Origin of the sequence: Agromyces protaetiae (assembly GCF_004135405.1) — a bacterium.
GTDB classification, from domain to species: Bacteria; Actinomycetota; Actinomycetes; order Actinomycetales; family Microbacteriaceae; genus Agromyces; species Agromyces protaetiae.
In genome coordinates this window covers 57,672-170,216 of sequence record NZ_CP035491.1, presented here as the reverse complement: position 1 = coordinate 170,216, position 112,545 = coordinate 57,672, and the positions used below count along the sequence as shown (strand labels likewise).

Genomic DNA, 112,545 nt, shown 5'->3' with positions numbered 1-112,545 from the left:
GGGGAACACCCATCGGTTCATCGAGAAGCTGGGTCGCCCGGCGCTCCGGATTCCGCTGTTTCCCCGTGAGGAGCCGCTCCGGGCCGACGAGCCGTACGTGCTCGTCGTGCCGACCTACGGCGGTGGCGACGGCAATGGCGCCGTCCCGAAGCAGGTCATCCGGTTCCTCAACGATCCGCACAACCGATCGCTCCTCCGCGGCGTCATCGCCGCCGGCAACACGAACTTCGGCACCGGCTACGGCCTCGCAGGCGACATCATCGCCGCGAAGACCGGGGTGCCCACCCTCTATCGCTTCGAAGTATTCGGAACACCCGACGACGTCCGCGCCGTCGACGAAGGATTGGACGCATTTTGGCAAGCAACGCAGCAGTTGACGGCGTGACGCTCATCGAGGCTCCCCGTCAGACGATGGACTACCACTCGCTCAACGCGATGCTGAACCTGTACGACGAGCACGGGCGCATCCAGTTCGACAAAGACCGCGAGGCGGCGCGCGAGTACTTCCTCCAGCACGTCAACCAGAACACGGTCTTCTTCCACTCGCTCAAGGAGCGTCTCGACTACCTCGTCGAGAAGGAGTACTACGAGCCCGAGGTGCTCGCGCAGTACTCGTTCGAGTTCATCCAGAAGCTCAACGACCTCGCGTACTCGAAGAAGTTCCGGTTCGAGACCTTCCTCGGCGCGTTCAAGTACTACACGAGCTACACGCTCAAGACGTTCGACGGCAAGCGCTACCTCGAGCGCTTCGAAGACCGTGTCGTCATGACCGCGCTCGGGCTCGCGCAGGGCGACGAGCAGCTCGCGATCGACCTCGTCGAGGAGATCATCGGGGGTCGGTTCCAGCCGGCGACGCCGACGTTCCTCAACACGGGCAAGGCCCAGCGCGGCGAGCTCGTCTCGTGCTTCCTGCTCCGCATCGAAGACAACATGGAGTCGATCTCGCGCGGCATCAACTCGTCGCTGCAGCTCTCCAAGCGCGGCGGCGGCGTCGCGCTCCTGCTGTCGAACATCCGCGAGTCGGGTGCGCCCATCAAGCAGATCGAGAACCAGTCGTCGGGCATCATCCCCGTCATGAAGCTCCTCGAAGACAGCTTCAGCTACGCCAACCAGCTCGGTGCGCGTCAGGGCGCCGGGGCCGTGTACCTGTCGGCGCATCACCCCGACATCATGCGGTTCCTCGACACCAAGCGCGAGAACGCCGACGAGAAGATCCGCATCAAGACGCTCTCCCTCGGCGTCGTCGTGCCCGACATCACGTTCGAGCTCGCGAAGAACAACGAGGACATGTACCTCTTCTCGCCGTACGACGTCGAGCGCGTCTACGGCAAGCCGTTCGGCGACGTGCCCATCACCGAGCACTACCGCGAGATGGTGAACGACGCACGGATCAAGAAGACGAAGATCAACGCGCGCGAGTTCTTCCAGACCCTCGCCGAGATCCAGTTCGAGTCGGGCTACCCGTACATCGTGTTCGAAGACACGGTCAACGAAGCGAACCCGATCAAGGGCCGCATCAACATGTCGAACCTGTGCAGCGAGATCCTGCAGGTGAACACGCCGACGACGTACAACGAAGACCTGTCCTATGCCGCGATCGGCAAGGACATCAGCTGCAACCTCGGTTCGCTCAACATCGCGCTCACGATGGATGCCCCTGACTTCGGCAAGACCGTCGAGACGGCGATCCGCGGCCTCACGTCGGTGTCGAACCAGTCGCACATCACGTCGGTCCGCTCGATCGAAGACGGCAACGACAAGTCGCACGCGATCGGCCTCGGCCAGATGAACCTGCACGGCTACCTCGCCCGCGAGCGCATCTTCTACGGCAGCGAAGAGGGTGTCGACTTCACGAACATCTACTTCTACACGGTGCTCTTCCACGCGCTCCGCGCGTCGAACCGCATCGCGATCGAGCGCGGCGAGGTCTTCGACGGGTTCGCCGACTCGAAGTACGCGAGCGGCGAGTTCTTCGACAAGTACACCGACCGCGAATGGCTGCCGGCGACGGCCCGAGTGGCCGAGCTGTTCGAGACATCCGGTGTGCACATCCCGACGCAAGACGACTGGCGCGCCCTCAAGGCATCGGTGCAGGAGCACGGCATCTACAACCAGAACCTGCAGGCGGTGCCGCCGACCGGCTCGATCTCGTACATCAACAACTCGACGGCCTCGATCCACCCGATCGCGTCGAAGATCGAGATCCGCAAGGAAGGCAAGCTCGGCCGCGTGTACTACCCGGCGGCGTTCATGACGAACGACAACCTCGAGTACTACCAGGACGCGTACGAGATCGGCTATGAGAAGGTCATCGACACCTACGCGGCGGCGACGCAGCACGTCGACCAGGGCCTCTCGCTCACGCTCTTCTTCAAAGACACCGCGACGACGCGCGACATCAACAAGGCGCAGATCTACGCGTGGAAGAAGGGGATCAAGACGATCTACTACATCCGCCTACGGCAGATGGCGCTCGAAGGCACGGAGCTGGATCTCTGCGTCTCTTGCACGTTGTAGTGGCGTTCTGACCAACTCTGACTATGACTGACGGTCCTGCTTCGAGCTACATCCCCTTCATTGGGGCAATCTACGGGTTCTCCACGTATGAGAGTGCGGAGATCCGGTATGTCGGCATGACCACGACCTCGGTTGCTGTTCGAGAGAGGCAGCACTTCAAGCTCGCAAAGTCGGGTGCGCGAAAGTCTCCGTTCTACGACTGGCTTCGTAGACGTGGCCGCGAACACGCGTACGCGATTCCGCTTGCAGTGGTCATGACTGACTTGGATGAGCTTGCGCAGGCCGAAATCGACTGGATCAGTCGCCTTCGTGCCGATGGGCACCGATTGCTGAATCTCTCTGCCGGAGGCAAGGGGCCGAACGGGCATGTTTGGACAGAGGAACAGCGCAAAGCTGCCGGTGATCGGGCGCGCGGTCGACCCACGGGCGTCCACCTCACGGGGTCAGATTCGCCGCGATGGGGGCACACTCATTCGGACGAGCAGAAGGCCAAGTGGTCTGAGATGCGGAAGGGCCGAAATACCGGTGCCGACAACCCGAACTTCGGTAAGTTCGGTGCCGAGCATCCGGCTTTCGGCAGGGACGTCTCCGCTCAGACACGTGCGCTGCTCTCAGAGCAGAAGATGGGTACGAAGAATCCCAACTTCGGGCGCGTGATGAGCGCAGACGAGCGCGCTCGTCGCTCAGACGCTCTTCGGGGCCGTTCGATGCCGTCTAGCGCTCGGAGTGCCCACACTAGGTACCACACCAACAAGGGCGTCTACAAAGAGACGTGCCGGCACTGTATTGAAGACCGGGCCAACGAAAGAGAAAACGAGTCATGACCCTCACCGACCCCGTGAACTCGGCGAAGAACGACCCCGCCCACGCGGGCAAGCTCAAGCTCGTCGACCACGTCAACGCGATCAACTGGAACCGCATCCAGGACGACAAAGACCTCGAGGTCTGGAACCGTCTCGTGAACAACTTCTGGCTGCCCGAGAAGGTGCCGCTGTCGAACGACATCCAGTCGTGGAACACGCTCACGCCCGAAGAGCAGACCCTCACGATGCGCGTGTTCACGGGGCTCACGCTCCTCGACACGATCCAGGGCACGGTCGGTGCGGTGTCGCTCATCCCCGACTCGCTCACGCCGCACGAAGAGGCCGTGTACACGAACATCGCGTTCATGGAGTCGGTGCACGCGAAGAGCTACTCGTCGATCTTCTCGACGCTGTGCTCGACGAAGGAGATCGACGACGCGTTCCGCTGGTCGGTCGAGAACCCGAACCTGCAGCGCAAGGCCGAGATCGTCATGGAGTACTACCGCGGCGACTCGCCCCTGAAGCGCAAGGTCGCGTCGACCCTCCTCGAGTCGTTCCTGTTCTACTCGGGCTTCTACCTGCCCATGTACTGGTCTTCGCGAGCGAAGCTCACCAACACGGCCGACCTCATCCGCCTCATCATCCGCGACGAGGCCGTGCACGGGTACTACATCGGGTACAAGTTCCAGCGCGGGCTCGAACTCGTGAGCCAGGAGGAGCGCGACGAGATCAAGGACTACACGTTCTCGCTGCTCTACGAGCTCTACGACAACGAGGTGCAGTACACGCAAGACCTCTACGACGGCGTCGGCCTCACCGAAGACGTCAAGAAGTTCCTGCACTACAACGCGAACAAGGCGCTCATGAACCTCGGCTACGAGCCGATGTTCCCGAAGACGGTCACCGACGTGAACCCCGCGATCCTCTCGGCGCTCTCGCCGAACGCCGACGAGAACCACGACTTCTTCTCGGGGTCGGGCTCGTCGTACGTCATCGGCAAGGCGGTCAACACCGAGGACGAGGACTGGGACTTCTAGGGGTTCATCCCTCGCGACGAAGGGGCGGATGCTTCGGCATCCGCCCCTTCGTCGTGCATTGGGCGTACTCGTTCAACTGTGGCGTACTCGTTCAACTGTGCTCTCGAGCATCCGAATCCGACGAGCGCCGTGATATCACGGCTATCGTGGGCGGCAACGCGACGTCGGCGGGGTCGATCCGCGTTGCGTTCGATGCAGTGTGATCGCCGCTGGTTGTCGGGGTCATGTGAGTGGCCGGACCGCAGCAGGCGAGTCCGCAGTGGCGAGTGCCGCGCGGAGCCGTTCCTTGGCCACCGAGTAGCGTGAGCGGGCGGTCGATGATGACAACGACAGGATGCCTGCAGCCTCGACAACGCTGAATCCGTCCCAGTGGACGAGCTCGACCAGCTCACGAAGGTCGGGTTGAAGACTGACGACGGCAGCCCTGACCGCGAGCGATTCGTCGGGGTCTGCGGCGACGTCACTCACGGCGAGTTCGTTTCGGAGGCGTGCCGTCGCCGCGAGTCGGCGGTTCGTCGCTCGACGGCTGTTGAGCAGGGTATTGCGGGCGATCGCGAACAGCCACATGCGTGCCTCGGCGTCAACGGTCGGCATCGAACCCGACTTCGTCCACGCCGTGATGAGCGAATCGCTCAAGATGTCTGCGGCATCGGCGCGCGGGGTGATCCGTCGCTCCAGGTAAGCGAGCACGTCGGAGGCGTTGGCGCGAACGAGGGCTTCCAATCGGATGTCGCGGTCGGCGCGCTTCACTGCTCGACCTCGCCGCACTCGCCGCCGGCTTCGATCGAGAAGTGCGTTTCATCGAGACCACGCGCCCGGACTTCTTCGGTGACCAGCTCGAATGCGGCTGCCTGCAGCATGCCTGCCTGCGGATCCCACCCAGCCGGTTCCATGGGGGCGTCAGGGTGCGCGGCATTCCACTCGTCGATCGCCTTGGACTTCTCCGTGCGCGCGGCGTCGGAGTAGCGTTCGTCGTTGCGGATGTGCTCGGGGATCTCGAGCTTCGCGAAGTCGATGCCGCGGAAGATCTCTTGCGCCGCCAGGAATGACGGGTCGTCGAGTTCGACACCCTCCGGGCGGATGATCATGCCCGCGGCGCAGTCGACGCCGTCGCTGTTCACATGCTGGATCACATGGTCGGGTTCGAACCCCAGCCATGCGAGCAGAGGCTCGGCCGCGAACGCCGCGCTCGTGCCGCCCAGCAGCATGAGAGAAAGCGACATCCCGGCAACGACTGCTCGATTCCGACGCCGTCGGGTCGATCGGCTTTCGGCGATGAGATCGTCGAGTGCGTGAAGGAGGGCGGGCGTTCTCGGCGCTGCCGCCGGGGCGGAGGATTTCAGCCGGCGGTCGAACTCGTCCTCGTCCATATCGCCCCTTCCGTCAAAGATGCTCTCACCCTGTACATGTCCGTTCGGTTCCGAAACGTCCAAGCCGCGAAGGAAGCGCCAAACGTACCGCGGCGTCCGCCCCTTCGTCGTTCGCGGAGCGCTTCTCATCCTGTGGAGTGACGGTTCGGCGGGCGATCGGGCCGTAGTCTCGCGGTGGAGCTGTCGTCGACGTCAGGTCCGCCATGATCTGCTCGACGTTGGAGGAGCGATGAGGAGAGACGCCGCGTCGGAAGAGAGCCGTCGCCCGACGGCCGTCAGTCGTCAACTCGTCGCGCTCGTGCTCACGTACGGCGTCGGCGCGGTGCTGTTGTTCCTGCCGCTCGGGCTCACGATCGAGGGAATCGGGATCGCGAACACCTACGCCGGCAACCCCGACCCGACTTCACGGGGACACGTCGACGAAGCGATCCTCCAAGCCGCACTCGCAGGGTCGCTCGGAGTACTCGTGCTCATCGGGTGCGCGATCGTCGCCGGCGGCATCGCGCTGCGGGCGCGCCGGAACGTGCTGGTCGCAACGCTCGGGGGTGTCATCCTGATGGTGCTCGTCACGCTCCCGTTCAGTTGGTTGCTCGTCCGGCCGGTCGGTGGAGTCTGGTTGGCGTGACGCTTCGCGGGCGCTTGGCACCGCATGTAAAGCCAACTTGACAGTAAAGCGTGCTTTACATATCTTGGTTCTCGAGCCGATTCCCGCGGCCGAGCAGAGGAGAACCATGTCCGACCCGATCGAGCCCCCGACCACCGTTCGTGCGGCGACGGCGTCGCGCGTCCTGCTCGTGATCGCTGCCGCGCTCGTGGGTGCCGCCGTCTTCGGCGTGACCGCCTGGTTGATCGGCGTCCGCGACCACGACGCGTCGACCGTCGGCCTAGCGGTCGCGGTGTTCGCCGTGGTGTGGCCGGCTCTGATGGGCGGCGCCCTCGGGGCCGCGCTGTCGTGGATCTTCCTGATCGGGCGTCATTCGCCGAAGACGCGGCTGACGAACTCGAGGGACTCGATCGAGCGCAGCCAGTCCGAGCGCGCGCGGTCGGGTGCGTTCACCGATGTCATCCTCGTTGCGGCCGGTGCATTGATCCTGGTGAGCCTGCTTCGTGTGGAGGCGTCGGCACCGCTCGCGCTTTCCCTCGTGCTGGCGGTCGGACTGCTCGACTTCTCGGTGCGGTACTGGGTGCTGCAGGGCCGCGAGTCCTGATGCGCAACGATCTGCGCGAGCGCCGCGCTGCGGCGGGGCTGTCTCAGGAGCGGTTGGCCGAACTTCTCGGTGTTTCACGTCAGACCGTCATCTCGATCGAGCGAGGCCGGTTCGACCCGAGCCTCGATCTCGCGTTCCGGATCGCGGCGACGTTCGGGGTGCCGATCGAGCACGTGTTCTTCCCCGACCCGCCTGCGGCACCGCAGTAGCGTGAACCCGTGCCCACCCGTCGCAGGTTCCCCGCCAAGCGCTCGGCGGCGACGAACGCCCGCTATGCGAAGCGGCGGAAGAACCGGCTCGCCCGCGTCGACAACGACCTGGCGGCCGCCGAGTGGGCGAGTGCCATTCGGCCTGCTGGGTAGGCTGCACCCATGACGAACACCGAAGTTCGGGTCGCGGCGAAGGCATCCGCATGGTTCGCCTCCGTCGTCGCCCTCGCGATCGCAGCGGTCGCGCTCATCGGGATCTGGAACCTCGCGCTGCCGGTGACGGCGCCGGGCGTGGTGTGCGCCGCGATCTTCCCGCCGACGGCGGGGTGCGCGGGCGATGCGCGCATCCTGCCCGCGATCGTGTGGAGCGCGCTCGTCCTGATCGCGGCGGGTGCGGCGTTCTTGCTCGGGCGGCGCGGATGGTTGGGCGCCCTCGCGGGCATCGTCATCACGGCGGTCGTCGGAGGGGCCGGGTACTACGCAGTGTGGGCGCTGCGGCCCTTCATCCTGGGATAGGCGCCGGCTCAGCGCGACTCGGCGAACCACGCGAGCGCCTCGGCATACCTCGCGGGATCGCGCCGCGTCTCGCCCGTCACGAGGAGCGTGTGCGGTCCGAGCATGCGCGTGAACGTGCCGACGCACGGGATCGCGACCACCTTCTCGAGTCCGGCGCGCCACGCGCGGATGAGCGCGTCGAGCGAGCGCCGCTCGGGCTGGTCCTCGGCGTTGAGCGGCCGGCGGAGCATGTGCTCCTGGAATCGAGCGTGCGTCCACTCGAGATAGGCGGGATCGGCGAAGGCCGGTTCGCCGAAGTCCTCGCGGGCTCGCGGACCGATGAGTCGCCCGAGCAGTTCTCGCCGTTCGGGAGATCCGTCGTCGGTTCGCCCGAGCGCCTCGAAGACGCACGGGTCATGCGGCCGCGCGGCGTGCGCGAGGGTCGCCTGCCAGAGCCCCGGCCAGGCCTGCTGCCAAGAGACGGGGTCGGCCGAGGCATCCGCCCTCACCGTTTCGCTCACACGCGCGGGGCCGTGCGCGAGCCGCGGTGGCAGGTCGTCGCCGACGGGCTCGAGCTCCCACGCCTCGCGCACCCACAGCAGGTCGAGGACCGCCTGCGAGTCGTCGTCGACGGTGATGACCATGTCGTGCGGCCACGGGTTGCCGGGCATCGGTTCGGCTGAGCGCATGTGCCCAGGGTTCAGCGAGAACGCGCCTCGCGCAAGAGGCGCACGAGGATGCGCGTCAGATCGCCGCGGTGACCTGGAACTCGACGAAGAACTCGGGCGTCGCGAGCTTCGCCTCGACGGTCGCGCGGGCGGGCGGGTTCTCGCCGTCGACCCACTCGTCCCACACGGAGTTCATGTCGCCGAACGTCGCGATGTCGGCGAGGTAGATCGTCGCCGTCAGAAGCTTCGACTTGTCGGTGCCCGCGGCTTCGAGCAGCGCGTCGACCTGCGCGAGCGCGGCGCGGCTCTGCTCGACGACGTCGGCGCCTGCCGCGACCTGGCCGGCGAGGTAGGCGATGCCGCCGTGGACGACGGCCTGGCTCATGCGGGCGCCGGGCTGGATGCGGGTGATGCTCACGAGGACTCCTCTTGCGTGGTGGGGGCGCCGTCCAGGCTATCGGCCTCGAACCGCCCGTTACTCGACGAGCTTGCCGACCGTCGACACCTCGCGCATGAGGGCGGCGATCTCGTCGGGGACGGGCGCGATGGGCTCGTGCTCGACGCCGCGCTCGGGCGACCACACGAGGTTGACCTGCAGCGAGGCATCCGTCGCGGGGTAGTCGCTCCGGTTGTGGCATCCGCGCGTCTCGCGGCGCGCGAGCGCCGCTTCGAGGGTCGCGCGCGCGGCGAGTGCCGCCGACTTCAAGTCGAAGGCGTGCGCGAGATCCTGGTAGCCGGCGATGTCGGGGTGCACACCGATGTCGGCGATGCGCGCCTCGATCTCGTCGAGCTCGGCGATGCCGGCGATGAGACCCTGCTCGTCGCGCACGACGCCCGCGCGTTCGGTCATCGTGTTGCGGATGGCTCGCTGGAGCGCGCGCACGTTCTCGGATCCATCGGACGCGAGAAGCGCGTCGATCTCGTCGCGCGCGGTCTGCACGGCCGCCGCGGACCGCTTCTGGGCGTCGAGGGAGGCCGAGTACGCAGCGGCCGCCCGCCCCGTGATGCGTCCGTAGACGAGCAGCTCGATGAGCGAGTTGCCTCCCAGCCGGTTCGCGCCGTGCAGGCCGGAGGATGCCTCGCCGATCGCGTACAGGCCCGGGACATCCGTCGAGTGGTCCTCGGGGCGCACCCACACGCCGCCCATCGAGTAGTGCGCGGTCGGCGCGATCTCGATCGGCTGCTTCGTGATGTCGAGCATCTGCAGTTCGAGCATCGTCTGGTACACCCGCGGGAGGCGCTGCATGATCGTCTCGCGGGGCAGGTGCGAGACGTCGAGCCACACGCCGCCGTTCGGGGTCCCGCGGCCCTCCTTGATCTCGGTGTAGCAGGCGAGCGCGACGCGGTCGCGCGTCGAAAGCTCCATGCGCTCGGGGTCGTACTTCGCCATGAAGCGCTCGCCGAGCGCGTTGGTGAGGATGCCCCCCTCGCCGCGGGCCGCCTCGCTGATGAGCGTGCCGGCCGCGTTCTCGGGCTCGATGATGCCCGACGGGTGGAACTGCACGAGCTCGGGGTCGCGCACGCGTCCGCCCGCCTCGACCGCGAGGCGCCACGAGTCGCCCGTGTTCTCGTCGCGCCGCGACGACGTGCGCCGCCAGATTCGGTTGTGGCCGCCTGCGGCGAGGATGACGGCGTCGGCGTGGATGAGGGAGCGCGTGCCGGTCTCGACATCGAAGCCGTAGGCGCCGAACACGGCGCCGTCGTCGTTGACGAGGATGCGCGTGACGTAGACGGTGTCGAGCACGGGGATGCCGAGGAGTGCGGCACGGTTGACGAGGGTTCGCTGGATCTCGAGGCCCGTGTAGTCGCCCGCGAACGCGGTGCGCCGGTAGGTGTGCGCGCCGAAGAAGCGTTGCGAGATGCGGCCGTCGGCCTCGCGGGCGAACGGCATGCCGTAGCGTTCGAGGTCGTCGATGCCCTGTGCGGCGCCCGATGTGACGATCTCGACCGTGCGCGGGTCGGCGAGCAGGTAGCTCTCCTCGATGGTGTCGGCGGCGTGTTGCTGCCAGGTGTCCTCGGCGTCCATCGTCGCGAGCGCCGCGTTGATGCCGCCCGCGGCGAGGGCGGTGTGGGCGTCGGACTTGGGGCGCTTGCCGAGGGCGAGCACGTCGACGCCTGCCTCGGCGAGTTCGATCGCGGCCCGGAGGCCGGAGCCGCCCGTGCCGATGACGAGGACGGTCGTGGAGATCTGGCGTTCGGTCATGCGGATGACGCTAAGCGCCGCCGTTCGATTCCTCCAATGCATCTTTCATGCATATTCCATGCGAATAGGCTATGGATATGAATCTCGACCAGCTGCGGGGCTTTGTCGACATCGCCCGCCTCGGCACCTTCACCGAGGCTGCCGACGAGCTGCACCTCGCGCAGCCCTCGCTCAGTCGCCAGATCGCGACGCTCGAACGCGAACTCGGTGCGCCGCTCTTCCACCGCGGCCGCGGTGGCGCGACGCTCACCGTCGCGGGTGAAGCCCTGCTGCCGCTCGCGCGCCGCATGCTCGCCGACGCCGACTCCGTGCGGCGCGAGCTCGCCCGGCTCGCCGGCCTCGAACACGGCCGCGTGCGCCTCGGTGCCACACCGACGCTCTGCATCAGCCTCGTCGCCGAGGTGCTGAGCGCGTTCCACGGCGCCCACCCCGGGGTCGAGCTCCATCTCTCCGAGCAGGGCTCCAACGCGCTGCTCGACCAGCTCGCCGCGGGCGAGCTCGACCTCGCGCTCATCACGACCTCCCACCCCGAGACATCCGACCGATTCGCGGTCACACCGCTCCTCGTCGAAGACGTCGTCGTCATCTCGTCGGCGTCGAACCCGCCGATCACGGCGGGCGAGACGATCGCGCTCGCAGAGGTCGCCGGCCTTCCGCAGATCGTCTTCAGCCCCAGCTACGACCTCAGGAGCGCGACGGACGCCGCGTTCGAGGCCGCCGGGCTCACGCCTCGTGTCGTGCTCGAGGGCGCCGAGATGGACGCCGTGCTGCGGTTCGTCGAACGCGGACTCGGGGTCGCGGTCGTGCCCGCGCTCGTGCTCGTCGACCGCCCGGGACTGCGAGCCGTGCGCCTTGAGGAGAGCTCGCTCCGGCGGACCATCAGCCTCGCGCGGCCATCGGATGTCTCGTCGTCGCCCGCGATCGAGGTCATGCGCCGAACGATCGCCGCCACGGCGGTCGCGTTCGCCCATCGCGCCGGCGCCACGATGAGGCCGGCGGCCGGGTGAGATGGTCGAGCCGGGCGCTGCTCGCTCAGAGGCCGGCTTCGCGCGGCGGGTTGAACATGAACTCGAAGCGGATGCCGTTGTCGTCCTCGACGAACGACGCGTAGTAGCGGTCGCTGAACCGGTGGTAGACCTTCGGGTCGCGGACGGCCGTCCACCCGGCGTCGAGCGCGATGGCGTGCAGCCGGTCGACCGTTTCGCGCGAGTCGACGGGGAACGCGAGGTGCTGCCATCCGACGCGTCCGTGCCGGTGCGGGCCGGTGCCGGGTTCGCGGGCGGGGAAGAGGATGAGCTCCTCCTCGCCGAGCGACCACGCGACCGAGTCGTCGCCGTCGGCGCGTTCGCAGCCGAGGGCCCGCATGACGGGGTCGAACTGGGCGATCGAACGGGGGAGGTCTTCGACGCTGAGGCCGAGGTGATCGAAGAGCGGCATCCGGCCATCGTAGGGCGAGCCGCCGACACGATCGCTCGCAGCGCAATCACAGCCGGCCGGCCGCCCACGTGCCCTAGGGTCGCAACATGGGGGCGATGGGGGCTTCGGGGCGACGCGGCGCGCTGCGATTCCTCCGAGACATCCTGATCATCGCGCTCGTCGCGGTCGCGGTGTCGTTCCTCGTCAAGACCTTCTTCTTGCGCTCGTTCTTCATCCCGTCGCAGTCGATGTCGCACACGCTCGAGGTCGACGACCGCATCCTCGTGAACGTGCTCGTGCCCGAGACGGTCGCGCTCGAGCGCGGCGACGTGGTCGTCTTCAGAGATCCGGGCGGATGGCTCCCGCCGCCGCCGCGCGTCGAGAAGGCGCCTGCGGAGGCCGTCATCGACGTGTTCCTCGGGCTCATCGGCGTCATTCCGACCGACTCGGGGGAGCATCTCGTCAAGCGGGTGATCGGGCTTCCGGGCGACCATGTCGTGTGCTGCGACGCATCCGGCCGATTGAGCGTCAACGGCATGCCCGTCGACGAGCCGTACGTCGTGCACGAACCCGACGATCCGCGGGCATCGGGCACCGACTTCGACGTCACCGTGCCCGACGACGCGCTGTGGGTCATGGGCGACAATCGGTACCACTCGCTCGACTCGCGCTACCAGGACGACACACCCTCGAAGGGATACGTGCCGGTCGAGGACGTCGTCGGGCGGGCGTTCGTCGTCAGCTGGCCGACGTCGCACTGGGCGTGGCTCGACAACTATCCCGAGTCGTTCGAGGACGTGCCCGCCGACGAACGCTGAGCGTGCGCACGAATCGCCGCTATTGCGCGGCATTCGACGGAGGGGCGACACTGGTCGTACAGGTGGTTTCAGAGCTTGGGGGAGCGATGATCATCTCTGCCGACGACGTCTCCGAGTACCTCGCACCCCAAACCGAGGGGGTCCGACTCGTCGTCGAGATCGATCGGATGTCCGATTCGAAACGCGAAGCACGCGCCACCGTCGACGGGGTGACACTGGCGGCCGCCGTCGAGATCGACACCCGCCTAGGAAGCATCGAGGACGCGCCGCAGACCGCGAACGCGTACACGAGCGGCGATACCGGTTCGGAGCGGCTCGGCTCGACGCTTTTCGGCGCGCTCTTCGCCGGGCCGTTGAGCAGTGCGTGGGCGCAAGCGGTGAGTCTCGCGCGAGGAGGACGCGGGTTGCGCCTCGTCATCAGCAGCCCCGACCCCAACATCCAGGCGCTGCCGTGGGAACTCATGCGGGACTCTCCGTCGTCTCCGCGGCCGTTCGCGCTCGCGGACGGGTGGGCGATAGAGCGCGAGACGCCCCGCAAGTACGGCGACGCGACGATCGCGCCCGCCGGAGTCGCGCCCGCAGACCTGCGAGCGCTCGCTCTGACCACCGACGTCGGAGTCGATCAGCAACAGGATCCGCTCATCCTGCGGGAGCGGTTCTCGCCCACGCACATCGACGTCGTCGCCGACATCGACAAGCGGCAACTCCTCGGCCGGCTCAGCCGGCCGGATGCGTCGATCGTCCACATCCTCGCGAGCGGCCTCACGGTGCGTCGTGGGACGCAGCATCTCGTGGTCCGCGGCAACACGGCACCCGAGGAGATCACCGCCGCCGAGCTTCGCGACGCCATCGAGGAGTCGCCGGTCCGCGCGCGCCTCCTCGTGCTCGCGGGATGCGACACCGATCTCGTCGCGGCGGGGATCGCAACGGTCATGCCGAACGTCATCGGCATGCGGGGCAAGATCACCGACAGCGGGTGCGCGGACTTCCTCCGCGGCCTCTACCAGGCGCTGGCCGCGGGAGCGACCATCGACCAAGCGGTCGCGTCGGGGCGCGCCCAGCAGGTGGGCTTCTCGCGCTCGCTCGCCGACGAGTGGGCGTTGCCCGTCGCCTTCATCGGCGACCCCTCGCCGCTCGTGGTGCCGTCGCCGAGCGCATCCGCACCGGCGACCGACGCGGTCGAGCGCGGAGTGCTCGCGCTCACCGAGCCCGAGAGCAGCGCCGATCAGATCATCCTCGACATGAAGGTCTCGAACCTTCAAGCGCTCAAAGAACAGTGGAGTTCAGTCGAAGATGAGGCGCTCCCGAGCTTCATCCGTGACCAGATCGCGGTCCTCGACGACGAGGTCGACCGCCTCGGAAACGGAACGAGACGATGAGTGCGTCGGTCGGGACCCGGACGCCGTCCGCCGTGCGGAGGCGGGTCTCGGTCGAGCGTATCGCCCGGGCCACGGATCGCCTGAACAAGGATCACCTGCTCGTCGCGAACCTCCGCGCAGTCATCGAGGACTTGGGGCGGACCCGCCTGGTCTCGGTCGGGGCCGAACAGGGTCTCGTCGACAGCCTGACGGCGATCCTCGCTCGCGCTGACCTGCTCGTCGAGCAGATCGCGAGCCCGTCTGCGGATCGCGCTCAGCTCGTCGACGCGTTGGAGCTCGAGCTGGCGGCGCCGCGGTGGGAAGCGGCCAGGCAGTCCCTCGTCGACCTCGAGGCGAAACGTGCAGCCGCGAACGACTACATCACCCAGCTCGACCAGGAGCGAGCGACCCGTCGACTCCCGCTCAACCGGTTCCGGGCCGCGGTCGCGCGCGCCACGGAGTTCGGGCTTCAGATCGACGAGGCGGAGATCCGCATCGCGACCGAAGGCGTCAGGATGATGCTCGCGAGCGACGCTGACGTGCTCTCCGGACGATGGGACACCGTCGCCGTCGCGCTCGGCCGCCTCACGACTCTGCTCCAAGGGGTCGGGCTCGACAACCCCAAGTCGTTCGAGGACCGGACGAAGGCGATCGAGGGGCGGGCTGACGAGGCCGCCATGATCGACGAGCGGCAGGACCGACGGGTCGAGTTGATCCTCATTTCGGAAGCGCAGGTCGAGAAGGATGTCTCGTACGCGGTTCTCGTGCGTCGCCCGCGCTACGCGCGCGTCCAGGAGACGAACCTCCACCAGCACGTGAAGATCTACGCGAGCGATCAGGCGCTGTTCCGTCAGACGATCGACGACATCGCCGCCGGTGCCGTGCGGAACATCAGGTCCGCGGCCGACCCGCCGACGCGTCGGGCGGAGCCCGTGCTCGGACCCGCCGCGGCAGTGGACGGACCGGAAGACATCGCCGGCATCCCGTTGGAGGACATCGCGAAGCTGCCGCCCGACCGACGCCTCGAACTGGTCGGCAGGCGCATGTACGCGCTGCTCATCCCCGATGCGATGCAGCGGCTCATCGCGGAGACCGACGGGTTCCCGCTCACCATCACGTCGAACAACCCCGAGCTCCCCTGGGAACTCCTCCACGACGGGGAGGAGTACCTCTGCCTCGATCGGATGTTCTCGAGGCTTCCGGCGGGCCAGACCTTCCCCCGCCGGAGCAGAGACACCCAGCGCGAGTCGACGACATCGCTGCGAGTCCTGCTCATCGACTCCGCTCCCGACGATGAGCTGCCGCAGGCGCGGGAGGAGATCGCCGAGATCGAACAACTGTTCGCCGTCTTGCGCGCATCGATCGCCCAGATCACGGTCGTCCGTGGCGAGGAGATCACGGCGGAGCGGCTCACCAACGAGTTCGGCATGCCGGGCGGCTACGACATCATCCACTACGCCGGCCACGCCGGGTACGACCGCAACAACCTCGATCCGAGCTATCTGCTGTTGCCGGGCGGCGACAAGTTCTACGCCGAACGGGTGCGACGCCTCCTCGAGGGCAACCCGATCGTGTTCCTCAACGCGTGCGAGTCGAGTCGGGCGCCCTCGCAAGGCGACGTGGGGACGAGCGGCACCGTCGCATTGGCCCAGGGGCTTGCGTCGGCCTTCGTGTACGGCGGCGCCCGGGCATGCGTCGGGTCGCTCTGGCCGGTGTTCGACGACACCGCGCGGATGTTCGCGAGCGAGTTCTACCGGAGCCTGATCGGAGAGGGGCGGAGGGTCGGCGAGGCGTTGCGAAGCGCCCGGCTGAAGTCGAAAGAGGCCCAATCCGATCGCATCACCTGGGCGTCGTACGCCCTCTACGGCGACCCCGCGTTCAAGTTGAAGGGCGGCATCGGTCCGTCGATCACGACCACGACCTGACATCCGCACGACCGAATCGGAGGTATCACGATGGGCAAACGGGTGTTCGCGCTGTTGGTGGGAATCGACGAGTACCCGGATCCGGTGCCGCGCCTTGCGGGGTGCAAGAACGACGTCGACGCGATCGAATCGCTGCTCAGCGCTCGGGTCGCGTCTGCAGGCGACACCTTCCACCCATTGCGTCTCGTCGATGAGCAGGCGACCCGGGACGAGGTGATCGACGCGTTCCGCAGCCATCTCGGGCAGGCGGGCGAAGGGGATGTCGCGCTCTTCTACTACAGCGGCCATGGATCGCAGGAGTCGGCTCCCCAGGAATTCTGGTCGATCGAGCCCGACCACCTCGACGAGACGCTCGTGCTGTTCGACAGTCGGTCGCCCGGCAAGTGGGATCTCGCCGACAAGGAACTCGCGGTGCTGCTGAGCGAGACGGAGGCGAGCTCGCCGCACGTGCTCGTCGTGCTCGATTGCTGCCATTCGGGCAGCGGCACACGCGGGCCCCTCGAGGACGGTACGGCGATTCGTCGGGCGCCCCTGGATCGCAGGGCGCGGCCCATCGAGGCGTTCCTGCCCGGCGCGGCGCGGGTCGCCGAAGGCGGAGCAGCGGTCTCGAAGCCGGCGGTACTGGGCGACAGCGGGTGGGCGATCCGCTCGCCGCGCCACGTCCTGCTCTCGGGGTGCCGGTCGAACGAGACGTCGAAGGAGGTCACCCACGAAGGGAAGGCGCGCGGCGCGATGTCAGTCGCGCTTCACCAGGCGCTCAGCACCTCCGGCGGAGGGTCGAGCTATCGAGACATCCACCGACGCGTGAGCGCCGGCGTGCGCGCCTCGGTACGCGAGCAGAACCCCCAGCTCGAGACGTCGGCGGCCGAAGACCTTGACCGTACTTTCCTCGACGGTGCGATCGCGCCCCTGCCCGGTCACTTCGTGGTGACGCGGGCCGGTGCGAAACTCGTCATCGACGGAGGGCAGGTGCACGGCATCGTCGCTCCCGTCGGGGGCGAGTTCACCGTCGTCGGCGTGCTCGCAGTGAGTGGAGAACGCGTCGCGACGGCACGGGTGACGGAGGTCCGGGTCGGGGACTCAACGATCGAACTCGATGCGGGGACAGCGCTCGAGGACGTGGACGGTCTGCATGCGATCGTGATCGCGAGTCCGGTGTCGCCGATCCGCGTCGCGATCGACGGGGATGTCGCGCGGGTCGCCGCGCTTCGGGACGCGCTCCGTGCCCGAGACACGGACGGTCCGCTGCTCGTCGCTGAGACGACGGATTTCTCGGCGGCCGAGCTTCGAGTCGACGCGCTCCCAGACCGGTACCGCGTGCGGCGGTCCGTAGGCGAGCGGGACCTGTGCCCATCGGCCCTGGGGCCGGAGGAGACGATCGGGATGCTCGAGCACCTCGCCCGGTGGTCGCGGGTCGCGGCGTTGCGGAACGGGGCCACGCGACTACCGGATGACGTCGTCGCCGTGACCGTGTCAGGCGAGTCGAAGCCGCTCCCAGACGGCTCCGGCCGGCTGCAGACCGAGGTCGACGGGCGGTACCGCTTCGAGTACGTCGCGGGTGACGACGGCCGTCCCCGCCCGGCCGAGTACACGGTGACCGTGGCCAATACCGCCGAGCGGTCGCTGTTCATCGGGCTGCTCGACCTGACGGACACCTTCGGCGTCTATTGCGATGACCCGATCGGCTACTTCGAACTCCAGGGCGGTGAGGAGAAGGCGATCGAGCTCAAGGCGACTGTGCCGCAGCGGCTCTTCGAACGAGGCAGGACCGAGGTGACCGACCTCCTCAAGCTCGTCGTCAGCACTTCGGAGTTCGATCCGCGCACGGTCGTGCAGGACGACCTCGACCCGACCGCACTCCCCGAGCGCGAAGTCGCGACGCGCGGCGGCGGCGAGTCCCCGAAGTCCACGCTCGACCGCCTCATGCGGAGGGTCGGCACGCGACGCGCAGAGCCTGCGGGCGGGTCCGAGATCGCGGATTGGTTCACGATCGACGTCGAGGTGACCGCGGTGCGTCCCCGAGACGGCGTTGAAGTCGACCCCGTGCGCACCGTTGAGATCGCGGACGGCGTCCGCGTGCGACCGCACCCCGGATTGCAGGCGACGTTGCGGCTCACCCACGCGTCGGACGCCACGCGTGACCTGGGGGCGGCCCCCGTGCCGGCGGCGCTGCAGATCGACGGAATCGAACCCTTCGGCCTGGTCGCGACGCGCGGCGGCGAAGCCGAGCTCGATTCCGTCGTCGTCGAGTTCGGCGGAGGGGCATCCGGGCTCGACGCGGTCACGCCTGCATCACCCCTCGTGCTCGAACTCGACCGCAGCCTCGGCGACGACGAGCGGGTGCTTCCGTTCGCGTGGGACGGCGAGTTCTACATCCCGCTGGGGTTCGGGCGGGCGACCGCAGCTGGATCCGAGATCGTTATCCAGCGGCTCCCCGAGCCGGTCTCGACCACTCGCAGCCTCTTCGGATCCATCCGGATCCTGTTCCGCCGACTCATCCGGGAGACTCTGGGCATCGGCGACGACTACCCCCTGCTCCAGGTCGCGACGGTCGCCGATGACGGCGAGGTCGAGTATGAGCGGGATCCCGATGAGGTCCGACGGCGCGTGGCCGCCGCCCGGTCGGTGCTGCTCTACGTGCACGGCATCATCGGGGACACCAAGGAGATGGCGAGGAGTTCGCGGTTCGCCGCGGGAGAGACTCCGGTCGGCGCGGGGTTCGACGTCATCCTGACGTTCGACTACGAGAGCATCGGAACCGGGATCGCCGACACCGGCAAGGCGCTCGCGAAGCGACTCGTGGCGGCAGGACTCGGCACGGGACACGGGAAGCGGCTCGACATCGTTGCGCACTCGATGGGCGGTCTCGTCTCGCGGTACGCAATCGAAGTCGAGCGAAGCGTCGACGTGTCGACCCTCGTCACGTTCGGCACCCCGAACGCCGGCTCGCCGTGGCCGACGGTTCAAGACTGGGCGACGACGGGGCTCGGCCTGGCGGCGAATGCGTTCGCCTTCACGGCGTGGCCGGTGGCGGTTGTCGGATGGCTCGTGGGCGCTCTGGAGCGGGTCGACGCCGGACTCGACGACCTCGCGCCGGATTCCGATTTCTATCGGGAGCTGAAGAAGCACGGCCAGGACCCCGGAGTGCAGTACCACGTCATCGTCGGAGACCGCTCGCTGGTCGAAACGGCCGACCCGGGTACGGTGAAGCGGCTGGTCGCGAAGCTCATGAGGGTCGCGACCGACCTTCCGTTCTTCGGCCAGCCGAACGACATCGCGGTGTCGGTCGTGAGCGCGAAGAGCTTCCCGGCGTGGGCGATCCGCCCGCCTGTCTCCGACATCCTCCCGAGCGATCACCTGAGCTACTTCCGGACACCTGCGACGCTGCGCAAACTCGCGCAGGCGATCGGCGACGTACCGCCCGATGCGTGATCGGCAGGTCGTTCGGGCTGTTCCGCCCGCGCGGGAGCCGTGCCAGCATGAGCACATGGCAGACGAACCCCGACCTCGCGGCGTGCTCGCACTCGGCACCCTCCCCGTCGCGGCCGCCGTGCTCGTCGGCCTCAACGGGTTCTACCTGCTCCTCGTCGCGTTCGGGAACATCACCGATTTCGGCACGAACCAGCAGTTCGTGCAGCACGTGCTCTCGATGGACACGACGAACTTCGGGCAGCCCGAGGGCACCCACCTCGACCCGCGCATCATGTGGCGCGCGATCACCGACCCCGGCATCCAGAACGCCGCCTACGTCGTGCTCATCGTCTGGGAGACGCTCACGACGATCGTGCTCGTGACGGCGTTCGTGTTCTGGATCGTCGAACGCGGGAAGGGCTACCGGCGGGCGCGGGCGCTGTCGACGATCGGGCTCCTCATGCTCATCCTGCTGTTCATGGGCGGGTTCATCGACGTCGGCGGCGAGTGGTTCGACATGTGGATGTCGACCGCGTGGAACGGGCTCGCGCCGGCGTTCCAGAACAGCGTGCTCGCGCTCTTCGCGCTCGTGCTCGTGCACATCCCGAACCCGGCGTGGGCCGCGCGCGAGAGCTGAGACGCCGACGGGCGCCCGAATCCGAGGACCGGGCGCCCGCCGCGTACGCCGTGCGTGCGGAGCTACACGGCCGGAACCGGAGTGTCGTCCGGTGCCGTCTCAGGCGAAGCCGCCGCCGCCGCGACGCCCGCCTCGCCCGCGCGCGCCGCGCGCTTGGCGGCCCTGCGCTCGCGCCGACCCTCGATGAGCCGGTAGAGCACCGGCACGAGGATGAGCGTGAGGAGCGTCGACGACACGAGGCCGCCGATGACGACGATCGCGAGGTCCTGCGAGATGAACCCGCTCGATCCCGTGACGCCGAGCGCCATGGGCGTGAGCGCGAAGATCGTCGCGAGCGCCGTCATGAGGATGGGCCGGAGCCGCTGACGCGCGCCGTTGAAGACGGCGTCGGCGACCGATTGGCCCTGTTCGCGGTACTGGTTCACGAGGTCGATGAGCACGATCGCGTTCGTCACGACGATGCCGATCAGCATGAGCATGCCGATGAGCGCCGAGATGCCGAGCGGCGTGCCCGTCGCGAGCAGCAGCCCGATCGCGCCGGTCGCCGCGAACGGGATCGACACGAGCAGGATGAGCGGCTGCACGAGCGACCGGAACGTCGCCACGAGGAGCATGAACACGAGCGCGATCGCGACGAGCATCGCGAGTCCGAGCTGGCCGAAGGACTCCGCCTGCGTCGCAGCGAGCCCGCCGATCTCGGCGGTCGCACCCTCGGGCAGGTCGAGGTCTGCGAGCGACTCGGTGACCGAGGCGGTCACGGCGCCGAGCTCGCCCTCGTCGGGCGTGATCGAGATCGTCGCGGTGAGGTCGCCGCCGTCGCGCGTGATCGAGGTCGGCACGGTGACCTCCTCGACGGATGCGACCGACGTGAGCGGGGCGAAGCCCGCCGCGGTCGGGAGCAGCACGTCGCGGAGCTCCTCGACGGTCGCAGGCGGGGTCGTCGTGTTCACGAAGATCGAGAGCTCTTCCCCGTCGAGCGTGATCTTGCCGACCGACTGCGGCGAGAGCGCGTTCGCGGCGATGCCGAGCACCTGCATCTCGGTGAGCCCCTGGCGGAGCGCCTCGGCACGGTCGACCGTCACCTGCACGATGGGCTGCGCAGGCGCGAGGTTCGAGGCGACCGCGGCGGCCTTCGGGGTGTCGGCGAGGGCGTCGTATACCGCGCTCGCGGCGGTCGCGAGCTCGTCTTCGCCGCGCGCGCTGACCTGGACGTCGACCGTGCCGCCGAAGCCGCCCGCGGCGGAGGCATCCGCCAGCGCGATCTCGCCCGCGCCGTCGATCGCGTCGAGCGCGTCGCGCACGTCCTGCTTGAGGGCGACCTGGTCGGCGCCCTTGTCGGTGTTGACGATGAACGTCGCCGACGTCGACCCGCCGCCGAGCATCGCCATCGCGCCGCCGCCGCTTCCCGCGGTCAGCATGACGTCCTCGACGCCGTCGACCGCGAGGAGCGCGTCCTCGACCTCGGATGCCCCGGACGAGATCGTGTCGAGGTCGGTGCCGGCCGGGAACTCCTGCGTCACGGTGAGCGAGTTCTGCCCCGTCGAGCCGAGGAAGTCGACCTTGAGGAACGACGCCGATCCGAGGGTCACGACGAGCAGGAGCACCGACGCGACGAGCGTGATGACCGGATGCTTCTGCGTGCCGCGCAGCACGGGCGTGTACACGCGCTGGAGCCAGGACTTGCGCTCCTTCGCTTCTGCCTCGGCACGGACGGCGGCGACCTTGGCGTCGGCGTCGGCCGAGACATCCGCCGCTGTGTCACCGGCACCGCCGGGCTGCTTCAGGAACCAGTACGACAGCACGGGCACGATCGTGAGCGACACGAGGAGCGAGGAGAGCATCGCGATCGTGACGGTCAGCGCGAACGGCGCGAAGAGCTCGCCGACGAGTCCGCCGACGACGGCGATCGGGAGGAACACGGCGACGGTCGTGAGGGTCGACGACGTGATGGCGCCGGCCACTTCGCGCACGCCCGCGAGGATCGCGTGCTGCTTCCGCTCGCCGTACGAGAGGTGCCGCTTGATGTTCTCGATGACGACGATCGAGTCGTCGACGACGCGGCCGATCGCGATCGTGAGCGCGCCGAGCGTCAGCATGTTGAGCGAGTGGCCGCCGAGGTTCAGCCCGATGAAGGTCACGAGCACCGAGAGCGGGATCGAGATGGCCGTCACGAGGGTCGGCCGCACCGAGCGCAGGAAGATGAGGATCACGACGACCGCGAAGACGAGGCCGAGCAGGCCCTCGATCGCGAGGTGCTGGATCGACTCCTCGATGAACGGCGCCTGGTCGAACATGACCGTGAGGTCGACGTCGGAGAGCTCGTCGCGGAGGTCGTCGAGCGCCGTGTTCACTGCGTGCGAGACGGCGACGATGTCGGCGTCCTGCGTCGCGGTCACCATGACCGAGAGCGCTTCGTCGCCGTTCGTGCGCGTGATCGAGGTGGGCGTCTCTGCGACGACGTCGACGGATGCCACGTCGCCGAGCTCTGCGACGGTGCCGGGTTGCGTCGTCGACGCGAGGGGCAGTGCACGCAGGTCGTCGAGGGAGACGATGGCGCTGCCGCCCTGCACGGGCCGGAGGCTCCCGTCTTCGGCGATGGACCCCATCGGCAGGGTCATGCCGTTGGCCTTCAGGGCGTCGGAGATCGCCGTGGGGGAGATGCCGAGGGCGCCGAGCTCTTGGAGGTCGGGCGTGATGACGACGCGCTCGGTCTGCGCGCCCGAGACGGTCGCGGCGCGGACGCCCTCGATGCCCTCGAGCTTCGGCACGACGACATCGCGGAGGTCGGCCGTGAGTTCGGCCGGAGTGCGGTCTGCCGAGGACGCCGTGAGGAACATGATCGGCAGCGCCGAGCTCGATCCCGCGAGGACCTGCGGCGAGGCATCCGACGGCAGGACGCCCTCGAGACCGTCGATGGCGTCCTGCACCGACGCCTGGAACTCCTTCGCGTCGGTGCCGTACGCGTAGGCGACCGAGATGGTCGAGACGCTCGACGACGATGTCGCGACGACCGACTCGACCTCGGGGATCGCCTCGAGCGCCTTCGAGAGCGGCAGGCCGATCTGCTCGTCGATCACTTCGGGGCTCGCGCCCGGCACGACGGTGACGATCTGGGACTGCGGGAACTCGATCGACGGGATGAGCTCTTGCTTCAGCTGGGTCATCGAGAAGAGCCCGAAGCCCGTGATCACGAGGGTCACGAGGGCGACGAGCGCGCGGTTCGCGAGACTGAATCTCGCCAAGCGGAACATGGGTGGGTGGCCTCCGGCAGACAGGATGCTTCGCTTCGCGCGAAGCTTAGGTCGAGGCTAACCAAGTCTCGCTGTGTCCCGACTGGGAATGACGGCGCTACGGTGAACCTGTGACCGACGACGCGAAGCGCGCCGAACTCCTCGGCGAGATCGAGGCGATCGGGCAGGCGATGGAGAACTCCTCGCTGTCTTCGCTCGTCCGCTCGCTCCTCGAGATCGACCTCACGATCCAGCAGCTCAAGCTCCTCACGATGCTCGTCGTCTCCGACGGCATGAGCGGGCAACGGCTCGCGCAGGAGCTCGGCGTCTCGATGGCGACGATCTCGGGCATCGTCGACCGGCTCGAGACCCAGGGACTCGTCGCGCGCGTGCTCGACGAGCGCGACCACCGCGTGCGGCTCGTCCACGCGACGGCAGACGGGCGCGAGATCGTGCTCAGGCTCTCGTCGAGCCGCGAACAGCTCGGGCGCGAGGTGCTCGAGCGGGTGCCCGTCGACGACCTCGCGGCGCTCGCGCAGGGGATGCGCGCGATCCTGCGGGCGATCTCGGAGTAGCGCCGGTTCGCGGTTTCTGCCTACTCGGCCGACGCGCCGAGGATCGCGTCGAGGAGGCCCGGGAAGCGCTCGTCGATCTCGTCGCGGCGGAGCGAGATCGTGCGGCGGCGGCCGTTCGGCTCGTTGCGGATGACGCCGTTCTCGCGCAGCACCTTGAAGAGGTGGGAGCGGGTCGACTTCGGCATGTCGGGGTCGGTCGCCGCGCAGGCCGCCATGTCTGTCGGTCCGCCCGAGACCTGTCGTGCGATCGCGAGCCGTTCGGGATCGCTGAGCGCGAAGAGGATGCCGCCGAGCGTGATGTCGCTCGCGGCGGGGTGCGGAAGGTCGACGGCGGAAGCCACGGTTCGAGATTATTTGAAGAATCTGGGAATGTCTGGGACATCCGATTGTTCGAATCTTCTAGAACGATTGGAGTCGCGAATGACCGACACGCTCACCGCGGTACCGGAGCAGAAGACGAGCCGCACACGCACGGGCTTCGCGCTCGCGATCACCGGCATCACCGTCATGATGGCCGCAGCGAGCGCGCCGTCGCCCTTCTACCCCGTGCTGCAGCAGCGTCTCGGTCTCGACCCCGGAACCATCACGGGCATCTTCGCCGTCTACGCCGTCGTGCTCCTCGCGGCCCTCCTCACGATGGGCTCGCTCTCCGACCACCTGGGGCGCCGGCCCGTCATCAGCGCGGGCTTCGCCGTCCTCGCGCTGAGCGTGCTCCTCTTCTGGCACGCCGACTCCGTCGGTCTCCTCTACGGCGCCCGCGCGCTGCAGGGGCTCGCGAGCGGCATCCTGCTGTCTGCGCTGTCGGCCGCGATCGCCGACCTCGAGCCCGCGAACCGGCCGGGATCGGCGGCCGTCTGGAACTCGGTCGCCCCCATGGCCGGGCTCGCGATCGGCGCGATCGCGGCCGGTGCGGTGCTGGATGTCGCGGCCGACCCGCTCCTCGTCGTCTTCGCCCCGCTCGTGGTCGCCTTCGTCGCCCTCGCGGGCGCGGCATGGCTCGCCCCCGAGACCTGGCCGCGGCACGAGGGGTGGGCGGCCTCGCTCCGCCCGCGCGTCGCGATCCCCGCCCCCGTGCGGAGGCTCTTCCTCGTGAGCGCGCCCGCCGTGCTCGCGGGCTGGGCGACCGGCGGACTCTTCCTCTCGCTCGGCGCCTCGATCGTCCGCACCCAGTTCGGCGTCGCCGACCACCTCTGGCAGGGCCTCGCGATCTCGCTCCTCGCGGGATCGGGCGGTGTCGCGGCGTTCCTCATCCGCAAGCGGAGCGCCCGGCAGATCACGATCTACGGCACGAGCGCGCTCGCCGTGGGCACGGCGTTGACCCTCGCCGCTCTCGCGCTGCACTCGCTGCCGGCGTATCTCGTCGCCGTGATCGTCGCGGGCACGGGCTTCGGCACGGCGTTCATGGGCGTGCTGCGGTCGATCGCTCCCGCCGTTGAGCCGGGCCAGCGCGCCGAGGTGTTCGCGTCGATCTACACCGTGGCGTATCTCGCCTTCGGCGTGCCCGCCGTGCTCGCGGGCGTTCTCGTGCCGGTGCTGACGCTCGGCGTCACGGCCTACGGGTACGGCGTCGCGGTCATCGTGTTCGCCGCGGCGGCGGCGCTGCTGCGGGTGCGGGCTCGCGCGTAGGCGTTGTGCTGAGGCCCTGCCGACGGCATCGTCAGCGGGCGAGCAGCCCGTCGAAGAGCGCGTCGGCGTACTCGGGCGTGAGTTCGATGTGCGCGAGCGTGCGGAAGAGCACGGCACCGAGGAGCGCATCCGCGGCGATCCGCGGATCGAGGCTCGCGCGTACATCGCCGGCCGCGGTCGCCGCGGCGATTCGGCTCGCGAGCTCGTCTCGCGTCGGGGCGGTCACGGTCGAGGTGATCGTCGAGGCGCCGGGTGCGTCGTCGGCCGCTGCCGCGGCGAGTGCCCGCACGAGCGTCGCGTTCGCGGGGTCGGCGCTCGTCGCGACGAGCGTGCGCAGGAACGAGCGCAGGTCGTCGAGCGGATGCCCCGTCGGCGCGGGCGGTGTCGAGGGCAGTGCGATGACCCCCTCGACGACCGCCTCGGCGACGATCGCCGATTTGGCGGGCCACCACCGGTAGACGGTCTGGCGGCTGACGCCCGCGGCGGTCGCGATCCCGTCGATCGTGAGGCGTTCGTAGCCGGACTCACTGAGGAGCGTCGACGTCGCGTCGAGCACCGCGCGGCGCGATCGCTCGCTGCGCGGTCGTCCTCTCGCGGGCTCGCTCATGCGTCCACGGTAGCCGGGGAGGAGTAGCATTCCGTATAACGAGACAAAGTGTCTTGTAAATGTTGCGAAGGAGCATCATGTCGAACGGAGTGCTGGTCGTCATCGGCGTCGGCGGGATGGGCGAAGCCATCGCCCGGCGCGTGGGAGCGGGGCACAAGGTGGTGCTCGGCGACTTCAACGAAGCGCTGCTCGAGCGCGTCGCGACGGCGCTGCGCGGCGACGGGTTCGACGTCACCGCCCAGAAGGTGGATGTCTCGTCGCGCGAGTCGGTCGCGGCGCTCGCCGATGCCGCCGCTGCACTGGGGCCCGTCGTCAAGGTGGTCCACACCGCCGGGCTCTCGCCCGTGCAGGCGCCGACCGCCGCGATCCTCCACGTCGACCTCGCGGGCGTCGCCTACAGCCTCGACGAGTTCGGCCGCGTCATCGCCGACGGCGGCGCAGGCGTCGTCATCGCGAGCATGGCGGGCACGTTCGGCATCGGGCAGTTCCCCGCCGAACTCGAAGCCGCTCTCGCCCTCACGCCGACCGACGACCTCCTCGGCCTGCCGTTCCTCGCCGAAGGCGCGCTCCCCAACGCGGGTGCGGCGTACAGCATCGCCAAGCGCGGCAATCAGGTGCGCGTGCAGGCCGCGAGCCTCGCGTGGGGCGCCCGCGGCGCCCGTGTGAACACGATCAGCCCCGGCGTGATCTCGACGCCCATGGGCCAGCAGGAGCTCGCGGGCGAGTCGGGAGAAGGCATGCGTGCCATGATCTCCGGCTCGGGCACCGGCCGCATCGGGACGCCCGCCGACATCGCGAACGCCGCCGCGTTCCTGCTCAGCGCCGACGCGTCGTTCATCACGGGCACCGATCTCCTCGTCGACGGCGGCACCGTCGCGGGCGTCCGCTCGGGCGCGATCAAGCTGCCCCAGGGCTGAGTCGCGGATGCCTCGGGCTCACCGCCCGAGGCATCCATCAGCCATCGCACATGCCCACGCACTACCGTTGAGCCTATGAGCGCAACGGATGCCCAGAACGAGCCCGAGGCGCCGCAGACGCCTGACACGGCTGCCACGACCGAGCCGGCCGAGCCGGCCGGCCCGACCTTCGCCGACCTCGGCCTCGACGACCTCGTCTTGAAGGCCCTGAAAGACGTCGGCTACGAGACCCCGTCGGCGATCCAGGCCGCGACCATCCCGCCGCTCCTCGAGGGCCGCGACGTGCTCGGCACGGCGCAGACCGGTACGGGCAAGACCGCCGCGTTCGCGCTCCCCATTCTCTCGAGGCTGGATGTCTCGCAGCACGCGCCGCAGGCGCTCGTGCTCGCCCCGACGCGCGAGCTCGCCCTCCAGGTGTGCGAGGCGTTCGAGCGGTACGCGTCGCACCTGCGCGGCGTGCACGTGCTGCCCGTCTACGGCGGCCAGGGCTACGGCGTGCAGCTCTCGGCGCTCCGCCGCGGCGTCCACGTCGTCGTCGGCACCCCCGGCCGCATCATGGACCACCTCGAGAAGGGCACCCTCGACCTCTCCGAGCTCAAGTACCTCGTGCTCGACGAAGCCGACGAGATGCTCAAGATGGGCTTCGCAGAAGACGTCGAGACGATCCTCGCCGACACCCCCGACGACAAGCAGGTCGCGCTGTTCTCGGCGACGATGCCCGCGGCGATCCGCCGCATCTCGGCGCAGTACCTCAAGGATCCCGACGAGATCAACGTCAAGACGAAGACCACGACGGGCGCGAACATCACGCAGCGCTACCTCGTCGTCTCGTACGCGCAGAAGGTCGACGCCCTCACGCGCATCCTCGAGGTCGAGGCGTTCGAGGGCGTCATCGTCTTCGTGCGCACGAAGAACGAGACCGAGACGCTCGCCGAGAAGCTCCGCGCGCGCGGGTTCTCGGCGGCCGCGATCAACGGCGACATCGCGCAGGCCCAGCGCGAGCGCACCGTCAACCAGTTGAAGGCCGGCAAGCTCGACATCCTGGTCGCGACGGATGTCGCGGCGCGCGGCCTCGACGTCGACCGCATCAGCCACGTGGTGAACTTCGACATCCCGACCGACACCGAGTCGTACGTGCACCGCATCGGCCGCACGGGCCGCGCGGGCCGCACGGGCGACGCGATCAGCTTCGTGACCCCGCGCGAGCGGCGTCTGCTCTCTTCGATCGAGCGCGCGACGCGTCAGCCGCTCACCCAGATGCAGCTCCCGACCGTCGAAGACGTGAACGCCACGCGCCTCACGCGCTTCGACGAGGGCATCACGGCGGCGCTCGCCGAGACGGCTCGCATCGAGGGCTTCCGCGACGTCATCGCCCACTACGTCTCGCACCACGACGTGCCCGAGGCCGATGTCGCGGCGGCCCTCGCCGTGCTCGCCCAAGGCGACACGCCGCTGCTCCTCTCGCCCGAGGACGACCGGCCGTTCCGCGACACCCGCTCGCGTGAGGCCCGTGACCGCGACGACCGCGGCGAACGCCGGTTCCGCGACGACCGAGGAGACCGCGGCGACCGCGGCGACCGCGGCTCCGACCGGTTCCGCGACGACCGCGCCCGCTCCGACCGGGAAGACCGCGACGGCCGGCGCTCGCGCCCGCGCTCGGGTCCGTTCGCGTCGTACCGCATCGCCGTCGGGCGTCGCCAGAAGGTCGACCCGCGCCAGATCGTCGGCGCGCTCGCCAACGAGGGCGGCCTCCGCCGCGAAGACTTCGGGCACATCGACATCCGCCCCGACTTCTCGCTCGTCGAGCTGCCCGCCGACCTCTCGAACGATGTGCTCGACCGGCTCTCGGGCACCCGCATCAGCGGCAAGCTCATCGAGTTGCGTCCCGACACGGGTCGCCCGCAGCGCCGCGACCGCGACGGCGGCGGCTACGACCGCGGCGGCTACGACCGCCCGCGTCGTGAAGGCGGATACGACCGCGACCGTGCACCGCGCGAAGACCGGGGCGACCGACCGTTCCGCAAGCCTCGGCACTGACGCGGGCCGAACGACTGACGCAAGAGCCGCGCCCCGAGCTCAGCGCTCCCCGCGCGGCTCCGCCATGGGCGCCGTGCGCGCGCCCACGATGCGGTCGACCGAGCGCAGCAAGCGCACGGCGGCGGGCTCCGAGGCATCCACGTCGTCCTCGACGGGCGTGTGCACCGTGAGCGCGAACGCCGACACGACGAGGGCGACCGCGGTGCGGGCCGACTCGTCGGACACGGCGCGCTCGCGCGCGAGCTCGAAGAACGTCTCGCGGAGCGAGCTCGTCCACTGCGTGAACGCGGGCCCGAGTTCGGGGCGTTCGGCGACGAGCTGCTTGATGCGGCGGGTGTTGCGGCTCTCGTCGGCGAGGTGGCCGACGAGCTCGCACAGCGCGGGCACGAGTTCGCCACGCGCGGCGCGGAAGCGGGCGAGGGCGTCGTCGGTCAGCACGACCTGGGGGAGCCCCAGGACGGCCGCGGACTTCGAGGGGAAGTAGTTGAAGAAGGTGCGCTGCGAGACATCCGCCGCTTCGCAGATCTGATCGACGGTCGTCGCCTCGAGACCGTGCGCCTCGACGAGCGCGAACGCCGCCTCGTGGAGCGCGAGCCTGGTCGCCGCCTTCTTCCGCTCCCGCAGGGTCGCGGGAGCGGAAGCGGCGGCGACCGGCTCGACGGAGGTCATACCGTCGATTCTTCCAGCGTCTCGTCGAGGCTCGCGGCCGCGTTCGCGCGGGCCTGAAGGGCCGAGACGTTGCGCAGCGGCGGCGCCTTGAAGAACAGCGACAGCACGAACGCGAGCAGGATGACTCCGAGCGCGACCCAGAAGACGAGCACTGCCGACGTCGTGAACCCGACGAGGAAGGGCTTCGTGAGGGCCGGGTCGGCGCCGTTCAGGAACGAGGTGTCGCTCGTCGCACCGCTCGTCGTGCTCGCGGCGTTGCCGTCGGCGAGCTTCTGCTCGAGCTCGGGGACGAGCTGGTCGACCCACGCCTCGCGCTGATCGGCGTTCGACCAGTCGACCGAGACGGTGTCGCCCGTGACGGTCGCGTTCGCCTGCTCGGCGACCGCGGCGAGGGCGGCCTCGTGCGCGGCGGGAGTCGCGGCCGCCACCTGCGTCGCGATGACCTGATCGGCCATGGCGGCCGAGAGTGCGCCCGCGTCGACCTGCGCCTGCACGGCTGCGGTGACCTTCTCGGTCACGGCCTGGTCCGCCGCGGCGAGGGCCTTGGTGACGCCGTCGTCGAGCTGGGTCTGGATCGTCTCCTGGATGGGGTCGACGATGGGGGTCCAGAGCTGGGCCATGACGGCCTGGTTCTCGGGCGCGCCCGCGATCTCGGGGTCGAGCGCCGCCGAGAGGGCCGTCGAGAGGGTCTCCTCATCGGAGATCGACTTCACGATGTTGCCCGGCAGGCTCGAGAACAGCACCGACAGCAGGATCGCGACGCCGAGCGTGCCGCCCATCTGGCGGAAGAAGGTCGCGACGCTCGTCGCGACGCCCATCTCGTGCGGCTCGACCGCGTTCTGGCTCGCGAGCGTGAGGGTCTGCATGAGCTGGCCGAGGCCGAGGCCGACGACGAACATCTCGACCATGAGCACCCAGAACGGGGTGTCGTAGTGCTCGAAGGTGAGGAGGAAGAAGCCGAGCGCCGTGACCGCGGTGCCCGTGATCGGGAAGATGCGGTACTTGCCCGTGCGGGCCGTGTACTGGCCCGCGCCGATCGCCGAGATCATGAGGCCGACGACCATGGGGATCATCGCGAGGCCCGACTCGGTCGGGTTCAGGCCGATGACGATCTGGAGGTACAGCGGGATGGTCAGCATCGCGCCGAACATGCCGAAGCCGATGAGCACGTTGAGGATGGTCGCCATCGAGAAGGTGCCCGAGCGGAACAGGCCGAGCGGGATGATCGCGTCGTCCTTCATGAAGTGCTCGATGAGGACGAAGGCGAGGATGCCGACGCCGCCGAGGACGTAGCTGATGATCGCGGGCGTCGAGGTCCAGCCCCATTCGCGGCCCTGCTGGGCGACGAGGAGGAGCGGCACGAGCGCGAGGATGACGGCCGAGGCGCCCCACCAGTCGATGCGGGGCTTCTTGTCGTGGGCGAACTTCGGCAGGTGGAGGAACGCGATCACCATGATGAGCGCGATGATGCCGATGGGGATGTTGATGAGCATGACCCAACGCCAGCCGTCGATCCAGAGGATCTCGTTCGCGCCGGCGAAGAGCCCGCCGATCAGGGGGCCGATGACGGTCGAGATGCCGAAGACGGCGAAGAAGTAGCCCTGGTACTTCGCGCGTTCGCGCGGGGCGAGGATGTCTCCCATGATCGCGAGCGGCAGCGACATGAGCGCGCCCGCACCGATGCCCTGGAGGGCGCGCCAGGCCGCGAGCATGAACATCGTGTCGGCGGTCGCCGACAGCAGCGACCCCACGAGGAAGATGCTGATGCCGATGATGAAGAGCGGGCGGCGGCCGAAGATGTCGGAGAGCTTGCCGTAGATCGGCACCGACACGGTCGACGTGATGAGGAACGCCGTCGTCACCCACGCCTGCTGGTCGAGGCCGTGCAGGTCGTCGCCGATCGTGCGGATGGCGGTGCCGAAGACCGTCTGGCCGAGCGACGAGAGGAACATGCCGGCCATGAGGCCGTAGATCACGAGCTGGATCTGGCGAGGCGTCATGATCGGGTCGTGCTCGGTCGTCGCGGCGGGCGCGACGACGGGAGCCGAGCCCGTGGCGGTGGTGGTCGACATGCGTGTCCTTCGAGGTCGCGTGGCGGAGAGAGATGGTGCGGATCCGGGTACGACGCTGTCCAGATTCGTGCAGAGGTGCAAATATACACCTCTGCAGGTTCATCCGCGAACCGGCGCCGGCTTCCGAATCCAGATCCACGACACGATGCCGCCCGCGACCATGAGGACCGCCGTCGCGATCGCGCCGCGGTGGAAGCCGTCGAGGTCGAGGCTGCCGCCGACGATCGCCGAGAGCATCGCGATCACGAGGAGGCCCGCGACGCGCGCGACGGCGTTGTTGACCGCCGAGGCGACGCCCGCGCGCACGGGGTCGATCGAGCCGAGGATCGCCGAGGTGAGCGGCGCGACCGTGAGCGTGAGCCCGATGCCGAAGACGACGATCGCGGGCAGGACCTGGGTCCAGTAGTCGAAGTCGGTGCGCACCGTGAGGAGCAGCAGCGCCCCCGTGGCCATGATGAGCGGCCCGATCGTCATGAACAGGCGCGGCCCGAGCTTGCCCGAGAGCGCGCCGACCTTCGAGCTCAAGCCGATCATGATGAGCGTCGACGGCAGGGTCGCGAGGCCCGCGAGCGTGGCGGGAAGGCCGGCGCCCTGCTGCAGGTAGACGCCGAGCACGAACCCGTTGAGTGAGAGGGCGGCGTAGACGAAGAAGGTCGCGATGTTGCCCGACCAGAAGTTCCGCACGCGGAAGAGGGCGAGCGGGAGCATCGGCTGCGCGGCGAAGCGCTCGCGCACGAGGAACGCGAGGAAGGATGCCACGCCGCCGACGAGTGCCGTCACGATGAGCGGCGACCAGCCGAGGTTCGGCTGCTCGATGAGCGCGAACACCGTGCCGCCGAGCCCCGCGGTGCAGAGGGCGGCGCCGAGCCAGTCGATGCGGGCGCCGGGTTCGCGGATGTCCCGGTGCCCGAGCCGCACGAGGAGCCAGAGCGTCACGGCGATCGGCACGACATTGATGAGGAACGCGAACCGCCACGACGAGAAGTCCACGAAGAGGCCCCCGATGACGGGGCCGGCGAGCATCGCGGCGGTCGTGAGCGAGGTCCACACGCCGATCGCGCGCGCTTGCGCCTCGTCGCGGAAGTTCGAGGTGATGAGCGCGAGCGAACTCGGCACGAGCAGGGCTCCCGCGATGCCTTGGAGGGCGCGCGCGACGATGAGGAAGTCGGGGGAGGGGGCGGCGGCGATCGCGATGGAGGCGAGCCCGAAGCCGATGAGCCCGACTCGCAGCACGCGGATGCGCCCGTAGACGTCGGAGAGCGACCCCGCGACGAGGATGAGCGCGGAGAGCGTGATGAGGTAGGCGTCGACGGCCCACTGCTGGGTCGCGAGCCCGCCGCCGAGCTCGCGCAGGATCGCGGGCAGCGCGACCGTGACCACGGTGCTGTCGAGGAACGAGACGAACGACGCGAGCACGGCGATCGCGAGCACGAGTCGCTGGTCGCGCGACCTGGCTTCGGCCATGGCTCCACGCTAGCCCCTGGTGCTGTCTTGCGTCGCAAGATACTATGCGACGCATGAGTGCCGATTCGACCGTGCAACTGCGCAAGGGGGTCGCCGAGCAATGCGTGCTCGGACTCCTCGCCGAGCGGCCGCACTACGGGTGGGAGCTCGCCGAGACGCTCGGCGCGCACGGCCTCGTCGCGAGCGCCGGCACCCTCTACCCGCTCCTCGCGCGCCTCCGCTCGCGGGGCGCCGTCGAGACGTACACGCAAGACAGCGACGCAGGCCCGACCCGCAAGTACTACCGGCTCACCGCCGCGGGCACGCGGGAGCTCGCGGCGTTCCGCGAGCAGTGGCGCGGCTTCAGCCGAACCGTCGACGACCTCATCGGAAGGGGATCACACGTATGACCGACCAGCTCTCCCGGGCGGCGCGCGTGTACTTGCGCGAACTCGACGCGGCGCTCGCGGGCGTGCCGCAGGCCCTTCGCCGAGACATCCTCGACGGCATCGCGAGCGACCTCGCAGGGCTCGATCCCGCTGCGGCTGCCGAGCGGATCGAGCAACTGGGCGATCCGAACGAGATCGCGGCGGATGTCTCGGGCGGCGTGCCTGCCGCGAGCGGCGGGGAGCCCGGGGCATCCGCGACCGCGCTCGCCGCGCCGCCTGCCCAGGTCGCACCGCCCGCCCCGCCCGTGAGCCCGCGCTGGTACGTCGTCGTGACCTCGCTCGTCGTCGCGTTCGGCGGATTCGTGATCCCGGTGATCGGATGGATCGCGGGCATCACGATGATGTGGATGTCCCGGAGCTGGGCGCGCTGGGAGAAGTGGACGGCGACGCTCCTGCCGTTCGCGGTGCTCGCAGTCACGTTCGCGGCCTCGGCGATCGCGGGCGCGGTCGAGCGCGCCGGTGCCCCGACGCCGGGGGTGAGCGACTCGCCGCTCGTCGTGTCGGCATTCTCGGGCTGGCACGCCGCCATCCTGCTCATGTTCGTGATCCCGCCCGTCACGGGCATCTGGCTCCTCGTCCGCGGCCTCCGCCGCCCCTGACGGCGTGCGCCCCGAGGGGCATAACATGAGACATGATCAGGATTACGGTGCTCGGCATCGCGCTCGACTCGCTCGGGCAGCACATCGTGCTCCTGAAGCCCGTCGACGAGGTCGTGGGTGAGGGCGTCGTGCTCCCGATCTGGATCGGCGGGCAGGAGGCGACCTCGACGCTCATCGGCATCAACGGCGAAGACGCGCCGCGCCCGCTCGGCCACGACCTCATGAAGACGCTCCTCGACACGTTCGGCGCGAGGCTCCAGCGCGTCGACATCACGCGCCTCGACGAGGGCACCTTCTACGCCGACCTCGTGCTGCAGACGGTCGACGGGCAGCGCACGCTCGATGCCCGCCCATCCGACTCGATCGCGCTCGCCGTGCGCGCGGGCGCCCCCATCTTCGTCGCCGACGACGTCCTCGACGAGGCCGGCATCCCCGCCGAGCTCGTCGAAGTGGAAGACGACGACGAGGTGCCGGCCGGCGGCGCGCGGCAGGACGAGACCGACGAGGAGCGGCTCGAGGAGTTCCAGAAGTTCCTCGACGACGTCGACCCCGACGACTTCCGAGGCTGAGCCCTCGCTACGGCAGAATCAGCGTATGCCCGACGCGCTCCCCGCCCTCACCGAGATGCCCTCGCCGCAGTACATCATGACGGCCGAGGGCCGCCGCATCGCGACCTACTCGTGGGGCGACGAAGAGGCGCCGACCGTGCTCGCCGTGCACGGCTTCGCGTCGAGCACGCGCGACAACTGGGTCAACACGGGCTGGGTGCGCGACCTGACGCGGGCGGGCTACCGCGTGCTCGGCGTCGACCAGCTCGGCCACGGTGCGAGCGACAAGCCCCACGAGTCATCCGAATACGACATGGTGCACCTCGTCGACGACCTCGTCATCGTGCTCGACACCTACCTGCTCGACACCGTGCGCTACCTCGGCTACTCGCTCGGCGCGCGCGTCGGCTGGCAGGTCGCCGTCAACGCGCCCGAGCGCATCGAACGCGCGGTGCTCGGCGGCATCCCCGACGGGCGGCCGCTCGCGCGCCTGCAGATCGACGAGGTGCGCGCGCTCGCCGAGCACGGCACGCCCGTCGAAGACGCCGTCACACGCAACTACGTCACCCTCGCGTCGCGCGTCGCGGGCAACGACCTGCTGTCGCTCGTCGCGCTCGCCGAGGGCATGCGCCACGGCGACGCCGACCCGGATGTCACGCACCCGCCCCTGCAGCCGATCCTCTTCGCGACGGGCACCGACGACGCGATCTTCGCGCAGTCGAAGGCGCTCGCCGAGGCGACGCCGAACGGGTCGTTCCTCGAGATCCCCGGCCGGCACCACTTCAACGCGCCCGGTGCGCGGGCGTTCCGCGAGGCGGGGATCCGGTTCCTGACGGGGGCGTGAGCGCTCAGCCCGGGAGCGCTCAGCCCGCGAGCGCCGCCGCGAGGCTCTCGCGCACGATCGCGAGGCCGGCGCGCAGCTCGTCTTCGGTGATCGTGAGCGACGGGAGGAACTTCAGCACCTCGTCGTACGCGCCCGACGTCTCGATGACGAGCCCGCGCGCGAACGCCTGCTTCGAGATGCGGCCCGCGAGGCCCCGGTCGACGTCGGTCGCGATGCCGTAGAAGAGGCCGCGGCCGCGCACGTCGAACGCGAGCTCGGGGTGCTCGGCGGCGATCGCCTCGAGCTCGGCGCGGAGCAGTTCGGACTTCGCGGCGACGCCCTTCATGAAGGCGTCGTCGGCCCAGTAGGTCTCGAGGGCTGCGCGCGCGGAGACGAACGCGAGGTTGTTGCCGCGGAAGGTGCCGGTGTGGGCGCCGGGCTTCCACACGTCGACGTCGGGGCGGATGAGCACGAGCGACATCGGCAGGCCCGAGCCCGAGATCGACTTCGACACGGTCACGAGGTCGGGCACGATGTCGGCGTGCTCGAACGCGAAGAACTTCCCGGTGCGACCGATGCCGGCTTGGATCTCGTCGAGGATGAGCAGGATGCCTCGGACCGCCGTGATCTCGCGGAGGCGCTTCAGCCACGGCAGGCTCGCGACGTTGATGCCGCCCTCGCCCTGCACGGCCTCGACGATGACCGCCGCGGGGTGTCGAGCCCCGAGCCGGGGTCGTCGAGCGCCTTCTCGAGCAGGTCGAGCGTGTCGATGCCCGCGCCGAGGTAGCCGTCGTAGGGGAAGCGTGCGACGCCGCCGAGGCCGATGCCCGCGGCCGTGCGGTAGTGGCTGTTGCCCGTCGCGGCGAGCGCGCCGAGGCTCAGGCCGTGGAACGCGTTGGTGAACGCGACGACGGTCTGGCGGCCGGTCGCCTGGCGGGCGAGCTTCAAGGCCGCCTCGACGGCGTTCGTGCCGGTCGGGCCGGTGAACTGGATCTTGTAGTCCCACCCGCGCGGTTCGAGCACGTACCGCTCGAACGCTTCGATGAACGCCTTCTTGGCGCTCGTCGCCATGTCGAGGCCGTGGATGATGCCGCCGTGCTCGAGGTACGCGATGAGCGCCTTCGTGAAGACGGGGTTGTTGTGGCCGTAGTTCAGCACGCCCGCGCCCGCGAAGAAGTCGAGGTACTCCCGGCCGTCGGCGTCGACGAGGGTGGCCCCGCGGGCCTCGTCGAACACGGTGGGGAAGGCGCGGACGTACCCGCGGACTTCGGACTCTCGACGGTCGAAGACGTCCAGGGAAACGGCGTCGCTCATGGCGGGAGTGCTCCTCTTCTTCGGTGGCGGTGCTACGAGCCTAGAGGTCGCGGCTGAGTGCTCCGGCACGGAGGTGCGGACGGGAACGAAACCGGATCATACGGTGTTCTATATCTCGGCGTCGCAGCCAGCGATGTCGAGGAAGGGGAAACACAGATGGCAACCGAGTACCGGAGGACCGAGGAGGCGCTCGCGAAGCTGACGCCCCTCCAGCGCAAGGTCACCCAGGACGACGCGACCGAGCCCGCGTTCCGCAATGAGTACTGGAACAGCCACGACGACGGCATCTACGTCGACGTCGTGTCGGGACAGCCGCTCTTCGCGTCGACCGACAAGTACGACAGCCGTTCGGGCTGGCCGAGCTTCACCCGACCGATCGACGAGTCGTCGATCGTGGAGAAGGTCGACCGCTCGCTGTGGATGAAGCGCGTCGAGGTGCGCTCGGCAGGAGCCGACAGCCACCTCGGACACGTCTTCGACGACGGCCCCGCCGACCAGGGCGGGCTTCGCTATTGCATCAACTCGGCGTCGCTGCGGTTCGTACCGCTCGCGGACCTCGAGGCCGAGGGGTACGGTGCGTACCGTGCCCTGTTCGAGGGAACCACCGACGAGGAGCACCACGCATGACCGACAACGGAACCGTCACGAGCATCCCGGGTACCGAGACCGCCGTCCTCGCGGGCGGCTGTTTCTGGGGCATGGAAGACCTCGTCCGCAAGCAGCCGGGCGTCCTCCAGACGCGCGTCGGCTACACGGGCGGGCAGAACGACCACGCCACCTACCGCAACCACCCCGGCCACGCCGAGGCGCTCGAGGTCGTCTTCGACCCGCAGAAGACGAGCTACCGCGACCTGCTCGAGTTCTTCTTCCAGATCCACGACCCGTCGACCCTGAACCGTCAGGGCAACGACATCGGCACGAGCTACCGCTCGGCGATCTTCCCCCTCTCGGAGGAGCAGGAGAAGGTCGCGATCGACACGATCGAAGACGTGGATGCCTCGGGCCTCTGGCCTGGGCCCGCGACGACGACGATCGAGCCCGCGGGCCCGTTCTGGGAGGCCGAGCCCGAGCACCAGGACTACCTGGAGCGCTACCCCAACGGGTACACCTGCCACTTCCCGCGCGCGGGCTGGAAGCTGCCCAAGCGCGCTGACGCGGTGTGACCGCGAAGTAGGCAGTAGGAAGACCCGCCGGTGCGTACCCTGACACGTGCCGGCCGCGCGGCCGCGGCGATCATCGCCGCGGCCGTCGTCGTGTCCGCACTCGCCGCGTGCGACTGGCCACGCCGGTTGATCGAAGGGGCCGAGCAGGAACGCACCGACCCGACGTTCTACGCCCTGCCGACCCCGATGCCGGCCGGGAAGCCCGGCGAGATCGTGCGGACGCAGCCCATCGAGAGCGCGCCCCACGGCGTCAAGGCGTGGAAGGTGCTCTACCACTCGACCGATCTGAACGGTGCAGACATCCTCGTGTCGGGCGTCGTCGCGGCGCCCGAGAAGCCCGCGCCCCAGGGCGGGCGCACGATGGTGTCGTGGGGGCATCCGACGACGGGTGCCGTCGGGCGCTGCGCCCCTCGTGGGGCATCGACCCGTTCGACCTCGTCGAGGGCTTCGACGAGCTCATCGCCCGCGACTACGTCGTCGTGTACACGGACTTCGCGGGGATGGGCGCGGCCGGCCCCGACTCGTACCTCATCGGTTCGACCGAGGGGCGGAACGTGCTCGACATCGCGCGCGCCGCGCGCGGCCTCGACACCGGGGCATCCGATCGCGTCGCCCTGTGGGGGCATTCGCAAGGCGGCCAGGCGGTGCTCTTCGCCGCCGAGCTCGCCGACTCCTACGCGCCCGACCTCGACGTGCAGGCGGTCGCCGTCGCGGCGCCCGCGGTCGAGCTCACCGAGCTCTTGAACGCCGACATCGGGGATGTCTCGGGCGTCACGATCGGGGCGTACGCGTTCGACGCCTACGCGTCGGTCTACGCCGACACCCCCGGCGCCGACCTCGACACGATCCTGACGCCAGCGGCGATCGCAGCCCTGCCGAAGATGAACGATCTCTGTCTCTTCGGGCAGAACACAGAGCTTCACGAGATCGCGACACCCCTCATCGACGGGTTCCTGACGGGCGACCCCGGCGAGGTCGAGCCGTGGGCGAGCCTCCTCGCCGAGAACACCCCGGGCACCGCCCGCTACGACATCCCGCTCTTCGTCGCCCAGGGCGAGACCGACACCCTCGTGCGGCCCGACCTCACCGAGGCGTTCGTCGCCCGCCAACGCGCCCTCGGCACCGACGTCACGAGCGAGCTCATCCCGAAGACCGGGCACGGACTCGTCGCGCTGCGCGCGCTCAAGACGATGCTGCCCTGGCTCGACCGCGTCGCGCCTGCGCAGGGCCCTCCCGGGCGGGCTGGGTAGAATCGCACGGATGCGCGCACCGCGCGCGATCCCGTCTTCAGGAAGGACCAGCTCCGTGCTGCGCACCCACAAGGTCGGCTCGCTCCGAGCCGAGCACATCGGTCAGACCGTCACCCTCACCGGTTGGGTCGACCGCCGCCGCGATCACGGCGGGGTCGCCTTCATCGATCTTCGGGATGCCTCGGGCATCGCCCAGGTCGTCATCCGCGACGAGGCCGTGGCGCACCCGCTGCGCAGCGAGTTCGTGCTCCAGATCACGGGCGAGGTGTCGGCGCGCCCCGCGGGCAACGCCAACGCCAACCTCGCGACGGGCGACATCGAGGTCATCGCGCACGACGTGGTGACGCTCAACGAGTCGGCGCCGCTGCCGTTCCAGGTGTCGACGGCGCTCGCCGACTCCGAGGTCGTGGGCGAAGAGGCCCGCCTCAAGTACCGCTACCTCGACATGCGCCGCCCGGCGACGGCCGGCGCCCTGCGCCTGCGCGCGAAGGCGAACCAGGCCGCCCGCCGCGTGCTCGACGCTGAAGACTTCGTCGAGATCGAGACCCCGACCCTCACGCGCTCGACGCCCGAGGGTGCGCGCGACTTCCTCGTGCCCGCGCGCCTCGCGCCCGGGTCGTGGTACGCCCTGCCGCAGTCGCCGCAGCTGTTCAAGCAGCTCCTCATGGTCGGCGGCATGGAGCGGTACTACCAGATCGCCCGCTGCTACCGCGACGAAGACTTCCGCGCCGACCGCCAGCCCGAGTTCACGCAGCTCGACGTCGAGATGAGCTTCGTCGACCAGGAGGATGTGATCGCGCTCGGCGAGAAGATCCTCGTCGCGCTGTGGGACCTCATCGGCGTCAAGGTCGAGACCCCGATCCCGCGGATGACCTACCACGAGGCCATGCGTCTCTACGGCTCCGACAAGCCCGACCTGCGGTTCGGCAACCCCATCGTCGAGCTCACCGAGTACTTCGCCGACACGACGTTCCGCGTGTTCCAGTCGGAGTACGTGGGGGCCGTCGTCATGGCGGGCGGCGCCGACCAGCCGCGCCGCCAGTTCGACGCCTGGCAGGAGTGGGCGAAGCAGCGCGGCGCCCGCGGCCTCGCCTACGTGACCTTCGGCGAAGACGGCACCCTCGGCGGCCCCGTCGCGAAGAACCTCACCGACGCAGAGCGCGACGGCCTCGCGGCCGCCACCGGCGCGAACCCCGGCGACGCCGTGTTCTTCGCGGCCGGCGCGACGAACGAGTCGCGCGCCCTCCTCGGCGCCGCGCGTCAAGAGATCGCGCGCCGCACGGGCCAGATCGACGAGGACGCGTGGGCGTTCGTGTGGGTCGTCGACGCGCCGCTCTTCAAGCCCACGGGCGAAGACGACGACGTCGACCTCGGCCACTCCGCCTGGACGGCCGTACACCACGCGTTCACGTCGCCGACCCCCGAGTGGATCGACACGTTCGAGTCCGACCCGGGCAACGCGCTCGCCTACGCCTACGACATCGTCTGCAACGGCAACGAGATCGGCGGCGGCTCGATCCGCATCCACCGCCGCGACGTGCAGGAGCGCGTCTTCGACGTCATGGGCATCGGCCCCGAGGAGGCGCAGGAGAAGTTCGGCTTCCTCCTCGACGCGTTCGCCTTCGGCGCCCCGCCGCACGGCGGCATCGCGTTCGGCTGGGACCGCATCATGACGCTCCTCACGGGGTCGGCGTCGATCCGCGACGTCATCGCGTTCCCGAAGTCGGGCGGCGGCCACGACCCTCTCACGAACGCGCCCGCGCCCATCACGGCCGAGCAGCGCAAAGAGGCCGGGGTCGACGCGAAGCCCGAGCCTGCGGAGGTCGAGTAGCGCGCAGCGCGCGGCCCCCGGGTCAGCGCAGCGGACGGTTCGCGCGGATCACGTTCCCGGGGTCGACGCGCAGCTTGACGCCGCCGAGCCGGTCGATCGTCTCGGCGGGGTAGGCGTCGGCGAACGTCGTGCCGGCGCCGAGGAAGCTCGGGATGCCTCGGTCGCCGCGGTGCCGGGCGACGAGCTCGCGGAGCGGTGCGAGGGCCGCGGCCGGGTCGACGTGAGGCCCGAACGGCACGACGCCCGAGTTGAGGAGCGCGGGCGCCTGCGGTGCACCGATCGCGGCCCGGTCGGCGCCGAGCTCGTCGGCGATCGCGCCGCCGAGTGCGCGGAAGCTCGCACGGCCGAGCCCCGACCGCGCACCCGTCGTGAACGCCGCGACGAACTCCGCCGCGAAGGCGTCGTCGGCCGCATCGACGCTGCCTCCGAAGTCGACGGTCGGCATCGGGTCGGTCGGTTCGCCCGCGACGGCCGCGAGCTGCCCGATCGTGAACGGCTGCAGCGTGTTCGCGATCGGCTGCGCGACCGCGAGGAGCCGGTCGGCGTACGACTGCCCCTCGGCCGGGTCGCCGACGTGGACGAGGGCGACGGATGCCACGGTCTGCCCGCGCAGAGGAGGGGGCACCATCTCGTGGTCGGGCAGGGACATCATGCCCGCGTCGACCCCGAGGTCGGGCACGTCCCGCGCGAGCGCGAACGCCGCGGCGATGACGGGCTCGGCCCAGGTCTCGGGGAAGAGGAGGCTGCCGCCGAAGAGCCGTTCGCCGGGATAGAGCGCGAGTTCGAGTTCGGTGACGATCGCGAAGTGCCCGCCGCCGCCCCGCAGCGCCCAGATGACTTCGGGGTCGTCGGCGTCGGTGATCCGGCGGGCCGTGCCCGAGGCATCCACGACCTCGGCCGACACGATCGCGCGCGCCGCGAGGCCGTACCGACGGCTGAACATCGACTGCCCGCCGTTGATCGAGAGGGCTGCGGCGTTGACCATGGGGTTGGAGCCGGCGAGGGCGATGAGCCCCGTGCCCTCGAGCTTCGCGAGCGCGGCGCCCCAGTTGACGCCCGCGCCGACGCGCAGGATGCGCGCCTGCTCGTCGACGGCGATCGTGTCGAACCGGGTCGGACGCACGAGGACGACCCCCTGAAGGTCGCCCGCTGCGCCGTGGCCGTTCGGCTGCACGGTCACCGCTAGCCCGGCGTCGGCGGCGGCACGCACGATGCGCGAGACATCCGCCGTGTCCGCCGGTGTCGCGATCGCCGCCGGACGCTGGTCGATCGCGCGGTTCCACGGCAGGCGAGCCGTGTCGTACTCGGCGTCTCCCGGGAGCACGAGCGTGCCCGTGAGCTCGGCGCGGAGCCGCTCCAACGCGGCGAGACCATCGGATGCAGGCATCGAGACCCCTTTCGACCCGCCGCCCAACCTACTGCTGCGGAGCGACATCCAACAGAGAAATCCTCATGAACCATCCATGAGAGGCTCGAAGCCATGGCACCCGACTCGACCGACCTCGCCACCCTGCACGCGCGCGATGCCGACTACGCCCTCCGTCGTGCGCGTCGCGACGACCTGCCCGCACTCATCGCGCTCCTCGCGACCGACGCCTTCCGCGGCGGCGAGGACTCGACCTCGCCAGAGGCCCGGGCGGGCTACGAGCGGGCGTTCGACGCCATCGACGCAGACCCTGCGAACCTGCTCGTCGTCGTCGAGCCGGTCGCCGGCCCCGATGCGGAGCAGGTCGTCGGCACCATGCAGCTCACCCTCATTCCGGGCCTCGCGCGCGGCGGGTCGACACGCCTGCAGATCGAGGCGGTGCGGATCGACGAACGTCTCCGCAGCGGCGGCATCGGCTCGGCGATGATCCGGTGGGCGGTCGACCGCGGTCGCGAGCAGGGCGCCTCGCTCGTGCAGCTCACGTCGGATGCGCGCCGCATCGACGCGCACCGCTTCTACGCACGCCTCGGCTTCGAGCCGTCGCACACGGGGTTCAAACTCTTCCTCTGACGGGCGACGGCGACCTGCAGCTCACTCGTCGGGCAGGAGGTCTTCTTCGTCCTGCTCCTCGAGCGTGAGTTCGTCGACGCCCGACGCGGCCTCTTCGGCGCGGTGCTCGCGGTCGATGAGCGCCGCTTCGGCGTCTTGCTCTGCGAAGTCGCGCGCGGCGCGCGGGTCGCGGTCGTAGGCGAACGGCTCTTCCAACGGGTCGACGAAATCGGTCATGCGAATCAGCCCCCTCGTGGTCGAAGCTACCGCAGGTCGAGCCGCATGACCACGCGCGGGAACCCGCCGACGACCGAGTCGGTGTCGGCCGCCTTCTCGAACCCGGCCCGCTCGAAGAGCGCCCGCGTGCCGACGTACGCCATCGTGAGGTCGACCTTCGCACCCGCGTTGTCGACGGGGTAGCCCTCGATCGCGGGCGCCCCGTTCGCACGCGCGAACTCGACGGCGCCCGCGAGGAGCGGATGCGACAGCCCGCGCTTGCGATACCCCGGCCGGATGCGCAGGCACCACACGCTCCACACGTCGAGGTCGTCGACGTGCGGGATGCGCCGGTTCGTCGCGAAACTCGTAGCGGCACGCGGATGCACCGCAGCCCACCCCACGGGCTCGTCGCCCTCGTACGCGATGACCCCGGGCGCGAGCGGTTCGGCGACGAGTTCGCGCACGCGCTCGCCGCGGGCGGTGCCGCGCAGCGACAGGTTCTCTTTCGACCCCACCCGGTAGCTCAGGCACCAGCACACGTTCGCGTCGGGGCGCTTCGGCCCCACCATCGTCGCGACGTCGTCGAAGACCGACGCCGCTCGTACCTCGATCGGCATGCGGTCAGGATGCCACGCCCCCACGACATCGGGGAGAATGGAGGCAGACTTCCGAGGAGCCGAGACCATGAGCGACGCGATCCAGTACGACGGCGGCCACACGCATCCGCACGGCCACACCGCCATCGAGTGCCCGGTGTGCTTTGAGGAGCTCCAGCGCAACGGCGACTGGTGGAAGGCGAAGCCCGAGGGGTCGCGCCTCGTCGGGCTCGTGGTCGCGCGCGACGACATGCCCTCGATCCTCCAGCAGCGCGAAGACCTCTCCGCCTTCGGCGTGCAGATCCTCGACTTCAAGTTCCCCGCGCCCGAGACCCTCGAGACGTGGGAGCAGCGGCTCGGCCGACTCTTCGGCACCCTGCGCGCGGGCGACGTGCTCGTGGTCTCGACCGAGCGCGCCCTCGGCCGCACGGCCGACGAGGTCACGCGCACGATCCAAACGCTCCGCCGCCACAACCTCGTCGTCAAGGTGCTGAGCCACGGGGCGCGGCACCTCGTCGACGCGCCGGTGAAGTAGGCACCGGTTAAGGAGCGCGCAGGCAGACACGGCAGAGCGGCGGATGTCCGAGACATCCGCCGCTCTTCTGCGTCGTGCCGCGCGTCAGCCGCGCGTCAGCCGCGCAGGTCGACGCCCTTCGGCTCCTTGACGAGCGAGACGCCGATGAACGAGACCACCGCGGCGATCGCGATGTACACGCCGATCGTCCACGACTTGCCGGTCGCGTTCATGAGCGCCTCGGCGATCATGGGCGCGAACGCACCGCCGAGGATGGCGCCGAGCGCGTAGCCGATCGAGACGCCCGAGTAGCGCACCTTCGCGGGGAACATCTCGGCGTAGAGCGCCGCCTGCGGGCCGTACGAGAGGCCGAGGCCGATCGTCATGACGAAGAGCGCGACGAAGTACCAGACGATGTTCCCCGTGTCGATGAGGAACCACATCGGCACCGCCCAGAGCGCGAGGAGGCCGTAGCCGAGCTGGAAGGTGCGCACACGGCCGAGGGTGTCGGAGATGCGACCGCCGAGGAGCGTGAACGCGAGCCAGCCGAACGACGCGAGGGTCGTCGCGAGGAGCACGGTCGGGCGGTCCATCTTGAGGACGGTCACGGCGTAGGTCGAGAAGAACGCGATGAGGAGGTACCCGGCGGCGTTATTGCCGATGAAGATGATCGCCGTGAGCACGACCTGCTTGGTGTTGTGGCGGAAGAGCTGGCCGAGGGGAGCCGACGACTCCTTCTTGCGCTGCTGGAGGTCCTTGAAGACGGGGCTCTCGTCGACCGCGCGGCGGATGAGGTAGCCGACGAAGATGAGCACGATCGACAGCAGGAACGGCACGCGCCAGCCCCACTCGAGGAACGCCTCGGGCGACATCGACGACGTGAGGACCCAGAGGGTCGCGGTCGCGAGGATCATGCCGACGGGCACGCCGATCTGCGGGTACGCGCCGAAGTAGCCGCGGCGCTTCGTGGGGGCGTGCTCGACGGCCATGAGGGCTGCGCCGCCCCACTCGCCGCCCGCCGAGAAGCCCTGCAGGATGCGGAGGGTGATGAGGAGGACGGGCGCGGCGATGCCGATCGCGGCATACGTCGGCAGGAGGCCGATGAGCGCCGTCGAGAGGCCCATCATGATGAGCGTGAAGACGAGCATCTTCTTGCGGCCGAGCTTGTCGCCGAGGTGGCCCGCGACGATCGCGCCGAGCGGGCGGAAGAGGAACGAGATGCCGATCGTCGCGAACGAGAGCACCTGGGCGAGGCCGGGGGAGGACTCGGCGACGGGCGCCAGGAAGAGCGGGGCGAGCACGAGGCCGGCGGCCTGTGCGTAGATGAAGAAGTCGTACCACTCGATCGAGGTGCCGACGAGCGTCGAGGCGAGGACCTTGCGCTCCTCGCTCGGCATGCGTGTCGGGGTACCGGTTTCTTCGGCAGCGGTCGTGGTCATGTCGTTGAACTCCGTTGTTCGTGCGGTGGCCGCAGGTGAGGATGCCCCACAATAACCGAACGAACGGTCAGTTGGGAAGTTTTTTCTTGACGGATGCCCCGGGCCGCTGCCTTCAGACGGGGTCGACCCCGTTCCAGAGCTCGTCGAATGCGATGCTGTCGTAGAAGGCGACGCCGTCGACGATCCTCCCGTCGGCGATCGTGAGGAACCACGCGTAGGTGTTCTCGTACACGGTGCCCGCGACGGAGGTGCCGTGGCCGTCCCACACGACGGCAACGGTGTCGCCGTCGGCGAGGATGCTTCGGATGCGCACCGGACGGAAGGGCGTGTCGTGCGGGAAACGGCGACCGAACGGTTCGAGGACCTGGCCGATGAAGGATGCCGCGTCGGGGTACTTCTTCGACGCGGCGGAGCGACCGACGATCTCCCACGTCATCTCGGGCGCGAAGAGGCTCGAGATGTAGGCGGTGCCGTCCATCCAGCGCGCGAAGGCGGCTTCGACGAGCGCACGGTTCGCCCCGACGTCGTTCGGCATCGTCTGCTCCTCAGATTCCGCGCACGCGGTTGTTGCGCGCGTCGTGGGTGAGCTCGGCGAGGCCGAGTGCCTCGAGGAGCGGCGGCAGGTACATGCCGAACCGTCCGCGGTAGCCGTTCCGCAGGCCGTACCAGCCACCGGCGGGGTTGCCGGGGTCGCGGCCCCACGCCTCGACGCTGCCGTCGGGGGCGGGCTTCTGCTCGTCTGCTGCGCCGAGCGGCACCCAGTCGCCCTGCTCGAGGAGCCACGCGTGCAGGTCGTCGATCGACCGCAGCAGGTAGCGGAGCTTCGTCGAGCCGACCTGGCAGACGAGCTCGGGCGGGTCGGATGCCTCGTCGCGGCACATCGTGTACGCGCTGGATCCCGGCGCCGTGGTCAGCTGCCAGGGATCGTCTTTCGTGCCCGAGCCGGTCATCGTCGCCCCCGCCGTCTGCCGCCGATCGCTGTCGTCACGAGCGTAGCCCGGTGGATGCCACGACGAAACGTGAGGGGGCGGTTCGGCACGGTGCGGGGTCTCCGCGACCGTGCCGAACCGCCCCCTCACTGGACGAGGCGGGGAGGGTGCCGGGTCAGGCGCCGACGAGGGGCGCGGTCGCGCGGGTCGCGGACGAGACATCCGCCGCCTTCGCCCGCCGGCCGCGCACGATGGCCGTGATGCCGAGGATCACGAGCCACGCGCTCCAGAGGATGTAGCCGACGAAGTTGGCCTGGTCGGCGAAGGGCACGTCGAGCGGCACGAGCACACCCGTGACGATGAGGGCGGCCGAGACGAAGCCGAGGATGCCGGTGAGGCGGCCGATGACGCCCGCGCGGCGGAGGGCGATGACGGCGAGCACGGTCCACGCGGTCGTGAGGAGGTAGCCGAAGGTCTCGCCGATGGTCTGGCCGAGCACCGAGTTCAGGGTCGAGAAGGTCGAGAGGAGCGCTTCGCGCTCGGTGCCGGATGACCCGGGGAGGGCGTTCGCGAGGAACGGCACGATGAGCGGCCAGCGCAGGAGCCCGAGGACCTGCACAGCGGCGGCGGCGACGCCCGTGATCGCGGCGGCGGTGCCGATGCGGCCGGCCGGGAAGTGGCGGTTCAGTCGGAGGGCGATGGGGGCGAGCATCGCGGCGCCCGCGGCGAGGAGGGCGAACGTGCCGCCGATGACGACGGGGTTCGCGGCGAATCGCCCGAGGACTTCGTCGGAGGGGCGCTGCAGGATGTCGGGGTAGTCGAACGCGGTGCCGAGCACCGTGAAGGCGACGTTGACGACGACGGCGCTCGCGATGAGCAGGATGCCGGTGAGGGTCGTGCCCTTCAGAGTAGTGGTCTTGTTCATGGTCTTTCGCTTTCTCTGTACGGTGTCCAGCGTTTGCTGATGAGGCAATGTTGTACGGTGTACAGTGAAACGTCAAGAGGTGGGTCGAAGAAGTTCCGGAAAAGGTGGACGAATGGCTGAAGGACCACGACGACGCGGCCCCGAACGGGCCTTCACCGATGAGCAGATCGTCGGCGTCGCACTCGACCTGCTCGACGAGCACGGCCCCGACGCGCTCTCGGTGCGGCGCATTGCCGCCAAGATGGGCCTCGCGCCCAACGCGATCTACACGTACTTCCCCGACAAGCAGGCGATCCTGCGCGCTGTCGTCGACCGGATCGTCGGCGAGCGCGACACGCAGATCCTGAACGACACGGATGCCCCGTGGCGCGAGCGCATCGTGCGGGTCTCCCTCGACATCCGCACGAGGCTCCTCGCCCACCCGGGGTCGGCCCTGCTCTTCATGAGCGCCCCCATCGACGGCCCCAACTCCCTCGCCCTCGGCGAGGGGCTCCTCGGCGCGCTCGCCGAAGCCGGCCTCGACGCCGCCGACGCGGCCCGCGCGTCGTATGCGGTCATCGTGTACGTGCTCGGATCCGTCGCGCTCGAGGCATCCGAACTCGACCCGACCGTGCCGCTGCCCGCCGAGGCCGACCGCATCGCCGAGCGCCGCGGCGCCTTCGCCGCAGTGCCCGCCGAATGGTTTCCGCGCACCGCAGCCGTGACCGACGTCATGGCCGCCTACATCGGCACCGAGCAGTTCACGTGGGGGCTCGAACGGCTGCTCGACGGGTTCGCCGCGCGGGGTCGCTAGGCTGCCGCCATGGCGGTCCTCTTCTCGGTCATCACGCTCGTCGCGGTCGTCGCCGCGCTCGTCGACATCATCACGCGCGACGACTGGCAGGTGAAGCACCTGCCCAAGATCGCGTGGGTGCTGCTCGTCGTGTTCCTGCCGCTCGTGGGCGTCATCCTGTGGTTCGCCCTCGGCCGCGAGTGGAACCTGCCCGAACGCGCCCCGCGGCCGGCCCGCACGCAGCGCGGCTACGGCGCGTCCGTGCACGCCGGGAACCTGCCCGTCGTCCCGCGCGACACCCGCACGACCGAGGAGCAGCTCGCCGACCTCGACCGTGAGATCGAGTACTACAAGAAGCGCGCCGAACTGGAGGCGCTCAAGAAGGACGCCGACGGCGAGGGCGCGTCCGCCTGAGCGCGCTCACCCGAACCTCCGCGGGTCGAGGAACTCCGCGTCGGTGAAGGATGCCTCGCCCGCGATCGCTTGCGCGACGAGCTCGCCGAGCGCCGACGCATGCTTGAACGAGTGGCCCGAGCACCCGCCGCCGACGAACACGCGCGGGTCGCGGGTCGCCCCGACGACGAACTGCCCGTCGGGCGTGTGCGTCATGATGCACGTCGTCGCGGCCGACGGCCAGGGCTCGACGTCGGGGAAGGTCGCGGCCACGAGGTCGGCGATGAGTTCGAACTCCTCGGGGCGGATCTCGCGGTCGATCGCGTCGGGGTCGTCGGCGTCGAACGGCCCGTCGAACTCGGGGCCGACCTTGACGTCGAACGCGGGGCTCAGCCCGTCGCCCGCGAACGCGCCGTGCCCCCAGATCCAGGTGTCGCGTCCCGGCACGCTGCGGATGAACACGGGCAACCGGTCGAGGTCGGCGGAGTGCCCGCCGCGCGCTCGGAACCAGGTCATCACGACCCGGTGCGGCGTGAGCGGCACGCCGGGCAGGAAGCGCCCGATCCACGGGCCCGCCGTCACGGCGACCTGCCGCACGCGGAACACCGAGGCATCCGTCCGCATCGTGACGCCGTCGGCATCGGACTCGACCGCCGTCACGCGCGTGCCCGTGACGATGCGCGCGCCCGCGGCGCGGGCCGCGTCGACGGCCGCGACGATCGCCGCCTCGGGTCGCAGGATGCCCGCCTCGGGATCCCAGACGCCGATGTCGCCCGGCTCGAGCCGCGCGTGCCCGGGGAAGCGATTCGCGATCTCGGAGGCGTCGAGCCGCTCGACGGGCAGATCATGCGAGACGGCTGCGGCCAGGGTGCCCTCGACGATGTGCGAATCGGGCGGCCCGATCATGAGCCCGCCGGTCTCGAGGAAGAGCGACTGACCGCCGGATGCCTCGAGCTCGCGCCAGAGGTCGCGGGCACGCCGCGCGATGGGCGTGAGCCCGGGATGCTCGAGGCACGCGACCCGGAACAGCCGAGTCGCTCCCGTCGACCCGCCCCACGCGTGGCCCGGCTCGAACTGCTCGAACCCGATGACATCCAGCCCCCGCGCGGCGAGCCGCCAGGCCGCGCTCGATCCGATCGCACCGAGGCCGATCACGGCGACGTCGGCGTCGAAGCGGTCGGGGTCGAAGACGGCGGGGGTCATCCTCACATTCTCGCCGGTTAGGCTCGAACCCCGTGAGCCTCATCCGCCTGAACGACGTCGGCATCGAGTACGACGGGCGACCCGTTCTGAAAGAGGCGTTCCTGAAGCTCCGTCGGGGCGACCGCATCGGCCTCATCGGCAAGAACGGCACGGGCAAGACGAGCTTCCTCGAGGTCGTCCTCGGTCGCCGAGAGCCGAGCTCGGGCACGGTGGATGTCACGCAGGGCACCACGATCGGCTACTTCTCGCAGTTCTCCGAGCTCGACGGCGAGCGGAGCGTCCACGAGATCCTCCGCGGCCACTTCACCGAGGTGCACGCGACCCAGGCGCGCATCGACGAGATCGGCGCGGCGTTCGCAGACCCGATGTCGGATGCCGCGATGACGAAGCTCCTCGCCGAGCAGGGCGCGCTCTTCGAGCGCATGGACGCGATCGGCGGGTGGACGTACGAGACGACGATCGACACCGTGCTCACGCGCCTCGGTTTCGACGAGGAGCGCCGGCACCTGCCCGTCGACCGGCTGTCGGGCGGATGGCGCAACCGCGCCGCGCTCGCGCTGATCCTCGTGCAAGCGCCCGACGTGCTCCTCCTCGACGAGCCCACGAACTTCCTCGACCTCGACGGCGTCCGCTGGATCGAGAACTGGCTCGCGGGCTTCGCGGGCGCCGTGCTCGTCGTCTCGCACGACCGGCAGTTCCTCGACGGCGTCGTCACGCGCATCGTCGAGATCGAGAACTACCGCCTGCAGGAGTACGAGGGCGGGTACTCGGAGTACGTGCACGCGAAGCAGTCGCGGCTCAAGATGCTCGAGCGCCAGTTCGCCCATGAGGAGGAACTGCTGGCGTACGAGCAGGCCGCGGCAGCGGCCCGCCGCGAGGCATCCCGCAACCCCTCGAACGCCGTCGCGCGTCGCCTCGCCGACATCAAGAAGCGCCAGGCGCCGCGGCCGATCGACCAGATCATCACGTCGATCTACGACGAGCTCAAGGTCTCGAACGACCTGCTCACGGTCACGGGGCTCGCGAAGGGCTTCGGCGGCGCGCCGCTCTTCGAGAACGTGTCGTTCGACCTGCAGCGCGGCGACCGCGTCGCCGTCATCGGGTCGAACGGATCGGGCAAGTCGACTCTCCTCGACGTGCTGACGGGCGAGACCGAGCCCGATGCGGGCAGCGTGCGGTGGGCGAAGGGCGCGCGGTTCGTCTCGTACAACCGCGTCTACGCCGAGCTCGACCTCACCGACACCGTCGGGCACGCCGTCAACGCCTACCCCGACTCGCTCGCCTTCACGGCGACGAAGAAGAGCGTCGGGCGCTTCCTCGCGATGCTGCAGTTCTCCGAGGCCGACCTGCAGCAGAAGATCGGCACCCTTTCGGGCGGGCAGAAGGCGCGCGTCGCGATCGCCCAGTGCCTGCTCTCGGGCGCGGCCGTCATCGTGCTCGACGAGCCCACGAACCATCTCGACCTCACGAGCACCCAGGTCATGGAGCGCGCGCTCACGCACTTCCCGGGCGCGATCGTCGTCGTGTCGCACGACCGGTTCTTCGTCGACAAGCTCGCCGACCGGCTGCTCGTGTTCGAGGGCGCGGGGGTCGTGCGCGAGACGGCGGCGACGGGGGCGCTGTAGCCGTTCGCCCGTTGTCCGGCCCGCCTGCCGGGGAGTAGCCTGCCCCTGTCCCCGGCGGAACGAGTTCCCCATGGCGAAAGACGCACTCGACCCGGCCGAGCCCGTCACGTTCGCCGGCGGTGTGCTCGACCGCTATCGGCACGTGTGCGCGTTCTGGACCGGCCCCGACGAGGCGCAGGCCGTGCTCGACGCGTTCGCGCAGCAGGGCCTCGACGGCGGCGATCGCCTGCTGTACTTCGTAGATCCAGCCGAGTCCGCCGCGCCCGTGAACCGCCTGCGGCACCTCGGCTACGATTCGGCCGGGCTCCTCTCCGAGCGGCGGTTCGAGGTGCGCACGTGGGAGGAGACGTACCTCCGAGGCGGGAGTTTCGACCCCGACGCGATGCTCGACGAGCTCGAGCGCGTGCTCGTCGACCGGGCGGCGCCGCGCATCCGTCTCGTCGCCGACATGGGGTGGGCGAACGGCAGCGACGCTGGCGGCGCACCCGTCGGCGATGATCTCATCGAGTTCGAGGCGAGGGCGAACTTCATCCACGCCAAGCACCGGCACGTCGTCATCTGCGGCTACGACGCGTCGCGGTTCGACGGGGCGTTCGTCGTCGACATCCTGCGCACGCACCCCATCGTGTTCATCGGCGGGATGCTCCACGAGAACCCGTTCTTCGCGCCGCCGCGCGACTTCCTCGCCGAGCGCGAGCCGCACGCATGACCGACGGCGGGGTCGACGCCGGCCGTTGGGCGCGCGACCTCGGCGCCCTCCTCGCGCTGCCCGCCATGTGGGTCGACCACGAGGCACCCGAGATCGTGTCGGGACTCTTGAGCGTGCTCGTCGGGGTGCTCGACCTCGACGGCGCGTACGCGCGGTTCGACGAGGTCGAGGCCTGGCGGCCGTCGGGTCCCGAGCCGTCCGCCGAACTCGCCGTCGCGCTCGAGGCGGGGGACTCGACCGGCGCGGGCATCACGACGACCGAGGTCGATCTCGACGAGCACGGCCGGTACCGCGTCGCGCGCGTGCCCATCGCACTCCCCTGGGAGTCGGGCCTCGTCGTCGTCTCGGCGGCACGCGACGAGTTCCCGACCCCCACCGAGACTCACCTCCTGCGGGTCGCGGTCGGGCAGGCTGCGATCGCGAACCACACGGCGCGCCGGCTCGCGCGCGAGCGCGCGGCACGCGTGATCGCCGAGGAGACCCTCGAACGTCAGACGGCCGTGCTCCGGGCGCTCGCCGAGGAGACGGGGCCGTCGCTGCAGGCGGCGGTACGGAGCATCCGGGATGCCTCGCGGCTGGTCGCCGAGGGCGAGGCGCTGCCGCGCGAGGCATCGCCTGAGCCGTCGGCCCCGACGCCCCGCGCGGCCGCCGCGGCCGACGGCGGCCACGAGGCATCCGGCCGTGCTTTGACGGCTCTGCCGCTCTCGCGCCGCGAGGCCGAGGTGCTGGGTCTGCTCGCGCAAGGCCTCAGCAACAAGGAGATCGCGGCCGTCATGTGGCTCTCGGATCGCACGGTCGAGCGCCACATCACGAGCCTCTACCGCAAGATCGGCGTCGCGCGGCGGAGCGAGGCGACGGCGTTCGCGCTGCGGCACGGCGTGATCTGATTGGGGGATTCCCCTCACCTGCGGAGCGCACGGCGTGCGATTGGCGGATGTCCCCGACGCGGGGTTTCTCGCGGGCGACGACCATCTCGGGCATGACCGACACCGCTGCCTCCACCGACATCCGCCCCTTCACCGTCGCGATCCCGCAGGCCGACCTCGACGACCTCCTGCGCCGCTTGCGCGAGACCCGCTGGCCCGACCCCGAACTGACCCCCGACCCCTCGCAGGGGGTGCAGCTCGAGGTCGTGAAGGCGCTCGCCGACTACTGGGCGAACGAGCACGACTGGCGCAAGGTCGAAGCGCGCCTGAACGCCGTGCCGCAGTTCCTCACCGAGATCGACGGCGTCGACATCCACTTCATCCACGTGAAGTCGAAGCACGAGGGCGCGCTGCCCGTCATCGTCACGCACGGCTGGCCGGGCTCGATCATCGAGCAGCTGAAGATCATCGGGCCGCTCACCGACCCCACCGCGTTCGGCGGGAGCGCCGACGACGCGTTCGACGTCGTCATCCCGTCGCTGCCCGGGCATGGCTTCTCGGCGAAGCCCGAGGAGCTCGGCTGGGACCCGATCCGCATCGCGAAGGCGTGGATCGAGCTCATGCGCCGCCTCGGCTACGACCGGTACGTCGCACAGGGCGGCGACTGGGGCAACGCCGTGACCGAGCAGATGGCGCTCCTCGAACCCGAGGGCTTGCTCGGCATCCACACGAACATGGCCGCGACCGTGCCGCCGTCGATCCAGCAGGCGCTCGACGACGGCGACCCGGCTCCCGCCGACCTGACGCCCGAAGAGCAGGGCGCGTGGGATCAGCTCGCGTTCTTCTACGCCCACGGCCTCGGCTACGCGCAGGAGATGGCGGGCCGCCCGCAGACCCTCTACGGGCTCGTCGACTCGCCCGTCGGCCTCGCCGCGTGGATGCTCGATCACGACTCGCGCAGCTACGACCTCATCGCGCGCGTCTTCGCGGGCGTGCCCGAGGGGCTCTCGAAGGACGACATCCTCGACAACGTCACGCTGTACTGGGTGACGAACACTGCGGTGTCGTCGGCGAGGCTCTACTGGGAGTCGAAGCTGCCGTTCTTCGCGCCCAAGGGCGTGCGGATCCCGACCGCGGTGAGCGTCTTCCCCGACGAGATCTATGCGGCGCCGCGCACGTGGGCGGCCGAGGCGTACCCCAACCTCATCCACTTCAACCGGCTCGACCGCGGCGGGCACTTCGCCGCGTGGGAGCAGCCCGAGCTCTTCACCCAGGAGCTGCGGGCGGCGTTCCGGCCGTTGCGATGAAGTCCTTCGAGACCCGCCAGGTCGACGCCGGCGCGTTGCGCGTCGGCGTCGCCGAGGCGGGACCCGCCGACGGCCCGGCGGTGCTGCTGCTGCACGGCTGGCCCTACGACATCCACAGCTATCTGGATGTCTCGGAGTCGCTCGCCGCGTCGGGGCACCGCGTGATCGTGCCGCACCTCCGCGGATACGGCACGACGCGGTTCCTCGACGACGGCGCGCCGCGCAACGGCCAACAGGCCGCGCTCGCGCTTGACGCGCTTTCGCTCTTGGATGCCCTCGGCGTCGACCGGGCCGTCGTCGGCGGATTCGACTGGGGTGCCCGCACGGCCGCGATCGTCGCGGCACTCCACCCCGAGCGCGTCGCGGGACTCGTGTCGGTGAGCGGGTACCTCATCGGCTCGCGAGCGGCGAACCGCGCGCCGCTCCCGCCCGCCGCCGAGCTGTCGTGGTGGTACCAGTTCTACTTCGCGACCGACCGCGGCCGCGACGGGTACGCGCAGCACCGCGACGAGTTCGCGAAGCTCATCTGGCGCACGGCGTCGCCCGAATGGCAGTTCGACGATGCGACGTTCGCCCGCTCCGCGACATCCTTCGACAATCCCGACCACGTCGAGATCGTCGTGCACAACTACCGGTGGCGACTGGGGCTCGCCGACGGCGAGCCGCAGTACGACGACACCGAACGCCTGCTCGCGGCAGGCCCGCCCGTCGCCGTGCCGACGATCACGCTCGAGGGCGACGCGAACGGCGCCCCGCACCCGCCGCCCGCCGCCTATAAGGGGAAGTTCACCGGACCCTATGAGCACCGAACCGTCTCGGGCGGCGTCGGCCATAACCTGCCGCAGGAGGCGCCGCACGCGTTCGCCGACGCGATCGTCGACGTCGCACGGCTCGGGAACTGACCGCCCCGCCCCCTCGCCCCCGCCCGCCGCCCCGCCGCCCGCCGAGGTCGCGCAAATGGTCTTCACTCGCTCGGAATGACGACCATTTGCGCGACTTCGGCGTGAGGGAAGAGGGAAGGGGGGAAACGGGAGGCGGCGGTCAGGAGAGGTCGGCTCTGCCGTTACTCGTTGTCGCCGCCCGTCGCGGCCGTCGCGCTGACGCCGGCCGAGACATCCGACAGCCCGCGCGCGTCGGGCCACACCCAATCGCGGATGTCCGCGGGATCCTCGCCGTGGAGGCGCGCGTAGCGGCGCGCCTCCATGCGCCGGTCGTCGAGCTTCTGCCGCAGCAGCGCAGCGCGCGAGCCGAGCGACGGCACGCGGTCGATGACATCCATCACGAGGTGGAACCGATCGAGGTCGTTCAGCATCGCCATGTCGAACGGCGTCGTCGTCGTGCCCTCCTCCTTGTACCCGCGCACGTGCAGGTTGTTGTGCCCGTTGCGGCGGTACGTGAGGCGATGGATGAGCCACGGGTAACCGTGATACGCGAAGATGACGGGCTTGTCGGTCGTGAAGAGCTGGTCGTACTCGAGGTCGGTCATGCCGTGCGGGTGCTCCTCCGACGGCTGCAGGCGCATGAGGTCGACGATGTTGACCATCCGCACCTTGAGGCCCGGCAGCTCGGTGCGGATGATGTCGATCGCGGCGAGCGCCTCGAGCGTCGGCACGTCGCCGCACGCGGCGATGACGACGTCGGGCTCCTCGCCCGTCGGCACGTTCGACGCGAACTCCCAGATGCCCGCGCCGCGCGTGCAGTGGAAGATCGCCTCGTCCATCGTGAGCCACGACGCCTGCGGCTGCTTGCCCGCGACGACGACGTTGACGTAGTCGCGCGAGCGCAGGCAGTGGTCGTAGACGCTGAGGAGCGTGTTGGCATCCGGCGGCAGGTACACCCGCACGACCTCGGCCTTCTTGTTGACGACATGGTCGATGAACCCCGGATCCTGGTGGGAGAACCCGTTGTGGTCCTGTCGCCACACATGGCTCGACAGCAGGTAGTTGAGCGACGCGATCGGGCGGCGCCACTCGATCTCGCGCGAGATCTTGAGCCACTTCGCGTGCTGGTTGAACATCGAGTCGACGATGTGGATGAACGCCTCGTACGACGTGAACAGGCCGTGCCGGCCGGTCAGCAGATACCCTTCGAGCCATCCTTGGCACTGATGCTCCGAGAGCATCTCGACGACCTGGCCGCGCTTGCCCAAGTGTTCGTCGTCGCTGTCGAGGGCTGCGTTCCACGCCTTGTCGGTCACGTCGAGCACCGCTTGGATGCGGTTGGAGGCGAGCTCGTCGGGCGCGAACACGCGGAAGTTGTCGAGGTTCGCTGCCATCACCGCCTTGAGCCACGTGCCGAGCACGCGCGTCGCCTCGACGGGCGACGAGCCGGGCGTCGGCACGTCGACGCCGAAATCGCGGAAGTCGGGGAGGGTGAGGTCGCGCAGCAGGATCCCGCCGTTCGCATGCGGCGTCGCGCTCATGCGGAGGTCGCCCGGCGGCGTGATCGCCGTCACCTCGGCGACGGGGGCGCCGTCCTCGTCGAAGAGCTCCTCGGGTCGGTACGAGCGGAGCCACCCGTCGAGCACCTGCAGGTGCGCCTCGGTGTCGCGCGCCGAGGCAAGTGGCACTTGGTGGGCTCGCCACGAGTTCTCGGTGCGCTTGCCGTCGATCTCGGGCGGGCACGTCCACCCCTTGGGTGTGCGCAACACGATCATGGGCCACATGGGACGGTCCATGTCGGGGTCCTCCGCAGCCGCGGCCTTGATCTCGGCGATCTCGTCGAGCGCTTCATCGAGGAGCGCCGCGAACCGGCGGTGGATGGACTCGTCGCCCTCGTCGTCGAAGCCCGCGACGAACACATAGGGCTTGTGCCCGTATCCCTGCATGAGGTGGACGAGCTCCTCGTCGGAGATGCGCGCGAGCACCGTCGGGTTCGCGATCTTGTACCCGTTCAAGTGCAGGATCGGCAGCACGACGCCGTCGGTCGCGGGGTCGATGAACTTGTTCGAGTGCCAGCTCGTCGCGAGCGGGCCCGTCTCGGCCTCGCCGTCGCCGACGATCGCCGCGACGAGGAGGTCGGGGTTGTCGAACGCGGCGCCGTAGGCGTGGCTCAGAGCATAGCCGAGTTCGCCGCCCTCGTGGATCGACCCCGGCGTCTCGGGGGCGACGTGCGACGGGATGCCGCCAGGGAACGAGAACTGCGTGAACAGGCGCTTCAAGCCCGCTTCGTCGTAGGAGAGGTCGTGGTACGTCGTCGTGTAGGTGCCGTCGAGGAAGGATGCCGCGACGAGCCCCGGCCCGCCGTGCCCCGGCCCGATGATGTACATCGTCGGCTGCTTGCGCCTGAGGATCGCGCGATTCAGATGCGCGTAGACGAAGTTGAGTCCCGGCGTCGTGCCCCAGTGGCCGACGAGCCTCGGCTTCACGTGATCGCCCGTGAGCGGCTCGCGGAGGAGCGGATTGTCGAGCAGGTAGATCTGGCCGACGCTCAGGTAGTTGGCGGTGCGCCACCAGAGGTCGATCGAGTGGATGTCGTCATCGCGGGCTTCCTCGCCCGCTCGGGTCCACGGCGTCGCAGTCGTTTCGGTGATTCCCCTCACGTTCGAAGCATGGCACCGTGCAGGGGTGCTGCAACAGAGGAAACCTCAGGTGCGCGGCGCGTTCACGAGAGCGCGATCAGCAGGCTCAGCACGGCCAACACCGTCACGACGGGCGTCATCGTGTACCGCTCGGGCTTGCTGCGCGAGATCGCGTTCATGAGGATGCCGAGCACGAAGTACCCGAACACGACCCACATGCCGACCGTCGACACGAGGTCGGGCACGACGTCGATCGCGCCGACCCGGTCGAGCGCGAGGAGCGCGATGGCCGCGTAGACGAGGATCGACACGAAGCTGCCGACGCGGAGCTTCGCAGGCAGCACGCGATGCTGCCCGCCCCACGCGAAACGGCCGAGCGGCGCGCCGAAGACGAGGGCGAGCTGGAAGACGGCGAGCAGGGCGAGGATGACGACGAACGCGATCGCGGATGCCACGACGGCGAGCCTATCGGGACGGCGGGCGCCGAGGCATCCGCCATTTCAGATGCCCGCGCCCGCCGCCTCGAGTTCGGCGATGACGATCTTCTTCTGCCCGAGCACGACCTGCAGTTGCTCGGGCGTTCTCGTGAGGTCGCCCATGTTCTCGGGGATGATCTGCCAGCTGAGGCCGAACCGGTCTTTGCACCAGCCGCACTGCTCGGCTTCGGGCACATGCGAGAGCTTCGCCCAGTAGTCGTCGAGCTCGGCCTGGTCTTTCGCGAGCACGACGAACGAGATCGCCTCGGTGAAGGTGAAGTACGGGCCGCCGTCGATGCAGACGAAGTCGACCCCGTTCAACGTGAACTGCCCGTTGAGGATCTTGCCCGCCATGCCCGACAGGTGCTTCTCGTCGGAGTCGGCGGGGTACTCGGTGATCGACCCGATGTGCGAGTTCGGGAACACGCTCACGTAGTACTCCATCGCCTCGCGTGCGTCGGAGTCGAACCACAGGCTCGGTTGGATGCGGGCGAGCTCGGCCATCGGTACCCCTCGTTCGGATGTCTCTGGGTCACCCTACGCGCGTCACTCGCCGTCGGGCCACGGGCAGATGCACACCTTGTTGCCGGCGCGATCGGCGAGGATCCATACGTCGTCCGACTCATGAACGAGACGCCCGCCCGCCGCGAGAGCCGCCGCGAGGCGCCCCTCGGCCTCTTCGCGCGGCAGCGAGACGTCGATGTGCATCGCGTGGCGCAGTGCTTTCTCGGTCGGGAGGTGCTGCATCCACACGGCCGACCCGACGCCGATCGGGTCGACGAGCGTGTCGCCCGAGTCGGCGCCCGTGTCGTCGTACCCGAGCGCCGCTCGCCAGAACCCGAGATCGGCATCGTCGGGCTTCGCCGCGATCGCGAACTGCACCTCGCGCACGGCCGAGCGATCGGCGGATGCGCCGAGCCCGCGCCCGACCTCCGACACCGCCTGCGCGAGCGCCTGATGCTCTGGCTCGAGCTCGTACACGTCGCGCGTCAGGCGCACGGTCAGGCGGGCACCCGCGATCGTGAGCAGGCCGCCTGCCGACTCGAACCCGGGAACGCCGACGATCGCCGCGGCGAGGGCGGCGGCATCCGCCATCGACGCCGTGCGGAAGACCGCAGTCGCCCCGCCGTGCAGCACCACCCAGTCCGCCCGGTCGCGTGCCGCGAGGAAGTCGGCCCAGCCTTGCTTGCTCATGGAAGAAGGGTGGCACCTGCCGGTGACATCCTGATCGTTCAGGCGCCGTCGCGCCGTCGACTCATGACGATCGACGCGATGGTCGCGCCGATCACGACGACGGCGGCGATGAGGATCCCGACGTTCGCGAAGCCAGGGCCCTGCTCGCCGATGTTGAACCCCATCGCCCCGATGAGGAGGGCCATCGCCGTGACGGTAGCGATGCCCGAGAACGGCGTCGTGTACCACCAGGGTTCGCCACGTCGAGAGTCATCCGTCATGGGCTCACGCTAACGGGTCGGGAGGAGATGCAGCACGATGAACTTCATGACTGCGCCCTTCGGTCCTTACCCGAGATCGATGGGCGGTTGCGGTGCCGGTGCTTCGGGGATGCCCACGCGCACGATGCGCTCTACCATCCGGATCGCCCGATCGGGGAGGGCTTCACCGGCGTAGAAGCCCTCGGCCCGGGCGATTCGCGCGGAGCTTCATGGCGAGGAGTGCGTCTGCGGGAGCGACCTCGATGATGATGTCGCCGTCGTTGAAGATCGTCTGCCATGCGATGCGAGTCGCGCCGTACTCGGGGATGAAGCCGACGGCTGCGTTGTTGAGCCAATCGGGCGTCCACTGCTGCGCGTCGGCAACGCGTGCGGATGCCCGTTCGATCGTCTCGTGCGTACCGATGAAGTGTGCGTCGATGTCGACGGTGACGCCGCGGTCGAAGTACCGGAGCGAGAGCGCGGCGCCGCCGATGATCCGGATGCCTCCGCGCTCGCCGGATTCGCGAAGTTCGGCGATGAGGAGACGAAGGGCCTCGATCAGCCGATCGCGGTCGAAGAGCGTCGCATCGTCGAACCGTCTCATACGCTGCGGAGGGTGTCTTCGTCGATGAGTACGCGACGACGGGCGAATGCATCGGGGACATGATCGGGGTCGGGCGCGAGGGTGTACGGCCCGGTGCCGAACACCCACGAACGAGTGAGGAACCGCGAGTCTGCGTTCGCCCAGTCGGGGAGGGGAAGCCCTTCGGCGGTGAGGTGGTATTCGACGAGTCCGCCGATCGCGGCGTCCCACTGCTTCGACCCCGTCGGCTCAGGCTCGGTGATCGCGAGTGCGAACCGGACGGCGCCGTGTTCGGCACTCAGATTGTCGTTGAGCTGGAGGAACCGCCGGAGGGCGAGGTTGGGCCGACCGTACGACAGGTCGCCGCGGATCTCTGCGGCGACGGTCGAGACATCCGCTCGAAGCGTCGGGACTGCGATCAGGCGATGCCCGGCCGCGCCGAGCGCGCGCTCGACGGTCTCGAACGACGGATTCTGCCGCTCGCCCTCGATGAGGGAGATGTGCGACTGGCTCAATCGGGCGCGTCGGCCGAGGCCGTCTTGCGTCAATCGCCGATTGCGGCGGGCGGTGCGGATGAGGGTACCGGCGCTCATGACATCGCCTCCAATCATTCGATCAGTTGAATTCTATCTGGCGATCCTGTCCACCACCAGAGCACCATGAACCACATGACCGCCACTCCCGCGCTCACTCTGAACAACGGCGCCACGATGCCGGCCCTCGGGCTCGGCGTGTACCAGACCCCGCCCGACATCACGGCCGACGTCGTCGAGACGGCGCTCGCCATCGGGTACCGGCACATCGACACGGCCGCGGCGTACCGCAACGAGGAGGGCGTCGGCGAGGGCATTCGCCGGTCGGGCCTCGACCGCGACGACGTCTTCATCGAGACGAAGGTGTGGATCAGCGACTTCGGCTACGACGAGACGCTGCACGCGTTCGAGAAGAGCGTCGGCAAGCTCGGCGTCGATCGGCTCGACCTGCTGATCCTCCACCAGCCGTTGCCGTCGCGGTTCGACCTCACGGTCGGCGCGTACCGAGCGCTCGAGCAGCTCCTCGCCGACGGCCGCGTGCGTGCCATCGGCGTGAGCAACTTCCTGGCGCAGCATCTCGAGGAGCTCGCGGCCGAGACATCCGTCGTTCCTGCGGTCAATCAGATCGAGCTGCACCCCTACTTCCAGCAGCGCGCGGTGCAAGAGGCGGATGCCGCGGCAGGCACGATCACCCAGGCATGGTCGCCGATCGGCGGCATCACGGCCTACTGGAAGCGCGGCGCGACCGTCTTCGATGACCCCGTGCTCGGGGCGATCGGCGACGCGCACGGCAAGACGCGCGCCCAGGTCATGCTGCGGTGGCATCTGCAGCAGGGGCGTCAGGCGATCCCGAAGTCGGTGCGACCCGAGCGGCTGCGCGAGAACTTCGACGTGTTCGACTTCGAGTTGAGCGACGACGAGCTCGCCGCGATCGACGGCCTCGAGACGGGTCAGCGGCGCGGGCCGCACCCGCGGCTCGTCACGCTCGAAGGCTTCGCGCGCGCGATCCCCGAACCATGACAACGTTCGGCGGATGTCACAGCTGCGCGCCGCCCGGTGTCTTCATGCCGACGGACCGTTCGAACCGCATTCGAACGCCGAACGCGACGGAGGACGCATCATGGAGACCACCCGCATTCCGCCGACCGAGGTGACGGGCCTGTACGGCGCCGCGGTCAAGCTCATCTCCCGCAAGATGCTCGGCAAGGTGCCCGATTCGATCGGCGTGCTGTGGCACCATCCGGCCGTCATGAAGGACTCGATGACGATCGGACGCAAGGTCGACGGCTGGGGCGAGCTCGACCCACAGCTCGCCTCGTACGCCGCGATGGCGGCGGCCGCGACGATCGGCTGCGGGTTCTGCCTCGATCTGCACTACTTCCTCGCGCACGACCGCGGCCTCGACGAGGAGAAGGTGCGCGAGGTGCCGCGGTGGCGCGAGGCATCCGTGTTCTCCCCGCTCGAACGCGACGTCATGGCCTACGCCGAGGCCATGAGTGCGACGCCGCCGGCGGTGACCGACGAGCTCTCGGCGAGACTCCTCGATGCGCTCGGGCCGGCCGCGCTCGTCGAGCTCGCGGGTCGCGTGGGGTTCATGAACCTGACCGCGCGGATGAACGTCGCGCTCGGCATCCGGTCCTCGGAGTTCGCGGCGGAATGCGGGCTCGCGCCGCTCGCGGTGCGAGAGGCGGACGTCGACCCGGCGGAACGCGGCCCGGTGGAACGCGGCTCGGCGGAACTCGGCTCGGCGGCATGAGCGACGAACCGGGCGTCGACCCGTTCCTCGTGCACCGCGGGCTGCTCTTCACGGTCGCGTACGAGCTGCTCGGCTCGGCGGCCGACGCCGAGGACGTGCTGCAGGAGTCCTGGCTGCGCTGGTCGGCCGTCGACCGCGCCGGAGTGCGCGACGCCCGCGCGTATCTCGTGCAGGTCGTCACACGGCAGGCGCTCAACCAGGTGCGCACGCTCGCGCGTCGGCGGGAGTCGTATGTCGGCGAATGGCTGCCCGAGCCGTTGCTCACGAGTCCGGATGTCGCGGACGACGTCGAGCTCGCCGAGAGCGTGTCGATCGCGATGCTGACGGTGCTTGAAACGCTCGGCCCGGTCGAGCGGGCGGTGTTCGTGCTGCGCGAGGTGTTCGACGTGCCGTACGACGAGATCGCGCTCGCGACGGGGCGCACGCCCGCCGCCGTGCGGCAGATCGCGCATCGAGCGCGTTCCCATGTCGAGGCGCGGCGCCCGCGCGTGAGCGTCGGCCGTGCCGAGCAGGAGGAGGTCGTCGCGCGGTTCGCGGCGGCGGTCAACTCGGGCGATGTGCAGGGCCTCATGGATGTCCTCGCTCCCGACGTGGTCGCGGTGTCGGACGGCGGCGGGATGGTGCAGCGCGCGGCGCTCCGGCCCGTCGTCGGGGCGGACCGCATCGCTCGGTTCCTCGTGGGGAGTCTGGCGAAGCTCGACCTGCCGTTCGAGGCGCGACCCGCGTGGGTCAACGGCGGCCCTGGCATGCGCGCCGAGGTCGCGGGGCAGTTGGCGAGTGCGATCAGTCTCGTCATCGAAGGCGGCCGCGTCACGCGCATCTACGCGATCGCGAACCCCGAGAAGCTGTCGCGGATGGATGCCGAGGCCGCGCTCGCGCGGTGACGCGTCGTCGCGGGAGCACGACCCTACGGGGTGATCCCGAGATCCGCGGCGATCGCATGCGCGAAGTTGGCCTGCGCGCCGTCCGCGACCATGCCGCGGAGGATCGTCTCGACCATCGGGAGGAGCGCCCAGTCGGTCGTGAACGACCAGTCGCCCTGGTCGGGCCAGTTCCCGGCGACGCCGCCCCGGCGCAAGACGGCGCGGTCGGCCTCGACGCGGAACAGCGGCGCGTGGTTGCGGCCGGGCGCTTCGGCGTCGGCGTCGGCGACGGGAGCGAGCGCGAGCGCGGCCGGCTCCGAGGCATCCGGTGCATCAGAGGCATCCGCCCGCCCCTGCTGGAACGCGCGGAAGACGTCGTCGACCGACGCCTGCACCGCCTCGATCGCCGACTCGCGATTGCGCGCGCTGCGCGCGTCGAGCTCCTGGGCGTCGCCGTAGGCCGTCCAGCGGTCGCCGCGCGCGTTCGTCACGTCGAGGCCGAGCCGGTTGTCCTCGTCGTGCATGACGAGCGCGAGGAGGCCGGAGGCCGGGATCGGCGCGCCCGGCAGCTCGGCGAGCGCGCGCCGCGGCGTGCGCACGTGGCCCGCCGCGAAGAGGTCGGTGAGGAAGTGGTCGGCGAACGCGTTCATCGCGTAGGCGCGAAGCAGCGCGGATGTCTCGGTGGCGGCGCTCGCCGCCTCGACCGCAGCCCGATGCCCGACCCGATACGCGGTACGCGCGTCGTCGCCGAAGTGGTCGAGGTTTCCATAGAGCAACTCGCCGTAGCTCGGGCCTTGCTTGTCGGCGACCTCCGACCACTGGAGCGAGAGCGAGTCGCCGAGCGCCGCGTACGCCGTCGACGGCTCGTGCGGCGGCGTCGCGGCGCGCGCGTCGGCGATCGCGCGCTGTTCGAGGCGCAGGATGTCGCGGATGCGCGTGAGCGGTTCGGCTCGCTCGGTTTCGAGCTGGCCGAACGCGTCCGCGAAGCGGGCGGCCCGCACGTCGGCGCTGCCGAGGTCGGAGATCGGCGTCGCGCTGCCGTAGAAGTCGCCGCCGAGCGCGACGATCTCGCCGTAGGTGAGCGGCACGCCGCCGACCTCGATGATCGGCGTCGAAGCGGCCGAGACGCGAGTGCCGTCGGGGAGGGCGATCTCGATCGAATCGCCGACTTCGACGTGCTCTGCGCTGTTCACGGGGACACGGTATCGAGGGCACGCTCGTCTCGAAAGGGCGCAGAATCGGAAGATGGTCGAGATCTCCGACGAGGACTTCGAACGCATGGTGGGCGAGGTGTTCGATGCGCTGCCCGACGACATGGTGCGGGGGCTCGAGAACGTCGCCATCCTCACCGCGAACCAGCCGCCGGGGGAGTGGCCGCGCCTCTACGGCCTCTACACGGGGCGGCCGCTCAAGACCCGCGGCGTCTACGGCTACGGCGAGCTGCCCGACCGCATCACCCTCTTCAAGAACACCATGCAGGAGCACAGCGCCGACCTCGACGCGCTCCGCGCACGCGTGCGCATCACGCTCGTGCACGAGATCGGGCACTACTTCGGGCTCGACGATCGGCGGCTGGGGAGTTGGGGTGGGCGTAGGCGCGCTTCGCGCGGGGCGGATGTCTCGCTGTCGCATCGGGGCGTTCGCGACGAACACGCCGGCGACGAGCACGAGCCCGCCGACCGTCTCCCACGCGTTCGGGACTTGACCGAGGAGCAGCGCCGCCGACGCCATCGCGACGACGGGTGCGAGGAGCACCCATGGGACGACCGACGCCGAGGGGTTGCGCGCGAGGAGCGCGTTGAAGATCGCGTAGCCGATGAGGGTGCAGAGGCCCGCGGTGTAGAGCGTCGAGAGGATCGGGCGCCAGCCGAACGCGGCGATGCCCGCGGCGATCGCGTCGGGCCCCTCGAGCGCAGCCGAGAGTCCAAGCGCAGGGATCGGCACGACGAGTGCCGACCAGACCGTGAGCGACAGCGCGCCGAGCGGCTTCGCGGGGGCGACGACTCCGGCCCAGCGCGAGATGACGTTGCCGATCGCCCACGACAGCGCGGCGACGAGGCAGAGCACGACCGTGAGCGCGGGGGCGTCGCCGCCGCGGCCGAGTGCGACGATCCCGAGGCCGACGGTGCCGACGCCGACGCCGACGAGTTGCAGTCTCGTCGGGCGCTCACGGAGCGCGAGCGCCGCGACGAGGATCGTCAGCACGACCTGGGCCTGCAGGAGGAGAGCCGCGATGCCGGGCTGCAGGCCGAGCGCGATCGACGTGTAGAGCAGGCCGAACTGCCCGAGGCACATGAAGAGGCCGACGCCGACGACCGTCTTCCAGCTCGCGACGGGCCGGGGGACGACGAGCGCGGCGAGCGCGACGACCGCGAAGCGCACGGCGACGAAGAAGAGCGGCGGGATGCCCTCCATGCCCCAGTCGATAACCACGAAGTTGAATCCCCAGAGGGTCGCCACGGCAGCGGCCAGCAGCATGTCGCGTCTCGTCATGGATCCAGTCGACCCCGGGACATCCGGAAACACCAGCGAATGTTTCTACCTCTGAATCGGTAGCATCTCTGCATGATCGATCTCGAAGCCGTCGTCGCCCTGCGAGCCGTCGCGACGAACGGGAGCGTCGCGGCGGCCGCCGACGCGCTCGGATTCACCCCTCGGCCGTCTCGCAGCAGATCAAGCGGCTCGAGCGCGACACGCGCGTCGCGCTGCTCGAGCGCGCCGGTCGCGGGGTCGTGCTGACGGATGCCGCGCGACAGCTCGTGACCTCGTCGGCGACCGTGCTCGCCGACCTCGAACGGATCGAGGCCGATCTGCACCTCGCGGGAGGTCGGGCTGACGGCGACGCCGGCGCCGACGGCCGCGCACGCCGCGTCACCGGCGAAGTGCGCATCGGCGCGTTCTCGACGTCGGTGCGGGGCCTCCTCATCGACGTGCTCCCGCGGTTGCGGGCGGAGCATCCGGGGCTCACGGTGCCGCTCCGCGAGAGCGAGCCGTGGGAGACCGTCGCGCTCGTGGCATCCGGCCAACGCGATCTCGGCATCGTGCACCGCTGGGGCGGCGTCGCGCTCGCGATGCCCGACCACCTCGTCGAGACGCCGCTCTTCACCGACGTCGCCGACGTCATCCTGCGGCGCGACCACCCGCTTGCGGGACGCACTGAGCTCGCGCCGATCGACCTCGCCCATGAGGACTGGATCGCGACGTTCGACTCCACGATCTGCCGGCAATGGCTGCGGCGCCTGTTCGACGGCGTCTCGAACGCGCCGCGGATCGTGCACGAATCGATGGAGTTCGAGAACCACCTCGAACTCGTGCGCGCCGGCCTCGGCGTGGCGCTCGTGCCCAGGCTCGGGCGGCCGCCACTGCACGACGACTTGGTCGCTCTGCCGACCGTCGACCCCGTGTCGACCCGCGGCGTGTCGGCGGTGCACCGGCGCAGTCAGGCGGACTCGCCCGCGTTGCAGGCGGTGCTCGATGCGGTGCGGGTGGGGGCGGAGGGGCTCGGCTGAGGTGATCTGTGTGCAGCGGTGGGCTCAGCCCGCGACGACACCGGTTTCGGGGGAGACCGTCACAGTCGTGCCGTACTTCGGGCCGACGAGAGTCAGCGTGTACGAGAGGCCGTCGGGTGTCGTCGTGTAGTCGCCCGTCGTGCCGGCGGGGAGATCGGCGAGGAAGACCTCGGTATCGGCTATCACGAGTCGAGAACCGAGCGGGGTGATCTTCAGTTTCGTCGGGCGTACGCCGCCCGGGCTGTTCGCATCGAGTGCGATTGCCGCCGTACCCGCAGCCTGGGCGAGTGCGGTGAACTCGGCCTGCCGCGCCTCTTCGGCGCGCTCGCCCTGCTGCGTTTGAGCGGATGTCGCGGCCGCGCTCAAGAGCATCGGCAACCCGATCGTCAGGGCCCAGAGCGCTGCCGCGATCAGCGCGAGGATCCCCAGGAACTTGACGAACGCACCCAAGCAACTGTCCCGCGTCGACGGACCCGGCGTGGATGGGCGTGGGCGAGGGGCATTCGTTGCGGGACGAGGCATCCGCGTCCTCGTACGCATCCGCGCATCGATCGCCGCGAACTGCGCGAGCAGCGCGGCGGGATCGGAAACCGCACGCGGTTTCACCGGCGACCACGTCTCCGGCCGAATGGCCGCATCGACGATCTTCGCGACCTGCTCGTCGTTGTACCCGCGCGGCACCTGCACGGTGCTGAGGAGGTCCGCTGCCCGAACCACGCCGATCTGCGCGCCGTCGCTGTGCGGCCGTTCGCGGATCGTGAGAGTCGCGCTGACGATGACGATGATCCCGACGACTTCCACGGTGAACCCCGTCGCCTTCGAGAGGAGCCGTTGTGCGCGATCGGCCTCGTGGATCGCGTGCGTCAGGTAGTGTTTCGGCTGGTTGTCGACCCGAAGGGCCCTCCCGGCGACCCACACGCTCTTGCCCGGGTGATGCTTTGTGTTGATCGTGAAGACGCCAGGTGGGCCGATGAGCACGTGGTCGATGTCGCTGCCGTCCTTGCCGACCGGCACCGAGTGGAGGACGGTCCATTCCGGCCCGAGGCCCTTCAGGAGGTCGGCGACGTAGCGCTCGCCGACGGCTCCGCGGTGCCACGATTCCTGTTCGCCGCGTTCGCCGCGGTGTTCCAGTTCGACGAGCTTCTCGATGAGCGACTGGGCCGGAATGCGCGCACGGAGGTCATTAGAACGGATGTCTCGGGGCAGTAGGTGCGCGGATTCGTCTCCGCCTTCCGGGAGGTAGTCGAGCATTTGACGCTCATCGCGAGGGTGCAGGAACGGTGTCCACGCGGTGCCCGTCCAGAAACGCCAATGTGACGAGTCATCCGGATCTCGATACCAACCGCGCGGCGGCGCTGGCGGCGCGCGATGGGCTGAGACCGACCCGTCGGCATCGACCGTGAACCCGATTGGCACGCGCTCACGCTACTGAGCGAGGCCCGATCGTCGATGCCCCCAATCCACGGGGGAGAGGCGGCTCCGGTTCAGGGCTTCGTCGGCTGCGAGCACATGATCGCGAGCACGATGAGGCCCGCGATCGGCACGAGGAGCCAGAAGGCGTGGCCCCATCCGTAGCCCGCGTCGCGCAGACGGCGGACGAGCACCGCGAGCGTCGGGAGCAGCACGGCGACGCCCCAGAGGCCCGAGAAGATCGCGCCGACCGACGCGTCGCCGATCGGGATGACGTTGAACACGCTGAGGGCGCTGCCTACGAGGGCGGAAAAGAGGATCCACCACCAGAATTCGGGGCGCCCGGCGCGGCCCTCGAACTCGGCGTACTTGCGGAGTACGGTCTGGATCGCGGTGCCGAATGACATGCCGTCAGTGTAGGGCTCGCGGGTCCGCGGCCCCGATAATGGGGTCGAACACCGCCGTCGACAGGGGGTCGGATCATGCTCACAAGCGAAGCGGATCCGAGCGGCATCGACCCTCGAGTCATCCGAACCTATGTCTACCTGCGCGTGTCGCTCATCGCCGCGGTGCTGCTCGTCTTCGCGGCCGTCGTCATCGAGATCATCCACTCGGGCGTGCTGCGCCCGTCGATCAGCGCCTATTACTACACGCCGGCGCGCAGCGCGTTCGTCGGTGCCCTCGTCGGGATGGGCTTCGTGCTCGTCGCGCTCATGGGGCGGCCGGGCGTCGAGGATGCCGCGCTCAACCTCGCGGGTCTCCTCGCGCCCGTCGTCGCGTTCGTGCCGACGCCTCTTGTGAATCCGGATGCCCCGGGGAAATCGATTCCCGATGAACTCCTGCCCGGCATCGTGAACAACATGTGGGCCCTGCTCGTGCTCGCGGTCGTCGGCCTGGTGTTCGCGGGGGTGACCGCGTGGCGGAACCGCGTGGGCGACCGGTGGACCTTCCCCGGGTTCCTCGTCGCGTGCGGGGTCTGGGCGGGCGCGCTGCTCTGGTTCGGCTTCGACGCCTCCTGGCCGCTGCGCGCGTCGTTTTTCGACTACGGCCACTACGCCGCCGCGATCCCGATGTTCGCCTTGCTCATCGTGGTCGCGGTCGTCAACGCGTTCCGCACCGAGATGCGGCTCAGCATCGCGGGCCGGGCGTCCGTGTCGTACCGGCCGATCTACCTCACGATCGCGGCGCTCATGGCGGTCGCGGTCGTCACGGGCGTCGTCGCCTGGTTCGTCACCCGCTCGCACACGCATCCGCCGCAGGTGATCTTCTGGGTCGAGACGGTGCTGCTCGTGCTGTTCGGCGTGTTCTGGGCGTTGCAGACGTGGCAGTTCAAGCGGACGGGGCTGCCGCCGGTGGCGCCTCGCGGCCGATCTGCTCGGCGAGGGCGACGATGATGCCATTCGGCCCGCGCAGGTAGCACAGCCGGTAGGAGTCCTCGTACTGCGCGATCGCGTCGAGCACCTCGGCCCCGTGCGCGCGCAGGCGCGCGACGGTCGCGTCGATGTCGTCGACGGCGAACATGAGCCGGTGCAGCCCGAGCGTGTTCGGCGGCGGGGTGCGCGGTTCGGAGAAGGATGCTTCGGGGTGCGCGTACGTCGTGAGCTCGAGCCGGCCGTGGCCGTCTGGCGTGCGCAGCATGGCGATCTCGCTGCGTACGCCGTCGAGCCCGACCGTGCGGTCGGCGAACTCGCCCTCGATCTGCGCGCGGTCCTCGAACTCGAGCCCGAGGTCGGTGAAGAAGGCGATCGCCGCGTCGAGGTCTTCGACGACGATGGCGACGTTGTCGAGGCGGATGACGGTCATACTCGCGAGGGTAGCGCCCGTGTGCGGATGCCGGGGGTGCCGGTTGCTCGAACCGGGGCCGCGATCGGTCCTCCACAAGGTTGACGTCGGGCGGAGTTATCCACAGGAGGAAGCGCTGGTCAGGCGAGATTTCCGGATGCCTCGAATGTCAGTGGGTCATGGTGGAATCAAGGTATGACAGCGGTGATTGCGGATGCCTCGGTGGGGCTGCCTGCGCGCGCGGTGTCGCCGTCTGAGCTGCTCGAACTCGACCTTTCCACCGACCTCGACGCGATCGTCGAGCTCGAACGCAGCATCCGCATCGCGCAGGCCGAGCAACTGCGGCTCGTGCGCCGCGCCCGCGAGACCGCCGCGCTGCTCGAGGGCGTGCATGACGGCAGCACGTCGACCGACCGTGAGTTCGCGACGCGCTCGTTCATCGCCGAGCTCGCGACCGCGCTCGTCGTGCCCGAGGTGCGGGCGTCGGGCATGCTCGGCGATGCCGTGTGCCTCGAGCGTCTGCCCGAGACATCCGCCGCCTTCGCGCGCGGAGACCTCGGCCTCGCACACGTGCAGGCCGTCATCGAGGCGACCTCCGGGGCATCCGCTGCGCTTTCGGCGCGACTCGAAGCCGAGGCGATCGAGCGCGCCCCGCGGCAGACTCCCCCTGCTCTTCGCCGAGCGCTCCGCCGCTTCCGTGAGCGGTTCGAGCCCGTGCCGCTCGAAGAGCGCCGTGCCGCCGCCGAGCGCGACCGGCGCGTGTGCGTCGAGCCCGCGCGCGACGGCATGGCGTGGCTGAGCGTCTTCATGCGCGCCGAGCGCGCGTACGCGATCAAGGATCGGCTCGATGCGCTCGCAGCTGACGCTGCTGATGCTTCATCGTCGCCGGTCGACACCCGTACGCGTGCGCAGCGGTGCGCCGACATCGCCGCCAACCTGCTCCTCGCGGGCGCGCTCGCCGAAGGCGAGTTCGCCGCCGTCACGCAGCCCGGCCTCGTGAAGCCGCGAGTGCTCGTCACCGTGCCCGTCTTCACGCTCATGGGTCTCTCCGAAGAGCCGGCCGACCTCGACGGCTACGGCCCGATCGACGCCGACACGGCCCGCCGCCTCGCGGCCGACGCGCCCTCGTTCACGCGAATCCTGACCCACCCCGAGACCGGCGCGTTCTTATCGTACGGCCGCACGACTTACCGCGTTCCCGCCGACCTCGCGGGCTACCTCGCCGTGCGCGACGGCGGCTGCCGCTTCCCGGGCTGCGGCCGTCGCGCCCGCGAGAGCGACATCGACCACACCGTCGACTGGGCCCGCGGCGGTGAGACGCGGCACGACAACCTTGCGCATCTGTGCCGGTCGCATCACCGGTTGAAACACCACACACGGTGGCGGATGGAGCAGGAGACGGGTGGGGTTGTGCGGTGGCGGGGGCCGAGTGGGCGGGAGGTGCTGTCGCCGCCGCCGCTGTCGAGTTCGCCGATCCGCTGACCCTGTGGTCAGTCGCTCCAGGGGTTCAGCAGAGTCGCGCCGAGATCTGCGAAGTCCCTGATGTTGCGGGTGACGACGGTGAGGCCGTGCACCGTCGCGGTCGCGGCGATGAGCGCATCACGTTCTGGCCGTGGGTCGGGCACGTGCAGTGTTCCCGCGCGTACCGCGACCGCGGTGTCGACGGAAACGATGCGACCGCTGAACGTCGGCAGCACGTCGCCGTCGAGCCAGCGCCGGAGCATCGCACCTTGCACCGCGTCGGTTCGCTCTTTGCGCCTCACGCCGATTTCGAGTTCGAGCACCGTGATGGCTGAAAGGTAGAGCGAGTCGGGGTCTTGTGAAGCCGCCCACTCGACGACGCCGGGATTCGCGACGGCGGTCGGGCGGCGGAGTTCGCTGATGATGTTGGTGTCGAGCAGCCAACTCACAGCTCGGGCACCCGCAGATCGATACCGACGCGAGGCGTCTCGAACGGGATGTCTTCGCTCATGCGGAGCGCTTCGACGATGTTCTGCTTCGGGGCGCGGAGTCGGCGGTACTCCTGCATCGACATCAGCACGAACGCCGGCTCCCCGCGGTCGGTGATCACGACGGGCTCGTGCGCTGCGCGTCGCTTCGCCCCGGCGACATCGTTGTTGAATTCGCGCGAGCTGAGCATGGACATCGGGATCACCTCTCCTTCGGTTGAGATGTAGCAACATTGCCACAACGTCCATTGTTCCCCATGAAAGTCTGAAATGCGAGCACGCGAACCGGGAATACCCCCGCCCCTCCGCGTTAAACCTGAGCGTACCCAACTCAAGTTCCAGGAGGACCAGGTGCCCGAAGACTTCAACGAGGCCGGCCAGAACTCATTCGACGAGTTCCTGAGCCGCTACCTCGCGGGTGAGCAGGCCAGGCAGGCGCGGTCGATCGACCTCAGCCGGTTCCTGACCTCGCGCACCCAGAGCATCCTGCAGCAGGCAGGACGATTCGCACTCGAGCGCGGACAGACCGATCTCGATGCACTGCACATCCTGCGCGTGATCGTCGACGACGAGAGCGTGCAGAACGCGATCAAGCGCGTGGGCGCGAGCCCCGAGCGCATCATCACGGCCACCGAGGCGCGCCTTCCGCAGGCGACCGAGACGGCCGACATCAACGCCGCCACGATCACCCCGAGCGCGAGCCGGGCGCTGTTCCACAGCTACCAGGTCGCGCGCTCTTCCGGATCGACCTACATCGACCCCGAGCACCTCTTCTTCGCGCTCGTCCTCGGTCAGGATGCCCCGGCCGGCCAGGTGCTCGCACGTGCGGGCGTCACGGCCGAGGCGTTGACGCAGGGCATGCGCGAGAACGTCGCGGCAGGCGAGGTCATCGAAGACGAGCAAGGTGAGCAGGAGACATCCGCCACCCCCATGCTCGACAAGTTCGGCACCGACCTCACCGTACTTGCCGAGAACGGCGAGCTCGACCCGGTCATCGGCCGCGTCGACGAGATCGAGCAGACGATCGAGATCTTGAGCCGCCGCACGAAGAACAACCCCGTCCTCGTGGGCGAGGCCGGTGTCGGCAAGACCGCGATCGTCGAGGGCTTGGCCCGAGCGATCGTCGAGGAGAGCGTGCCCGAGGCGCTGCTGAACAAGCGCGTCGTCGCACTCGACTTGCCGGCGATGCTCGCGGGCACCCGCTACCGCGGCGACTTCGAAGAGCGCCTCACCAAGGTCATGGAGGAGATCGCCGAGCACAAGAGCGAGCTCATCGTCTTCATCGACGAGGTGCACACGGTCGTCGGCGCAGGCGGCGCCGGTGACGGCGGCATGGACGCGGGAAACATCCTGAAGCCGCGCCTCGCGCGCGGTGAGCTCCACCTCGTCGGCGCGACGACCCTCAAGGAGTACCGCCAGATCGAGAAGGACCCGGCGTTGGAGCGCCGCTTCCAGCCGGTCCGCGTCGGCGAGCCGTCGATCGAGGACGCCGTGCTGATCCTGCAGGGCCTGAAGCCCGCGTACGAGCGGCACCACGGCGTCGAGTACACGGATGCCGCGCTGCGCGCCGCCGTCGAGCTCAGCGACCGCTACCTCAGCGACCGCGTCCTGCCCGACAAGGCGATCGACCTCATCGACCAGGCGGGCGCGCGACTGCGCCTGCGACTGGGAGTGAAGGTGGATGTCTCCGAGCTCATCGAGCGGCTCGCGACCCTCGAGGCCGACAAGAACGCCGCCGTCACGGCCGAGCACTACGAGGAGGCGTCGCGCATCCGCGACGAGATCCAGAAGGTGCAGGACCGGCTCGACGCGGCGACGGCCTCCGGCCGGGCGACGGCAGGCACGCAAGACACCGTCATCGACGAGGCGCAGATCGCCGCGGTGATCTCGCGGGCCACCGGCATCCCGGTGAACCGCCTCACCGAGACCGAGCGCGAGCGCCTCGGTTCGCTCGAACAGGAGCTGCACGCGCGCGTCATCGGCCAGGATGACGCGGTCACCGCCGTCGCGAAGGCCGTGCGCCGCAACCGCACGGGCATGGGCGACGCGAAGCGTCCGGTGGGGTCGTTCCTCTTCCTCGGCCCGACCGGCGTCGGCAAGACCGAGCTCGCACGCTCGCTCGCCGACCGGCTGTTCGACGACGAGGGCGCAATCATCCGCTTCGACATGAGCGAGTTCGGCGAACGCCACACGGTGTCGCGCCTGGTCGGTGCCCCTCCCGGGTACGTCGGCTACGACGAGGCCGGGCAACTCACAGAGCGCGTGCGGCGCAACCCATACTCGATCGTGCTGTTCGACGAGATCGAGAAGGCCCACCCCGACGTCTTCAACCTGCTCCTGCAGGTGCTCGACGACGGACGCCTGACCGACGGTCAGGGTCGCACGGTCGACTTCCGCAACACGGTCGTCATCATGACGAGCAACTTGGGAAGTGAGTTCCTGGCGAGCAGGTCGGGTGCGCTCGGGTTCGTGGCGTCGACGGATGGCTCGGGCTTCTCCTCTGCCGACGACGTGAAGGCTCGCGTCATGGGCAAGGTCCGCGAGGCCATGCGCCCCGAGTTCCTGAACCGCATCGACGAGATCGTGCTGTTCCAGAAGCTCTCGCAGGGTGAGATCGCGCAGATCGTGCGGCTCATGCTCGGTGCGACCGAGGGTCGCCTCGCGGCTCGTGAGGTCGGGTTCGAGGTCACCGACGCCGCGATCGCGTGGCTCGGCGAGCACGGGTACGAGCCCGAGTACGGCGCCCGCCCGCTCCGCAGGCTCATCCAGCGCGAGGTCGACGACCGCATCGCCGACCTGTTCGTCACGGGCGACCTGGGCGACGGCGAGGCCGTGAATGTGGATGCCTCGGACGGCGCGCTCATCGTGGCATCCGTGCCGCGCGCGTTCGCCGAGGTGAAGCTCGCGGCCTAGCCCGCTCTCCAGAAGGCCCGGCTCCCGAAAGGGAGCCGGGCCCTCTGCATGTCGACCGAGCTATCGCACCGCGACGGTGAGGGGAGCGCTGGATGTCGCGCCCGCCGCATTCCGGAACTCGACGACGTACCCGTGGTTGCCGGGGCCGCGACCGGTGAGCGGCACCGCGACCTGCTGCGCGCCGGGCGTCGCCGCGGTCAGGGCGCCCTCGGCGACGACGGCGCCGTCTTCGAGGAGCCGGTACGAGGTGGCGTTCGTGCCCCACCACAGGTTCGCGGTGACGGTGTAGACGCCGTCGCCGTCCCAGTTGTCGGAGCTCAGCACGGGCGTCGCGGGCGTCGCGTGCGACACCTGCACGGTCACGGGCTGCACGCGCGTCGCGCCCTTCGAGTTCACGAGCTCGCCCGTGTACTGGTAGACCCCGTTGTGCAGCCCCGAGATGCGCACCGACGCCGTCTGCGCCCCGGGCGAAGCCGGCGTGAGCGGCACGGTCGACACGAGCTCGCCGTTCTCGAAGAGCCGCAGCGACGTGGCGTTCTCGCCCCACCACAGGTTCATGCTGACGGTGAACTCGCCGTCCTGCAGCCCCGTGTCCCAGCCGTTGTCGGTGCTCAGCACGCCGACGGCCGGCGCCGCGGCGGCGCCGTCGACCGGGGCGACCGGTACGGTCACGTCGGTGAACCGGGCCGCCGACGCGCGGACGAACCCGTTCGACGCCGTGAGCACGACCTTCGGCGGGTGGGCCTCGTCGAACGCGAAGTCCCCGAGCTCGACCCAGCCGCCGCCGCGGGCGAGCTGGTCGACGACGACTTGCTGCTCGCCGTCGGCCGTGTGCACCGAGTAGGTCGCCGTCGTCGTGTTGAGGTCGTTCGCGGGCAGCACGACCGCGATCCGCGAGGTGACGTCGCTGTCGGGGACCGGGGCCGTCCACGTCGCCGACGCGGTCGGCGACTTCGCGACCTCCGCGTACCGCGACGCGTAGCCGCCGGGCGCGGTGAGCGAGCTGTTCGCCCAGGTGCCCGTCGTGCGGAACGGAACCGTTCCGTCGTCGCGCGCGACAGTGTCGCCGACCGTCACGACGAGCGGGCACCGCTCCTCGCCGGGTGCGGTGACGGGCGCCGAGGCATCCGACACCGACGAGCCGACCACGGCGGCGACCGAGTACTCTCCCGCGAACTGTCCGATCTTGCCGAGCGAGTACTCGGCGCCGAAGACCGTGGCGGTCGTCGTCTCACCGCACGCCGTGAACGCCACGCGATAGCCGTCGGCGCCCGAGTCGTCCCACACGAGGAAGGCGTCGTCGCCGCGGTTCGTCACGTGCACGCCGGTCGGCACGGATGCCTCGCCCGACGCCTGCACGCGGGTGCGTACGCTGCCCGACCACGTCGCCGACGTGCCGCCCGCGCCCTGCGCGGCGATCGACACCGCGTACTCGCGGTCGGGCGCGAGGCCGTCGATCGTGATGAGGTCGACCGCAGATCGTTCGACCGCGAACGAGCGGTCGACGCCCTCGCCCGACACCGTCACGAGGTAGCGCTCGGTGCGGTTCGACGGGCGGAGGACGATGCCCGCCTCGTCGGAGCCGGCGATGACGCCGCGCACATCGAGCACGGGGACGGTGTCGGCCGCGAGCGGCGTGGCGCGCAGCGCGTCGCTCCACTCGGACACGGCCGCGCCCGAGGCATCCACCTCGCGGATCCGCACGTCGACCGCGACGCCGGCCGCGAGACCCTCGACGCGCGTGCCCGGCCGGTTCGTCGTCGTGTACGACGCGACCTCGGCGCCCGACGACGCGTCGGTCGCGCGCACCTCGAACGTGCCGCCCGCGGTCTGGCTCGCGTAGCCGAGCACGACGCCGCCGTCGACGGGCTCGAGGTTCAGCGCCTTGGGCGGAAGGGCGAGCGAACCCGTCGGGGTCGCGGATGCCTCGGCGATCGCTCCGGCACCGGTCGAGCCGACCGCGGCGACCGTGATCGCATACTCGGTTCCGGTCGTGAGGCCCTTCAGATCGGCGAACGACTCGCGGGTGTCGACCGTCGTGCGCGCACCGCCCGGCGCGGTCGCGACCACGCGGTACTTGCCGATGTTCGCCGGGTCGTCGAAGCGCACGCGCACGGCGTCCTTCGCCGCCACGACCTCGGTGATCAGGGGAGCGGCGGGCGCCGAGACATCCGTCACCGCGACCGCCACCTCGTAGCCCGTCGCCGACAGCAGCGTCGCGCGCACGCGCGTCGCGCCCGTCTGCGAACGCCACGCGACGGGCACGTCGAACGCCGCATCGCCAGGCGCGACCTCGGGAAGGTCGACGATCGTGCCGCCGACGACCGCTCCGGCGGCGTCGAACGCCTGCAGCGACACGCGGTAGCCGCGGAGCACGTCCGACGGCCCGTGCGCGGGCACCTCGCCCGACGGGGTGATCGACACGACGCCGAGCCCGCCCGCGTCCCCCGACGTGACGCCGCCGAGCGTGAACGACGCGACCGGCGCGTTCGACGACTGAGACTGCCAGTACGCCGCCTTGAGCCGGCCCCACACGTCGACGTTGCCCCAGCCGCGCACGAGGTCGCGGCTCGAGTTCGAGTAGTCGCTGCGGTAGTCGTTGAAGGTCCACTGCGACCAGCCGAAGACGAAGTCGCGGCTCTCGAACGCCTGCGCGGCCGTGCCGACGCCCGTCGTGTGATCGAGCAACTCGCGCTCGATCGGGTGGCTCGTGCCGTCGGGGCTGTACTCGGTGACGAAGATCGGCACGTCGGGGTAGAGCAGGTGAGCCCGGTCGACCTTCGCAGCGAAGCTGTCGTACATGTTGACGCTCACGAAGTCCATGTACTGAGCACCGTCGGACGCCGCGTTCGGCACCTTGTCGGCCTCGTCGATCTTGTCGTTCGCGGCCGTCACGAACCGTGTCGGATCGACCTCGTGCGAGTAGTCGGCCATCGTCTGCAGGTAGGTGCGCCCGGTCTGGTCGTACGAGATGATCTCGTTCGCGATCGAGTGGGCGAACACCGACGCGTGGTTGAAGTCGCGCTCGACCATCTCGCGGAACTCGAGCTTGATCTCGTCGACGTCGTTCTTGAGGTTGCGGCCCTGGTTCCAGACCGGCACCTCGTCGATCAGGAGCATGCCGATCTCGTCGGCGTAGTCGAGCAGCTCGGGCGACTGCGCGTAGTGCATGATGCGCGAGAGGTTCATGCCCGACGCCTTCATGCGGTCGAGATCGCGACGGACGAGCCATGTCGGCTCGACGTTGCCGTTCGCCGGGTCGTCGGAGACTCGGTTGCCGCCCGCGAGCTTCAGGGGCTCGCCGTTGAGCAGCATCGACGTGCCGTCGATCTCGAAGAGGCGGATGCCGAAGCGGTCGCTCTGAGACGCGGCCGGAGCATCCAGGGCGACATCGAACCTGTACAGGTTCGGGTCGTCCATGCTCCAGAGCTCGAACGAGCCTTCGGCGAGGTCGGCCGTGAGCGACGCGTTCGCGGTGCCGCCTGCCGACACCTCGACCGATGCCTCGAGGCCGTCGACGACGACGGCGCCGGTGGCGGCATCCGTGATGCGACCAGTGAGCGCGACCGTAAGTGCCTCGTCGCCCGCGTTCTCGACGAAGACGGTCGACTCGATGTGCGCCGTGCCCGCCGCGAGGTCGGGGGTCGCGACGATCTGCTGGCGGTCGATGCGCACCTCGGCGGTCTTCACCAGCTCGACCGAGCGGGAGATGCCGCCCCACGACCACCACGCGCCCTGTTGGAACGTGTTGTCGGCCAGGACGACGAGGGTGTTCTCGCCGTCGACGAGATGGTCGGTGACGTCGAACTCGACCGGCGTGTAGCCGCCCGAGTGCGAGCCGAGGCGGGCGCCGTTGAGCCACACCGTGGCGTCGTTGTAGACGGCGCCGAAGCGCAGCCACGCCCGCTCGCCCGCGGCGGCGCTGAGATCGCCCGACTCGAAGGTGCGTCGATACCACGCGGCGCCCGTGTAGCGGCCGTACTCGTCGTGGACGTCCCAGTTGCCGGGGACCGATTGCGTGTCCCAGCCGTCGACCGAGGTCGCGACGAGCGGGAAGCCGTCGGCGACGCCCGAGCGGTCGGGGTCGGTCGTGAACGCCCAGTCGCCGTCGAGCGAGATCGTCGACTCGCCGCTCGTGACCTCGTGGCCGGGGCGGTCGGAGGAGGTCGCCGCGGCGGGCGTCCACTCGCCCGAGCCCGTGACCTCGCCCGTGCCGGGCGCCGGGTCGGGCGGCGTGACGGGCGGGCTCCACGGGCAGCCGACGGCGGTGGCCGGATGTCCCTCGGGCGTCGCCGTCAGGGGGTCGATCGAGACGGGGCCGAAGCTCGCGGCGCTCTTGTAGGCGCCGAAGCCGATCGTGCCGCCCGCGGTGGGCGACTCGACGGCGCCGATGAGTGCGCCGTCTGCGTAGACCGCGGTGATGCCCGCGGCGCGGCGGACGACGAGGTCGGTCCACTCGCCGCGTTCGAGCGGCGAGATGCCGTCGCACACGGTCGAGGTGACGATGGGCTTCGAGATGCGGAACCTGCCGTTGCCGTCGGCGTCGAAGCCGAAGAACTGGGGGCTGATCCCAGTGCTCTTCCAGTCGGTGAGGTTCCGCATGTCGAGCATGAGGGTGACGGTGCCCTGCGCATCGATCGCGTCGATCTTGACGCTCGTGCGCAATTCGTACGCGTCGGGCAGGGAGAGCGGGCCGGTCGGGCGGATGTACCGTCCCGACGACTGTCCGCGGGTGTCGATGCCGATCGTGCCGTCGGCGACGGTCCACTCGGTGACGGCGCCCGTGACGGCCGTCCAGCCGGCGAGGTCGTCGAACGGCTCGTCGTAGAGGCTTCCCGGGCCGGCGGGGGCCGGTGGCGTCTCTTCGGCGGACGCCGCGGTGACACCGATCGCGGTGACGCCGAGCGCTGGGATGAGCAGGGTCGAGAGGGTGGCCGCTGCGAGGCGGAGCCGGAGGGGTGGCCGCACGGAATCTCCTTCGAATCGTTTGGGCACGGTCAAGGTAGTGCCTGGTGCGCACGGCGGCAACATATTTTGCAGAACGTATGCGATTCGCAGAGTCAGGATGCACGATGGGCATGAAAGGTGCCGAGAATGACTCGAATAGCCGACGCCTGCGGCCCGATCAGGCGAGACCCGCGCCGGTCAGCGCCCGGTCGACCACAGTCGGCGCAGCGCCGCACGGTGCGTCACGGCCGACCGAAGCGCGTCGACGAGCGGCGTCGACGACGTAAGGGTGCGGAACCGCTGCTGCGCGAAGTACCCGAGCACGACCGAGACGAACAGGTCGGCGTCGGCGCGCGCCGCGGCGCGGCCCACGAGCCGCCCGTCGGGACGCTCCCAACGCAGCGCATGCTCGGCGACCCGGTCGGCGGCGAACCGCCACATCTCGTCGAGGGCGGCGCGCGCGGCCGGGCTCGCGGTCTCGCTCACGTTCATCGACCACAGCGCGCCCATCGCGTTGTCGCCCGCCTCGGGGCGCGTCGCGATGGCGCGGATGAGCCGCTCGAAGAGCACGTCGGGGCGGGGCGACGGCTTCTCGGTCGCCGACTCGATCGCGCCGCGCAACCGCCGGATGGCTTCGATGTGCGCGGCGTCGACGAGGTCTTCCTTGCTCGCGAAGTAGTTGTAGACCATGCCGGCGCTGAAGCCCGACGACTCGATGATGTCGGTGATCGTCGTGCGCTCGATGCCGATGCGGGCGATGGACCCCCACGTCGCGCGGTAGAGCGCGTCGAGGCGCTTCGCGCGATACGCATCGCTGACCCTCGGCATGCCAGCAACGCTACCAACCGCCTACTCGTACGCGCGCAGGCTCACGATCCGGACCCGGCGGTCGCCGTTCGTCGCGAGCACCGTCACGCGCACGGCGTCGGCCTGCTCGGGCTGTGCGAACCGGTGGATGCGATGCCGGCGGCGATTGTCCGAGACCTCTTCGAGCACCCGCCAGCGACCTGCGAGCCGCGCCTCGACGCGATAGTCGCGCACGAGCTGCGGGAACACGAGGTGCGGTGAGCGGTGATGGTGCAGCGTGTTGAGCTCGACATCGACGTCGTCGTCGAAGACGAGCCGCAGCTCGCCGAGCGACCACGAGGCATCCCACTCGACCTGCACCCACTCGTGCCCGTCGCCGACCGGCGCCGACGCCCACAGCTGCGGGCCGCCGTAGGGCCGCTGGTAGCCGCCGACCGCCTTCTCGGGCGCGTACGCCTCCGTCGGCGGATGCGCCTCGATCCGCGGCGTCCAGCCGCGCAACGGATGGGCGGGCCACTGCACGAGCGCCTCGCCGGGGTCGTACTCGACGTTGACGTCGCCGTCGGCCTCGGGCACGTGTTGCAGGGCGAGCACGCCCGTCACCGTGTCGTGCGCGAGCACGGCCGCGACGGCATCGTTCGCGTGGAGCACGACGACGACGTTCTCGGGCTCCGACGGCCGCCAGTCGAGTGGCAGACGGACGACCTGCGGCGCATCGGATGCCTCGAGCGCGACCTCGACCGTCAGCCGCCGGTCGATCGGCACGGCGTTCTGACGCTTGCCCGTCGTCCAGAGCGAGGCCGCGAGCGTCGTGTCGGCGGAGACGTCGAGGAGCACGTCGAGCGCGTCGAGTCGCGGATCGACCGGCACGAGGATGCCGAGGTCGTGGGCGAGCGGATGCCTCGACTCCTCGGCATCCGGATCGGCCGCGAGCGACCGGGTCGCACTCGACGCGGTCACCCGGCCCGCGCGCGCCCGGTCGAGCGGGTCGCGGTTCCGCACGCCGAACACCGAGGCATCCTGACGCAGGAGCGTCTGCTGGAGCCGCTCCGCGCGCTCCCCGCCGAGCTCCCTCGGGCGCACCCCGAGCTCGAGCGCGACGGCTGCGCCCGTACCGGCGGCTTCGCCGCCCGCGGCGCACGTCGCCATGACGCGCGACGAGCCGAACGCGACGTGCGACGCCGAGATGTCGCGGCCCGCCATGAGGAGGTTCGCGACGTTCCGCGAGTAGTAGCTGCGGAACGGGATGCCGTAGATGCCGTTCGAGAACCGCTGGTGCGCGCCCGCATGCTGGGCGTACATGCCCTCGACGGGGTGGAGGTCGATCGACCAGCCGCCGAACGCGACCTGGTCGGGGAAGTCGACCTGGTCGAGGATGTCGTGCTGGGTGAGCACGTGGTCGCCGAGGAACCGCCGGTACTCGCGCTTGCCCGGCAGCGTGCCCACCCACTCGAGGTCGAGCGTGTCGGCGTCGAACTCGCCCGAGTTCTTGATGTGGTCCCAGATGCCGAAGATGACCGAGCGCAGCTCGTCGCGGATGCGCTCGTTGTCGTGGACGATGTCGAGCTCGCCGCCCCACTCGATCCACCAGTAGTGGGCGCCCTTGTCGCCGCTCCGGATGATGCGCGACTTCGGGATCGGGGTCTTCGAGATGTCCTTCGCCGAATCGGGCGCGACGAAGCGCACCGGATGTCCCGCATCCTTCGTGTAGAAGAGGATCGTCGAGCCGAGGAACTCGCGGTCGGCGACCTCGGGCGCCCACTCCTCGCCGAACTCCGACGCAGCCTCCCGCCCCAGGCGGAAGTCGGCGCCCGCGAGCTCGCCCACGAGCCCGTCGCCCGTCGCGTCGACGACGTACGCGCCGCGGAAGACGGTCTCGATCTCCGAGCCCATCGTCCAGCCCGTCACCGAGCGGATGACGCGCTCGCCGCCCGCGCCCTCTTCAAAGGATGCGTCGTCGGCCTCGACGGCGCGCACGTCGGTGTTCAGGTGCAGGCTGATGTTCGGCTCGGCGCGCACGGCGTCGAAGACGACCTCGTCCCAGTGGATCGGGTTGCCGTCGGGATTGCGGTACTGGTTCTCGACGTACAGCTCGCCGATGACGCCCGACTCCCGGGCGAAGCGCTGCATGCCGTGCGCCGTCGCCCCGCACACCCAGACACGGACCTCGGACGACGAGTTCCCCCGAGCACCGGCCGGTTGCCGATCAGGGCGACCGTCCGCCCGAGCCTCGCCGCGCTGATCGCGGCCGAGACCCCGGCCAGGCCGCCGCCGACGACGACGATATCGGTGGTGATCTCTCGGTGGAGCATGGGTTCCTTCGTTCGGGGGTGTGGGAGGGGTGTCCGGGTGTGCGGGGCCGTAGAGGACGGAATCAGCCGATGAGGCGCGTGATCTGCTCGCCGGCGGTCTTCATCGCGTCCTTCGGCGACGACGCGCCGATGAGCACGGCCTGCACCTGCTCGGCGACGGCGTTCTCCATCTGCGCGTACTGCGGGAACTGCCAGAGCGCGCTCGCCTTGGCGTCCTTCGTCACGAGCTCGGTGAACGAGTTCACGAACGGGTTCGCCTGCACGGCCGACGCCGCGAGCGCCTCCTCGGTCGTCGGCGGGAGGCCGAGCGCCGAGAAGTAGCTGATCTCCTGGGCGGGGTCGCTCGTGAGCCACTGCGCGAAGTCCGACGCGGTGCCGGCGCCCTTGCCGTCGACGACGACGACGAGGTGGCCCCACAGGAGCTCCTGCGGGGTGTCGCCCTTCTTCAGGACCGGGCGTGCGATGGGCGCCATCTTCGAGCCGAGTTCGGGGTCGGACGAGTTCTTCAAGACGCCGGCACGGCCCGCGGGGGCGTCGTCGTAGATCGCCGTCTTGCCCTGGCTGAAGAGCGTGCGCGCGGCGCCGCGGTCGACGTCGGCCGTGATGAGGCCCTGGTCGTAGAGCTTCTTGTACCACGTGACGGCGTCGACCGAGGCGGCGTCGCCGATCGTGCACTTGCCGTCTTCGACGATGGGCGAGCCGAACGTCTGCGCCCACACGATGAAGTCCTTGAGCTGGGCGGTCTTCGTCGACGCGGCGTAGGGGATCACGCCGAGGCCCTTGAGCGCCTTCAGCGCGTCCTCGTACTCGTCGATCGTCGCGGGGGTGTTCGAGACGCCGGCCTTCTCGAACAGCTCGGTGTTCGTGATGAGGCCGATGGCCGCGATCGTCCACGGCAGACCGTACTGGACGCCGTCGAACTGACCGGCGTTCAGGGCGGCCGGCGTGTACCCGCGACCCTTCGCGTACGAGCCGAGGTCGGTGAGCTTGCCGAGCGCGGCGAGGCTCGCGAGCCACGCGACGTCCAACTGGGCCGCGCCCGAGAACTGGCCGCCGCGGACCTGCAGCGTGAGCTGGCCGAGGTAGTCGTTGAACGGGTAGCTCGGGGTGTCGATCGTGATGCCGTCCTTCTTCGCGAACGACGAGATCGTGGGTCCGAGGGCGGCCTTCGTGGCATCCTCAGACATGCCCCACGACGCGAACGAGAAATCGGTGGGGCCTGCGGGGGTCTTGGAGGGGGCGGCTGCGCCGCCGCCCCCGGCGACGGGGGCGCATCCTGCGGCGACGCCCGCGATGGCGGCTGCGCCGAGGCCGATGGCGCTGAAGCGGAGCAGGTCGCGCCGACTGAGCTGTGCGGACATGGTGGTTCTCCTCTGGTGATACTCGGTTGGGGTGGTGGTGCTGGGTGTGGGTGGTGCTGCGGATGAGGGTGATCAGCCCTTGACCGCGCCGGCGGTGATGCCGCCGACGAGGAAGCGCTGGAGGGCGATGAAGGCGATGCAGACGGGGATCGAGGTGATGAGCGACGCCGCCATGAGCTCGGGCCACGCGGTGGATGCCTCGCCGATGTAGGTGTTCACGAGCCCGGGCGGCAGGGTCTGCTTCTCGGGGCCGGCGAGGGTGAGTGCGAAGATGAAGTCGTTCCATCCGCGCACGAAGGCGAAGAGGCCCGCCGCGACGAGGCCCGGAGCCGCGAGCGGCAGGATGACCGAGTGCAGCGTGCGCCAGTGTCCGGCGCCGTCGATCTTCGCGGCCTCGATGAGCTCGTCGGGCAGGGCGTCGAAGAAGCCCTTGAGCATCCAGACGCAGAGCGGCAGCGTGAACGTCGTGAACGAGATGACGAGCGCCTGGTACGTGTTCAGCAGGCCGAACTGCGCGAAGACGACGTAGAGCGTCACGAGCAGGAGCGCCTGCGGGAACATCTGGCTCGAGAGGACGAAGTACATGAGCGAGGCGCGGCCGCGGAAGCGGAACTTCGAGAACGCGTACCCCATGTACATCGAGACGACGACCGACAGCACGGCCGTGATCGCCGAGACCCAGATGCTGTTCCCGAGGAAGCCGAGGATCGCCGGGTTCGCGAGCACGTCGGCGTAGTGCTCGAAGGTGATCGTCGTCGGGAAGAGCCGCGGCGGGAACGCGAACACGTCGGCGTTCGGCGTGAGCGAGGTGACGACGAGCCAGTAGACGGGGAGGAACGCGAACGCCCCGACGACGAGGAGCGTGAGCCAGATCGCCCAGCGCGGTCGCCCGCGTCGACGGTCGGAGCGACGGGGGTCGGCCGCGACGGCGGCGCGCGTCGGCGTGGGGTCGACCGTCGTGGGATCGATCGACGCGGACTTGGCGGTGAGGATGCCGGTCATGCGTTCTGCTTCTCTCCGCGCTCCGAGAAGCGCACGTAGACGACGACGAGGATCATGAGCAGCGCCATCCAGAGCAGGCCGAGCGCGCCGGCGTGCCCGAGGTCGAAGCCCTTGAAGGCGGTGTCGTACACCTCGGTGGCGAACGTCGCGGTCGTGCCGGCGGGGCCGCCGCCCGTGAGCACGAAGATCGTGTCGAAGTGCTGGAAGTTCCAGATGAACTCGAGGAGGAGCACGAGGCCCGCGACGCCGCGGACGTGCGGCCACGTCACGGTGAGGAAGCGCCGGACGGCGCCCGCGCCGTCGACCATCGCCGCCTCGTGGAGTTCCTTGGGCACGGTCTGGAGGCCCGCGAGGAGCATGACCATGATCCAGGGGAACGAGTTCCAGGTCTTCGCGATGATGAGGGCGCCGCGCGCGGTGTCGGTCTGGAAGAGCCACGGGACGGGGGAGTCGAGGACGCCCGACTGCAGGAGGAGTCCGTTCAGGACGCCGTAGTTCGCGTCGAAGATCCACATCCAGAGGAACGAGACGACGACACCGGGCAGGAGCCACGGGATGAGGAAGACGCCGCGGAGCAGGCGTGAGCCCCGGAAGCGCTCGTTGAGCACGAGTGCGAGCGCGAACCCGATGAGGAAGGGGAACAGGGTCGCCCCGACCGTGAAGATGAGCGTCTGCAGGAGGAGTTCGCCGAAGCCGTCGGCGAGGACGTCGGCGATGTTCTGGAATCCCGCCCACTCGACGCCCGGGAAGACCAGGCTTTCGGTGAAGAACGCCGAGGCGAGGGAGCGCAGGAGCGGGTAGAGCACGACGCAGACGAGCAGCGCGAGGCCGGGGAGGAGGAGCAGGGTGATGAAGCCGAGCTCTGAGAGGCGGCCGCTCTTCGGCGGGGCTGTGGTGAGTTGCATCGCGGGGCGGGTCCTTCTCGGTCAGCATGTCGCGAACGTGGGTTCGGTCGATGCGATCTGCATTGATCATCCGTTTCCGGAAAGTGGTGTGCACCTGGTGCATGACTATCGCACATATCGCATGTTACGCTCAACCCGCAGTTCATATCGATGCCGAACGCGCATCGAAAGAGAGATCGCCCGGCAGAGCCGCCGGCCTGCCGGGCGGGAACGGAGTCCTCGTGTTCGCGAACCTGAACGGATGGCACGCGCTCATCGTCGTCGCGGTCATCCTGCTGCTCTTCGGGGCGCCCAAGATCCCCGCGCTCGCGCGGAGCCTCGGCCAGTCGGTGCGCATCCTCCGCACCGAGGTGCGCGACGAGTCGCCGGTGCCCGACGCATCCGTCGAGGGCGCGTCGGAGCGAACCTCCGCGTAGCCTTCGAGCCGCCTGCGGATCGACCGACACCTTCGTCATAAAGAGAAATTCTCTTCTATTTTGAAGAGATGGAACGCCGATATGAAGAACTCGTCGACGCCGACGCACGCGACGGCGTACATGACGGCGTACACGACGGCGTGCGCTCGGCCGTCGTGCTCGTCGAACCCCGGCGCCACTGCGAGCGGGTGCGCGTGCCCGACTGGGCCACGATCGTGCGGCTGCAGCTCGTGGGCGCGGGCTCGTTCGGCGGCGCAGCCGGCGACATCGTCGAAGGCGTCATGGCCGTCCGCGGCGGCACGAGTCTGCGGGTCACCCTCGGGGAACGCGGCGACGCCGACCGGCCCGACGGGGAGCCCACGGCGGTCATGCGCGACGGGCTCGCGGTCGTCGCGGCGGCCGGGGGCGCCGACGGCGGCTCGCGCGCGCGTTCGCGTCCGGGTCCGCTGTGGGACGTGCACCGTTCGCTCGCCGAGCGGCCCGGCGACGGCGGGGCTCGGCTCGAGTTCGTCGGCCCGGAGGGCGGGGTCGGCCTCGGCGTCGGCCCGGGAGTCGGTGGCCTCGGGATCTGAGCCGCCCGCTCTTTGCACATTCGTCGCACATTCCGCATGCCCCGATCCGTCTGGGCAAGATTGGGCCCTAGGATGATCGCTATGCCGTCCGAGCGTGGAAACAACCAGAGTGTCGAGAAGGCCGTCGCCGTCCTCAACGTGTTCGCCGGCGGCCAGCCGCAGCGCGTGTCCGACGTCGCGAAGGCGACCCAGCTCGGCCAGTCGACCGCCTCGCGCCTGCTGAGCACGCTCGAGTCGGTCGCACTCGTCGAGCGCGACCCCGTGACGGGGCTCTACCGCCTCGGCCCCGACGTCATCGCGCTCGGCAGCGTCGCGCTCAACCAGAACTCGCTCTACCGCGGCGCTCGCCAGACGCTGCAGAACTTCTCGGCCGACTTCGGTCTCGGGGCCAACGTCGCCGTCCGCCGCGACGACAGCGTGATGTACCTCGTCAACTTCGACGGCGTCAACGCCCCGCGAGACCACACGATCGCCGGTCGCCGCGACCCGCTGCACGCCACGAGCATGGGCAAGTGCCTCCTGCTCGGGGTCGCCGTCGCCGAGCGCGCCGAACTCCTCGGCGAGCTCATCGCCTACACGGCCCGCACGATCACCGACCTCGACCGGCTGAACGCCGAGGTCGCCGAGGTCGGGCGGCGCGGCTACGCCGTCGACGTCGACGAGTTCGCCCTCGGGCGCGCGAGCGTCGCGACGCCCGTCCGCGACCCCTCGGGCACGGTCGTCGGCGCGATCTCGCTTTCAGGCCCCGCGAGCGCCGTGCGCCTCGACGAGCGCGAGACGGTGCTCGCCGCCGCGCTCATCGAAGCGGCCGACCGCATCGGCTCGAGCCTCGGGTACGTCGCCGCGATCGCCTGAGCCGCGCTAGACCGGCACCGCGAGGCGCGCGAGGATCTGCGCTTCGCGTGCCTCGTCGCGTGCCGCCCGCGCGAGGTCGAGTGCATCGCGCAGGAGCGCGCGGCGCGCCGCGTCGTCGGGGGCGTCGCGATCGGCCCGGAGCAGCAGGGTGCGGATGCCGCAGCGCATGTCGCCGAACCGGGTGAACTCGTGCCCGAGCTCGTCGAGCGTGAGCGCGGCGTCGTCGCGTCCGAGGAGCTGCTGCACCATCGCGGCGTGCGCGAGCTCGTGCTCGTTGTGCGCCGCTCGCGCGTAGTCGACGCACTCGGCGGCGAGTTCGATCGCCCGGTCGAGGTCGAGTCCCGCCTCGGCGGCCGTGAGCGCCATCATGTAGCGGGCGTTGTTGACGTGCATGGCGTCGCCCGCGCGCCCGTAGTCGTGCATCGCGGCCGCGAAGTCGGCCATCGCGCGCTCGGGATGGCTGCGGCGGAGCGCGACGCCGCGCATCTGGCGCACGGCGCCGAGCTGCCAGCGGTCGCCGAGCCGTTCGGCGAGGACTTCGGCGTCGGCGAGGCGTTCGAGCGCCGCCTCCTCGTGGTCGCGGTAGGCCTCTGCCATGCCGGCGAGGTGGAGCGCCGCGAGCCGCGACGGGTCGTCGACGGCGATCGCGAGCGCCCGGTCGGCGAGGGCGGCGACGGCGTCCATGTCGAGGAAGGTGAGCGCCGTGCCGAGGGCGAGGAGCTGCTGCGGCGTCGCGTCGTCGATGATGTCGGGTTCGCGCGCGACGGCCGCGAGCGAGCGGACGCTGTCGACGTCGGAGCCGTACTGCTCGACGCCGATGCCGAGCGAGGTCGCGAGGGAGAGCACGAGCGGATGCCTCGTGGCCGTCGCCCATCGCACCGCCGCGTTGACCTCGGGGCACAGGATCTCCGAGGCGTGCATGGCCTGCAGACTGTCGTCGAGCCGCGCGCGGCCGGCGAACGGCACGACGATCCCGTCGATGAAGGTCGCGTGGCGTTCGAGCACGTCGCGCACGACGTCCTCGTCGGTGCGGGCCCGCACGACGTCGCGCACGACCGCGAGCAGCCGGAACCGACTCGGCTCGGTGCCCGCGACGGGCACGATGAGGGAGCGGTCGAGGAGGCGCAGCACGATGCCCTCGGCACCCGGCCGGGTGACGGCGCATGCGAGGTCCATGTCGAAGGTGCGCGGGAGGGCGGCGAGCCGCCGCAGGACATCCTGCTCGTCGGTGCTCAAGAGGTCCCAGCTCCACTCGAACGCGGTCTCGACCGTGCGGTGCCGGCCCTCGGGGTCGCCCGGTCGAGGGTCGCGAAGTCGCGGTCGAGCCGGTCGGCGAGTTCGGCGAGCGTGAGGTGTCGGGCGACGGATGCCGCGAGCTCGATCGCGAGCGGCAGCCCGTCGAGCCGGTCGCAGATGTGGGCGGCATGGGCGCGGTCGGTCGCCGTGCGTGCAGGTGAGAAGCCGCCCGCGGACAGCCGGTCGAAGAACATCGCGACGGCGGGCGCGTCGTCGCCGACCGTCCCGAGGGGTGAGAGGGCGAGGACGTGCTCGGCGGGGTCGCCGACGGGCGTGCGCGACGTCGTCAGGACGCGGAGGTCCGGGGCGGCGGTCGCGGCGCGCGCGACGAGGGCGCCGACGGCGGCGCCGACCCGGTCGATGTTGTCGAGCACGAGCAGGTAGGGGTGTGCGGCGAGCGACATCGCGACGGCCGCGGCCGCGTCTGTGCCTGGTGCGGACTCGAGGTCGAGGGCGCGCGAGATGCGCGCGACGACGTCACCCGGCTCGGCGTGCTCGAGCTCGACGGCGACGGGGATGCGCTCGCCCGCGCGGGCGAACTCGAGTGCGAGCCGCGTCTTGCCGACGCCTCCCGGTCCGGTCACCGTCACCCAATGCCGGGCGTCGACGGCGTCGCCGAGCGCGCGCAGGTCGGCGGCGCGACCGACGAACGCGTTCTCGGGCACGCGCACCGACGACTCGTGGCGTTCGGCGCCCGCGGCGATGAGGTCGGCGCGGGTCTCGGCGTCGAGCTTCCGGCGGAGCGCGGCGATATGGCTCTCGACCGTGCGCACCGAGATGAACAACTCCCGGGCGATCTCGGGGTTGGTCAGGCGCCGCTCGACGGCGGCGAGGACCGCGCGTTCGCGTGGTGTCAGCGAGGTGTCCGACACGCTGCAGAGTCTAGGGCCGACGCGGTCGGGCGGCACCAGGGTCAGAGCGCCGGGCGCGTGCCTCGCAGGAGTCTCCTGACGGCCGCCCAGCGGGCGGCGCGTGAGACGCGAACCGGATGTCCCGGGGTCGGCGCCTGCCGCGAGGCATCCGCCTGCCGGTCGAACGCCTCGCGCTCGAGGGCGAGCCTGCGCCGTTCGACGTTCTGCGCGAAGCGCACTTCGTCGGCGTCGCGGAGGAGCAGGATTTCGTAGGTTCCCGAGAGTGACATGGTCGTGGTTCCCATCGGTCGTCGTCACCGCTTCGTCGCGGTCACGAGCAGGTATTGCCAGTGCATGGCGCGGCCGTCGTCGCCGAGCGCCTCGTCGCCGAGATCGGCGAGGGCGTCGTCGAGTTCTGCGACGGCCGCCGGGTCGTCGGCGATCCGTGTGTAGACGGCGATCGTCGGCCCGTAGTGCGTCTTGAAGTAGTCGCGGAACTCCGCCCCCGACCCGAACCGGTCGATCGCAATCGTCTCTCGGACGGCGACGACATCGTCGACCGCGTCGCCGAGAAGGCCCCGCACGTGCGACTCGTCGCCCCACAGGGGCGCGGGCTGCGCGCCCTCGGGAAGCGGCGGCGCGTACGGCTTCATCGTGCGGAACATCCGCCCGATGAACCCCTCGGGCGTCCAGCTCAAGACGCCGAACCGACCGCCCGGGCGCACGACGCGCACGAGCTCCGCCGCCGACCGCTCGTGGTGCGGCGCGAACATCATGCCGACGCACGAGACCGCGGCGTCGAACGCGGCGTCCTCGAACGGCAGGTCCTCGGCGTCGGCCTCGCGCCACTCGAGTCGGGCTCCCGCCTCGCCTGCGCGCGCACGCCCCGCTGCGAACAGTTCGGGCGCGAGGTCGCTCGCGACGACGTCCGCGCCGCGGAGCGCCGCTGGGATCGCGGCATTGCCGCTGCCCGCGGCGACGTCGAGCACGCGGTCGCCCGCCTGCACTCCCGTCGCCTCGACGAGACGCGACCCGAGCGACCAGATGAGGTCGCTCGCGAGCGTCGGGTAGTCGCCCGACGCCCACATGCTGCGGTGGCGGGCCTTCAGTTCGCGATCCGCATCGGTGCGCGTGATCGTCGTGGTTGCGGTCATCTCGATCTCCTTCGTCCGTGTACTCGATGACGAAGATCAGCGTGCTCCTGCCGCCGAGCGTGCACATCCGTGCGCAGCACGGAGATCCGCACCGAGGGATCCGCACCGAGGCATCCGCACCGAGGCATCGACGCGCGCGCGTGCGAATGGCAGGATGACCCTCGAAACGGGGAGGGTGACGATGGACGATCTGCGTGGCACCGCGACCGAACGGCTGACCCAGCTTTCCGGCGGGTTCGCCGACGAGGCAGACGCCGACTGGCTGGCCCGCCAGCTCACCGACGCGCTGCAGGCGTGGCAGGACGACGAGGACAAGCTCCACGTGCTCCAGGAGAAGCACGTGGACTACTGAGCGCGGCGCGCTCGAACGCTACTCGGCGGGCGACGGCACGCTGTCGGCGTGCCGGTGCACGACGCGCCAGCCGTCGGCGTCGCGCCGGTACACCTGCGTCGACCGCAGCGTGAACGTGCGCGGCTTGCCGTCGACCGACGTCGACACGCGCTCGTACCCGACCGTGTAGGCGAGGTCGCCGACGACGTCGAGCGAGATGAGGTCGAGGCCGTACTCGGTACAGTCCGAGAAACTCTGCGCGAGATCGACGAACGCCTCGATGAGGTCCTCGCGGCCGACGGCGTTCCGCCACGCTCCGAGGACGCTCACGGGCTCCGATCGCGCCCACGTGTTGCGGCGCGGCCCGTCGTCGCCGTTGAAGAGGGCCCGCTCGCCTTCGGTGTATTCGCCGTTCAACCAGTCCAAGAACTCCGCACGGTCGCTCATGGACTCAGAATGCCGCGAGAGCGGGCCGAGCACAATGATTGCTACCATCCGTCGATGCCGGAACCAGCCGTGATCCTCGTCGTCGACGTCGCGAACGTCGTCGGATCTCGTCCCGACGGGTGGTGGCGCGACCGGGCCGGCGCTGCCGAACGGCTGCTCGCACGGCTCGCATCCTTCGTCGGGCGGACGGTCGCCGGGCCCGATGGCGAGGACGTGGAGATCGCGCGGATCGTCGCCGTCGTCGAAGGGCAGGCGAAGCGGGCGGATGCTCCGGACGGCGTCGATCCCGATCGGTTCGAGGTCGTCCGCGCGGCCGCAGACGGAGACACGGCGATCGTCGAGCGGGTGCGCGCCGAGACATCCGGATCGCCCGAGACATCCGGATCGCCCGAGAGATCCGGTGCCGATCTGCTCGTCGTGACCGCCGACCGCGGCCTTCGCGCCCGGCTCCCGAGCGACGTGCGCGTCGCCGGGCCGGGGTGGCTCAACGACCTGCTCGGGCGCTGACCGCGCTCAGATGACCGCGTCGATGCCCTCGGGCACCGGCAGCAGATGGTCTTGGTGGTAGTGCGCGTCGACGAGGATCGGCAGGTGGTCGCTCGACCCGCGCGGGAGCGTGCGCACGCTCCGCATGTCGAGGCCGGCGCTCGTGGCGAGGTCGAAGTGCCCGCGGAAGAACTTGTACCGCGTGTAGGTGCGGCTGTCGCTGAGGGTCAGCTCATAGCCCGCGGCCTGGACCTTCTCGGCGAGGTTCGTCTTGAACACGGGGTAGTTGTAGTCGCCGACCATGAGGGTCGGAAGGCCCGGTCCGAGGAACTGCAGCTCGCCGAGCGCCGACCTGATCTGGTGGCGGCGGAGCGAGTTGAGCGCCGTGAGCGGGGCCGCGTGGAAGGACGCGACGATGAACTCGCGCCGGTCGTGCTGGAGGTCGATGAGGCGCGCGCCGAGGAGGCGCTCGTGCGCGGGGCGCAGCACGCGATCGTGGAGCGACTTCTTGAGCGCGAACGCCTTGATGTCACGAGGCTCGTACCGGTCGGCGCGGTAGTACATCGCGAGGCCGAGGCGATTGCCGGTCGTCGAGTGCGCGAGCTGCAGCCGGCCGACGTGCTCGGCGAGGTCGGTCGTGTCGCACTCCTGCAGGCACAGCACGTCGGGCTCGTGGCGCTCGTCGAGCGCCGCGAGCTCACTGATCGCGCGGTGTTTGCGGAGGTTGTAGCTGATCACCAGCATGCCTCCCAGCGTAGGGCGACGAGCGGCGCCCGGGGCCCGCTCCGGGTGAACTCCAGGCGACTCGATAGCGGCGCCACAGGGTGCGGAAGTGTTCGTTCTATTCGCAACAGGTCGAAATCGGATGCCTCGTGCGCCGCGGAATTCCGCGGAACACGGAGCGCGTGCCCCGTATTGGGGCCAGGTCTGGAACCGGTCCCGGCGTTCTCGGGGCCCGCCGTCCGTCTAGGTTCATAGGAACCCGATCGATGCGGAAGCATCGAACCCCGACCGGCCTTCGCGAGCCCAGCGAAGGCCGGTCACCTCTGCCGACGGCGCGTGGATCCGCCACGCGTCGACCCCCTTCACTCAGGAGTCATGTTGAAGAAGATCGCCACCCGGTTCGCCGCCGCCGGTCTCGTGGGCGGCGTCGCCCTCGCCGGCGTCGTCGCCGCCCCCGCCAACGCCGAAGAGACCGGGTGCGAGGTCTACACGACCCTCGCCGACTGGGATCTCTCCTCGACGTCGGAAGACGGCACCGGCCACAACGAGATCGTCGAGCAGGAGGGCGACGACCTCCTTCACGTGTGGACCGACGCGACCGGTCACCGCAAGGCCGCGGGGTACTACGAGCTCACCCCGGCGATGCCGCTCGCGAACGCGACCGACTTCGCCCTCGACTGGACCGGCACGACCCCGGCACCCGGCGGACAGCTCGTCGTCGACCTCGACGGCGACGGCACCGCCGACGGCACGCTCGTGATCGAGCCCGTCTACAGCGGCAACATCTGGCTCTCGGTGCCGGCCGGCGGCACGTGGGTCTCGATCCCGGCGGCACCGCACGCGCCCGGCGGCGGCGGCTACCCCAACCAGGGCTCGTTCGCCGAGTGGACCGCAGCGTACGAGAACGCGCAGGTCCTCGCGTTCGGCTACTCGCTGGGTTCGGGCATCACGGGCGACGGCACGATCTCGTCGATCTCGGTCGACGGCTGCGCGTACACGTTCGGCGCCGATGTTCCCGTGTCGGCGGCTCCGCAGGACCAGCCCGCCGCGACCGGTGAGACCGCCGCGGTCGAGACCGAGGCCGCGAAGGACGAGCTCGCCGAGACGGGCTTCGAAGGCACGCAGGGCCTCGTCGGCCTCGCGGCGCTCGTCGCGGGCTTCGCGCTCGTCGGCGCCGGCGTCGTGCGCCGTCGTCGCGCAGCCGCGGAGTAATCCCCCCGTCACACGAGGAAGATCGCGACCGCCGCTTCGGGCGTCGCCACGCGGAAGCTGAAGCTCTCCTCGAAGTACAGGTCGACGGTCTCCGCGGTGTGGCTCGCATACCCGATCGAGAGGTCCTCGCCGACCTCGAGCACGTAGTCGCCGCCGCGCTGGCTCAGGACGACGCCGCCCTCGAGCCCGGGCACCCACTCGATCGGCCCGCCGAGCAGGTCGCGCAAGTGTCGGATGAGCGGGTAGCCGCCCGCCTCGTTCGCCTCGACGACGGCGGTCCAGTCGTCGGGGCCGAGCGCGAGCGCGTACGGCCCGCCGATGCCCGAGTGCTTGAGGGTCGCGATCGCGGACGCCACGAGGTCGTCGTAGCTCGACGTGCCCGCGTCGTGGCGGATGGGGGCGTGCGGCGACGACGGCACGATGCCGACGATGCCGAGCTCCTCCCACCCGGCGAACACGGCGGCGTTCTCGACGGCGGCGATCGCGTGCGCGGCGTCGTCGAGGGGGCCGAGGTCGACGTCGGCGGCGCCGCGGCTCGCGTCGACGAGCTCTTCGCGCACGAGCGTGAAGTCGGCCCGCACCTCCGCGAGCGGCAGCACCCTGCGGGCGCGGGCGATGACCCGGTCGGCGGGCGCCGAGACGACGGGGCCCACGCGGCCGAGGTTCGTCGCCGAATGCTCCCACCCCTTCGGCCCGACGAAGTCGACGAGCTTGCGGGCGCCCAGGGCGACGGGCAGGCGGTCCTTCGCCTCGTCGTCGAGGAGGTCCCAGGCGTCGCTCGTGATGGGCGCGAGGCGGCGCAGCAGGTGGTCGGTCATGGTTGCGGTTCCTTCCGTGGCGCGCGGTCGCGCAGCGACCCGATTCCGAGGGATGCGCCGACGGCAGGCGCGTCGGGCGAGACATCCGGATGCTCCGTGGCGGCGACGACTTCGTCGTCGCCGAGTGCCTGCAGGACGGGATTGCTCGGCACGAAGAACGTCGTGCCCGTGACGGCGTGCGAGACGTCGAGGATGCGGTCGTAGTAGCCGGGCGGGTCGCCCACGAACATGCGTTTGATCATGAGCTGGATGACCCAGAGCCGACGTGAGTAGCCGATGAAGTAGGTGCCGAACTCGCCCTGTCCGGGCCTGCCGAACGGCATGTTGTCGCGCAGGATGTCGAACTCGGTGCCGTCGGCGTCGGTGATCGTCGCGAGCGTCTTGTGGGCGAACTGCGGGCCCGGCCCGTCGTCGAGCTCGACGTTGTCGGCTTTCGTGCGGCCGATGACGGCCTCCTGCTCCTCGGTCGTGAGCTTCGCCCACGCATCGAGGTCGTGGAGGTACTTCTGCACGACGACGTAGCTGCCGCCCGCGAAGTCGGGGTCCTCGTCGCCGATGAGGGATGCTTCGGGCAGGTCGGCACCGATGGGGTTCGCCGTGCCGTCGACGAAGCCCAGGAGGTCGCGCGCGTCGAAGTAGCGGAACCCGTGCGTCTCGTCGACGACCGCGACGGCGTCGCCGAGCGAGTCGAGCAGGAGGCGTTCGAACTCGAAGCACAGGTCCTGCCGTTCGGCGCGGATGTGGAAGAGCAGATCGCCGGGCGTCGAGGGCGCAGTGTGGACGTCGCCCCGGACGGGCGGGAACGCGTGCAGCTCGATCGGCCGACGCCCGGGCGAGAGGCGGTCCCACAGCGCGCGCCCGATGCCGACGACGCACGACAGCTTGCCGCCGAGGTCTCGGAACCCGACCGTCTTCACGAGGTCGTCGATGCCCGACACGACGTCGCGCACGGTGTCGAGTGCGTCGTCACCGGCCCTCGCGGTCACCACGAGGAAGATCGCGAACCGCGAAAGCGGCGCGTCGACCTGCTGTGCGTCGATCGGTACCCGGTCGCCCTGAGACATCCTCAACCCCCGATCACACGATAGTGGTGTCGGGCAGCGCTCCGGCGAGTTGGTGCCGCGACGAGACGGCGAGCTTCGCGAACACCTTGTGCAAGTGGTACTCGACCGTGCGCGTCGAAAGGAACAGCCGACCCGCGATCTCGGGGTTCGAGAGCCCGCCGCTCGCGAGCCGGGCGATCTGCTCCTCCTGCGGCGTGAGCGTCGGCCCGCCGCGCTCGCTCGCCCGGTCGCGCGCGTGCTGCACCCGGGCCGACGCGCCGGCCGCCCGCAACTCGCGCTCCGCGCGCGCCGCGAACCCGTCCGCACCCGCCTCGGCGAACGCGTCGAACGCCGCCCCGAGCTCGTCCCGCGCTTCGCGCGTCCGGTGCTCGCGCCGCAGCCACTCGCCGAACACGAGCCGGGCGCGGGCGAGGTCGATGCGCATGCACGTGCGGGAGAGCCGGGCGATCGCCTCGCGGTGCGCCGACTCGGCGGCGACGCCCTCGACGACGAAGGCGCGCGAGCGCGCGGCGACGCCGAGCCCCCAATCGGTGCCTGCCGCTGCGGCGAGCACGGCGAGTCTCGCCTCGGCGTCGCGCGCGATGGCGAGCGCACCCGTGCGGGCGGCGGCCTCGACGAGTTCGGCGAGCGCCCACTCGGCGGCCGCGTCGAGGGGCTGGAGGAGGCCCGCCGCCTGCTGCGCGGGGGCGAGCGCGTCGGCGTACCGGCCGAGCCCGTTCGCGAGGAGCGCCTCGGTCCAGCGGATGAGGGCGACCGACGACCCCTCGCCGCGCTCGGACGCGCCCGCGAGGTGCGCTCCGACGAGGGCGGCCACGCGACCCGTATCGCCCTGCATCGCTGCGAGCGCGAGCGCGCCGAAGGGCACGAGCCGCGTGCCCGTCACCTCGATGAGGGCGTCGACCTCGTCGGCCGCCCGCTCGCACGCGGCGAGATCGCCCGAGAAGAGGTCGAAGAACGCCCCCTGGAGGAGCGCGAGCGGCAGTTCGCCCGTCGCGCCCGACGCGCGGACGACGTCGGCGTGATGCATCGAGAAGCGGCGGAGCCGCTCGTCGTCCCACAGCCAGATCGCGGTCACACCCGCGAACGCGTTGTCGGGCAGCCACTCGCGGCCCGCCGCGAGCTCGGCGTCGTAGCCGTCGAGGGAGGCGCGGAGGAGCGCGTCGCGGCCGGGGCCCGGCGGTTCCGCGAGCCCCTGGAGGACGAGTTCGGACGCGGTCGGAGCAGGGGGCGAAGCTCCCGTGAACAGGGCGGCGACCGCGCGCCGGGCGATCTCCTCCGGCCCGGGAGTCGACTCGGGGCCGGCGAAGAGCGCCGCCCCGAGCGCCTCGAGGTACGTCGCGCGCGCGGCGGCGCGATCGTGCGCGACGAGCGCGTCGGCGGCGTCGACGAGCGGTCCGACCGCGCTCCGGCCGCGCGCGGTGGCGAATGCGATGCGGGCGAGCAGCACGTCGGCGCGGCGCAGCGAGCGCTCGTCGAGCGGCCCCGAACGGGCGGTCGCGAGCAGTGCGGATGCCGCGTGGAAGTCGCCGCCCGCGACTTCGGCGTGTGCCGCCTCGAGCGCCCGCTGCGCCCGCGCCGTCGGGTCGACCGAGAGGTCGATCGCGAGCCGCAGGAACGCCGCCGCCGCGGCCGGGGCGCCGCGCACGAGCGAACGTGCGGCCGCAGCATCCAACGCCCCGGCGACCTGCTCGTCGGGACCCGCCGCCGCTCGCGCGGCGTGCCACGCGTGACGGTCGGGGTCGGTGGAGGCATCCGTCGCGGCCGCGAGGGCGCCGTGCACGCGCCGGAGGTCGGCGGGCGACGCGCTCCGATACACGGCCGAGCGCACGAGCGGATGCCGGAACCGCACCGTCGGACCGAGCTCGCTGAGCCCCTCGCGCGCCGACGCTGCGAGCGCACGAGGCGCGACGCCGAGTCCGAGGGCCGCCCGCCGGATCGGCACGGGATCGCCGAACGGCTCGGCCGCCGCGACGAGGAGCAGGAGCCGGGTGTCGGTCGGGAGCGCCCGCACCCGGTCGCGGAACCCCGCCTCGACGTCGCCCGCGAGCCGGTAGTCGGCCGGCAGGACGTACCCGCTCGAGAGCTCTTCGGCGCGCAGCAGCCGCGGGATCTCGAGGATCGCGAGCGGGTTCCCGCGCGTCTCGGCGAGGAGCCGCCGCCGCACCCGGGCGTCGAGCGGCGTGTGCGCGACCGAGTCGAGGAGCGCGGCCGCGTCGGTCTCCGCGAGGCCCGCGACTTCGAGCGACGGCAGCCCCTCGAGCTCGGGCGGGCGGTGCGGCGTGCGCACGGCGAAGAGCAGCCCGACGCCTTCCGCGTCGAGTCGGCGCGCGACGAACCCGAGCGCCTGCGCCGACGCGCGGTCGAGCCAGTGCGCGTCGTCGACGACGCAGACGAGCGGATGCTCCGCGGCCGCCGCCGCGAGCAGGCTCAGCACGCCGAGCCCCACGAGGAACCGGTTCGGCGGCGGCCCCGGCACGAGCCCGAACGTCGTCGCGAGCGCGTCGCGCTGGGGTTCGGGAAGGTCGTCGAGGCGGCCGAGCAGCGGCAGGCACAACTGGTGCAGTGCCGCTGAGGCGAGCTCCATCTCGGACTGCACGCCCGTCACGCGCACCACGAGGCATCCGCTCGCCGTCGCCCGCTCGGCGGTGAGATCGCACAGCGCGGACTTGCCCACGCCCGACTCCCCGCGGATGACGAGCGTGCGGCTGCGGCCGGAGCGAACCTCGGCGACCGCGCGATCGAGGAGCCTCTGCTCGTCGAGTCTGCCGAGCAGCACACGCGGAGTCTACGGCCGGGTTCCGCGCGCGAGCGCGGGGTTGCGGACGCGCGGCACTGCGGGGTGCCGGGCCCGCACTGGGGAGTCGACGCGTGGGCACGCGGATGCGCGCACGCGCCGTGCGGCGGAGGCTCGGGACATCCGCCATCGATCTCTTTCCAGGAGGCCCTCATGCCGTACGTCACCACCTCAGACGGCGTCCAGATCTTCTACGCCGACCAGGGCAGCGGGCAACCCGTGCTCTTCAGCCACGGCTGGCCGCTCAACTCCGACGCCTGGCAGGTCGAGCTCAAGGTCTTCGCAGACGCCGGCTACCGGGCGATCGCCCACGACCGCCGCGGCCACGGCCGCTCGTCGCAGTCGTACCTCGGCAACGACATGGACCACTACCCGGCCGACCTCGCCGCCGTCGTGAACGCCCTCGACCTCCACGATCTCGTCGTCGTCGGGCACTCGACGGGCGGCGGCGAAGTCGTGCGCTACGCCGCGCAGTACGGCAAGGGCCGCGTCGCCAAGGTCGTCACGGCGGGCGCCGTGCCGCCCATCATGGTCAAGAGCGAGTCGAACCCCGACGGCACGCCCATCGAGGACTTCGACCAGGCGCGCGCGGGGCTCCTGCGCGACCGCTCGCAGTTCTACCAGGACCTCGCGATCCCGTTCTTCGGCGCCAACCGCGCGGGGTCGAGCATCTCGAAGGGACTCATCGACGACTTCTGGCGGCAGAGCATGCTCGTCAACATGTCGGCCGCGTACGACTGCATCAAGGCGTACTCCGAGACCGACTTCACCGAGGATCTCAAGGCGTTGGATGTCCCGATCCTCATCGCGCAGGGCGACGACGACCAGATCGTGCCCATCGGCGACGCGGCGGAGAAGGCCATCAAGCTCGTGTCGAAGGGAACGCTCAAGGTGTACCCGGGCGCGCCGCACGGCATCCAGGGCGCCTACCAGCAGACCCTCGACGAAGACATCCTGGCGTTCATCCAGGAGTGAGGGGACTCTTACCGTGAACGCCTTCCTCGCCGACGTCCTCGACGCCCACGGCGGCGCCGAGCGCTGGGCCGGGTACCGGCAGGTCGAGGCGACGATCGTCTCGGGCGGCGGATTCTTCTCGCTCAAGGGCATCGTGCAGGATGACTCGCCGCGACGCATGACCGTCGCGCTGCACGAGGAGCATGTCGTGCTCGAGCCGTTCGGCGCGGCCGACCAGCGCAGCGTCTTCACCCCCGAGCGGATCGCCGTCGAGAAGACCGACGGCACGGTCGTCGGGCAACGGCTCGCGCCGAAGGACTCGTTCGCCGGGCATCAGATGAACACGCCGTGGGATCCGCTCCAGCGGGCGTACTTCAACGGCGAGGCGTTGTGGACGTACTTCACGACGCCGTTCCTCCTCGCGCTGCCCGGGGTCGAGGTCGAGGAGATCGACCCGATCCAGGCGGACGAAGAGACCTGGCGGGTGCTCAGGGCGCGGTTCCCCGCCTCGATCGAGACGCACAGCGCCGTGCAGGAGTTCGCCTTCGACGGCGAGGACCACCTGCTGCGCCGGCACGACTACCGGGTCAACATCGCGGGCGGGTTCCCGGCGGCCCAGCTCACGACCGACTACGTCGAGGCGGGCGGGATCAGGCTGCCGACGACGCGGCGCGCCTACGTGCGCGGACCCGATGCCGAGCCCGTCACCGAACTCGCGATGATCTGGATCAAGCTGAGCGAGATCGAGTTCAGCTGAGTCCCGTCAGGGCAGATCGACCGTGTCGGCGTAGACGATCCGGCGGGCCTTCCGCAGCGCCGCGAGCTGCAGGAGGCCCTTCTGGTCGGCCGCGTGCAGCTCGTACTCGGCGAGCCGCACCCGGTACCGCTCACCGTCGACGCGCTCGGGCATGCCGACGACGCCCGCCCACTCGACGTTCCCGTAGCGTGGCCGGAGGATGGCGATGCGCGTCCGCGCACGGACGAGGGAGAGCGTGACGACCCCGCCGACCCGCTCCCAGTCGAGGTCGCTGTCGCTGCCCGCCGGAAGTCGCTCGATCCACGCCTCCACGAACCTCGACGCCGCGACCTGGTTCGCGATGCCCGAGAGGCTCGCCGCGAACTCGGGCACCCCGACCGCGCCCGCGAGCGAGATCGTGAGCGCCGTTTCGTCGGGCGCCACGATGTAGCTCGCCTCGCGTCGCGGCAGGACTTGCACGAAGTCGGCCATCGACACCGCCGAGATCTCCTCGCCGGGGATCGAGTGCGGCTGGTACCGCGCGAGCGCGAGCTGCACGAACGGCGTGTACGCCGAGCCCGCGTCGATCTGCAGGTCGCAGTACCAGAGGCCGCGCTCGCGGTCGAAGTGCGGCTCGTGCCCGACGACCGTCACGGGGTCGGACGACGTGCCGTCGACCCCGGCCATCTCGGCGAGCGTCACCGAGTAGCCCACGGCCGTGCGCAGCGCGAACTGGTGCACATACGGCCCTGCCGGGAGCGCTTCGCCGCGGAACACGGGGTCCACGCCCCACGACGACGTGAACCGACGCCCCTCGGGCGAGGTGCGGAGCGCGAACACGTCGAGCCATTCGGCGAGGGTCGCCGCGACCGCGGCTTCACGCAACGCCGGGGAGAGGTCGATCGCGCGGGCCTCCTCGACGGCGGCGGCGGCGCCCAGCAGGAACCGCTCGACGTCGTCGCGCGGTCGGGCGCGAGCGGCGAGAATCGGCAGCTCCTCGCCGCGCGCGCTGAACGCGCGACCGGGATCGAGGACGATGCGGCCGCCTGCGCCCGTGACGCGGAGGCCTTCGACGACGCCGTACGCGGGGGCCGCCGACTCGGGGGAGGTCGCGTTCGCGGACGTCTCGGCCGCTTCGGTCAGCTTGTCGACGAGGAACGACGAAGCGGATGTCGCGGCCGCGACCTCTTCGAACGGCACGCCGAGCTCGGCGAGCACGGTCGCAGCCCACGCGTCCGCGATGCCGCGCGCCGCGAGCGACCCCGCGACGCCCCGCTCGACGTCGACGACCGACGTGAGCCACGGCTGCACGCGAAGCACGACGCCGAGGAGTTCGTCGGCGCCGCTCGAGTACCAGGGTCGACCGAGGTAGACGCGCAGGCCCCCGCCCGTGCGGACGCGGCGGACGGCGAACGGAGCGTCGACCTCGAGCCGCGACTCCTGCCACTCCCACGTCGGGATGATCGAGCGCACGTCGGGCGGGTCGGGGCGGCGGCTCGACGGGACATCCACCCGGAGCACGTCGCCGGGGTGCTCGATGAGGCTCCGGTCGTTCGTGATCTCGGGCGGGAAGTACTCGCGGAAGCGCGTCGTCGCGATCGCGCGGTAGTCGACCCAGTGGTGGTGCGTGTCGCCGAACTCGTGCCGCACGACGTGCCGCGGCCCGTAGGGGCCCGCCGGGCCCATCGCCGTGCGGCCGATGCGGGCGTGCGACTCGGTCGGGGTGACGAGGAAGTCGGCCACGTGCGTGTTCCGGGTCGCGGTCGTCGGCTCGGGGAGAGAGAGGTCGTCGACGGGGTCGGACCAGTCGGCCTCGATGTCGATGCGGCCCGTGCTCGCGGCGTGGTTGTCGAGGAAGCCCGGGAGCACCGAGAACGTGTCCTTCCGCTGCCGCTTCTGCTCGGAGTTCAGGGCGAACACGGGCTTCTCGAGGGGCTTCTCGACGGCATGCACGAGGGTGAGCTCGGCCCACGGGGTCGTCATCCAGTGCAGGCCGTCGCGCACGCGCGCGCGGGCGGCCTGGAGCCACGTCGGGCCGCCGCCCTGCGGGTGCGAGGCGATGAGCTCCCACACGCGGAGGAGGTCGACGTCGCGCTCGTCGAGGAACGACGAGACGCGCACGGTCGTGAGCGTCGCCTTCGGGAGCGGGACCGTGAGGGTGCGCCGGTCGGCGTCGAAGAAGGGCGCCCCGTCGCCTTCGATGACGCGGATGCGCACGGGCAGCCGGTCGTGCCACGCGGCCGGGTCGCCCGGCCAGCGGAGGAGGCGCGTCGCAGGGTTGCCCGTCGTGCCCCCGTCGCCCGGGAGCGTCGTGAACGAGATCCCGCGCGAGAGCACGTCGGGCAGGTACGGGAGGGGCAGCTCGGGCACGTCGTGCACGAGCACCTCGCCGTCGCGGAGCGCGTCGTCCTTCGCGAACGTGAACTCCTCGCCCGGCGGTCGAGGTGCGGGGTTCGCAAGCCGGGCACCTGGCAAGGTGAGATAGCTGCCCGCCTCTTTCGCTGCGATCGCGAACTGCGCGGCGACCTGCGCCGGATCGCCCGCGAGCGCCGCGTCGAAGACGCCGTGCGTCTCGGCGAGCTGCACGCTCGTGAGCGGCGCGGCGAGGTGCCGCTCGTTGTCTTCGCGGTAGACGATGCCGATCCGCCCCGACGGTTCGTGGCCCGCGAGCCCCGCGACGCGCGGCAGCGCGATGTACGAGTCGACGGATTCACCGAGGGTCGAGCGGATCACCATGCGCATGAGGGACTCGCCCTCGGTGTACTCGGTGAGCGGCACGACGGCGGGCGCCGGCACGGGCTCCCACCGCAGATACGGTCCGTCGAGGTCGCGTTCGTGTCGTTCGTCGAGTTGCTTCGACGGGATCGAGTGCCCCGAGAGGTCGACGGCGCGCACGCGCACGCGGTACGAACGGCCGAAGCGCAGCCGCGGCAGGGTGCCGCCCTTCACCCGGAATCGGGCGGCGAGCGGGAACCCCGTGTCGGCGACATCCGGTTCGGCATCCGCCGGTGTCGTGCCCGTCTCGGTCTGCGGGCGTCCCGGCCGCTTGACGGCGAGCGACCAGCCGTCCCACCCGGCGAGCGTCTCGTGCAGGTACTGGTCGGCCGCAGGGTCGGGCGCCTCGCTCGACGTGCTCGCGGCCTTCAGATACCCCTCGTCGGGCTTCGGCTGCACGGGCAGCGGCTCGGGGGATGCGCCCGGCGCGACGAGCTCGTACTCGCCGACGCGCTCGTGGAGGGACTGCCAGTCGCCCGTCGCCGAATCGCGGTCGTAGACATCGATGCGCCACCCGCGCGTGACATCCGTCGCGTCGAGCGTCGCCGGGCGCATGGCGACCGTGCGCTCGCGCTCGTGGTCGGCCGACTCCTCGAACTGGGCGACGAGCTCCTTCGCGCGATTCCGCCGCGCCACGATGAGGCCTGTGGAGCGGAGCGCGGGCAACGACGAGGCATCCGCGGTCATCGACGGCATGCCGAGCGCGTTCGCGGGCGAGGACGACAGCACGGCGTCGGTGCGCGCGAGCGAGTCGAGGAGTTGCGAGGTCTTGAGCGCCATGCCGTCGGGGTCGACCTGCTCGAGGAGGAAGCGCTCCACGTCGTCGAGCGCGAGGCTGCCGTCGAGGATGTCTCCGCGCTCGCGCCGCGGCGCGGGAGCCCAGAACCGGTCGGAGTAGTGGAGCAGTGTGAACGGGCGGGCCTCGTCGGGCGCGAGGAGGCGTTCGAGCGGGTCGACGTTGAGCCCCGCGACGACTCGGATCGTCGTCGTGCGCTCGGTGACCCCGGGGTCGTCGATCCAGAGGTCGATCGCGAGGCCGAGATGGCGCATGAGCTCGGGGAAGTCGGCGCAGCGGGCCGCGAAGCTGTGGAACTCGGGCTTCACCGGCGGGGGAACTGGTGCGGTCGGGTTGGCGGGGTCGTGCGGGTCGACGGCCCGGTCGTAGAATCCGACGGCCGCGGCGAGGGCCGCGCGAGGTCGCTCGGACGGTGAGACGGCGCCGATGTGGAAGTAGCGGCCGCCGCCCGAGGGGTCGCTCAGCTTGCGGTACCGGCGAAGGTAGTCGCGGAGGATCGCGCGCCGGTCGCCGCGACCCTGTTCGAGGCCGGGCGAGGAGAGCTCCTGCTGCGCGTCCTTCAGGATGCTCGTCGTGACGGGCGGGAACGCCGTCGGGAACTGCGTCGCGGCGTCCGCGTAGAGCGTCGTGATCGCGCGCACGACCTCCTCGACGGGGTAGGAGTGCACGACGGACTGCTCGAAGTGCTGGAAGCCCGCCTCGCCCACGCGGGTGCCGCCGAAGAGCGCGTGCCAGAGCGCCCGGTCGGGCTCGATCGGATCGTCGAGCGGCGAGCCCGGGAAGGTGCCGACGCCCGCGACATCCAGTTCCCACCTGGCATCGCGGAGCGTGCGCGGCCAGTCCCTGAACGCCTCGAACTCGACGAGCGCCTGCTCGTCGCCCGCGACCGCGGGCGTGAGCTTGGGCGTCACGAAGACCGTGACCCGCAGCCGCCCGTCGTCCAAGCGCCCGCCGGGGATCGCCGTGAAGATCGCCTGTTCGCCCATCGTCGCCCTTCGTCGTCTATGCCGGCTCGACCGCGAACGCGTCGCAGTACTCGGCCCACGGGTCTCGCGTGACCTGCTGGGCGTCGACGTAGCCGCCGAGCATGTCGGCGAACGTCGGGTCGCCCTTCGACCCCGAGAACTGCTTCTCGCACGACGCCGTCACCGAGAACGACAGGAAGCACACGCTCACCTCGATCGTGATCGACGCCTTGCCGTACGCCTTCGACTGCTTCTGCCCGCCCGCCGTGACCTCTTTGTAGGTGAGTTCGAGGTAGATCTCGATCGATGCCGAGATGAGCCCGAGCACGTCGACCTCGCCGCGCGCCCGGAAGTATCCCGTCAACGTCACGCTCTGGTTGTCGTCGTCGATGACCTCGAGGCGGAAGTAGATGCCCGCCATGACCGACACCGACCCGCTCGCGACGACGAAGCTCAGCGCCACTTGCGCACCGAACTCGAACGCCGCCTCGATGACCCGCATGCCCTTCGGGGTGAGGGTGATCGCGAGGAACCCGCCGCCCGCGAAGAACGCGACCTGCAACCGGAAGGGGTCTTCGCGCGTCGCGAAGAAGAACCGGAACTCGAGCGACTCGCCGATGAAGGGCACCGAGATCTCGGCGCCGAACGTGATGTTCGTGAGCGCGAAGATGCCGACCGCGAGGTCGGGGATCGCGAGGTCGAAGCCCGCCGTGAGGCCGCTCGGCGACACGTCGAGGTAGGGCGGGTCGCTGAACCCGTCGAACGGGATGATGTCCTTCAGCGTCTCGACGAACTTCAGCGCGCCCGCGAACTCGATGCCCTTCTCGTCGCCGAGCACGACGTTGACGTCGGGCTTGCGCCCCGCCTGCATCGAGAACTCCATGACCTCGAAGCGGATGAGGATGACTGCGTCGGGGCCTACGAGTCGCAGTTCGAAGGGCGGCAGCGAACACGACACGAGCGCCGTCGGCGTCCCGCCGGGGCGGAGCGGTGCGCTCGTCTCGGCGACGAGACGGAGGGTGCGATCGCCCTTGGGCTCGAAGACGGATGCCCCGGGGGGCCAGGCCGTGAGCTCGGTCGACCATTCGAGCCGGGCGTCGATCGACTGCGGCAGGAGCTCGCCGCGGAAGAACGCCTCGACGGCCTTCGCGACGGCAGTGACGTCGTCGCTCAGGTCGGAGAGCTTCCGGATGACGCCCTCGAGCTGTTCGACGTGCGCGCGCGGCAGGCCGAGGCTCGGCGCGAACCCGTTCCAGCCGTCTGCGAGCGTGCGGGCGGCGGCCCCGAGGTCGCCGAGGATGCCGTCGAGGTCGGGGGATGCGGCTGGGTCGGCGCCGAGCGCCGCGACCGCGTCGGCGAGGGCTTCGATCCGGTCGACGAGCGACCCCGCGGCATCCTGGATCGCTTGCGCCTGCCCCGCGAGCGCCGCGACCGGGTCGAGCTGCTGGAGGCGCACGATCGCCGTCTGGATCGTGACGACCGTGTCGACCGCCTGCGTCGCGAACTTCGGAAGCGGGCTGCCCGCATCGGGCAGCAGGTCGCGGAGCGACAGGATGCCGAAGAGCTTCGCCATGTCGGGCGGGAACATCGATCCCGCATCGAACCCGGCGGGGTTCTGGTCGAGCGCGGCGACCGCGCCGCCCACGGGCCCCAGTCGCCGGGCGAGAGAGTTGATCGCGACGCTCGGGGCGAGGAACCCGCCCGATCGGTCGGACTGCTTCGCGAAGTCCATCGGCTTCGGGGCCGTCGCCGTGCCGCCCGAGGCGTTCGACACCTCGAGGAACAGCTCGCCCCGGTTGCGCCCGGCCGTGTCGAGGCCGTGGTCGGCGAACACCTGCGGGTACCGCAGCGGCACGGGCCCGTTCTGTCCCGTGAACGCGCTCATCGCGGGCACGACGGCGTTCGTCACCTGCAGGCGCGGCAGCACGAAGTTCGTGTACCGCTCCGCCGTGCCGGGGTCGGGCTCCGACACGAACCTGGCCGATGCGGTCGAGAGCGTCGTGTCGTCGGGGTCGCCGTGCGGGGCGTACGCGATGCGCTGGCCGCGCAGGTCGAACGTCGGCACAGCGCCGTTGAGCGCAGCGAGCGAGGCCGCAGCGGTCGCACCCGCCGACTGGTCGAGCACCGTCTTCTCGACGAACACGAGCGGTCCCTCGAACTCGACGAGCCCGTGTTCGACGTCGCTCGCGACCATCCGGAACCGGAACGGCGCCGTGCCCGTCGGCGGGTCGCCGCCCGCCCCGACGGCGTCGGCCGTCGGGATGCTCGGGACGAACGCCGAGCCGCCCACGACCCCCGCGATCTGCGACGGCAGCGCGAGCGGCGGCGTGCCGGGCGTCACGATCCGCACCCACCCGAACGGCATCCGGTGGTCGAGCGCCGGCACGCCGCTCGCACGGAAGCTGCGTTCGGGTTGCTTGACGATGACGAAGAGGCGCTGGATGAGTCGCGCGACGCCGTCGCGGAGGAGCCGCTCAGTGACCTTCACGAGCGCCGCGCGATGCCCGAACGGCAGCAGCACCCCCTGGTACACGACCTTCACGTACTGGTCGCGCGCCATCGTCGCGCGGTGCGTCCACTCCTCGATCGAGAGCCCCGCAGGCACCGCACCCGGAATCTGCATCGTGCCCGACAGCCACCCGCCGAGCGAGGTGAGCATGAGCGCGTCGGCGCGGAACGCGCGCGGCTCCCACCGGTCTTCGCCCGTCGACTTCGGCCAGCGGAAGTCGCTCGTGAGATGCACGAGCTGGCGGCGGTCGCGCGGTGAGAGCGACCCGCGGAACGGCTGCGGATTCGCGAGATCGGCTGCCGCGTCGACGGCGATCTTCTTCGCACGCGACTCGTCGGCCGCATCGGTCGCGCGGTCGTAGTCGCGCGTCCAGATCGCACGCACCGTGCGCGCGCCCGGATCGGATTCGTTCACGGGAGCGGGAATGGCTTCGGATGCCTCGACGGCGGCGGCCTCGTCGACCTGCCCGATGCGGGTGCCGAGCCTCGTGTGCCACAACTCGACCCGCTCGTCGTGCTCGACCTCGTCGAGGCTGTGCGCGAACGCGCCGCGCGAGTGCGGGCTGAGCTGCAGCCGCCACGGCAGCTCGATCGCCGTCTCGGTCTGCTCGGGCGGGCGCGGCGAGGGCGGACGCAGTTCGATCGACGGCGTGTACCAGTCGATCGGCGACAGGTCGTCGAAGACGGCCGAGACCGCGCTCGCCGTCCCGAACCGGGCTTGCACGATGTCTGCGGTGTGCGCGAGCCGCACACCCGCGATCGCCCGGTCGATGGCGGTCAGGCGATCGGGGCGCACGACCGACACGACGCCCGACACCTCGCGCCAGTCCAGGATGATCGGCGGCGGCGACGCGTGCGGCACGACGCTGAGCGGCAGCACGCGCATCGCCGCGAGGAGTCCCGCCGACGAGTACGGGATGCGCTGCCCGGTCACCGTGAAGACGAGCCGGCTCGAGCGAGCGAGGATCGCCTTGGACAGCACGTCGCGCGCGGGCGTCCCCGAGGTCGGCGGCACCCCGGCGCGCTGCTGCGCGAGCGGGTTCTTCAGGAAGTCGGAGGCGTCGCCGCCCGCCTCGAAGAACGCCTGCTCGTACAGGTGCTGCGGGCCGAAGTCGGCGATGAGGAACGCCGCCGCGCGGCCGCGGCGCACGAGGAAGCGCCCGCCGCGTTCGTCGACGCGGAGCGCGAGACCCGAGAAGCGGAAGGTGACGTCGACGAGGTCCCGTGTGCGGAGCACGCGGATGCTCGCGAGCGACTCATTCAGGTGCGCCCCCACGTCGATCCCGTCGTCGAGCGCCGGATCGAACAGGCCGAGGACGTCGCGGGCCGGCACCCCGAGCGTCGCCGCGGGCGCGAAGACGTTCGCCATCGCCGCGGCGAATCGTGCGTCGATCTCGGGCATGGGTTCCCCGCCTGCGGGCACCCGCGCGACCGCACCCCTCGGCCGCTCCCGCTGGGGCCGAGCGTAATCCGGTCGGAAGGGGGCGGCGAGGGGCACCCGAAGGGTGACCCCCGAAGTGGGGGTGGGGTGATCGTCTGGCGCCCGGCCCCGAGGCATCCGTAGCATGCATCTCGGAGCATCGCGTCCGACCGGGGAGGTGCGCGTGAACTGGTTCTACGACCTGAACGTCGCCGTCGCGCTGCCCCTCTTCGTCGGACTCTTCGTCGCCGCCTCCTGCGGCATCGTGATCGCCCTCCGCCGCCCCGTGCACCGGCTCGTGCAGGATCCCGACCAGTGGGACCGCGTGCTCGGCCACACGATCGGCACCTTCGGCGTGTTCTTCGGGATCCTGCTCGCCCTCGTCGCGGTGTCGGTCTACGAGAACTACGCCGACACGCGCGTCGCGACCCTCAAGGAAGCCGCCCACGTCGCAGCCCTCTACCGCGGCGCAGCCGGGCTCCCGCCGCAGACGGCCGACGGGCTCGAGGCTGCGCTCGACCGGTACGTGCACGTCGTCATCGATGAGGACTGGCCTCTGCAGCGCGACGGGATCATCCCCGAGACGAGCACGGGCCGCGTCGACGAGTTCGAAGACCTCCTGCACCGGTTCGAGCCGACGAACGGGCAGGAGCAGGCGAACTACATCCAGATGCTCGGCACGTTCGACGACTTCGTGGAGGCCCGCCGCGAACGCATCGACGCGACGACCCTCGAACTGCCCGGCCTCTTCTGGGCGGTGCTCTGGGTCGGCGCGATCGTCAACGCCGTCCTCATCGCCTTCATCTACGTCAAGAGCCTGCGCCTGCACCTGCTGATGGCCGGACTCCTCGCGCTCTTCATCGGACTCGTCATGTTCGTGACGGCCGACATGGACCACCCCTATGCGGGCGCCATCTCGGTCGGGCCGGGCGCGTTCGAACGCGTGCTCGAGCAGACGATCGACCGGGAGTAGTGCGCGCCGCCCGGCTCAGAAGAGGCCGTAGACGAGCGGCTGCGCGAGCGAGAGGACGACCGTCACGATCTCCGCGGCGCCGAGCGCCAGGCCCGCACCCGCGAGGGCCGCGCCGGGCAGGCGCCGAAGAAGGGCGATGAGGCCGAACACGACCGCCACGAGGGCGAACACGAAGCTGATCGCGTTGCCGATGAGGTACACGACCGAGACGCCGCCGTAGTCGTCCGCCATGTAGAGCGCCGCGGTGACGAACGTCAGCACGATCGTCGGCAGCACGGTCGCCGCACCCGCGATCGCGGAGACGAGCGCGAGCGTGCGGGTGGGGGCGGCGGGCTGCTGCTGCGGGTACTGCGGGTACTGCGGCTGCTGAGGGTACTGCGGCTGCTGGCTGTACGGCGACGTGTCGTGAGCGGTCATGCCCGCTATCCTGCCGTGTCGGAGCGATTCGCCGACCACGCCGTCCACAGTGCCGCGTATGCGCCGCCCGCGGCGACCAGGACGTCGTGGGCGCCCTGCTCGACGACTCGCCCGCGGTCGAGCACGACGATGCGGTCGGCGCGCGCGGCCTGGTCGAGCCGGTGCGCGATCTGGATCGACGTGCGTCCCGCGGCGACCCGTGCGACGGCCGAGTCGAGCGCGACGCCAGCGCTCGCCGTCGCCTCGTCGAGAACGAGCACGGCGGGGTCGAGCAGGACGAGCCGGGCGAGCGCGAGCTCTTGCGACTCGACGATCGTGAGCGCGTGCCCGCCCGAGCCGACGACGGTCTCGATCCCGTCGGGCAGGCGTTCGGCCCAGTCCAGCGCGCCGACGGCGGCGAGCGCCTCGCGCAGGTCGGCGTCGGTCGCGTCGGGCTTCGCGAGGCGCAGGTCGGCGGCGAGCGGGCCCGCGAAGACGTGCGGATCCTGGCCCGCGAGTCCCACGGTCGGCAGGGTCGGGGCGGCGGATGACTCGGACGAACCATCCGTCGAATCGACGCCGCCGATCCGCACCCGGCCCGCAGTCGGGGCGAGCGAGCCGAGCACGAGGGAGCCGATCGTGCTCTTGCCGGCGCCGCTCGCCCCGACGAGCGCGACCTGCTCGCCCGCCGCGACCCGGAAGGTCACGCCGTCGAGCGCGGGCGCGGGCGCGTCGAAGAGCGACGGCGCCGGGGCATCCGATCGCTCGTACGCGAAGCCGACCCCTCGAACGCGACCGCCGCGGGCGTCCTCGACCCGCGGGCGCGGAGCGCGCGCTCGGGCAGGGCGAACACCCCGACGAGTCGTGCGAGCGCGGCCTGCGCCTTCTGCAGTTCGTCGACGTTGGCGAGCACCTGCCCGATGGGGCCGAAGAGTGAGTGGAAGAAGAGCGCCGCGGCGGTCGCGCCCCCGAGGGTCGCGTCTCCCGACGCGACGAGGGCGAATCCGACCGCGAGCACGGCGCCGAGGCCGACGAGCTCGGCGACATTGAGACGGTTCCAGAAGTCCACGCCGATCCGCACGGCCCGCAGCTCGAGCGCGACCGATCGCACGGCGGCCTCATCGACGACCGCCGCGCGCTCGCGTGAGACGCCCATCGCGCGGACGGTGGCCGCCGCGTCGACCGACTCCAGGATGCGCTGCGAACGCTCGCCCTCGGCCGCGCGCGCGTCACGGTAGACGG

The 112,545-nt window shown here is 70.3% G+C and carries 106 protein-coding genes and 3 pseudogenes (2 of these 109 running past the window's edge); 53 read left to right on the top strand and 56 right to left on the bottom strand.

The window, feature by feature from the left end; translation table 11 throughout:
- From nrdI to nrdF, 3 genes are all read left to right on the top strand, one after another.
- Nucleotides 1-385: the 3' portion of a class Ib ribonucleoside-diphosphate reductase assembly flavoprotein NrdI gene (nrdI, locus tag ET445_RS00820; RefSeq protein WP_129187954.1), read on the top strand. It extends 32 nt beyond the left edge of the window; only the last 385 of its 417 coding nucleotides appear in the window; its start codon lies beyond the left edge, outside the window; its stop codon occupies nt 383-385.
- A 26-nt stretch (nt 386-411) separates the two neighbouring features.
- Nucleotides 412-2,517: a class 1b ribonucleoside-diphosphate reductase subunit alpha gene (gene nrdE, locus ET445_RS00815; RefSeq protein WP_129192343.1), complete on the top strand. Its 2,106-nt coding sequence runs from the start codon at nt 412-414 to the stop codon at nt 2,515-2,517.
- 820 nt (nt 2,518-3,337) lie between these two features.
- Nucleotides 3,338-4,357, top strand: coding sequence for a class 1b ribonucleoside-diphosphate reductase subunit beta (gene nrdF, locus ET445_RS00805; RefSeq protein WP_129187951.1), 1,020 nt, complete (start codon nt 3,338-3,340; stop codon nt 4,355-4,357).
- 222 nt (nt 4,358-4,579) lie between these two features.
- Here the strand turns inward: nrdF and ET445_RS00800 are convergent, their stop codons facing one another.
- The gene (locus ET445_RS00800) at nt 4,580-5,107 is read right to left on the bottom strand and encodes an RNA polymerase sigma factor (protein ID WP_208008487.1); all 528 of its coding nucleotides are present in this window, start codon (nt 5,105-5,107) and stop codon (nt 4,580-4,582) included.
- The gene (locus ET445_RS00795; RefSeq protein WP_129187949.1) at nt 5,104-5,727 is read right to left on the bottom strand and encodes a hypothetical protein; all 624 of its coding nucleotides are present in this window, start codon (nt 5,725-5,727) and stop codon (nt 5,104-5,106) included. Before ET445_RS00795 ends, ET445_RS00800 begins: the two co-directional genes overlap by 4 nt.
- Before the next feature lie 229 nt (nt 5,728-5,956).
- Here ET445_RS00795 and ET445_RS00790 point away from each other — a divergent pair, with 229 nt between their 5' ends.
- From ET445_RS00790 to ET445_RS00775, 5 genes are read left to right on the top strand one after another with little or no spacing between them, the layout of a single operon-like run.
- Entirely contained in the window at nt 5,957-6,352 is a 396-nt protein-coding gene (locus tag ET445_RS00790) for a hypothetical protein (protein ID WP_129187947.1), read from the top strand.
- Nucleotides 6,353-6,389: 37 nt separating this feature from the next.
- Entirely contained in the window at nt 6,390-6,935 is a 546-nt protein-coding gene (locus tag ET445_RS00785) for a hypothetical protein (protein ID WP_129187945.1), read from the top strand.
- Complete coding sequence (locus ET445_RS00780) at nt 6,935-7,144, top strand: helix-turn-helix transcriptional regulator (protein ID WP_129187943.1); 210 nt, start codon at nt 6,935-6,937, stop codon at nt 7,142-7,144. The genes ET445_RS00785 and ET445_RS00780 overlap by 1 nt, the downstream gene beginning before the upstream one ends.
- Before the next feature lie 9 nt (nt 7,145-7,153).
- Nucleotides 7,154-7,297: a hypothetical protein gene (locus tag ET445_RS17065; RefSeq protein WP_165314251.1), complete on the top strand. Its 144-nt coding sequence runs from the start codon at nt 7,154-7,156 to the stop codon at nt 7,295-7,297.
- 9 nt (nt 7,298-7,306) lie between these two features.
- Nucleotides 7,307-7,660 (top strand): hypothetical protein, encoded by a 354-nt coding sequence (locus ET445_RS00775; RefSeq protein ID WP_129187941.1) that lies wholly within the window; start codon nt 7,307-7,309, stop codon nt 7,658-7,660.
- 8 nt (nt 7,661-7,668) lie between these two features.
- On the opposite strand, the gene ET445_RS00770 is transcribed toward ET445_RS00775, so the two are convergent.
- Genes ET445_RS00770 through ET445_RS00760 form a run of 3 tightly spaced genes read right to left on the bottom strand, consistent with a single transcriptional unit; the run spans nt 7,669 to nt 10,510 of the window.
- On the bottom strand, nt 7,669-8,328 hold the full coding sequence (locus ET445_RS00770; protein ID WP_243695270.1) for a hypothetical protein: 660 nt from the start codon (nt 8,326-8,328) through the stop codon (nt 7,669-7,671).
- A gap of 55 nt (nt 8,329-8,383) precedes the next feature.
- Nucleotides 8,384-8,725, bottom strand: a complete 342-nt coding sequence (locus ET445_RS00765; RefSeq protein ID WP_129187939.1) for a RidA family protein — start codon at nt 8,723-8,725, stop codon at nt 8,384-8,386.
- 57 nt (nt 8,726-8,782) lie between these two features.
- The gene (locus ET445_RS00760; RefSeq protein ID WP_165314250.1) at nt 8,783-10,510 is read right to left on the bottom strand and encodes an L-aspartate oxidase; all 1,728 of its coding nucleotides are present in this window, start codon (nt 10,508-10,510) and stop codon (nt 8,783-8,785) included.
- A gap of 77 nt (nt 10,511-10,587) precedes the next feature.
- Between ET445_RS00760 and ET445_RS00755 the strand changes: the two genes are divergently transcribed.
- Nucleotides 10,588-11,517 (top strand): LysR family transcriptional regulator, encoded by a 930-nt coding sequence (locus tag ET445_RS00755; RefSeq protein WP_129187937.1) that lies wholly within the window; start codon nt 10,588-10,590, stop codon nt 11,515-11,517.
- Nucleotides 11,518-11,542: 25 nt separating this feature from the next.
- Here the strand turns inward: ET445_RS00755 and ET445_RS00750 are convergent, their stop codons facing one another.
- Nucleotides 11,543-11,947 (bottom strand): VOC family protein, encoded by a 405-nt coding sequence (locus tag ET445_RS00750; protein ID WP_129187935.1) that lies wholly within the window; start codon nt 11,945-11,947, stop codon nt 11,543-11,545.
- 86 nt (nt 11,948-12,033) lie between these two features.
- On the opposite strand from ET445_RS00750, the gene lepB reads away from it, so the two are divergent.
- From lepB to ET445_RS00725, 5 genes are all read left to right on the top strand, one after another.
- On the top strand, nt 12,034-12,744 hold the full coding sequence (gene lepB, locus ET445_RS00745; RefSeq protein ID WP_129187933.1) for a signal peptidase I: 711 nt from the start codon (nt 12,034-12,036) through the stop codon (nt 12,742-12,744).
- 86 nt (nt 12,745-12,830) lie between these two features.
- Complete coding sequence (locus ET445_RS00740) at nt 12,831-14,123, top strand: CHAT domain-containing protein (RefSeq protein WP_129187931.1); 1,293 nt, start codon at nt 12,831-12,833, stop codon at nt 14,121-14,123.
- A complete protein-coding gene (locus ET445_RS00735; protein ID WP_129187929.1) occupies nt 14,120-16,027 on the top strand; it encodes a CHAT domain-containing protein in 1,908 nt (635 codons plus the stop codon). The genes ET445_RS00740 and ET445_RS00735 overlap by 4 nt, the downstream gene beginning before the upstream one ends.
- A gap of 30 nt (nt 16,028-16,057) precedes the next feature.
- On the top strand, nt 16,058-19,459 hold the full coding sequence (locus tag ET445_RS00730) for a caspase family protein (protein WP_129187927.1): 3,402 nt from the start codon (nt 16,058-16,060) through the stop codon (nt 19,457-19,459).
- 55 nt (nt 19,460-19,514) lie between these two features.
- A complete protein-coding gene (locus ET445_RS00725; protein WP_129187925.1) occupies nt 19,515-20,075 on the top strand; it encodes a DUF2165 domain-containing protein in 561 nt (186 codons plus the stop codon).
- Between the two features lie 62 nt (nt 20,076-20,137).
- On the opposite strand, the gene ET445_RS00720 is transcribed toward ET445_RS00725, so the two are convergent.
- The gene (locus ET445_RS00720) at nt 20,138-23,326 is read right to left on the bottom strand and encodes an efflux RND transporter permease subunit (protein WP_129187923.1); all 3,189 of its coding nucleotides are present in this window, start codon (nt 23,324-23,326) and stop codon (nt 20,138-20,140) included.
- 110 nt (nt 23,327-23,436) lie between these two features.
- On the opposite strand from ET445_RS00720, the gene ET445_RS00715 reads away from it, so the two are divergent.
- Entirely contained in the window at nt 23,437-23,880 is a 444-nt protein-coding gene (locus tag ET445_RS00715; RefSeq protein ID WP_129187921.1) for a MarR family winged helix-turn-helix transcriptional regulator, read from the top strand.
- Nucleotides 23,881-23,900: 20 nt separating this feature from the next.
- Here ET445_RS00715 and ET445_RS00710 read toward each other — a convergent pair whose 3' ends face one another.
- Entirely contained in the window at nt 23,901-24,221 is a 321-nt protein-coding gene (locus ET445_RS00710; protein WP_129187919.1) for an ArsR/SmtB family transcription factor, read from the bottom strand.
- A gap of 79 nt (nt 24,222-24,300) precedes the next feature.
- Here ET445_RS00710 and ET445_RS00705 point away from each other — a divergent pair, with 79 nt between their 5' ends.
- Entirely contained in the window at nt 24,301-25,506 is a 1,206-nt protein-coding gene (locus tag ET445_RS00705) for an MFS transporter (protein ID WP_129187917.1), read from the top strand.
- Between the two features lie 31 nt (nt 25,507-25,537).
- Here the strand turns inward: ET445_RS00705 and ET445_RS00700 are convergent, their stop codons facing one another.
- On the bottom strand, nt 25,538-26,113 hold the full coding sequence (locus ET445_RS00700) for a TetR/AcrR family transcriptional regulator (protein WP_165314249.1): 576 nt from the start codon (nt 26,111-26,113) through the stop codon (nt 25,538-25,540).
- 77 nt (nt 26,114-26,190) lie between these two features.
- Here ET445_RS00700 and ET445_RS00695 point away from each other — a divergent pair, with 77 nt between their 5' ends.
- On the top strand, nt 26,191-27,030 hold the full coding sequence (locus ET445_RS00695; RefSeq protein WP_129187913.1) for an SDR family oxidoreductase: 840 nt from the start codon (nt 26,191-26,193) through the stop codon (nt 27,028-27,030).
- A gap of 75 nt (nt 27,031-27,105) precedes the next feature.
- Nucleotides 27,106-29,067 (top strand): DEAD/DEAH box helicase, encoded by a 1,962-nt coding sequence (locus ET445_RS00690; protein ID WP_129187911.1) that lies wholly within the window; start codon nt 27,106-27,108, stop codon nt 29,065-29,067.
- Between the two features lie 39 nt (nt 29,068-29,106).
- Here ET445_RS00690 and ET445_RS00685 read toward each other — a convergent pair whose 3' ends face one another.
- The 3 genes from ET445_RS00685 to ET445_RS00675 all read right to left on the bottom strand — a co-directional run bounded on the left by ET445_RS00685 (nt 29,107) and on the right by ET445_RS00675 (nt 33,272).
- Entirely contained in the window at nt 29,107-29,736 is a 630-nt protein-coding gene (locus tag ET445_RS00685; protein WP_129187909.1) for a TetR/AcrR family transcriptional regulator, read from the bottom strand.
- Entirely contained in the window at nt 29,733-31,808 is a 2,076-nt protein-coding gene (locus ET445_RS00680) for an MDR family MFS transporter (RefSeq protein ID WP_341769725.1), read from the bottom strand. The genes ET445_RS00685 and ET445_RS00680 overlap by 4 nt, the downstream gene beginning before the upstream one ends.
- 99 nt (nt 31,809-31,907) lie before the next feature.
- On the bottom strand, nt 31,908-33,272 hold the full coding sequence (locus ET445_RS00675; protein ID WP_129187907.1) for an MFS transporter: 1,365 nt from the start codon (nt 33,270-33,272) through the stop codon (nt 31,908-31,910).
- A 53-nt stretch (nt 33,273-33,325) separates the two neighbouring features.
- On the opposite strand from ET445_RS00675, the gene ET445_RS00670 reads away from it, so the two are divergent.
- Genes ET445_RS00670 through ET445_RS00655 form a run of 4 tightly spaced genes read left to right on the top strand, consistent with a single transcriptional unit; the run spans nt 33,326 to nt 35,691 of the window.
- Nucleotides 33,326-33,661 (top strand): PadR family transcriptional regulator, encoded by a 336-nt coding sequence (locus ET445_RS00670; RefSeq protein WP_129187905.1) that lies wholly within the window; start codon nt 33,326-33,328, stop codon nt 33,659-33,661.
- A complete protein-coding gene (locus ET445_RS00665; protein WP_129187903.1) occupies nt 33,658-34,299 on the top strand; it encodes an HAAS signaling domain-containing protein in 642 nt (213 codons plus the stop codon). Before ET445_RS00670 ends, ET445_RS00665 begins: the two co-directional genes overlap by 4 nt.
- A 32-nt stretch (nt 34,300-34,331) precedes the next feature.
- Entirely contained in the window at nt 34,332-34,868 is a 537-nt protein-coding gene (locus tag ET445_RS00660; RefSeq protein WP_129187901.1) for a bifunctional nuclease family protein, read from the top strand.
- A 25-nt stretch (nt 34,869-34,893) separates the two neighbouring features.
- Nucleotides 34,894-35,691 (top strand): alpha/beta fold hydrolase, encoded by a 798-nt coding sequence (locus ET445_RS00655; protein WP_129187900.1) that lies wholly within the window; start codon nt 34,894-34,896, stop codon nt 35,689-35,691.
- A 19-nt stretch (nt 35,692-35,710) separates the two neighbouring features.
- Here ET445_RS00655 and ET445_RS18385 read toward each other — a convergent pair whose 3' ends face one another.
- Both ET445_RS18385 and ET445_RS18380 read right to left on the bottom strand, forming a co-directional pair.
- Nucleotides 35,711-36,358 carry an aminotransferase class III-fold pyridoxal phosphate-dependent enzyme gene (locus ET445_RS18385; protein WP_341769724.1) on the bottom strand — a complete coding sequence of 216 codons (648 nt, stop codon included), beginning with the start codon at nt 36,356-36,358 and terminating at the stop codon, nt 35,711-35,713.
- Nucleotides 36,313-36,984, bottom strand: a complete 672-nt coding sequence (locus ET445_RS18380; RefSeq protein ID WP_341769723.1) for an aminotransferase class III-fold pyridoxal phosphate-dependent enzyme — start codon at nt 36,982-36,984, stop codon at nt 36,313-36,315. The genes ET445_RS18385 and ET445_RS18380 overlap by 46 nt, the downstream gene beginning before the upstream one ends.
- A gap of 156 nt (nt 36,985-37,140) precedes the next feature.
- Here ET445_RS18380 and msrB point away from each other — a divergent pair, with 156 nt between their 5' ends.
- The 4 genes from msrB to aspS all read left to right on the top strand — a co-directional run bounded on the left by msrB (nt 37,141) and on the right by aspS (nt 41,228).
- Complete coding sequence (gene msrB / locus ET445_RS00645) at nt 37,141-37,611, top strand: peptide-methionine (R)-S-oxide reductase MsrB (RefSeq protein WP_129187898.1); 471 nt, start codon at nt 37,141-37,143, stop codon at nt 37,609-37,611.
- Nucleotides 37,608-38,147 carry a peptide-methionine (S)-S-oxide reductase MsrA gene (gene msrA / locus ET445_RS00640; RefSeq protein ID WP_129187896.1) on the top strand — a complete coding sequence of 180 codons (540 nt, stop codon included), beginning with the start codon at nt 37,608-37,610 and terminating at the stop codon, nt 38,145-38,147. The genes msrB and msrA overlap by 4 nt, the downstream gene beginning before the upstream one ends.
- Before the next feature lie 368 nt (nt 38,148-38,515).
- Nucleotides 38,516-39,397 (top strand): alpha/beta fold hydrolase, encoded by an 882-nt coding sequence (locus ET445_RS00635; RefSeq protein ID WP_243695269.1) that lies wholly within the window; start codon nt 38,516-38,518, stop codon nt 39,395-39,397.
- 55 nt (nt 39,398-39,452) lie between these two features.
- Complete coding sequence (gene aspS / locus ET445_RS00630) at nt 39,453-41,228, top strand: aspartate--tRNA ligase (protein WP_129187894.1); 1,776 nt, start codon at nt 39,453-39,455, stop codon at nt 41,226-41,228.
- Between the two features lie 22 nt (nt 41,229-41,250).
- Here the strand turns inward: aspS and ET445_RS00625 are convergent, their stop codons facing one another.
- Nucleotides 41,251-42,615, bottom strand: coding sequence for an FAD-binding oxidoreductase (locus tag ET445_RS00625; protein WP_165314248.1), 1,365 nt, complete (start codon nt 42,613-42,615; stop codon nt 41,251-41,253).
- 93 nt (nt 42,616-42,708) lie between these two features.
- On the opposite strand from ET445_RS00625, the gene ET445_RS00620 reads away from it, so the two are divergent.
- Nucleotides 42,709-43,224 (top strand): GNAT family N-acetyltransferase, encoded by a 516-nt coding sequence (locus tag ET445_RS00620; protein WP_129187891.1) that lies wholly within the window; start codon nt 42,709-42,711, stop codon nt 43,222-43,224.
- A gap of 21 nt (nt 43,225-43,245) precedes the next feature.
- Here the strand turns inward: ET445_RS00620 and ET445_RS00615 are convergent, their stop codons facing one another.
- Together ET445_RS00615 and ET445_RS00610 are read right to left on the bottom strand one after the other, a co-directional pair.
- Nucleotides 43,246-43,440 (bottom strand): hypothetical protein, encoded by a 195-nt coding sequence (locus ET445_RS00615; RefSeq protein ID WP_129187889.1) that lies wholly within the window; start codon nt 43,438-43,440, stop codon nt 43,246-43,248.
- 26 nt (nt 43,441-43,466) lie between these two features.
- Nucleotides 43,467-44,039: a GNAT family N-acetyltransferase gene (locus tag ET445_RS00610; protein ID WP_129187887.1), complete on the bottom strand. Its 573-nt coding sequence runs from the start codon at nt 44,037-44,039 to the stop codon at nt 43,467-43,469.
- 67 nt (nt 44,040-44,106) lie between these two features.
- Here ET445_RS00610 and ET445_RS00605 point away from each other — a divergent pair, with 67 nt between their 5' ends.
- Nucleotides 44,107-44,553, top strand: coding sequence for a recombinase family protein (locus ET445_RS00605; RefSeq protein WP_129187885.1), 447 nt, complete (start codon nt 44,107-44,109; stop codon nt 44,551-44,553).
- 95 nt (nt 44,554-44,648) lie between these two features.
- Here the strand turns inward: ET445_RS00605 and ET445_RS00600 are convergent, their stop codons facing one another.
- From ET445_RS00600 to ET445_RS00585, 4 genes are all read right to left on the bottom strand, one after another.
- Nucleotides 44,649-45,971, bottom strand: a complete 1,323-nt coding sequence (locus tag ET445_RS00600) for an MFS transporter (protein ID WP_129187883.1) — start codon at nt 45,969-45,971, stop codon at nt 44,649-44,651.
- 112 nt (nt 45,972-46,083) lie between these two features.
- Complete coding sequence (locus ET445_RS00595; protein ID WP_129187881.1) at nt 46,084-46,506, bottom strand: nuclear transport factor 2 family protein; 423 nt, start codon at nt 46,504-46,506, stop codon at nt 46,084-46,086.
- 10 nt (nt 46,507-46,516) lie between these two features.
- The gene (locus ET445_RS00590) at nt 46,517-46,921 is read right to left on the bottom strand and encodes a DUF6855 family protein (RefSeq protein ID WP_129187879.1); all 405 of its coding nucleotides are present in this window, start codon (nt 46,919-46,921) and stop codon (nt 46,517-46,519) included.
- A 154-nt stretch (nt 46,922-47,075) separates the two neighbouring features.
- Nucleotides 47,076-47,825, bottom strand: coding sequence for a DUF4386 family protein (locus ET445_RS00585; protein ID WP_129187876.1), 750 nt, complete (start codon nt 47,823-47,825; stop codon nt 47,076-47,078).
- 112 nt (nt 47,826-47,937) lie between these two features.
- Here ET445_RS00585 and ET445_RS00580 point away from each other — a divergent pair, with 112 nt between their 5' ends.
- Both ET445_RS00580 and ET445_RS00575 read left to right on the top strand, forming a co-directional pair.
- Nucleotides 47,938-48,618, top strand: coding sequence for a TetR/AcrR family transcriptional regulator (locus tag ET445_RS00580; RefSeq protein ID WP_129187874.1), 681 nt, complete (start codon nt 47,938-47,940; stop codon nt 48,616-48,618).
- Between the two features lie 9 nt (nt 48,619-48,627).
- Complete coding sequence (locus tag ET445_RS00575) at nt 48,628-49,011, top strand: PLDc N-terminal domain-containing protein (protein ID WP_129187872.1); 384 nt, start codon at nt 48,628-48,630, stop codon at nt 49,009-49,011.
- 6 nt (nt 49,012-49,017) lie between these two features.
- Here the strand turns inward: ET445_RS00575 and solA are convergent, their stop codons facing one another.
- On the bottom strand, nt 49,018-50,193 hold the full coding sequence (solA, locus tag ET445_RS00570; RefSeq protein ID WP_129187870.1) for an N-methyl-L-tryptophan oxidase: 1,176 nt from the start codon (nt 50,191-50,193) through the stop codon (nt 49,018-49,020).
- 32 nt (nt 50,194-50,225) lie between these two features.
- On the opposite strand from solA, the gene ET445_RS00565 reads away from it, so the two are divergent.
- The 5 genes from ET445_RS00565 (at nt 50,226) to ET445_RS00545 (ending at nt 55,602) form a co-directional block, all read left to right on the top strand.
- Nucleotides 50,226-51,818 (top strand): ABC-F family ATP-binding cassette domain-containing protein, encoded by a 1,593-nt coding sequence (locus tag ET445_RS00565; protein WP_129187868.1) that lies wholly within the window; start codon nt 50,226-50,228, stop codon nt 51,816-51,818.
- Nucleotides 51,819-51,888: 70 nt separating this feature from the next.
- Nucleotides 51,889-52,527 (top strand): MEDS domain-containing protein, encoded by a 639-nt coding sequence (locus ET445_RS00560; RefSeq protein ID WP_129187866.1) that lies wholly within the window; start codon nt 51,889-51,891, stop codon nt 52,525-52,527.
- Nucleotides 52,524-53,414, top strand: a complete 891-nt coding sequence (locus ET445_RS00555) for a helix-turn-helix transcriptional regulator (RefSeq protein ID WP_129187864.1) — start codon at nt 52,524-52,526, stop codon at nt 53,412-53,414. The genes ET445_RS00560 and ET445_RS00555 overlap by 4 nt, the downstream gene beginning before the upstream one ends.
- A gap of 92 nt (nt 53,415-53,506) precedes the next feature.
- Nucleotides 53,507-54,700 carry an epoxide hydrolase family protein gene (locus ET445_RS00550; RefSeq protein ID WP_129187862.1) on the top strand — a complete coding sequence of 398 codons (1,194 nt, stop codon included), beginning with the start codon at nt 53,507-53,509 and terminating at the stop codon, nt 54,698-54,700.
- Nucleotides 54,697-55,602: an alpha/beta fold hydrolase gene (locus ET445_RS00545; RefSeq protein ID WP_129187860.1), complete on the top strand. Its 906-nt coding sequence runs from the start codon at nt 54,697-54,699 to the stop codon at nt 55,600-55,602. The genes ET445_RS00550 and ET445_RS00545 overlap by 4 nt, the downstream gene beginning before the upstream one ends.
- A gap of 161 nt (nt 55,603-55,763) precedes the next feature.
- Here the strand turns inward: ET445_RS00545 and ET445_RS00540 are convergent, their stop codons facing one another.
- The 7 genes from ET445_RS00540 to ET445_RS00510 form a co-directional block, all read right to left on the bottom strand.
- Nucleotides 55,764-58,232 carry a phosphoketolase family protein gene (locus tag ET445_RS00540; protein ID WP_129192338.1) on the bottom strand — a complete coding sequence of 823 codons (2,469 nt, stop codon included), beginning with the start codon at nt 58,230-58,232 and terminating at the stop codon, nt 55,764-55,766.
- Between the two features lie 71 nt (nt 58,233-58,303).
- On the bottom strand, nt 58,304-58,675 hold the full coding sequence (locus ET445_RS00535) for a hypothetical protein (RefSeq protein WP_129187858.1): 372 nt from the start codon (nt 58,673-58,675) through the stop codon (nt 58,304-58,306).
- 45 nt (nt 58,676-58,720) lie between these two features.
- The gene (locus ET445_RS00530; protein WP_129187856.1) at nt 58,721-59,200 is read right to left on the bottom strand and encodes a VOC family protein; all 480 of its coding nucleotides are present in this window, start codon (nt 59,198-59,200) and stop codon (nt 58,721-58,723) included.
- Nucleotides 59,201-59,242: 42 nt separating this feature from the next.
- Nucleotides 59,243-59,890: a VOC family protein gene (locus ET445_RS00525; RefSeq protein WP_129187854.1), complete on the bottom strand. Its 648-nt coding sequence runs from the start codon at nt 59,888-59,890 to the stop codon at nt 59,243-59,245.
- A gap of 38 nt (nt 59,891-59,928) precedes the next feature.
- Nucleotides 59,929-60,150, bottom strand: a complete 222-nt coding sequence (locus ET445_RS00520) for a hypothetical protein (protein WP_129187852.1) — start codon at nt 60,148-60,150, stop codon at nt 59,929-59,931.
- Nucleotides 60,151-60,313: 163 nt separating this feature from the next.
- Nucleotides 60,314-60,733, bottom strand: a complete 420-nt coding sequence (locus ET445_RS00515; protein WP_129187850.1) for a hypothetical protein — start codon at nt 60,731-60,733, stop codon at nt 60,314-60,316.
- Nucleotides 60,730-61,305: a helix-turn-helix domain-containing protein gene (locus ET445_RS00510; protein WP_129187848.1), complete on the bottom strand. Its 576-nt coding sequence runs from the start codon at nt 61,303-61,305 to the stop codon at nt 60,730-60,732. Before ET445_RS00510 ends, ET445_RS00515 begins: the two co-directional genes overlap by 4 nt.
- Nucleotides 61,306-61,380: 75 nt before the next feature.
- On the opposite strand from ET445_RS00510, the gene ET445_RS00505 reads away from it, so the two are divergent.
- From ET445_RS00505 to ET445_RS00495, 3 genes are read left to right on the top strand one after another with little or no spacing between them, the layout of a single operon-like run.
- On the top strand, nt 61,381-62,265 hold the full coding sequence (locus ET445_RS00505) for an aldo/keto reductase (RefSeq protein ID WP_208008486.1): 885 nt from the start codon (nt 61,381-61,383) through the stop codon (nt 62,263-62,265).
- Between the two features lie 13 nt (nt 62,266-62,278).
- Nucleotides 62,279-63,001: a carboxymuconolactone decarboxylase family protein gene (locus ET445_RS00500; protein WP_243695268.1), complete on the top strand. Its 723-nt coding sequence runs from the start codon at nt 62,279-62,281 to the stop codon at nt 62,999-63,001.
- On the top strand, nt 62,998-63,885 hold the full coding sequence (locus tag ET445_RS00495) for an RNA polymerase sigma-70 factor (RefSeq protein ID WP_129187845.1): 888 nt from the start codon (nt 62,998-63,000) through the stop codon (nt 63,883-63,885). Before ET445_RS00500 ends, ET445_RS00495 begins: the two co-directional genes overlap by 4 nt.
- A 23-nt stretch (nt 63,886-63,908) precedes the next feature.
- On the opposite strand, the gene ET445_RS00490 is transcribed toward ET445_RS00495, so the two are convergent.
- Complete coding sequence (locus ET445_RS00490; RefSeq protein ID WP_129187844.1) at nt 63,909-65,057, bottom strand: phospholipase; 1,149 nt, start codon at nt 65,055-65,057, stop codon at nt 63,909-63,911.
- On the opposite strand from ET445_RS00490, the pseudogene ET445_RS18375 reads away from it, so the two are divergent.
- A pseudogene (locus tag ET445_RS18375) lies at nt 64,966-65,382 on the top strand (metallopeptidase family protein); the annotation flags it as partial. The gene ET445_RS00490 and the pseudogene ET445_RS18375 overlap by 92 nt on opposite strands.
- A gap of 183 nt (nt 65,383-65,565) precedes the next feature.
- Here ET445_RS18375 and ET445_RS00480 read toward each other — a convergent pair.
- Nucleotides 65,566-66,342: pseudogene (locus ET445_RS00480) on the bottom strand (EamA family transporter); the annotation flags it as partial.
- A gap of 87 nt (nt 66,343-66,429) precedes the next feature.
- Between ET445_RS00480 and ET445_RS17690 the strand changes: the two are divergent.
- A complete protein-coding gene (locus tag ET445_RS17690) occupies nt 66,430-66,603 on the top strand; it encodes a hypothetical protein (RefSeq protein ID WP_243695267.1) in 174 nt (57 codons plus the stop codon).
- Entirely contained in the window at nt 66,537-67,373 is an 837-nt protein-coding gene (locus tag ET445_RS00475) for a LysR family transcriptional regulator (RefSeq protein WP_243695440.1), read from the top strand. The genes ET445_RS17690 and ET445_RS00475 overlap by 67 nt, the downstream gene beginning before the upstream one ends.
- A gap of 24 nt (nt 67,374-67,397) precedes the next feature.
- On the opposite strand, the gene ET445_RS00470 is transcribed toward ET445_RS00475, so the two are convergent.
- Together ET445_RS00470 and ET445_RS00465 are read right to left on the bottom strand one after the other, a co-directional pair.
- Nucleotides 67,398-68,624, bottom strand: coding sequence for a nuclease-related domain-containing protein (locus ET445_RS00470; protein ID WP_129187843.1), 1,227 nt, complete (start codon nt 68,622-68,624; stop codon nt 67,398-67,400).
- A 233-nt stretch (nt 68,625-68,857) separates the two neighbouring features.
- Entirely contained in the window at nt 68,858-69,190 is a 333-nt protein-coding gene (locus tag ET445_RS00465) for a DUF805 domain-containing protein (RefSeq protein ID WP_129187841.1), read from the bottom strand.
- 75 nt (nt 69,191-69,265) lie between these two features.
- Between ET445_RS00465 and ET445_RS00460 the strand changes: the two genes are divergently transcribed.
- On the top strand, nt 69,266-70,177 hold the full coding sequence (locus ET445_RS00460) for a hypothetical protein (RefSeq protein WP_129187840.1): 912 nt from the start codon (nt 69,266-69,268) through the stop codon (nt 70,175-70,177).
- On the opposite strand, the gene ET445_RS00455 is transcribed toward ET445_RS00460, so the two are convergent.
- Nucleotides 70,113-70,586: a VOC family protein gene (locus ET445_RS00455; RefSeq protein WP_129187839.1), complete on the bottom strand. Its 474-nt coding sequence runs from the start codon at nt 70,584-70,586 to the stop codon at nt 70,113-70,115. The genes ET445_RS00460 and ET445_RS00455 overlap by 65 nt on opposite strands.
- Before the next feature lie 174 nt (nt 70,587-70,760).
- Here ET445_RS00455 and ET445_RS00450 point away from each other — a divergent pair, with 174 nt between their 5' ends.
- Entirely contained in the window at nt 70,761-72,047 is a 1,287-nt protein-coding gene (locus ET445_RS00450) for an HNH endonuclease (RefSeq protein ID WP_129187838.1), read from the top strand.
- 8 nt (nt 72,048-72,055) lie between these two features.
- Here the strand turns inward: ET445_RS00450 and ET445_RS00445 are convergent, their stop codons facing one another.
- Together ET445_RS00445 and ET445_RS00440 are read right to left on the bottom strand one after the other, a co-directional pair.
- Nucleotides 72,056-72,475: a type II toxin-antitoxin system VapC family toxin gene (locus ET445_RS00445; protein WP_129187837.1), complete on the bottom strand. Its 420-nt coding sequence runs from the start codon at nt 72,473-72,475 to the stop codon at nt 72,056-72,058.
- Complete coding sequence (locus tag ET445_RS00440; protein ID WP_129187836.1) at nt 72,472-72,711, bottom strand: type II toxin-antitoxin system Phd/YefM family antitoxin; 240 nt, start codon at nt 72,709-72,711, stop codon at nt 72,472-72,474. Before ET445_RS00440 ends, ET445_RS00445 begins: the two co-directional genes overlap by 4 nt.
- 154 nt (nt 72,712-72,865) lie before the next feature.
- Between ET445_RS00440 and ET445_RS00435 the strand changes: the two genes are divergently transcribed.
- On the top strand, nt 72,866-75,427 hold the full coding sequence (locus ET445_RS00435) for an ATP-dependent Clp protease ATP-binding subunit (RefSeq protein WP_129187835.1): 2,562 nt from the start codon (nt 72,866-72,868) through the stop codon (nt 75,425-75,427).
- Nucleotides 75,428-75,487: 60 nt separating this feature from the next.
- Here ET445_RS00435 and ET445_RS00430 read toward each other — a convergent pair whose 3' ends face one another.
- The 6 genes and pseudogenes from ET445_RS00430 to ET445_RS00405 form a co-directional block, all read right to left on the bottom strand.
- Nucleotides 75,488-80,395 (bottom strand): glycoside hydrolase family 2 TIM barrel-domain containing protein, encoded by a 4,908-nt coding sequence (locus ET445_RS00430; protein ID WP_129187833.1) that lies wholly within the window; start codon nt 80,393-80,395, stop codon nt 75,488-75,490.
- Nucleotides 80,396-80,572: 177 nt separating this feature from the next.
- The gene (locus tag ET445_RS00425) at nt 80,573-81,202 is read right to left on the bottom strand and encodes a TetR/AcrR family transcriptional regulator (RefSeq protein WP_129187832.1); all 630 of its coding nucleotides are present in this window, start codon (nt 81,200-81,202) and stop codon (nt 80,573-80,575) included.
- Nucleotides 81,203-81,223: 21 nt separating this feature from the next.
- A pseudogene (locus ET445_RS00420) lies at nt 81,224-83,493 on the bottom strand (FAD-dependent oxidoreductase).
- Nucleotides 83,494-83,555: 62 nt separating this feature from the next.
- A complete protein-coding gene (locus ET445_RS00415) occupies nt 83,556-84,854 on the bottom strand; it encodes a sugar ABC transporter substrate-binding protein (RefSeq protein ID WP_129187831.1) in 1,299 nt (432 codons plus the stop codon).
- 72 nt (nt 84,855-84,926) lie between these two features.
- Nucleotides 84,927-85,856, bottom strand: a complete 930-nt coding sequence (locus tag ET445_RS00410; RefSeq protein WP_129187829.1) for a carbohydrate ABC transporter permease — start codon at nt 85,854-85,856, stop codon at nt 84,927-84,929.
- A complete protein-coding gene (locus ET445_RS00405) occupies nt 85,853-86,761 on the bottom strand; it encodes a carbohydrate ABC transporter permease (protein ID WP_129187827.1) in 909 nt (302 codons plus the stop codon). Before ET445_RS00405 ends, ET445_RS00410 begins: the two co-directional genes overlap by 4 nt.
- A 221-nt stretch (nt 86,762-86,982) precedes the next feature.
- Between ET445_RS00405 and ET445_RS00400 the strand changes: the two genes are divergently transcribed.
- From ET445_RS00400 to ET445_RS00390, 3 genes are all read left to right on the top strand, one after another.
- On the top strand, nt 86,983-87,177 hold the full coding sequence (locus ET445_RS00400) for a twin-arginine translocase TatA/TatE family subunit (RefSeq protein WP_129187826.1): 195 nt from the start codon (nt 86,983-86,985) through the stop codon (nt 87,175-87,177).
- A gap of 68 nt (nt 87,178-87,245) precedes the next feature.
- Nucleotides 87,246-87,749 (top strand): hypothetical protein, encoded by a 504-nt coding sequence (locus ET445_RS00395; RefSeq protein ID WP_129187825.1) that lies wholly within the window; start codon nt 87,246-87,248, stop codon nt 87,747-87,749.
- 81 nt (nt 87,750-87,830) lie between these two features.
- Nucleotides 87,831-88,604 (top strand): IclR family transcriptional regulator, encoded by a 774-nt coding sequence (locus ET445_RS00390; protein WP_129187824.1) that lies wholly within the window; start codon nt 87,831-87,833, stop codon nt 88,602-88,604.
- 6 nt (nt 88,605-88,610) lie between these two features.
- On the opposite strand, the gene ET445_RS00385 is transcribed toward ET445_RS00390, so the two are convergent.
- From ET445_RS00385 to ET445_RS00375, 4 genes are read right to left on the bottom strand one after another with little or no spacing between them, the layout of a single operon-like run.
- Entirely contained in the window at nt 88,611-89,840 is a 1,230-nt protein-coding gene (locus ET445_RS00385; RefSeq protein WP_129187823.1) for a hypothetical protein, read from the bottom strand.
- Nucleotides 89,837-90,772, bottom strand: coding sequence for a LuxR C-terminal-related transcriptional regulator (locus ET445_RS17060; RefSeq protein ID WP_165314246.1), 936 nt, complete (start codon nt 90,770-90,772; stop codon nt 89,837-89,839). The genes ET445_RS00385 and ET445_RS17060 overlap by 4 nt, the downstream gene beginning before the upstream one ends.
- Before the next feature lie 41 nt (nt 90,773-90,813).
- Complete coding sequence (locus ET445_RS17055; protein ID WP_165314245.1) at nt 90,814-91,041, bottom strand: hypothetical protein; 228 nt, start codon at nt 91,039-91,041, stop codon at nt 90,814-90,816.
- A 24-nt stretch (nt 91,042-91,065) separates the two neighbouring features.
- Nucleotides 91,066-91,905 (bottom strand): class I SAM-dependent methyltransferase, encoded by an 840-nt coding sequence (locus ET445_RS00375; protein ID WP_129187821.1) that lies wholly within the window; start codon nt 91,903-91,905, stop codon nt 91,066-91,068.
- Nucleotides 91,906-92,086: 181 nt separating this feature from the next.
- On the opposite strand from ET445_RS00375, the gene ET445_RS17050 reads away from it, so the two are divergent.
- Complete coding sequence (locus tag ET445_RS17050; RefSeq protein WP_165314244.1) at nt 92,087-92,257, top strand: hypothetical protein; 171 nt, start codon at nt 92,087-92,089, stop codon at nt 92,255-92,257.
- A gap of 18 nt (nt 92,258-92,275) precedes the next feature.
- Here the strand turns inward: ET445_RS17050 and ET445_RS00370 are convergent, their stop codons facing one another.
- Complete coding sequence (locus tag ET445_RS00370; protein ID WP_129187820.1) at nt 92,276-92,683, bottom strand: YybH family protein; 408 nt, start codon at nt 92,681-92,683, stop codon at nt 92,276-92,278.
- Nucleotides 92,684-92,737: 54 nt separating this feature from the next.
- Between ET445_RS00370 and ET445_RS00365 the strand changes: the two genes are divergently transcribed.
- Nucleotides 92,738-93,190 carry a hypothetical protein gene (locus ET445_RS00365; RefSeq protein ID WP_165314243.1) on the top strand — a complete coding sequence of 151 codons (453 nt, stop codon included), beginning with the start codon at nt 92,738-92,740 and terminating at the stop codon, nt 93,188-93,190.
- Nucleotides 93,191-93,196: 6 nt separating this feature from the next.
- On the opposite strand, the gene ET445_RS00360 is transcribed toward ET445_RS00365, so the two are convergent.
- A complete protein-coding gene (locus ET445_RS00360; RefSeq protein WP_129187819.1) occupies nt 93,197-93,913 on the bottom strand; it encodes an endonuclease/exonuclease/phosphatase family protein in 717 nt (238 codons plus the stop codon).
- Nucleotides 93,914-94,267: 354 nt separating this feature from the next.
- Here ET445_RS00360 and ET445_RS00355 point away from each other — a divergent pair, with 354 nt between their 5' ends.
- Nucleotides 94,268-95,104: a hypothetical protein gene (locus tag ET445_RS00355; RefSeq protein WP_129187818.1), complete on the top strand. Its 837-nt coding sequence runs from the start codon at nt 94,268-94,270 to the stop codon at nt 95,102-95,104.
- 8 nt (nt 95,105-95,112) lie between these two features.
- Here ET445_RS00355 and ET445_RS00350 read toward each other — a convergent pair whose 3' ends face one another.
- Genes ET445_RS00350 through ET445_RS00340 form a run of 3 tightly spaced genes read right to left on the bottom strand, consistent with a single transcriptional unit; the run spans nt 95,113 to nt 99,762 of the window.
- On the bottom strand, nt 95,113-95,922 hold the full coding sequence (locus tag ET445_RS00350) for a family 1 encapsulin nanocompartment shell protein (protein WP_129187816.1): 810 nt from the start codon (nt 95,920-95,922) through the stop codon (nt 95,113-95,115).
- Entirely contained in the window at nt 95,919-96,986 is a 1,068-nt protein-coding gene (locus tag ET445_RS00345) for a Dyp-type peroxidase (RefSeq protein WP_129187814.1), read from the bottom strand. The genes ET445_RS00350 and ET445_RS00345 overlap by 4 nt, the downstream gene beginning before the upstream one ends.
- 13 nt (nt 96,987-96,999) lie before the next feature.
- Nucleotides 97,000-99,762 (bottom strand): helix-turn-helix transcriptional regulator, encoded by a 2,763-nt coding sequence (locus ET445_RS00340; RefSeq protein WP_208008481.1) that lies wholly within the window; start codon nt 99,760-99,762, stop codon nt 97,000-97,002.
- A gap of 171 nt (nt 99,763-99,933) precedes the next feature.
- Between ET445_RS00340 and ET445_RS00335 the strand changes: the two genes are divergently transcribed.
- Together ET445_RS00335 and ET445_RS00330 are read left to right on the top strand one after the other, a co-directional pair.
- A complete protein-coding gene (locus tag ET445_RS00335; protein WP_129187812.1) occupies nt 99,934-100,755 on the top strand; it encodes an alpha/beta fold hydrolase in 822 nt (273 codons plus the stop codon).
- A gap of 13 nt (nt 100,756-100,768) precedes the next feature.
- The gene (locus tag ET445_RS00330) at nt 100,769-101,491 is read left to right on the top strand and encodes a hypothetical protein (RefSeq protein WP_129187810.1); all 723 of its coding nucleotides are present in this window, start codon (nt 100,769-100,771) and stop codon (nt 101,489-101,491) included.
- Between the two features lie 6 nt (nt 101,492-101,497).
- Here the strand turns inward: ET445_RS00330 and ET445_RS00325 are convergent, their stop codons facing one another.
- Both ET445_RS00325 and ET445_RS00320 read right to left on the bottom strand, forming a co-directional pair.
- Nucleotides 101,498-106,027 carry a hypothetical protein gene (locus ET445_RS00325; protein WP_129187808.1) on the bottom strand — a complete coding sequence of 1,510 codons (4,530 nt, stop codon included), beginning with the start codon at nt 106,025-106,027 and terminating at the stop codon, nt 101,498-101,500.
- A gap of 16 nt (nt 106,028-106,043) precedes the next feature.
- Entirely contained in the window at nt 106,044-109,916 is a 3,873-nt protein-coding gene (locus tag ET445_RS00320; protein ID WP_129187806.1) for a hypothetical protein, read from the bottom strand.
- Nucleotides 109,917-110,118: 202 nt separating this feature from the next.
- Between ET445_RS00320 and ET445_RS00315 the strand changes: the two genes are divergently transcribed.
- Nucleotides 110,119-110,907, top strand: coding sequence for a bestrophin-like domain (locus ET445_RS00315; protein WP_165314242.1), 789 nt, complete (start codon nt 110,119-110,121; stop codon nt 110,905-110,907).
- Between the two features lie 15 nt (nt 110,908-110,922).
- On the opposite strand, the gene ET445_RS00310 is transcribed toward ET445_RS00315, so the two are convergent.
- The 3 genes in view from ET445_RS00310 to ET445_RS17685 are tightly spaced (at most 5 nt apart) and all read right to left on the bottom strand, a layout consistent with a single transcriptional unit that may run on beyond the window.
- Nucleotides 110,923-111,324 (bottom strand): hypothetical protein, encoded by a 402-nt coding sequence (locus ET445_RS00310; protein ID WP_129187802.1) that lies wholly within the window; start codon nt 111,322-111,324, stop codon nt 110,923-110,925.
- A gap of 5 nt (nt 111,325-111,329) precedes the next feature.
- A complete protein-coding gene (locus ET445_RS00305; RefSeq protein WP_243695266.1) occupies nt 111,330-112,010 on the bottom strand; it encodes an ATP-binding cassette domain-containing protein in 681 nt (226 codons plus the stop codon).
- Nucleotides 112,007-112,545 carry the end of an ABC transporter transmembrane domain-containing protein gene (locus tag ET445_RS17685; protein ID WP_243695265.1) on the bottom strand. It continues 574 nt past the right edge of the window, so 539 of the gene's 1,113 nt are visible here — the last part of the coding sequence; the start codon falls outside the window, past its right edge; its stop codon occupies nt 112,007-112,009. Before ET445_RS17685 ends, ET445_RS00305 begins: the two co-directional genes overlap by 4 nt.

Excerpts from the sequence above, each read along its gene's own strand:
- nrdE (WP_129192343.1), top strand. The coding sequence starts at position 412 with ATGGACTACCACTCGCTCAACGCGATGCTGAACCTGTACGACGAGCAC.
- nrdF (WP_129187951.1), top strand. The coding sequence starts at position 3,338 with ATGACCCTCACCGACCCCGTGAACTCGGCGAAGAACGACCCCGCCCAC.
- ET445_RS00795 (WP_129187949.1), bottom strand. The coding sequence starts at position 5,727 with ATGGACGAGGACGAGTTCGACCGCCGGCTGAAATCCTCCGCCCCGGCG.
- ET445_RS00790 (WP_129187947.1), top strand. The coding sequence starts at position 5,957 with ATGAGGAGAGACGCCGCGTCGGAAGAGAGCCGTCGCCCGACGGCCGTC.
- ET445_RS00780 (WP_129187943.1), top strand. The coding sequence starts at position 6,935 with ATGCGCAACGATCTGCGCGAGCGCCGCGCTGCGGCGGGGCTGTCTCAG.
- ET445_RS00775 (WP_129187941.1), top strand. The coding sequence starts at position 7,307 with ATGACGAACACCGAAGTTCGGGTCGCGGCGAAGGCATCCGCATGGTTC.
- ET445_RS00770 (WP_243695270.1), bottom strand. The coding sequence starts at position 8,328 with ATGCGCTCAGCCGAACCGATGCCCGGCAACCCGTGGCCGCACGACATG.
- ET445_RS00760 (WP_165314250.1), bottom strand. The coding sequence starts at position 10,510 with ATGACCGAACGCCAGATCTCCACGACCGTCCTCGTCATCGGCACGGGC.
- ET445_RS00755 (WP_129187937.1), top strand. The coding sequence starts at position 10,588 with ATGAATCTCGACCAGCTGCGGGGCTTTGTCGACATCGCCCGCCTCGGC.
- ET445_RS00750 (WP_129187935.1), bottom strand. The coding sequence starts at position 11,947 with ATGCCGCTCTTCGATCACCTCGGCCTCAGCGTCGAAGACCTCCCCCGT.
- lepB (WP_129187933.1), top strand. The coding sequence starts at position 12,034 with ATGGGGGCGATGGGGGCTTCGGGGCGACGCGGCGCGCTGCGATTCCTC.
- ET445_RS00740 (WP_129187931.1), top strand. The coding sequence starts at position 12,831 with ATGATCATCTCTGCCGACGACGTCTCCGAGTACCTCGCACCCCAAACC.
- ET445_RS00735 (WP_129187929.1), top strand. The coding sequence starts at position 14,120 with ATGAGTGCGTCGGTCGGGACCCGGACGCCGTCCGCCGTGCGGAGGCGG.
- ET445_RS00730 (WP_129187927.1), top strand. The coding sequence starts at position 16,058 with ATGGGCAAACGGGTGTTCGCGCTGTTGGTGGGAATCGACGAGTACCCG.
- ET445_RS00725 (WP_129187925.1), top strand. The coding sequence starts at position 19,515 with ATGGCAGACGAACCCCGACCTCGCGGCGTGCTCGCACTCGGCACCCTC.
- ET445_RS00720 (WP_129187923.1), bottom strand. The coding sequence starts at position 23,326 with ATGTTCCGCTTGGCGAGATTCAGTCTCGCGAACCGCGCGCTCGTCGCC.
- ET445_RS00705 (WP_129187917.1), top strand. The coding sequence starts at position 24,301 with ATGACCGACACGCTCACCGCGGTACCGGAGCAGAAGACGAGCCGCACA.
- ET445_RS00700 (WP_165314249.1), bottom strand. The coding sequence starts at position 26,113 with ATGAGCGAGCCCGCGAGAGGACGACCGCGCAGCGAGCGATCGCGCCGC.
- ET445_RS00695 (WP_129187913.1), top strand. The coding sequence starts at position 26,191 with ATGTCGAACGGAGTGCTGGTCGTCATCGGCGTCGGCGGGATGGGCGAA.
- ET445_RS00690 (WP_129187911.1), top strand. The coding sequence starts at position 27,106 with ATGAGCGCAACGGATGCCCAGAACGAGCCCGAGGCGCCGCAGACGCCT.
- ET445_RS00685 (WP_129187909.1), bottom strand. The coding sequence starts at position 29,736 with ATGACCTCCGTCGAGCCGGTCGCCGCCGCTTCCGCTCCCGCGACCCTG.
- ET445_RS00680 (WP_341769725.1), bottom strand. The coding sequence starts at position 31,808 with ATGTCGACCACCACCGCCACGGGCTCGGCTCCCGTCGTCGCGCCCGCC.
- ET445_RS00675 (WP_129187907.1), bottom strand. The coding sequence starts at position 33,272 with ATGGCCGAAGCCAGGTCGCGCGACCAGCGACTCGTGCTCGCGATCGCC.
- ET445_RS00670 (WP_129187905.1), top strand. The coding sequence starts at position 33,326 with ATGAGTGCCGATTCGACCGTGCAACTGCGCAAGGGGGTCGCCGAGCAA.
- ET445_RS00665 (WP_129187903.1), top strand. The coding sequence starts at position 33,658 with ATGACCGACCAGCTCTCCCGGGCGGCGCGCGTGTACTTGCGCGAACTC.
- ET445_RS00660 (WP_129187901.1), top strand. The coding sequence starts at position 34,332 with ATGATCAGGATTACGGTGCTCGGCATCGCGCTCGACTCGCTCGGGCAG.
- ET445_RS00655 (WP_129187900.1), top strand. The coding sequence starts at position 34,894 with ATGCCCGACGCGCTCCCCGCCCTCACCGAGATGCCCTCGCCGCAGTAC.
- ET445_RS18380 (WP_341769723.1), bottom strand. The coding sequence starts at position 36,984 with ATGAGCGACGCCGTTTCCCTGGACGTCTTCGACCGTCGAGAGTCCGAA.
- msrB (WP_129187898.1), top strand. The coding sequence starts at position 37,141 with ATGGCAACCGAGTACCGGAGGACCGAGGAGGCGCTCGCGAAGCTGACG.
- msrA (WP_129187896.1), top strand. The coding sequence starts at position 37,608 with ATGACCGACAACGGAACCGTCACGAGCATCCCGGGTACCGAGACCGCC.
- ET445_RS00625 (WP_165314248.1), bottom strand. The coding sequence starts at position 42,615 with ATGCCTGCATCCGATGGTCTCGCCGCGTTGGAGCGGCTCCGCGCCGAG.
- ET445_RS00620 (WP_129187891.1), top strand. The coding sequence starts at position 42,709 with ATGGCACCCGACTCGACCGACCTCGCCACCCTGCACGCGCGCGATGCC.
- ET445_RS00615 (WP_129187889.1), bottom strand. The coding sequence starts at position 43,440 with ATGACCGATTTCGTCGACCCGTTGGAAGAGCCGTTCGCCTACGACCGC.
- ET445_RS00610 (WP_129187887.1), bottom strand. The coding sequence starts at position 44,039 with ATGCCGATCGAGGTACGAGCGGCGTCGGTCTTCGACGACGTCGCGACG.
- ET445_RS00605 (WP_129187885.1), top strand. The coding sequence starts at position 44,107 with ATGAGCGACGCGATCCAGTACGACGGCGGCCACACGCATCCGCACGGC.
- ET445_RS00600 (WP_129187883.1), bottom strand. The coding sequence starts at position 45,971 with ATGACCACGACCGCTGCCGAAGAAACCGGTACCCCGACACGCATGCCG.
- ET445_RS00595 (WP_129187881.1), bottom strand. The coding sequence starts at position 46,506 with ATGCCGAACGACGTCGGGGCGAACCGTGCGCTCGTCGAAGCCGCCTTC.
- ET445_RS00590 (WP_129187879.1), bottom strand. The coding sequence starts at position 46,921 with ATGACCGGCTCGGGCACGAAAGACGATCCCTGGCAGCTGACCACGGCG.
- ET445_RS00585 (WP_129187876.1), bottom strand. The coding sequence starts at position 47,825 with ATGAACAAGACCACTACTCTGAAGGGCACGACCCTCACCGGCATCCTG.
- ET445_RS00580 (WP_129187874.1), top strand. The coding sequence starts at position 47,938 with ATGGCTGAAGGACCACGACGACGCGGCCCCGAACGGGCCTTCACCGAT.
- ET445_RS00575 (WP_129187872.1), top strand. The coding sequence starts at position 48,628 with ATGGCGGTCCTCTTCTCGGTCATCACGCTCGTCGCGGTCGTCGCCGCG.
- solA (WP_129187870.1), bottom strand. The coding sequence starts at position 50,193 with ATGACCCCCGCCGTCTTCGACCCCGACCGCTTCGACGCCGACGTCGCC.
- ET445_RS00560 (WP_129187866.1), top strand. The coding sequence starts at position 51,889 with ATGGCGAAAGACGCACTCGACCCGGCCGAGCCCGTCACGTTCGCCGGC.
- ET445_RS00555 (WP_129187864.1), top strand. The coding sequence starts at position 52,524 with ATGACCGACGGCGGGGTCGACGCCGGCCGTTGGGCGCGCGACCTCGGC.
- ET445_RS00550 (WP_129187862.1), top strand. The coding sequence starts at position 53,507 with ATGACCGACACCGCTGCCTCCACCGACATCCGCCCCTTCACCGTCGCG.
- ET445_RS00545 (WP_129187860.1), top strand. The coding sequence starts at position 54,697 with ATGAAGTCCTTCGAGACCCGCCAGGTCGACGCCGGCGCGTTGCGCGTC.
- ET445_RS00530 (WP_129187856.1), bottom strand. The coding sequence starts at position 59,200 with ATGGCCGAGCTCGCCCGCATCCAACCGAGCCTGTGGTTCGACTCCGAC.
- ET445_RS00525 (WP_129187854.1), bottom strand. The coding sequence starts at position 59,890 with ATGAGCAAGCAAGGCTGGGCCGACTTCCTCGCGGCACGCGACCGGGCG.
- ET445_RS00520 (WP_129187852.1), bottom strand. The coding sequence starts at position 60,150 with ATGACGGATGACTCTCGACGTGGCGAACCCTGGTGGTACACGACGCCG.
- ET445_RS00515 (WP_129187850.1), bottom strand. The coding sequence starts at position 60,733 with ATGAGACGGTTCGACGATGCGACGCTCTTCGACCGCGATCGGCTGATC.
- ET445_RS00510 (WP_129187848.1), bottom strand. The coding sequence starts at position 61,305 with ATGAGCGCCGGTACCCTCATCCGCACCGCCCGCCGCAATCGGCGATTG.
- ET445_RS00505 (WP_208008486.1), top strand. The coding sequence starts at position 61,381 with ATGACCGCCACTCCCGCGCTCACTCTGAACAACGGCGCCACGATGCCG.
- ET445_RS00500 (WP_243695268.1), top strand. The coding sequence starts at position 62,279 with ATGTCACAGCTGCGCGCCGCCCGGTGTCTTCATGCCGACGGACCGTTC.
- ET445_RS00495 (WP_129187845.1), top strand. The coding sequence starts at position 62,998 with ATGAGCGACGAACCGGGCGTCGACCCGTTCCTCGTGCACCGCGGGCTG.
- ET445_RS17690 (WP_243695267.1), top strand. The coding sequence starts at position 66,430 with ATGATCGATCTCGAAGCCGTCGTCGCCCTGCGAGCCGTCGCGACGAAC.
- ET445_RS00470 (WP_129187843.1), bottom strand. The coding sequence starts at position 68,624 with ATGCTCGACTACCTCCCGGAAGGCGGAGACGAATCCGCGCACCTACTG.
- ET445_RS00465 (WP_129187841.1), bottom strand. The coding sequence starts at position 69,190 with ATGTCATTCGGCACCGCGATCCAGACCGTACTCCGCAAGTACGCCGAG.
- ET445_RS00460 (WP_129187840.1), top strand. The coding sequence starts at position 69,266 with ATGCTCACAAGCGAAGCGGATCCGAGCGGCATCGACCCTCGAGTCATC.
- ET445_RS00455 (WP_129187839.1), bottom strand. The coding sequence starts at position 70,586 with ATGACCGTCATCCGCCTCGACAACGTCGCCATCGTCGTCGAAGACCTC.
- ET445_RS00450 (WP_129187838.1), top strand. The coding sequence starts at position 70,761 with ATGACAGCGGTGATTGCGGATGCCTCGGTGGGGCTGCCTGCGCGCGCG.
- ET445_RS00440 (WP_129187836.1), bottom strand. The coding sequence starts at position 72,711 with ATGTCCATGCTCAGCTCGCGCGAATTCAACAACGATGTCGCCGGGGCG.
- ET445_RS00425 (WP_129187832.1), bottom strand. The coding sequence starts at position 81,202 with ATGCCGAGGGTCAGCGATGCGTATCGCGCGAAGCGCCTCGACGCGCTC.
- ET445_RS00415 (WP_129187831.1), bottom strand. The coding sequence starts at position 84,854 with ATGTCCGCACAGCTCAGTCGGCGCGACCTGCTCCGCTTCAGCGCCATC.
- ET445_RS00410 (WP_129187829.1), bottom strand. The coding sequence starts at position 85,856 with ATGACCGGCATCCTCACCGCCAAGTCCGCGTCGATCGATCCCACGACG.
- ET445_RS00405 (WP_129187827.1), bottom strand. The coding sequence starts at position 86,761 with ATGCAACTCACCACAGCCCCGCCGAAGAGCGGCCGCCTCTCAGAGCTC.
- ET445_RS00395 (WP_129187825.1), top strand. The coding sequence starts at position 87,246 with ATGGAACGCCGATATGAAGAACTCGTCGACGCCGACGCACGCGACGGC.
- ET445_RS00390 (WP_129187824.1), top strand. The coding sequence starts at position 87,831 with ATGCCGTCCGAGCGTGGAAACAACCAGAGTGTCGAGAAGGCCGTCGCC.
- ET445_RS17055 (WP_165314245.1), bottom strand. The coding sequence starts at position 91,041 with ATGTCACTCTCGGGAACCTACGAAATCCTGCTCCTCCGCGACGCCGAC.
- ET445_RS00375 (WP_129187821.1), bottom strand. The coding sequence starts at position 91,905 with ATGACCGCAACCACGACGATCACGCGCACCGATGCGGATCGCGAACTG.
- ET445_RS17050 (WP_165314244.1), top strand. The coding sequence starts at position 92,087 with ATGGACGATCTGCGTGGCACCGCGACCGAACGGCTGACCCAGCTTTCC.
- ET445_RS00370 (WP_129187820.1), bottom strand. The coding sequence starts at position 92,683 with ATGAGCGACCGTGCGGAGTTCTTGGACTGGTTGAACGGCGAATACACC.
- ET445_RS00365 (WP_165314243.1), top strand. The coding sequence starts at position 92,738 with ATGCCGGAACCAGCCGTGATCCTCGTCGTCGACGTCGCGAACGTCGTC.
- ET445_RS00360 (WP_129187819.1), bottom strand. The coding sequence starts at position 93,913 with ATGCTGGTGATCAGCTACAACCTCCGCAAACACCGCGCGATCAGTGAG.
- ET445_RS00355 (WP_129187818.1), top strand. The coding sequence starts at position 94,268 with ATGTTGAAGAAGATCGCCACCCGGTTCGCCGCCGCCGGTCTCGTGGGC.
- ET445_RS00350 (WP_129187816.1), bottom strand. The coding sequence starts at position 95,922 with ATGACCGACCACCTGCTGCGCCGCCTCGCGCCCATCACGAGCGACGCC.
- ET445_RS00345 (WP_129187814.1), bottom strand. The coding sequence starts at position 96,986 with ATGTCTCAGGGCGACCGGGTACCGATCGACGCACAGCAGGTCGACGCG.
- ET445_RS00335 (WP_129187812.1), top strand. The coding sequence starts at position 99,934 with ATGCCGTACGTCACCACCTCAGACGGCGTCCAGATCTTCTACGCCGAC.
- ET445_RS00325 (WP_129187808.1), bottom strand. The coding sequence starts at position 106,027 with ATGGGCGAACAGGCGATCTTCACGGCGATCCCCGGCGGGCGCTTGGAC.
- ET445_RS00320 (WP_129187806.1), bottom strand. The coding sequence starts at position 109,916 with ATGCCCGAGATCGACGCACGATTCGCCGCGGCGATGGCGAACGTCTTC.
- ET445_RS00310 (WP_129187802.1), bottom strand. The coding sequence starts at position 111,324 with ATGACCGCTCACGACACGTCGCCGTACAGCCAGCAGCCGCAGTACCCT.